This is a genomic window from Pseudomonadota bacterium (assembly GCA_013285445.1).
In the GTDB taxonomy this organism is placed as follows: domain Bacteria; phylum Pseudomonadota; class Gammaproteobacteria; order Xanthomonadales; family Wenzhouxiangellaceae; genus Wenzhouxiangella.
In genome coordinates this window covers 1-112,027 of the sequence record CP053448.1, presented here as the reverse complement: position 1 = coordinate 112,027, position 112,027 = coordinate 1, and the positions used below count along the sequence as shown (strand labels likewise).

At 64.0% G+C, this 112,027-nt stretch carries 117 protein-coding genes and 1 pseudogene (1 of these 118 cut by a window edge); 85 read left to right on the top strand and 33 right to left on the bottom strand.

Translation table 11 applies throughout. From position 1 onward, the window contains the following. The 24 genes from HND55_00590 to HND55_00475 all read left to right on the top strand — a co-directional run. Positions 1–47, top strand: partial view of a hypothetical protein gene (locus HND55_00590; GenBank protein QKK01268.1) — the 3' portion only. The gene continues 604 nt to the left of window position 1, outside the view; only the last 47 of its 651 coding nucleotides appear in the window; its start codon lies beyond the left edge, outside the window; its stop codon occupies positions 45–47. A 93-nt stretch (positions 48–140) separates the two neighbouring features. Next, on the top strand, positions 141–374 hold the full coding sequence (locus tag HND55_00585) for a CopG family transcriptional regulator (GenBank protein QKK01267.1): 234 nt from the start codon (positions 141–143) through the stop codon (positions 372–374). Next, positions 361–624 carry a type II toxin-antitoxin system RelE/ParE family toxin gene (locus HND55_00580; protein ID QKK01266.1) on the top strand — a complete coding sequence of 88 codons (264 nt, stop codon included), beginning with the start codon at positions 361–363 and terminating at the stop codon, positions 622–624. Before HND55_00585 ends, HND55_00580 begins: the two co-directional genes overlap by 14 nt. 89 nt (positions 625–713) lie before the next feature. Beyond that, complete coding sequence (locus HND55_00575; GenBank protein ID QKK01265.1) at positions 714–1,577, top strand: hypothetical protein; 864 nt, start codon at positions 714–716, stop codon at positions 1,575–1,577. Between the two features lie 136 nt (positions 1,578–1,713). Beyond that, positions 1,714–1,944, top strand: coding sequence for an addiction module protein (locus HND55_00570; GenBank protein ID QKK01264.1), 231 nt, complete (start codon positions 1,714–1,716; stop codon positions 1,942–1,944). Positions 1,945–2,856: 912 nt separating this feature from the next. Next, positions 2,857–3,075 (top strand): hypothetical protein, encoded by a 219-nt coding sequence (locus HND55_00565; protein QKK01263.1) that lies wholly within the window; start codon positions 2,857–2,859, stop codon positions 3,073–3,075. A gap of 95 nt (positions 3,076–3,170) precedes the next feature. Then, positions 3,171–3,371, top strand: a complete 201-nt coding sequence (locus tag HND55_00560; protein ID QKK01262.1) for a type II toxin-antitoxin system HicA family toxin — start codon at positions 3,171–3,173, stop codon at positions 3,369–3,371. After that, entirely contained in the window at positions 3,368–3,607 is a 240-nt protein-coding gene (locus HND55_00555) for a hypothetical protein (protein ID QKK01261.1), read from the top strand. The genes HND55_00560 and HND55_00555 overlap by 4 nt, the downstream gene beginning before the upstream one ends. A gap of 111 nt (positions 3,608–3,718) precedes the next feature. Next, entirely contained in the window at positions 3,719–4,399 is a 681-nt protein-coding gene (locus tag HND55_00550; GenBank protein ID QKK01260.1) for a DUF4386 family protein, read from the top strand. An 83-nt stretch (positions 4,400–4,482) separates the two neighbouring features. After that, entirely contained in the window at positions 4,483–4,983 is a 501-nt protein-coding gene (locus HND55_00545) for an N-acetyltransferase (GenBank protein ID QKK03934.1), read from the top strand. A 393-nt stretch (positions 4,984–5,376) separates the two neighbouring features. Then, the gene (locus HND55_00540; GenBank protein ID QKK01259.1) at positions 5,377–5,811 is read left to right on the top strand and encodes a GFA family protein; all 435 of its coding nucleotides are present in this window, start codon (positions 5,377–5,379) and stop codon (positions 5,809–5,811) included. Between the two features lie 83 nt (positions 5,812–5,894). Beyond that, positions 5,895–6,062 (top strand): glycosyl transferase family 39, encoded by a 168-nt coding sequence (locus HND55_00535; protein ID QKK01258.1) that lies wholly within the window; start codon positions 5,895–5,897, stop codon positions 6,060–6,062. A gap of 60 nt (positions 6,063–6,122) precedes the next feature. Further along, a complete protein-coding gene (locus HND55_00530; protein QKK01257.1) occupies positions 6,123–6,497 on the top strand; it encodes a PaaI family thioesterase in 375 nt (124 codons plus the stop codon). Between the two features lie 115 nt (positions 6,498–6,612). Continuing rightward, positions 6,613–7,035, top strand: a complete 423-nt coding sequence (locus HND55_00525) for a PaaI family thioesterase (GenBank protein QKK01256.1) — start codon at positions 6,613–6,615, stop codon at positions 7,033–7,035. A 34-nt stretch (positions 7,036–7,069) separates the two neighbouring features. Next, positions 7,070–8,269 (top strand): DUF5005 domain-containing protein, encoded by a 1,200-nt coding sequence (locus tag HND55_00520; protein ID QKK01255.1) that lies wholly within the window; start codon positions 7,070–7,072, stop codon positions 8,267–8,269. A 288-nt stretch (positions 8,270–8,557) separates the two neighbouring features. Continuing rightward, positions 8,558–8,938, top strand: a complete 381-nt coding sequence (crcB, locus tag HND55_00515) for a fluoride efflux transporter CrcB (protein ID QKK01254.1) — start codon at positions 8,558–8,560, stop codon at positions 8,936–8,938. A gap of 103 nt (positions 8,939–9,041) precedes the next feature. Continuing rightward, positions 9,042–9,263: a hypothetical protein gene (locus tag HND55_00510; protein ID QKK01253.1), complete on the top strand. Its 222-nt coding sequence runs from the start codon at positions 9,042–9,044 to the stop codon at positions 9,261–9,263. 628 nt (positions 9,264–9,891) lie between these two features. Then, positions 9,892–10,284, top strand: a complete 393-nt coding sequence (locus tag HND55_00505; protein ID QKK03933.1) for a hypothetical protein — start codon at positions 9,892–9,894, stop codon at positions 10,282–10,284. Between the two features lie 43 nt (positions 10,285–10,327). Continuing rightward, on the top strand, positions 10,328–10,909 hold the full coding sequence (locus tag HND55_00500) for a methyltransferase domain-containing protein (GenBank protein ID QKK01252.1): 582 nt from the start codon (positions 10,328–10,330) through the stop codon (positions 10,907–10,909). 61 nt (positions 10,910–10,970) lie between these two features. Beyond that, positions 10,971–11,783, top strand: a complete 813-nt coding sequence (locus HND55_00495) for an alpha/beta fold hydrolase (protein ID QKK01251.1) — start codon at positions 10,971–10,973, stop codon at positions 11,781–11,783. 72 nt (positions 11,784–11,855) lie between these two features. Next, entirely contained in the window at positions 11,856–12,338 is a 483-nt protein-coding gene (locus HND55_00490) for an ester cyclase (GenBank protein QKK01250.1), read from the top strand. An 82-nt stretch (positions 12,339–12,420) separates the two neighbouring features. Further along, positions 12,421–13,260 carry a hypothetical protein gene (locus tag HND55_00485; protein QKK03932.1) on the top strand — a complete coding sequence of 280 codons (840 nt, stop codon included), beginning with the start codon at positions 12,421–12,423 and terminating at the stop codon, positions 13,258–13,260. 36 nt (positions 13,261–13,296) lie between these two features. Further along, positions 13,297–14,310, top strand: a complete 1,014-nt coding sequence (locus HND55_00480) for a Tat pathway signal protein (GenBank protein ID QKK01249.1) — start codon at positions 13,297–13,299, stop codon at positions 14,308–14,310. A gap of 54 nt (positions 14,311–14,364) precedes the next feature. After that, positions 14,365–15,078 (top strand): VIT family protein, encoded by a 714-nt coding sequence (locus HND55_00475; GenBank protein QKK01248.1) that lies wholly within the window; start codon positions 14,365–14,367, stop codon positions 15,076–15,078. 6 nt (positions 15,079–15,084) lie between these two features. On the opposite strand, the gene HND55_00470 is transcribed toward HND55_00475, so the two are convergent. Further along, positions 15,085–16,299, bottom strand: a complete 1,215-nt coding sequence (locus tag HND55_00470; GenBank protein QKK01247.1) for an arsenic efflux protein — start codon at positions 16,297–16,299, stop codon at positions 15,085–15,087. A gap of 164 nt (positions 16,300–16,463) precedes the next feature. On the opposite strand from HND55_00470, the gene HND55_00465 reads away from it, so the two are divergent. Both HND55_00465 and HND55_00460 read left to right on the top strand, forming a co-directional pair. Next, a complete protein-coding gene (locus HND55_00465) occupies positions 16,464–16,799 on the top strand; it encodes a QacE family quaternary ammonium compound efflux SMR transporter (GenBank protein ID QKK01246.1) in 336 nt (111 codons plus the stop codon). Between the two features lie 79 nt (positions 16,800–16,878). Beyond that, positions 16,879–17,493: a cation transporter gene (locus HND55_00460; protein ID QKK01245.1), complete on the top strand. Its 615-nt coding sequence runs from the start codon at positions 16,879–16,881 to the stop codon at positions 17,491–17,493. A gap of 66 nt (positions 17,494–17,559) precedes the next feature. Here HND55_00460 and HND55_00455 read toward each other — a convergent pair whose 3' ends face one another. Continuing rightward, positions 17,560–18,273, bottom strand: coding sequence for an HAD family hydrolase (locus tag HND55_00455; protein QKK03931.1), 714 nt, complete (start codon positions 18,271–18,273; stop codon positions 17,560–17,562). Between the two features lie 16 nt (positions 18,274–18,289). After that, the gene (locus HND55_00450) at positions 18,290–19,156 is read right to left on the bottom strand and encodes an aminotransferase class IV (GenBank protein ID QKK01244.1); all 867 of its coding nucleotides are present in this window, start codon (positions 19,154–19,156) and stop codon (positions 18,290–18,292) included. A gap of 173 nt (positions 19,157–19,329) precedes the next feature. Between HND55_00450 and HND55_00445 the strand changes: the two genes are divergently transcribed. From HND55_00445 to HND55_00435, 3 genes are all read left to right on the top strand, one after another. Further along, entirely contained in the window at positions 19,330–19,689 is a 360-nt protein-coding gene (locus tag HND55_00445; GenBank protein ID QKK03930.1) for a VOC family protein, read from the top strand. An 87-nt stretch (positions 19,690–19,776) separates the two neighbouring features. Further along, positions 19,777–20,706, top strand: coding sequence for an alpha/beta hydrolase (locus tag HND55_00440; protein ID QKK01243.1), 930 nt, complete (start codon positions 19,777–19,779; stop codon positions 20,704–20,706). Positions 20,707–20,724: 18 nt separating this feature from the next. Further along, the gene (locus HND55_00435) at positions 20,725–21,255 is read left to right on the top strand and encodes a hypothetical protein (protein QKK01242.1); all 531 of its coding nucleotides are present in this window, start codon (positions 20,725–20,727) and stop codon (positions 21,253–21,255) included. Between the two features lie 17 nt (positions 21,256–21,272). Here the strand turns inward: HND55_00435 and HND55_00430 are convergent, their stop codons facing one another. Further along, positions 21,273–22,763, bottom strand: a complete 1,491-nt coding sequence (locus HND55_00430; protein ID QKK01241.1) for an alkaline phosphatase family protein — start codon at positions 22,761–22,763, stop codon at positions 21,273–21,275. A gap of 146 nt (positions 22,764–22,909) precedes the next feature. Here HND55_00430 and HND55_00425 point away from each other — a divergent pair, with 146 nt between their 5' ends. The 4 genes from HND55_00425 (at position 22,910) to HND55_00410 (ending at position 27,321) form a co-directional block, all read left to right on the top strand. Further along, positions 22,910–23,527, top strand: coding sequence for a hypothetical protein (locus HND55_00425; GenBank protein ID QKK01240.1), 618 nt, complete (start codon positions 22,910–22,912; stop codon positions 23,525–23,527). Between the two features lie 121 nt (positions 23,528–23,648). Beyond that, complete coding sequence (locus tag HND55_00420; protein QKK01239.1) at positions 23,649–25,652, top strand: AsmA family protein; 2,004 nt, start codon at positions 23,649–23,651, stop codon at positions 25,650–25,652. Between the two features lie 39 nt (positions 25,653–25,691). Next, on the top strand, positions 25,692–26,675 hold the full coding sequence (locus tag HND55_00415; protein QKK01238.1) for a hypothetical protein: 984 nt from the start codon (positions 25,692–25,694) through the stop codon (positions 26,673–26,675). Continuing rightward, entirely contained in the window at positions 26,665–27,321 is a 657-nt protein-coding gene (locus tag HND55_00410) for a thiopurine S-methyltransferase (protein ID QKK01237.1), read from the top strand. Before HND55_00415 ends, HND55_00410 begins: the two co-directional genes overlap by 11 nt. 80 nt (positions 27,322–27,401) lie before the next feature. On the opposite strand, the gene HND55_00405 is transcribed toward HND55_00410, so the two are convergent. Next, positions 27,402–27,995, bottom strand: a complete 594-nt coding sequence (locus HND55_00405) for an alpha/beta hydrolase (protein QKK03929.1) — start codon at positions 27,993–27,995, stop codon at positions 27,402–27,404. Between the two features lie 237 nt (positions 27,996–28,232). Between HND55_00405 and HND55_00400 the strand changes: the two genes are divergently transcribed. The 3 genes from HND55_00400 to HND55_00390 all read left to right on the top strand — a co-directional run bounded on the left by HND55_00400 (position 28,233) and on the right by HND55_00390 (position 30,470). Then, positions 28,233–29,447 carry a Fic family protein gene (locus HND55_00400; protein ID QKK01236.1) on the top strand — a complete coding sequence of 405 codons (1,215 nt, stop codon included), beginning with the start codon at positions 28,233–28,235 and terminating at the stop codon, positions 29,445–29,447. 122 nt (positions 29,448–29,569) lie between these two features. Beyond that, positions 29,570–29,836: a hypothetical protein gene (locus HND55_00395; protein QKK03928.1), complete on the top strand. Its 267-nt coding sequence runs from the start codon at positions 29,570–29,572 to the stop codon at positions 29,834–29,836. Positions 29,837–29,852: 16 nt separating this feature from the next. Next, positions 29,853–30,470 carry a Fic family protein gene (locus HND55_00390; GenBank protein ID QKK01235.1) on the top strand — a complete coding sequence of 206 codons (618 nt, stop codon included), beginning with the start codon at positions 29,853–29,855 and terminating at the stop codon, positions 30,468–30,470. Positions 30,471–30,810: 340 nt separating this feature from the next. Here HND55_00390 and HND55_00385 read toward each other — a convergent pair whose 3' ends face one another. After that, entirely contained in the window at positions 30,811–31,728 is a 918-nt protein-coding gene (locus tag HND55_00385; protein ID QKK03927.1) for an alpha/beta hydrolase, read from the bottom strand. 131 nt (positions 31,729–31,859) lie between these two features. On the opposite strand from HND55_00385, the gene HND55_00380 reads away from it, so the two are divergent. Both HND55_00380 and HND55_00375 read left to right on the top strand, forming a co-directional pair. Next, the gene (locus HND55_00380) at positions 31,860–32,252 is read left to right on the top strand and encodes an HIT family protein (GenBank protein QKK01234.1); all 393 of its coding nucleotides are present in this window, start codon (positions 31,860–31,862) and stop codon (positions 32,250–32,252) included. 41 nt (positions 32,253–32,293) lie between these two features. Next, the gene (locus HND55_00375) at positions 32,294–33,331 is read left to right on the top strand and encodes an HNH endonuclease (protein QKK01233.1); all 1,038 of its coding nucleotides are present in this window, start codon (positions 32,294–32,296) and stop codon (positions 33,329–33,331) included. Positions 33,332–33,343: 12 nt separating this feature from the next. Here the strand turns inward: HND55_00375 and HND55_00370 are convergent, their stop codons facing one another. Next, the gene (locus HND55_00370) at positions 33,344–36,508 is read right to left on the bottom strand and encodes a DUF3427 domain-containing protein (protein QKK01232.1); all 3,165 of its coding nucleotides are present in this window, start codon (positions 36,506–36,508) and stop codon (positions 33,344–33,346) included. A gap of 133 nt (positions 36,509–36,641) precedes the next feature. Between HND55_00370 and HND55_00365 the strand changes: the two genes are divergently transcribed. Then, positions 36,642–37,562 (top strand): HNH endonuclease, encoded by a 921-nt coding sequence (locus HND55_00365; protein ID QKK01231.1) that lies wholly within the window; start codon positions 36,642–36,644, stop codon positions 37,560–37,562. A gap of 27 nt (positions 37,563–37,589) precedes the next feature. On the opposite strand, the gene HND55_00360 is transcribed toward HND55_00365, so the two are convergent. Then, complete coding sequence (locus HND55_00360; GenBank protein QKK01230.1) at positions 37,590–38,090, bottom strand: hypothetical protein; 501 nt, start codon at positions 38,088–38,090, stop codon at positions 37,590–37,592. A 179-nt stretch (positions 38,091–38,269) separates the two neighbouring features. Here HND55_00360 and HND55_00355 point away from each other — a divergent pair, with 179 nt between their 5' ends. The 4 genes from HND55_00355 to HND55_00340 all read left to right on the top strand — a co-directional run bounded on the left by HND55_00355 (position 38,270) and on the right by HND55_00340 (position 41,191). Then, complete coding sequence (locus HND55_00355; GenBank protein ID QKK01229.1) at positions 38,270–38,524, top strand: Smr/MutS family protein; 255 nt, start codon at positions 38,270–38,272, stop codon at positions 38,522–38,524. Between the two features lie 385 nt (positions 38,525–38,909). Next, positions 38,910–39,197 (top strand): helix-turn-helix domain-containing protein, encoded by a 288-nt coding sequence (locus tag HND55_00350; GenBank protein ID QKK03925.1) that lies wholly within the window; start codon positions 38,910–38,912, stop codon positions 39,195–39,197. Continuing rightward, complete coding sequence (locus HND55_00345; protein QKK03926.1) at positions 39,187–40,521, top strand: type II toxin-antitoxin system HipA family toxin; 1,335 nt, start codon at positions 39,187–39,189, stop codon at positions 40,519–40,521. The genes HND55_00350 and HND55_00345 overlap by 11 nt, the downstream gene beginning before the upstream one ends. 172 nt (positions 40,522–40,693) lie before the next feature. Beyond that, on the top strand, positions 40,694–41,191 hold the full coding sequence (locus HND55_00340) for a 3'-5' exonuclease (protein QKK01228.1): 498 nt from the start codon (positions 40,694–40,696) through the stop codon (positions 41,189–41,191). A 130-nt stretch (positions 41,192–41,321) separates the two neighbouring features. Here HND55_00340 and HND55_00335 read toward each other — a convergent pair whose 3' ends face one another. The 4 genes from HND55_00335 to HND55_00320 form a co-directional block, all read right to left on the bottom strand. Then, positions 41,322–41,744, bottom strand: a complete 423-nt coding sequence (locus HND55_00335; GenBank protein ID QKK01227.1) for a PIN domain-containing protein — start codon at positions 41,742–41,744, stop codon at positions 41,322–41,324. 6 nt (positions 41,745–41,750) lie between these two features. Beyond that, positions 41,751–42,002 (bottom strand): AbrB/MazE/SpoVT family DNA-binding domain-containing protein, encoded by a 252-nt coding sequence (locus tag HND55_00330; GenBank protein ID QKK01226.1) that lies wholly within the window; start codon positions 42,000–42,002, stop codon positions 41,751–41,753. A gap of 79 nt (positions 42,003–42,081) precedes the next feature. Further along, on the bottom strand, positions 42,082–43,104 hold the full coding sequence (locus tag HND55_00325; protein QKK01225.1) for an NAD(P)-dependent alcohol dehydrogenase: 1,023 nt from the start codon (positions 43,102–43,104) through the stop codon (positions 42,082–42,084). Further along, positions 43,101–43,658: a hypothetical protein gene (locus tag HND55_00320; GenBank protein ID QKK01224.1), complete on the bottom strand. Its 558-nt coding sequence runs from the start codon at positions 43,656–43,658 to the stop codon at positions 43,101–43,103. The genes HND55_00325 and HND55_00320 overlap by 4 nt, the downstream gene beginning before the upstream one ends. A 125-nt stretch (positions 43,659–43,783) precedes the next feature. On the opposite strand from HND55_00320, the gene HND55_00315 reads away from it, so the two are divergent. The 5 genes from HND55_00315 (at position 43,784) to HND55_00295 (ending at position 45,982) form a co-directional block, all read left to right on the top strand. Beyond that, on the top strand, positions 43,784–43,939 hold the full coding sequence (locus tag HND55_00315; GenBank protein QKK01223.1) for a hypothetical protein: 156 nt from the start codon (positions 43,784–43,786) through the stop codon (positions 43,937–43,939). Positions 43,940–43,987: 48 nt separating this feature from the next. Beyond that, entirely contained in the window at positions 43,988–44,266 is a 279-nt protein-coding gene (locus HND55_00310; GenBank protein QKK01222.1) for a plasmid maintenance system killer protein, read from the top strand. Positions 44,267–44,275: 9 nt separating this feature from the next. Then, on the top strand, positions 44,276–44,560 hold the full coding sequence (locus HND55_00305) for a HigA family addiction module antidote protein (protein ID QKK01221.1): 285 nt from the start codon (positions 44,276–44,278) through the stop codon (positions 44,558–44,560). Between the two features lie 46 nt (positions 44,561–44,606). Continuing rightward, positions 44,607–44,861 (top strand): Smr/MutS family protein, encoded by a 255-nt coding sequence (locus tag HND55_00300; protein QKK01220.1) that lies wholly within the window; start codon positions 44,607–44,609, stop codon positions 44,859–44,861. 164 nt (positions 44,862–45,025) lie between these two features. Then, positions 45,026–45,982 (top strand): MBL fold metallo-hydrolase, encoded by a 957-nt coding sequence (locus tag HND55_00295; GenBank protein QKK01219.1) that lies wholly within the window; start codon positions 45,026–45,028, stop codon positions 45,980–45,982. Positions 45,983–46,001: 19 nt separating this feature from the next. On the opposite strand, the gene HND55_00290 is transcribed toward HND55_00295, so the two are convergent. The 6 genes from HND55_00290 to HND55_00265 are packed head-to-tail and all read right to left on the bottom strand — an operon-like array spanning position 46,002 to position 54,494. Then, positions 46,002–46,475: a DUF2269 domain-containing protein gene (locus HND55_00290; GenBank protein ID QKK01218.1), complete on the bottom strand. Its 474-nt coding sequence runs from the start codon at positions 46,473–46,475 to the stop codon at positions 46,002–46,004. Further along, positions 46,475–47,875 (bottom strand): SDR family oxidoreductase, encoded by a 1,401-nt coding sequence (locus tag HND55_00285; protein ID QKK01217.1) that lies wholly within the window; start codon positions 47,873–47,875, stop codon positions 46,475–46,477. Before HND55_00285 ends, HND55_00290 begins: the two co-directional genes overlap by 1 nt. After that, on the bottom strand, positions 47,868–49,082 hold the full coding sequence (locus tag HND55_00280; protein ID QKK01216.1) for a hypothetical protein: 1,215 nt from the start codon (positions 49,080–49,082) through the stop codon (positions 47,868–47,870). The genes HND55_00285 and HND55_00280 overlap by 8 nt, the downstream gene beginning before the upstream one ends. Continuing rightward, positions 49,079–52,477 carry an ATP-dependent exonuclease SbcCD, C subunit-like protein gene (locus HND55_00275; protein ID QKK03924.1) on the bottom strand — a complete coding sequence of 1,133 codons (3,399 nt, stop codon included), beginning with the start codon at positions 52,475–52,477 and terminating at the stop codon, positions 49,079–49,081. Before HND55_00275 ends, HND55_00280 begins: the two co-directional genes overlap by 4 nt. Continuing rightward, positions 52,474–53,061: a DUF4194 domain-containing protein gene (locus HND55_00270; protein ID QKK01215.1), complete on the bottom strand. Its 588-nt coding sequence runs from the start codon at positions 53,059–53,061 to the stop codon at positions 52,474–52,476. The genes HND55_00275 and HND55_00270 overlap by 4 nt, the downstream gene beginning before the upstream one ends. Next, positions 53,058–54,494, bottom strand: coding sequence for a DUF3375 domain-containing protein (locus HND55_00265; protein ID QKK01214.1), 1,437 nt, complete (start codon positions 54,492–54,494; stop codon positions 53,058–53,060). The genes HND55_00270 and HND55_00265 overlap by 4 nt, the downstream gene beginning before the upstream one ends. A gap of 199 nt (positions 54,495–54,693) precedes the next feature. Here HND55_00265 and HND55_00260 point away from each other — a divergent pair, with 199 nt between their 5' ends. The 6 genes from HND55_00260 (at position 54,694) to HND55_00235 (ending at position 61,609) form a co-directional block, all read left to right on the top strand. Next, on the top strand, positions 54,694–55,833 hold the full coding sequence (locus HND55_00260) for a serine hydrolase (protein ID QKK01213.1): 1,140 nt from the start codon (positions 54,694–54,696) through the stop codon (positions 55,831–55,833). 617 nt (positions 55,834–56,450) lie between these two features. Beyond that, positions 56,451–56,924: a hypothetical protein gene (locus tag HND55_00255; GenBank protein QKK01212.1), complete on the top strand. Its 474-nt coding sequence runs from the start codon at positions 56,451–56,453 to the stop codon at positions 56,922–56,924. 114 nt (positions 56,925–57,038) lie between these two features. After that, entirely contained in the window at positions 57,039–58,475 is a 1,437-nt protein-coding gene (locus HND55_00250; GenBank protein QKK01211.1) for a sodium:solute symporter family protein, read from the top strand. A 123-nt stretch (positions 58,476–58,598) separates the two neighbouring features. Then, on the top strand, positions 58,599–59,273 hold the full coding sequence (locus HND55_00245; protein QKK03923.1) for an SDR family oxidoreductase: 675 nt from the start codon (positions 58,599–58,601) through the stop codon (positions 59,271–59,273). Between the two features lie 341 nt (positions 59,274–59,614). After that, a complete protein-coding gene (locus tag HND55_00240) occupies positions 59,615–60,433 on the top strand; it encodes a Bax protein (protein ID QKK01210.1) in 819 nt (272 codons plus the stop codon). A gap of 117 nt (positions 60,434–60,550) precedes the next feature. Next, a complete protein-coding gene (locus HND55_00235; GenBank protein QKK01209.1) occupies positions 60,551–61,609 on the top strand; it encodes a polysaccharide deacetylase family protein in 1,059 nt (352 codons plus the stop codon). A 17-nt stretch (positions 61,610–61,626) separates the two neighbouring features. On the opposite strand, the gene HND55_00230 is transcribed toward HND55_00235, so the two are convergent. Then, on the bottom strand, positions 61,627–61,965 hold the full coding sequence (locus HND55_00230; protein QKK01208.1) for a hypothetical protein: 339 nt from the start codon (positions 61,963–61,965) through the stop codon (positions 61,627–61,629). Between the two features lie 86 nt (positions 61,966–62,051). Between HND55_00230 and HND55_00225 the strand changes: the two genes are divergently transcribed. From HND55_00225 to HND55_00210, 4 genes are all read left to right on the top strand, one after another. After that, on the top strand, positions 62,052–62,879 hold the full coding sequence (locus HND55_00225; GenBank protein QKK01207.1) for a zinc-dependent peptidase: 828 nt from the start codon (positions 62,052–62,054) through the stop codon (positions 62,877–62,879). Between the two features lie 68 nt (positions 62,880–62,947). Next, complete coding sequence (locus tag HND55_00220; protein QKK01206.1) at positions 62,948–64,564, top strand: FAD-binding oxidoreductase; 1,617 nt, start codon at positions 62,948–62,950, stop codon at positions 64,562–64,564. Continuing rightward, positions 64,561–66,192 carry a glycerol-3-phosphate dehydrogenase/oxidase gene (locus HND55_00215; GenBank protein QKK01205.1) on the top strand — a complete coding sequence of 544 codons (1,632 nt, stop codon included), beginning with the start codon at positions 64,561–64,563 and terminating at the stop codon, positions 66,190–66,192. Before HND55_00220 ends, HND55_00215 begins: the two co-directional genes overlap by 4 nt. Beyond that, complete coding sequence (locus HND55_00210) at positions 66,189–67,736, top strand: carbohydrate kinase (GenBank protein ID QKK01204.1); 1,548 nt, start codon at positions 66,189–66,191, stop codon at positions 67,734–67,736. The genes HND55_00215 and HND55_00210 overlap by 4 nt, the downstream gene beginning before the upstream one ends. Positions 67,737–67,831: 95 nt before the next feature. On the opposite strand, the gene HND55_00205 is transcribed toward HND55_00210, so the two are convergent. From HND55_00205 to putP, 3 genes are all read right to left on the bottom strand, one after another. Next, positions 67,832–68,329: a fasciclin domain-containing protein gene (locus HND55_00205; protein QKK01203.1), complete on the bottom strand. Its 498-nt coding sequence runs from the start codon at positions 68,327–68,329 to the stop codon at positions 67,832–67,834. A gap of 217 nt (positions 68,330–68,546) precedes the next feature. Then, positions 68,547–71,135 (bottom strand): serine/threonine protein kinase, encoded by a 2,589-nt coding sequence (locus tag HND55_00200; GenBank protein ID QKK01202.1) that lies wholly within the window; start codon positions 71,133–71,135, stop codon positions 68,547–68,549. A 6-nt stretch (positions 71,136–71,141) separates the two neighbouring features. Further along, complete coding sequence (gene putP / locus HND55_00195) at positions 71,142–72,602, bottom strand: sodium/proline symporter PutP (protein QKK01201.1); 1,461 nt, start codon at positions 72,600–72,602, stop codon at positions 71,142–71,144. A gap of 211 nt (positions 72,603–72,813) precedes the next feature. Here putP and HND55_00190 point away from each other — a divergent pair, with 211 nt between their 5' ends. From HND55_00190 to azu, 3 genes are all read left to right on the top strand, one after another. Continuing rightward, the gene (locus tag HND55_00190; protein QKK01200.1) at positions 72,814–76,101 is read left to right on the top strand and encodes a peptidase S41; all 3,288 of its coding nucleotides are present in this window, start codon (positions 72,814–72,816) and stop codon (positions 76,099–76,101) included. A gap of 105 nt (positions 76,102–76,206) precedes the next feature. Continuing rightward, positions 76,207–76,806 carry a DUF2062 domain-containing protein gene (locus tag HND55_00185; GenBank protein QKK01199.1) on the top strand — a complete coding sequence of 200 codons (600 nt, stop codon included), beginning with the start codon at positions 76,207–76,209 and terminating at the stop codon, positions 76,804–76,806. A gap of 75 nt (positions 76,807–76,881) precedes the next feature. Further along, complete coding sequence (gene azu, locus HND55_00180) at positions 76,882–77,322, top strand: azurin (protein QKK03922.1); 441 nt, start codon at positions 76,882–76,884, stop codon at positions 77,320–77,322. Between the two features lies 1 nt (position 77,323). Here azu and HND55_00175 read toward each other — a convergent pair whose 3' ends face one another. Beyond that, positions 77,324–77,752, bottom strand: coding sequence for a DUF3429 domain-containing protein (locus tag HND55_00175; GenBank protein QKK01198.1), 429 nt, complete (start codon positions 77,750–77,752; stop codon positions 77,324–77,326). 143 nt (positions 77,753–77,895) lie between these two features. On the opposite strand from HND55_00175, the gene HND55_00170 reads away from it, so the two are divergent. From HND55_00170 to HND55_00155, 4 genes are all read left to right on the top strand, one after another. Further along, on the top strand, positions 77,896–79,080 hold the full coding sequence (locus tag HND55_00170; protein ID QKK01197.1) for a hypothetical protein: 1,185 nt from the start codon (positions 77,896–77,898) through the stop codon (positions 79,078–79,080). A 103-nt stretch (positions 79,081–79,183) separates the two neighbouring features. Then, complete coding sequence (gene rpmB, locus HND55_00165; GenBank protein ID QKK01196.1) at positions 79,184–79,420, top strand: 50S ribosomal protein L28; 237 nt, start codon at positions 79,184–79,186, stop codon at positions 79,418–79,420. 10 nt (positions 79,421–79,430) lie between these two features. Then, positions 79,431–79,598: a 50S ribosomal protein L33 gene (gene rpmG, locus HND55_00160; protein QKK01195.1), complete on the top strand. Its 168-nt coding sequence runs from the start codon at positions 79,431–79,433 to the stop codon at positions 79,596–79,598. 4 nt (positions 79,599–79,602) lie between these two features. After that, a complete protein-coding gene (locus HND55_00155; protein QKK01194.1) occupies positions 79,603–80,199 on the top strand; it encodes a carbonic anhydrase in 597 nt (198 codons plus the stop codon). Here the strand turns inward: HND55_00155 and radC are convergent. Then, positions 80,196–80,870 (bottom strand): DNA repair protein RadC, encoded by a 675-nt coding sequence (radC, locus tag HND55_00150; GenBank protein ID QKK01193.1) that lies wholly within the window; start codon positions 80,868–80,870, stop codon positions 80,196–80,198. The two genes, HND55_00155 and radC, sit on opposite strands and share 4 nt — an antisense overlap. 105 nt (positions 80,871–80,975) lie before the next feature. On the opposite strand from radC, the gene coaBC reads away from it, so the two are divergent. The 3 genes from coaBC to HND55_00135 are packed head-to-tail and all read left to right on the top strand — an operon-like array spanning position 80,976 to position 85,636. Beyond that, positions 80,976–82,208 carry a bifunctional phosphopantothenoylcysteine decarboxylase/phosphopantothenate--cysteine ligase CoaBC gene (coaBC, locus tag HND55_00145; GenBank protein QKK01192.1) on the top strand — a complete coding sequence of 411 codons (1,233 nt, stop codon included), beginning with the start codon at positions 80,976–80,978 and terminating at the stop codon, positions 82,206–82,208. Beyond that, complete coding sequence (gene dut / locus HND55_00140) at positions 82,180–82,635, top strand: dUTP diphosphatase (protein QKK01191.1); 456 nt, start codon at positions 82,180–82,182, stop codon at positions 82,633–82,635. Before coaBC ends, dut begins: the two co-directional genes overlap by 29 nt. A 1-nt stretch (position 82,636) precedes the next feature. After that, positions 82,637–85,636: a phosphomannomutase/phosphoglucomutase gene (locus HND55_00135; GenBank protein QKK01190.1), complete on the top strand. Its 3,000-nt coding sequence runs from the start codon at positions 82,637–82,639 to the stop codon at positions 85,634–85,636. Between the two features lie 120 nt (positions 85,637–85,756). Here HND55_00135 and HND55_00130 read toward each other — a convergent pair whose 3' ends face one another. From HND55_00130 to HND55_00120, 3 genes are read right to left on the bottom strand one after another with little or no spacing between them, the layout of a single operon-like run. Then, positions 85,757–86,758, bottom strand: a complete 1,002-nt coding sequence (locus HND55_00130; protein ID QKK01189.1) for a hypothetical protein — start codon at positions 86,756–86,758, stop codon at positions 85,757–85,759. A 21-nt stretch (positions 86,759–86,779) separates the two neighbouring features. Beyond that, complete coding sequence (locus tag HND55_00125; protein ID QKK01188.1) at positions 86,780–89,464, bottom strand: hypothetical protein; 2,685 nt, start codon at positions 89,462–89,464, stop codon at positions 86,780–86,782. Between the two features lie 10 nt (positions 89,465–89,474). Then, positions 89,475–90,827 carry a glutamate--cysteine ligase gene (locus HND55_00120; GenBank protein QKK01187.1) on the bottom strand — a complete coding sequence of 451 codons (1,353 nt, stop codon included), beginning with the start codon at positions 90,825–90,827 and terminating at the stop codon, positions 89,475–89,477. A 57-nt stretch (positions 90,828–90,884) separates the two neighbouring features. Between HND55_00120 and HND55_00115 the strand changes: the two genes are divergently transcribed. From HND55_00115 to HND55_00075, 9 genes are read left to right on the top strand one after another with little or no spacing between them, the layout of a single operon-like run. Next, a complete protein-coding gene (locus HND55_00115) occupies positions 90,885–92,444 on the top strand; it encodes a peptide ABC transporter substrate-binding protein (GenBank protein QKK01186.1) in 1,560 nt (519 codons plus the stop codon). Further along, positions 92,441–94,153: a peptide ABC transporter substrate-binding protein gene (locus HND55_00110; GenBank protein ID QKK01185.1), complete on the top strand. Its 1,713-nt coding sequence runs from the start codon at positions 92,441–92,443 to the stop codon at positions 94,151–94,153. The genes HND55_00115 and HND55_00110 overlap by 4 nt, the downstream gene beginning before the upstream one ends. Before the next feature lie 45 nt (positions 94,154–94,198). After that, positions 94,199–95,140, top strand: a complete 942-nt coding sequence (gene oppB / locus HND55_00105; protein QKK01184.1) for an oligopeptide ABC transporter permease OppB — start codon at positions 94,199–94,201, stop codon at positions 95,138–95,140. Then, positions 95,137–96,042, top strand: a complete 906-nt coding sequence (locus HND55_00100) for an ABC transporter permease subunit (protein QKK01183.1) — start codon at positions 95,137–95,139, stop codon at positions 96,040–96,042. Before oppB ends, HND55_00100 begins: the two co-directional genes overlap by 4 nt. Before the next feature lie 12 nt (positions 96,043–96,054). Next, the gene (locus HND55_00095) at positions 96,055–97,035 is read left to right on the top strand and encodes an ATP-binding cassette domain-containing protein (GenBank protein ID QKK01182.1); all 981 of its coding nucleotides are present in this window, start codon (positions 96,055–96,057) and stop codon (positions 97,033–97,035) included. Next, complete coding sequence (locus HND55_00090; GenBank protein ID QKK01181.1) at positions 97,035–98,087, top strand: ATP-binding cassette domain-containing protein; 1,053 nt, start codon at positions 97,035–97,037, stop codon at positions 98,085–98,087. The genes HND55_00095 and HND55_00090 overlap by 1 nt, the downstream gene beginning before the upstream one ends. Then, entirely contained in the window at positions 98,084–98,713 is a 630-nt protein-coding gene (gene rsmG / locus HND55_00085; GenBank protein QKK01180.1) for a 16S rRNA (guanine(527)-N(7))-methyltransferase RsmG, read from the top strand. The genes HND55_00090 and rsmG overlap by 4 nt, the downstream gene beginning before the upstream one ends. Then, positions 98,710–99,492: a ParA family protein gene (locus HND55_00080; protein ID QKK01179.1), complete on the top strand. Its 783-nt coding sequence runs from the start codon at positions 98,710–98,712 to the stop codon at positions 99,490–99,492. Before rsmG ends, HND55_00080 begins: the two co-directional genes overlap by 4 nt. Before the next feature lie 2 nt (positions 99,493–99,494). Further along, on the top strand, positions 99,495–100,382 hold the full coding sequence (locus HND55_00075) for a ParB/RepB/Spo0J family partition protein (GenBank protein QKK01178.1): 888 nt from the start codon (positions 99,495–99,497) through the stop codon (positions 100,380–100,382). A gap of 96 nt (positions 100,383–100,478) precedes the next feature. Here HND55_00075 and HND55_00070 read toward each other — a convergent pair whose 3' ends face one another. From HND55_00070 to HND55_00060, 3 genes are read right to left on the bottom strand one after another with little or no spacing between them, the layout of a single operon-like run. Further along, positions 100,479–100,934 (bottom strand): hypothetical protein, encoded by a 456-nt coding sequence (locus HND55_00070; GenBank protein ID QKK01177.1) that lies wholly within the window; start codon positions 100,932–100,934, stop codon positions 100,479–100,481. Continuing rightward, the gene (locus HND55_00065) at positions 100,915–101,253 is read right to left on the bottom strand and encodes a hypothetical protein (protein QKK01176.1); all 339 of its coding nucleotides are present in this window, start codon (positions 101,251–101,253) and stop codon (positions 100,915–100,917) included. The genes HND55_00070 and HND55_00065 overlap by 20 nt, the downstream gene beginning before the upstream one ends. Continuing rightward, positions 101,246–101,770 carry a sigma-70 family RNA polymerase sigma factor gene (locus HND55_00060; GenBank protein ID QKK01175.1) on the bottom strand — a complete coding sequence of 175 codons (525 nt, stop codon included), beginning with the start codon at positions 101,768–101,770 and terminating at the stop codon, positions 101,246–101,248. The genes HND55_00065 and HND55_00060 overlap by 8 nt, the downstream gene beginning before the upstream one ends. Positions 101,771–101,958: 188 nt before the next feature. Between HND55_00060 and HND55_00055 the strand changes: the two genes are divergently transcribed. Further along, complete coding sequence (locus HND55_00055; protein ID QKK01174.1) at positions 101,959–103,455, top strand: hypothetical protein; 1,497 nt, start codon at positions 101,959–101,961, stop codon at positions 103,453–103,455. A 62-nt stretch (positions 103,456–103,517) separates the two neighbouring features. On the opposite strand, the gene HND55_00050 is transcribed toward HND55_00055, so the two are convergent. Both HND55_00050 and HND55_00045 read right to left on the bottom strand, forming a co-directional pair. Further along, the gene (locus tag HND55_00050) at positions 103,518–103,679 is read right to left on the bottom strand and encodes a helix-turn-helix transcriptional regulator (GenBank protein QKK03921.1); all 162 of its coding nucleotides are present in this window, start codon (positions 103,677–103,679) and stop codon (positions 103,518–103,520) included. A 55-nt stretch (positions 103,680–103,734) separates the two neighbouring features. Then, entirely contained in the window at positions 103,735–104,187 is a 453-nt protein-coding gene (locus HND55_00045) for a hypothetical protein (protein QKK01173.1), read from the bottom strand. 173 nt (positions 104,188–104,360) lie between these two features. Between HND55_00045 and HND55_00040 the strand changes: the two genes are divergently transcribed. The 7 genes and pseudogenes from HND55_00040 (at position 104,361) to atpE (ending at position 108,145) form a co-directional block, all read left to right on the top strand. Continuing rightward, the gene (locus tag HND55_00040; GenBank protein QKK01172.1) at positions 104,361–104,903 is read left to right on the top strand and encodes a sigma-70 family RNA polymerase sigma factor; all 543 of its coding nucleotides are present in this window, start codon (positions 104,361–104,363) and stop codon (positions 104,901–104,903) included. Next, positions 104,896–105,375: a hypothetical protein gene (locus tag HND55_00035; protein QKK01171.1), complete on the top strand. Its 480-nt coding sequence runs from the start codon at positions 104,896–104,898 to the stop codon at positions 105,373–105,375. The genes HND55_00040 and HND55_00035 overlap by 8 nt, the downstream gene beginning before the upstream one ends. Positions 105,376–105,406: 31 nt before the next feature. Continuing rightward, positions 105,407–106,093: a PDZ domain-containing protein gene (locus HND55_00030; protein QKK01170.1), complete on the top strand. Its 687-nt coding sequence runs from the start codon at positions 105,407–105,409 to the stop codon at positions 106,091–106,093. 58 nt (positions 106,094–106,151) lie between these two features. After that, complete coding sequence (locus HND55_00025) at positions 106,152–106,490, top strand: PDZ domain-containing protein (protein ID QKK01169.1); 339 nt, start codon at positions 106,152–106,154, stop codon at positions 106,488–106,490. A 120-nt stretch (positions 106,491–106,610) separates the two neighbouring features. Then, complete coding sequence (locus tag HND55_00020; protein ID QKK01168.1) at positions 106,611–107,006, top strand: hypothetical protein; 396 nt, start codon at positions 106,611–106,613, stop codon at positions 107,004–107,006. A 31-nt stretch (positions 107,007–107,037) separates the two neighbouring features. After that, positions 107,038–107,826, top strand: a pseudogene (gene atpB / locus HND55_00015) (F0F1 ATP synthase subunit A). Positions 107,827–107,878: 52 nt separating this feature from the next. Continuing rightward, a complete protein-coding gene (gene atpE / locus HND55_00010) occupies positions 107,879–108,145 on the top strand; it encodes a F0F1 ATP synthase subunit C (protein QKK01167.1) in 267 nt (88 codons plus the stop codon). Between the two features lie 21 nt (positions 108,146–108,166). Here the strand turns inward: atpE and HND55_00005 are convergent, their stop codons facing one another. Beyond that, positions 108,167–108,598, bottom strand: a complete 432-nt coding sequence (locus tag HND55_00005) for a hypothetical protein (protein QKK01166.1) — start codon at positions 108,596–108,598, stop codon at positions 108,167–108,169. Between the last annotated feature and the right edge of the window lie 3,429 nt (positions 108,599–112,027).

Genomic DNA, 112,027 nt, shown 5'->3' with positions numbered 1-112,027 from the left:
ACCCAACAAGTTGCTGCACGCGGATAAATTACTCGCTGCGCTCCTAATTTACCGGTGAGCAAGGCGTTAGCTGGGCAAGTATTGACGCTTTAATGTTGTGACGCTATAATGACAAGTTGTTACGATATTTGGAGAATGCCATGAGCGAGACATCGAAGCGTTCTACGGTTTATTTTGACCCTCAGTTACACGCGGCGCTGCGGCTGAAGGCTGCGCATACGCATCGTTCAATATCAGATATCGTCAATGATGCTGTTCGCGCGGCATTGGCTGAGGATCAGGAAGATTTGGCGGCGTTCGAGGAACGGGTTTCTGAGCCAACCATGAGCTATGAGGCTTTGTTGGACGATTTGAAGGCTCATGGCAAACTATAAGCTTGTATTCAAGAAATCTGTCTCTAAAGACCTTCGCCCAATCCCAAACAAAGATGTTGCCCGCATTCTTCAGCGCATGGAGGGGCTGCAGGAGAATCCCCGCCCCGTCGGCAGTGAGAAGCTTTCAGGACAAGAGCGCTACCGAATCCGACAGGGTGTGTACCGAATCATATATGAAGTGGAAGATGAGCTTCTTGTCGTAACGGTTGTGAAAGTTGGTCATCGAAAGCATGTCTACAAGCGCAGCTAACCAGGCCATGCAATTGACGCTCCTTCCGTCGCGCAATTGATGGCTAGCGTTTGAGAGCGGCCATGGGAAAGGAGCGAGGACTAACCAACATGAACATCGGGTCGGCTACCGCCAGGTTGTTGCAGCGAGCTGTTCTGCCGTGCCTTGCCTTTATTTTCTTTCTTATTCTTCCGAAGCCTGTCACTGGGCAAGAGGATCCCGCAACTTCGAGCCAATCTCAGCCCGAGTTGTTGTGGCATAAGGCAAGTGCACTATTCCCGATCCGGGTCCACTTACCGGAAGGCTTCGTCTCCACGCAATCGTACCCCGCAGTGATCGCCTTGCATGGATACGGCAGTTCGTCTAAGCGATTCGAGAGGATCGCGACGGCGTTCGCTCGGGCTGGTTTTCTGACCGTCGTGCCGGAGGGTCCCTATCCGGTTCCTTCGGACGATTCGGCCCGACACTCGACCTGGGAGCTGAGCACCTGGCTTTCGAACCTGGGCCTCGGCCCGAACCTGACCGATGACCCCGCGATCGAGGCCCAGTCGATCAGAATAACGGCTTTCGAATTTCTCCCAAGCGTGATTGATCGGATTCAGGAGCAGTATCACGTCGGTCCGCTCTACGCATTTGGCTTCTCTCTGGGGGGGGTATACGCCCTCGGCGGCGGCTTCTACAATCGAAACCGGTTCGAGGGGATCATCGCGTTCGGGATAGGTATCGGCATCGACAGAGACTTGTTCACGATGCGTGGTGGCAGCCTGGAAGATGGCAGCCATCTTAAGGTGCGGCTTGTCCTCGGACGATCCGATCGGTTGGTCCCGTTTGCCGAGGCCGAGGGGTTGCGAGACCTTTTGAAGGAGGCGGGTTACGATGTCACGCTCGACGCGTTTGATGGTGGACATGAGGTCCCAGACGACGCGCTTGGACGAGCGGTGACCTGGCTCAGGGAACAGGTCGACCCTCGATAGGAGACTTGCAGAGAGCACCGCTCTCTAACAACGGGATGCACCTGATGGTGCTGCGCACCGCACGTGATGCCGAGATCGTTAGCGGAAGCAAGGATTCAGCGATATACTGCGAGTCTCAACCAAATCGGAGGCCGACGTGGCAAAAGCGATATCCGAAATTCAAGCTGAAATTCGGGAACTTCAGCCACTGCAGAAGCGCGAGCTCTTGGGCCTTCTGGTGGCCGACCTGGAAGACTCGGCGAACGAGGAATTGGATGAGGTTTGGCTAAAGGAGGCTCAGCGCCGATTCCAGGAATTAAAGGACGGATCTGCTCAGGGCATCCCAGCCAGTCAGGTATTCGCTAAGCTTGAGCGCCGTCTTGGCTAATGGAATGGGAGTTTCATCCGGGGGCTGAAGCCGAGTTCATCGAATCAGCTGCTCACTACGAGGGCGAGGTACCAGGTCTGGGACACAGATTCGGCCGGGCGGTGAGGGAGGCCTTGGAGCTGCTTCTGGCGAATCCCGAAATCGGCTCTCCGCTTAACGACTAACTCCGGTCCTTTGTTGTTGGTAGCTTTCCATATTCCATCATTTACGCTCAACAGGGGCATATCCTATTCGTCCTGGCAGTTGCGCACGGCAGTCGCAAACCTGGCTACTGGAAATCTCGCCAATTCCGCTAAAAAAATGCTCAAGCGGACGCCGGTTAGCTTTCAGGCCGGCAAAGCCGTGTTGACTCAGTGCCTGCGCCGATTAACCGGGACGTTATGCAGTCTCGACCTAGGAGACTTTTGTGACCTTCGAGATCGTAAGTGAAATCGAGGGAACTGAGACCTTTGCCGTGGGCCGGTCCATCCGTGAACTGCCAAGACTCCGTAAGGTCTACGGCAAGGGGAAGTGGCACAAGCGCAAGGGCTTCGCTAGTGTACCCCGTCACTCATCTTGTGACTTATAGCGAGCGCCTCAGGGGCCAGATGCAAGGCGCGATTGCGCCGGCGTAGTGGGGCTAGGTCAAGCAATCGCAACGCCGCAGATGGCCCCTGAGGCGCTTGCCCGACCGGGAGCGCCGTACAAGCCCGATCGCGGCGTTGGCGCTCTTGCAAAGGGCACCACCCTTCCCGGCGAGCGCCGCCTTGCGCTCGGGCTTGTACGGCGCTCTATAAGTTACAAGATGAGTGACGGGGTACACTAGGCTCCGGCTGCCCAGTGGCGTGGAGCGCGAGGCGGAGATACACCGGTACGAGGCAACCGGCATAGGTCGCAAGGAATTCAAAATCAAGCGCTTTCTGGAAAGTTGAAATGAATCAGCACTTTGTAATCTGCATCAGTAACGCCGAGTATCCGGCCTCTCTGGAACGCCGCAAGCTCTACGAAGTCCTCCCTGACCCAGACGCTGAAAGCTTGGGTCAGCTACGTGTCAAGGACGAGTCCGGGGAGGACTATCTCTACCCCAAAGAGCTTTTCGTCTCAGTCGATCTTCCCTCTGGAACGGAAAAGGCGGTTATCTCCGCTGCATAACGGAAGCAGAACTGAACCCAATTGCCAACTTTTCAAAACTCATGCTGATTTCTCAAAAAATCGGCCGTTGTTCGGACCTTTCCTAGAAGCCGCTAGTGCCGCCCAAAGTACGCGAACTGGTTAAGAGTCTTGAGAAGGCGGGCTTCCGGAACCGGGGAGGGAAGGGTAGCCGCCGGAATTTCATCCACCCGAATGTGTCGAAACCTGTGACGATTTCCGGCAAACTCGGAGATGATGACGCCAAGAAATATCAGATTCGGGCGGTAGAAAAGGCCGTCCAGGAGGCGAAGAAATGAAGGAAAGTGCCCTCTACGCCAAGATTGTGGAGTGGTCTGAGGAAGATCAGTGTTTCGTGGGTAGTGCACCCGGCCTCGTCTATGGTGGCTGTCATGGCGACGACGAGAAGGCGGTCTTCGACCAGCTCTGTCAGATCGTTGACGAGATTATCGATCTCTACCACAAGGAGGGGAAGCCCCTCCCGCCACCGACTGCAGGCCGTGATCTTGCCAACTCCCTACAGCAAATCGCATAACAAATCGCTCACGTACGTTCCGGCCCTTCGGGCCTCCACCGGACGCGGCTAAAGCCGCGCCGCTTGGCTCAGACGTTACAAGTTGGACGGCATCCCGAATGTCGAGGAATCATGAAGCTTGAAATGCGAATCGGTGGCGCCGCCGCAACAATCCAAGCGCTATGTTATGTGCTGGGCTTCGCACTACTTGCGACGTCGATGAATCCCGGCAACACAGAGGGGTGGACGCAAGTCCAGAAGCTGGAGTTTATTCTTGAGCGAGAATCTCTGTTCATTTTCTGGAACATCGCCATTTATGTGGTCTTCGGCGCGGCTCTGGTGGTGCTTTCTGTAGTACTACACAGGCTGCTACAACCGGGCGCACCGCTGGTAGCCTCGATTGGAACGCCGTTCGGCCTCATTTGGGCTGGCTTGGTTGTGGCGAGTGGTATGGTGGCAAACGTTGGGCTTGCCTGGGTTTCTGGAGCCTATGAAACTGGCGCTGAGGCGGCAGCTCAAACGTGGACTGTGATCGGTATCGTCCAGGATGGAATCGGCGGCGGCGTGGAAGTGGTCGGCGGGCTTTGGGTTTTGATTATCAGCGTGGCTTCGCTTCGAGCGCGTGCAGTTCTTCCCAAGCCGGTCAACCTGCTCGGCCTTGCAGTCGGAGTCTGCGGTACTGCGACAATTGTGCCTTCACTTAGTGAACTGGGAGCTGTTTTTGGCCTATTGCAGATCGCTTGGTTCGTCGGGATCGGCGTCGTATTGCTCCGCGCAAATGACGCCCACCAAATCGTTGCAGCGGACGTTTGACCCGCTACCAATTTTTGCTGCCGCAAAAACGGGCGTCGCCTCAAACGCCGCTGAAGTCAGGCGTCAGGCCTTGAACAACAGTGATACAGATCCGTAGCGAATCGCCTTCAGACATCGACCAGATAGAGCGGGTGACTGTCGCCGCGTTCAAGAATGCCGAGCATACCGACCATACCGAGCAATTCATCGTTCGGGAACTCCGCAATCAGGGCGCTCTAACGGTTTCGCTGATTGCGGAAGATCGCGGTATAGTGGTGGGCCATGTTGCGATATCTCCCGTTGCCATTTCCGATGGAGCAGAAGGATGGTATGGGCTGGGGCCTATTTCAGTTTTGCCAGCGCACCAGCGTAGTGGTATCGGAACAAAGCTAATGTATCAAGCGCTGGAAGACCTGCGGGTTTTAGCTGCGTCTGGGTGCGTCGTGCTTGGTGATCCCCGCTATTACTCTCGCTTCGGGTTTATGGCAGAGGCGTCGCTGACTTTCCCTGGAGTGCCTCAAGAGTACTTCCAGGCGCTCCTTTTCAAAGGCCCCATGCCATCTGGCACCGTCTCATACCATGAGGCATTCTCGGCCAAGGCCTGACCGTGGGTTCAACCGGGCGCCGGAAAGCGTGGCGGCGGCAAAGCCGTTCAAGCTCGCTGGCGGAGCCGGTTAACCCACACGCCTGGCGCTCTGCGAGGACGTCGATATGCCTGCTGAACTTACAACGATAGGTCAGATTGCCATTACTGTCAGCGATGTCGACAAGGCACTTGCGGGGTTTGTCAGGGATCCTGACGGTAATCTGGTGGGGCTCATGGAAGAAAAGAGGTAGCATTTGGAGACGCGCATGGCAATTCGTGGCGGTGCGCGGTCGGCGCAGGACCATCTGGCGGCCGCCGCAGTGCCTGGGCGCTGGACGTCCAGACGGGAGAGTTTCGAGATTTCAACCATCGGCCTTTCGCGAGGCTGAATGATGGAGGCAGGAGGTGCACCATGCACAATGAGCAAACGTACTATGGCAGCTGCTTCTGCGGCGCGGTCCCATTAACCGTCACGGGCGATCCTGCCGCAATGGGCTATTGCCATTGTGAATCGTGCCGGCACTGGTCGGCAGGACCAGTCAATGCGTTCACTCTGTGGAAGCCTGAAGCAGTGAACATCACCCAGGGTGAGGACAATATCGGGGCTTACGCCAAGACCCCACAGAGCCACCGGAAATGGTGCAAGACCTGCGGTGGGCACATTCTTACCGAGCACCCGTCGATGGGGTTGCCTGACGTGTATGCCGCAGTGATACCCGGCTTTCCATTCAAGCCTGGCGTTCATGTGCATTACCAGGAGACGGTCCTGCGTATCCACGATGGCATCATCAAGTTGAAAGACGTCCCTGAACAGATGGGTGGTTCTGGCGAAAGCATCGCTGAGTAGCACTGGAAAACTCAAATACCGGCGCGCATTTGTGTTAAACCTGACAGTCTCTTTTCCGCCTCTCCGCAAGGATGTCACCAATCATGTATCACGCCATCACTTTCCTCGTGTTCGTGGCCGCCCTGGCTGCGTATTTCGCCGGCAGCCAGGCCGGCGCGGTCGGCCTGCTTGTCGCCGGTGTCGCCATCGAGTGCTACGCCTGGTATCGCGTCCTCCACAGGGACAAGCCTGATCGCGATCCGATGGCTTGAGCCACCGGCATCCTGGTCAGGACAGAGCTTGTTGCCCATCTCTTTTTCAAGGAAGCTTCCATGCGGGTCAAGGGCGAGATCGATTTCACGCTGACGGAGTGGACCGCGGGGCGGGTCGTCGCTGAAATGCCGGTCACGGCCGGCATCAAGAACCCGTTCGGCGTCGCCCATGCCGGGGCCATTCTTTGGTTCGCGGATGTCGCTGCAACCGCGCTGGTCATGGGGCCCGGAGAAGCCAGGGAGGGCATGAAGGGATTTCCCCTGGCCATCTCACTGAATGCGAGTCTTCTGGGAAACCAGGCTTCAGGGGCGTTCAAGGCGGTCTCCGAATTCGTCAAGCGTGGAAAGACGGTCAGCGTGGTTCGCACGGCCGTTTCCGGCGAAGGCGACAAGCCGATTGCAGAGGTCACGACCAGTCATGTGCTCTCTCGCTGAGAGCGCGGCGCTAGACCGAGCAATCGACGCACTAAGGTACTGCTGGGCCGGGAACCAGGATCAAACACCGGCCCAGACCGGGTTTTCCGCCGGCGCAGGTTTCAGGAGGTGAGAGATGGAAGACGTCCCGATCTCTGTTCATCGCGAGATTTTCAAGTCAGCGCCATTCATCCGGAGCATTGGCCTTGAACTGGACTCGGTGTCGGACGGCCGGTGTGTTACGAGCCTGGAGGTCAGGCAGGATCACCTGCAGCAAAATGGCGTCGTGCATGCTGGTGTACTGGCAACGCTTGCGGATCATACGGCCGGCGGTGCCGCATCGACTGCCATGAGCAAGGGGTCCTATCCGCTCACGGCCGAGTTCAAGATCAATCTCCTGAGACCGGCCACCGGGAATTCGCTGCGCTGCGTTTCCGGGGTTATCAAGGCCGGCCGCAGCCTGGTCGTTGTCGAGTCGGACGTGTTTTCGATTGCCGCCGGCGGCGAAACCTTGTGCGCGAAGGCCATCGTCACGCTCTCGGTGGTCTCGGGAAACTGATGGGTCCGTCGCTCGTCGATGGCTCGCCACCTGCGTGGCCGCCCGCGGCACGTTCAAGGGCGAGTGGATCCGGATAGCTCCCATGGGAGGGGTTATGATAACCCGAAAGATGCTCGCGCTCGTCACGCTGTTGGCACTGGTTTTCGCGCTGGCGGGTTGTCAGGTCACGCCCCGCGCGACGCCGGTCGCGACCCCCTGCTTCGAGGCCGCCGCGTGGCGCGAGGCGGATCAACTCTTCCGGCGCGATCCTCACTGGGTGGGCGGCGATGGTGCATCCTCCGTCGTGCTGGGAGACGGGCGGATTCTCTGGCTGTTCGGCGATTCGTGGATCGATCCAGCCGGCGAGCACGCCCGCCGGGGCGCACGGATGATTTCCAACAGCGTGGCGATACAGACCGGAACGAACCCGGCGACGGCGTCGATCCAGTTCTACTGGCGCTGGGCCGCTGACGGGAGTCCGGCAGCGATTGTTCCGGACGAACCTGACGAGAGACACTGGTTCGGAAACGGCGTGCGCGTGGGCGACCGCCTGGTGCTGTTTCTCAACCGGGTCCGTTCCACCACTTCCGGAATTGGCTTCGAGTCGGTGGGATGGGTCGCCTGGATGGTGGACAACCCGGACGCCGACCCGCCGCAATGGCGGATGAATCGCCTGGGTTCGTTCAGCAACCCACTTGGCGTGCTCGTCGGGTTTGCCGCGGTGCTGGTGCTCGATGAGCATGTCTACGCGTTCGGGTCGCAGGACCCGGTCAAGTCGCACCCGATCCATGCCGTGCGGTGGCCGTCTCAACAGGTCGGCAAGGGCGATCTGACGAACCCGGAATGGTGGGCCGGTGACCGGCTCGGATGGGTTCCGGACGCATCGCTTGCGCCGCGGCAGCCGCTCTTCGATAACGGCGCATCCGAGCTGAGCATCCATCGGGATGCGGCAACCGGACGGTTCCTCGCGTTTCAAACACAGGGATTCGGTCCGGCGGACGTGATGATCCGGACAGCTCCCACGCTCACCGGTCCCTGGTCGGGACCAGGGATGGTCTACCGCCCTTCGGAATATGACCGACCCAACGTAATGATCTATTCAGCGAAGGCCCATCCCGAACTGACCGGGGCTGATCTGGTGCTGACCTACGCCACCAATACCTTTCGGTTCGACGAGCATTTTTCCGATCCGGACATCTATTATCCGCGGTTCGTGCGACTGGCTCGCTGTGCCGGTAATGGCCCAATCCAATAGGCACCACCGAATGCCCTTTCGGTTCGCTGTGGCTGTGACGACCGGTCGGCCGGGCCGGACAGAACTCCAGAATGCGCTTTTCGGTCGCTTGCAGCATCCGGTTCGGGTGCGGGTTAAAGCAGCGAAATCTGTCTCTTGGTACCCTGTGAAACGATGGTCATCGGGTTTTCTCCTTGCCCACTCGCTGTCGGGATACAACAGGGTCTACCGGAGACCCCAGTGGCCGCCCCTGGCCTGCTTTCGGCAAGGGAGACTGTCGGATCAATACTCAACCACTCCAGGAATTCCATGAAATCGGCGTTGATTGTTGCACTGGGCGGGGCCATGGGCGCTTTTTTGCGTCATGTTCTTTCCGCCTGGACCCTCCACCACGCGTTGGATTGGCGATTTCCCATTGGAACATTCGCGGTCAATGTCATCGGTTGCCTGGTGGTTGGGGTTTTGGCTGGCCTCGTTGTAAAACACCACTTTTTCTCACCGGACCTGCGCCTGTTCCTGTTCACGGGCCTTGCCGGAGGGTTCACTACGTTTTCAGCCTTCGGTCTGGAAACGCTCTACCTGCTGCGCCGGGATGAGATATTCATCGCGGCGAGCTACGTTGTTTCAAGCGTGGTCGTCGGTCTTTTTGTCGTCTGGCTTGGGTTTAGCCTGATCCTTGCCCGTGGCTAGATGTTCAGCATTCAAACGTTCCCCGGCGTGTGCTCATCCATGTATCGACTCAGGGCCTGGATAACCAGGACGGCAGCTCACCTGAATATATGGGCACGACGGCATGAAAGTTGGCAACACCCTGAAGCAGGAAGAAGGTGGTCTGATCGCCCTGAATACGCCCAAGGGCCATACTGAAAATGTACTCGTGGGCGATAGCCGAAACTCCGAAGGTCGCCAACAGTGCGAGCGTTCGGCATCGAACCGTGCGCAAGACGCCCAGGTTGATTATGCACCTCCGGTATCGAAAGCAGATATAAATGGAATTTACTTCGCCATCGCCTGACAGGATACTGCTTGGGCTTGCAGAGATCGCCAACGACTGGCGCTGGCTTGCCGCCCTTTGGCATGGCTGTTTTGCAGCCCTTGTTCTGACGCTGGTTATTGGCTTGCGCCCGTCAAGACGCATGATCGGCATCCTGCTGGCACTGCCGCTGGTGTCGGTGAGCATCCTGGCATGGACCCACGCCAATCCATTCAACGGCGCGTCCTTCGCGCTGGTGGCGATCGCTTTGCTCGTCATTGCCGGGCGCTTTTCACGCGAGGCCGTCGAGATTGCACCTGCCCGGGTGGCCGTTCCGGGCGCACTCCTGATCGGGTTTGGCTGGGTCTATCCGCATTTTCTCCAAAACGCGAGCCCTTTGGACTACCTGTACGCTGCGCCAACCGGGCTGATACCGTGTCCGACGCTTTCGATCGTGATCGGGTTCACGCTGGTTCTGGGCGGCCTGAGATCGCGGTCGTGGTGCCTGGTATTGGCGATCATGGGCCTGTTCTATGGCATTTTTGGCGCGGTCCGACTCGGTGTCGGGATCGACTGGATTCTGGCGCTCGGGGCACTAGGCATGACTTATGTCGCCGCTTGCGGGTTTCGTCGCAGGCATAATGGAACCTGGCTTGTCCGGTCAGTTGCCATGACAAACCCGACTTCCGGTCGGCTGGTTGGCGCGCTCGTTTGCGGCGTGGCGGCGCTGTTCGGCCTGCTCACCCTCTTCGCCGGCGGCCGGGTCCTGCTGGGCGCCGATCCCGGTTATGTCGTCTACCTGCCCCTGCTGGTTTTCAACACGGGCATGGGGCTGGTTTACCTGGCCGTCGCCTTGATCGGCTGGCGCGATCCCGTGCACGGTCGCGGTGGCGCGGCGCTGGTCTTCGGCCTGAACCTGCTGGTGCTGGTCGGTATTTTCATTCTGCATTCGTCCGGGGCGGCCATTGCCGCCGACAGCCTGCGCGCGATGACGCTGCGCACCGTGGTCTGGCTGGTGCTGCTGGCCGGTTTCTGGTGGCTGGCCCGCAAGGCGCGCAAGTGAGCAAGCGGACCGCGCCAGGGGCCGGTTGACGCGAGGCGCGACGATGGCGCGAGGTCTTGAACAGATTCCCTGGCTCTACGACGCCATGATGTGGACGCAGCCGGGCCTGGACCGCTGGCGCGGCAGGCTCATCGCGGGCGCGGCCGGTCGCGTGCTGGAGGTCGGCTGCGGCACCGGGCTGGCGCTTCGCCATTACTCCGAGGATGTGCGCGTGGCCGGGCTCGATCCGGCCCTCGAGGCGCTGGCGAAGGCGCGGCGACGGGTGCCCGGCACGTCCCTGGTCAACGGTTCGGCCGAAGCCCTGCCGTTTGCCGACGACAGCTTCGACTGCGTGGTCTCCAGCCTGGTGTTTTGCAGCGTGCCCGACCCGCGCCGCGGCCTGGCCGAGGTCCGGCGCGTGCTCAAGGCGGAAGGCCGGCTGCTGATGCTCGAGCACGTGCAGGCCCGTTCGCGCATCGGCGCCCGGCTGCTCGACACCGTCCAGCCGCTGTGGACAAAAGTGGCCGGCGGCTGCCATCCCAATCGGCGCACCGAGGCGCTGGTCGAACAGGCCGGTTTTCGCATTGATCGCGAAAGCCTGCGCAGCCGCGGGCTGTTCCGCAGCTTCGCGGCCCATCCACAATGAACCATTAGCGCCGGTCCGGGTTCGGCGATACACTGCGAGGCAAGGCCCGAGGCAGAAGACAATGGTCGAAAACCAGGGCATCGAGATCTACTTCGAGGACACGGGCGCCGGCCCGCCGCTGGTGCTGGGGCACAGTTTCCTGTGTTCCGGCACGATGTGGCGCCAGCAGCTGCCGGCCCTGGCTGGCGACTACCGCGTCATCAATCCCGATCTGCGTGGCCACGGCCGATCCGGTCATGCCACCGCGCCCTTCTCGCTCTACGATGCCGTCGAGGATGTCGTTGCCGTGCTCGACGGGCTGGAGATCGAGCGGGCCGTCTGGTGCGGGCTTTCGATCGGCGGCATGATCGCCCTGCGGGCGGCGCTGACGCATCCCGATCGCGTCGGCGGGCTCATCCTGATGGACACGGATGCCGGCCGGGAGTCCGTGTTGCGCGCACTGAAGTATCGTGCCATGGGCCTGGGGGTTCGGGCCGTCGGCCTGGGCCCGTTCATACCCGCCGTAGCCCGCCTGATGTTCGGCTCGACCACCCGGCGCGAAAACCCCGCCATCGTCGATGACTGGAAGGCGCAGGTGCGCTCCATGCACGTGCCCTCGGCGCTGCGAGGCCTGGAGGCATTGCTCGAGCGCGACTCGCTGCTCGAACGGCTGGAGGAGATCGACGTGCCGGCGCTGGTCGTCGTGGGCGAGGAGGACCGATCGCTGCCGCCCGCGCTGTCGCGACAGATCCACGAACGCCTGCCCGGTTCCACGCTGCGGGTGATCCCGCGGGCGGGGCACCTTTCGTCGCTCGAGCGGCCGCAGGCGGTTAACGCAGCCCTGCTCGAATTTCTCGGGCAACACGCCGGCGGCGAAAGCACGGCGCGTACCTGAATCGGGGGAGACGCTCGTGCGGGTGCGGGCGCGGGTTACTTCATCAGAGGGGGGTGTAACGGGAGCACGATCATGTTCAAGAAACCATTGCTGGTCTTCATCATCGGGCTGGCCCTGTCCGCCGGCTGTTCCCAGGACCTGGCCGAGGTCAACAAACAAACCGTCCGGCAGATGATCGCGGCGATCAACGAACGCGATTTCGAAGCCCTGGACCGGCTTGTGGCGGCCGATGTTCATCGTTACAGCGCGGCGACGCCGGGCGTGACGGTCGAGAATCTCGAGCAGTTCAAGGCCTACCTGCGCCAGGACCTGGCGGCGGTACCGGATGCCAGCCAGGAAATCAAACATCTGCTGGGCGAGGATGACCTGGTTGCCGTTCACGCGCGCTATCGTGGCACCCAGAAGGGGCATTTCGGCCCGTTTCCGCCCACCGACAAGCCCCTCGACATCCCCTTCATCGCCGTGTTGCGCCTGGAACAAGGCAAGATCGCCGAAATGTGGGTCGAGTGGGACAACCTGAATGCGTTGACCCAGCTCGGGCATTCTCCGCGATAGGGCTGGCGGAGCGAGGGCAAATGCTGCAACGAGCAAGCTGCGCGCGGGTGCGATCCGGCCGAGTGAGGGCCCCCCGGTGCCGGTGGAGGCGTCCGTGAGTACCGCCCTCGGCCTGGTGCTCGTGGTCTTCCTGGCCCTTTACGCCTGGCGGCTTCGTGACTACCGGGCGGACGAAAAGGCCATGCAGCGCCTGGTTTCGACGCAGCCGCATCGCCCGGCTCGCTTCGATCCGGCCCGGCTTGCCGGCCTGCCGGCAGCGGCGCAGCGCTATTTCCGGGCCGCGATCGAGCCGGGCACGCCGCTGTTTACCGTGGCCCGCATCGAGATGCGCGGGCGCTTCGGTATGGGCAGCCGGGAGCGACCCGGCTACATGGCGATGAGCGCGCGCCAGGTGCTGGCCGCGCCCGAGGGCTTTGTCTGGTCGATGTCGGCCCGTCGCGGGCCGATGATTTTCTCCGGCTCCGACAGCGAGCGCTGGACGCGCTTCTGGCTGATGGGCGTGCTGCCGGTCGCGCGCCTGGGCGGTGATCCCGACCACGCACGCTCGGCCTTCGGCCGCTACGTCGCTGAGGCGGTGTTCTGGACCCCGGCCGCCCTGTTGCCCGGGCCCGGCGTGACCTGGGAGGCGCTTGGCCAAAGCTGCGCCCGCGTGACCGTCGCCCATGGCGGGCTGTCGCAGGCCGTCGACGTCGAGGTCGATTCCGACGGCCGGCCCTGCGAGGTGCGTTTCGACCGCTGGAGCAACGCCAACGCCGAGCGGCGCCACCGCCTGCAGCCGTTCGGCGGCAGGCTTTCGGCCTTCCGCAGCTTCGACGGCTTTTGCCTGCCCACGCACGTCGAGGCGGGCAATCACTTCGGCACGCCGGACTATTTCCCCTTCTTCGTCGTCGACGTGACCCGCGTCGATTTTCCCGAACCGTGAATTCATGACGGCGGGCAGCAAACGCGGAGGCAAATCATGAACTACCAGCAGGCGGTCGAGGAAACCAGGCGGGCGTGCCAGGCGCACGCGGCTGACAAGACAGCGGCGCTGCGGGCGATGGTGCGTTGCGCCACGCTTGCGCCGTCGGGCCACAACACGCAATGCTGGCGATTCCGGATTCGGGATGATGCCATCGAGGTGCTGCCCGACTGGTCGCGCCGAACGCCGGTCGTTGACCCCGACGATCACCACCTGCACGTGTCGCTGGGCTGCGCCATCGAGAACCTGGCACTGGCGGCGCGCGCTTTTGGTTTCGAAGCGCGGTCCAGCCATGACGCAGTCTCGGGCAGCAATACGGTCACGCTGGCGCCTGCGGCAGCCGAGGAGACGGATCGGTTCCGGGCCATTGCCGAGCGCCAGTGCACGCGAGCGGAATACGACGGCAAGGCGCTGGCCAACGGTGAGCTTGTCCAGCTCGAAGCGGCCGGCCAGGGGCGGGGCGTCGGCATGCTGGTGCTGACCGATCACCAGGCCATGGAGCGCGTGCTCGAATACGTGGTGGAAGGCAATACGCGCCAGGTCGGCGACCCGGCGTTCGTCAGGGAACTGGAGCACTGGATTCGCTTCAGCGACCGCGAGGCGGTAGCGCGCGGCGACGGTCTTTCGGCCCGCGCCACGGGTGCGCCCCCGGCGCCGCGCTGGCTCGGGCGCTGGCTGTTCCGCGCCTTCTTCCGGGCGCGGCCCGAAGCCGACAAGTACGCCCGGCAGATTCGCAGTTCGGCGGGCATTGCCGTGTTCCACTCGGCGGTCGACGACACGGCGCACTGGGTCGAGGCCGGGCGTTGCTACCAGCGTTTCGCGCTCCAGGCGACCGCCCTGGGCATTCGCAATGCCTTCCTCAACCAACCCGTGGAGGCGTCGGACCTGCGCCCGGAGTTTGCCGCCGCCCTCGGGCTTGACGGCGCGCGCCCGGACCTGGTCGTGCGCTTCGGTCGCGGCCCGGTCATGCCGAAATCGCTCAGGAGGCCGGTCGATGCGGTGCTGGATTGATGGCTGTTGCGCCCAGGAAACGCGCGGTTTCGCGGGCGTGGCGGTAGCGTGCAGATGACGGAATCGAGCAGCGGACCGGAGCATCTTCACCAGCCGCATCGCGTGCACCGCACGGTCTGGCTGCGGGCGGCCGTGATGGGCGCCAACGACGGCATCGTTTCGACCTCGAGCCTGATCATCGGCGTGGCGGCCGCCGGCGCCACGCACGAAAACATCCTGATCGCCGGCGTGGCCGGACTGATCGCCGGTGCGATGTCGATGGCCGCGGCCGAGTACGTTTCGGTCAGTTCGCAGGCTGATACCGAGAAAGCCGACCTGGCTGTCGAGCAGAAATCGATCGAGGAAAACCCGGAGGCCGAGCGTGCGGAACTGGCGGCGATCTATCGCCAGCGCGGGCTGGACGCGGCGCTGGCCGACAAGGTGGCCGAGCGGTTAATGGAACACGACGCCCTCGGCGCCCACGCCCGAGACGAAATCGGAATTTCGGAGCAGACGAGTGCGCGTCCCATCCTGGCTGCGATGTCGTCGGCAGTGACCTTTTCCATGGGTGCCGGCCTGCCGCTGGGCGTGGCCTGGCTGTCGCCGATCGACCTGGTCATTCCGATGGTGGCCGGCGCCTGCTTGCCCCTGCTGGCCGGGCTGGGCGCGGTGGCAGCGCAAACCGGCGGGGCTTCGATCTGGGTGGGCGCAGCCCGGGTCGCGTTTTGGGGCACCCTGGCCATGGCGGCCACTGCTGGCGTCGGGCGCCTGTTCGGCGTGGCCACCTGACAGGCTTCAGCCCATCAGGAAATAGACCGCGTAGCCGACGATGAGCGCCGGGATGCCGGTGTACAGGGTGGCCACGATAGCGGCCTTCGGCGCCAGGGCAATCGCGGGAAACAAGGCATCGCCGTCATTGCTGATTGCGTTGGCGAACAATGCGGCCACGGGGATGGCGCCGGTCAGGTAGAGCGTGGTGACGATGATCTGCGGCCCGCAGCCGGGCAGGAAACCGACCAGCGCGGCGATCAGCGGCGTCAGCGGCGCCCAGACTGCGAACCAGCTGTTGAGGTTGGCGCCGGTGAAGTGCACGCCGAGTTCGAACAGCAGGAAGGCGGCGATGACCCATACGGTGACGAAGTTGGTGTCGTTGATGACCCGCAAGACTGGGGTGGGGCTGGGCTCGGCCAGGTCGCTGGGGTTGGCGGCGGTGTACTGGTGACCGGGGTCGGACGACAGGTGGGCTGCCCACATCAGCAGTGCCAGGCAGCCGCCGGCAAAGCCCAGCAGCGTGACTGGCTGGTAGGTGGACAAGCTTCCGAACCAGCTATTGGGGTCGAGCTGCATGGCGATCGGCACGGCGAAGACCAGGCCCGGCAGCATCAGCGCGATCCAGACCGGGTGGAGCGTGCGGATGGAGATCGAGCGATGGCGCGCGGCCGCCGCCCGGCGCTCGGCCTCTTCCGGCGAGGTCAGGGACTGCTGGCGCATGAAGTCGCGCCCATGAAGGGCCTCGAGCAGGTAGCCGCTGATGGTGCCCACGATCATGCCCAGGGCGAAGACCATCAGCCCGGTCAGCGGTTCGCGCGCCAGCAGCAGGAAGGCGGCGTCGCCCATGGTGGCGGTGAGCACGGCGATCAGCGCGCCGAAACCGACGTGGCCGTTGACGTACTGGGTGACCACGACAATCGCGCCGCCGCAGCCCGGCAGCGCGCCCAGGAAGGCGGCAACGGGCACCTGGCTGCGCGGATGCCCGCTCAGAAACGCGGCCATGTCGAAATTGAACAGGCGCTCGGCGCCGTAGATCAGCGCCAGGGTGAAGGCGACGAACACCGACACCTGCAGGTAGGCCTCGCTGACGGTTTCGACCATGATCCGGCCGGCCCCGGGAACGGCCACGCCCAGGGCAAGTAGCGCAAACGGGATAAGCAGGCGCCACGACAGCAACACCGGCGCAGTCCCGCCGGACTCGCTGAGTCGCCGTTGCGCCGATACAATGCGAGAGATCATTTTGCTACCATCGGTCTTTCAGTCTATGAGACTACTCCAGGCCCGGTGGCGGCGGGGTGGAAATTGACTGGCCGAGCCTCCTGGTGCCATTGCGATCCCCTTCTATTGCGAACCGGACCACCGGCCGGCCGGATCCTCTGACTGCAACCGCATGGAGAAACGCGATGTCCCATTGGCTCTACCTGTCGATCGCGATCGTCGCCGAGGTCATCGGCACGTCGTATCTCAAGAGTGCGGAAGGCTTCACCAGGCTTGGTCCGTCGCTGGCGGTTGTGGCCTCTTACACCGTCGCGTTCTTCTTTCTCGGCCTGGCGCTCAAGACCCTGCCGGTGGGTATCGCCTATGCCATCTGGGCCGGTGTCGGGGTGGCGCTGATTGCGCTGGCCGGATATGCCTTCTTCGGCCAGCGCCTGGACGCGCCGGCGCTTGTGGGCATGGCGCTGATTGTCGCCGGCGTGGTGATTATCAACGTGTTTTCACGAACGGTGGCCGGCGAGTAGCCGGGTTACAGTAGGCACTCCGATTCGAGCAGGCAGGCCAACTCCAGGTGCCGGACCCTTTTTCCACAAGCCCGAGTTCATGAGCGGTTGCTGCAACCACGGTGATTCGTTAGCGCTGCTGCGCGAGCGCCAGCGCGGTACGCTGCATGTGGTATTCGCCATCAACGCGGTGATGTTTTTCATCATCGTGGCTGCAGCCTGGGCCGCTCACTCCAGCGCCTTGCTGGCCGACAGCCTGGACAATTTCGGCGACGCGTTCACCTACGCGATCAGCCTGTATGCCGTGGCGCGAGGGCGACGAACCAAGGCGCGTGTCGCTCTGCTCAAGGGCGGGCTGATCCTGCTTGCCGCCGCCGTGGTGGCTGCCCAGATCGTCTACCGGCTGTTCGTGCCGGCCACGCCGGTATTCGAACTGATGGGGGCGTTCAGCCTGGTCGCCCTGGCGGCCAACGCCACCTGCCTGTTCCTGCTCATGCGTCACCGGGATGACGACGTCAACATGAACTCGGTGTGGGAATGCTCGCGTAACGATATCGTGGCCAACCTGTCGGTATTCGCGGCCGCGGCGGCAGTCTGGGCGACCGGCTCGGCCTGGCCCGACCTGCTTGTGGCGGGACTGTTGGTGCTGTTCCTGCTGCGCTCGGCCCTGCGGGTAATGGCCCGCGCCGGCCGGGAGCTTCGCCAGTCTGCGTGAGCAGGCAGCGGACCATCCCCAAACGCTCGACAAACCGGTCACGCACTCCCCTGCAGCGCTGAATCCTCATACCCCCAGGCGCTTGCGGTAGAGCTGCTCGTAGAGCGGCCGGCAGCTTTGGGCCACTGCTCGTGCCCGCCCCGCCAGCTCCGGTGGCGCGCCCGGCGGCGGGCCAAAGCCGGTTGTTTCCCACACCTTCTGATACCAGTGGGGCGCCCACACGCCGTCGCTTTCGCGCGGTCCGGCGGGCCAGGACAGCATCTCGTTGCTGAAGGGAATGTGAAGCCGCTCGCACAGGGCGCGCAGATGGCCTTCCGGATCGGTCAGGAACTCGCCGCTGTCGATGATCGGCGGGTTCTGACCGACCCTGCCGGTGATGAAGTCGTGGAGTGCCTGCTGCTGCGGTACGCCGATGGCTTCGGGCGAGACAGTGTCGCGCTTGCCCAGGTAGGAAGCGACCACGTGGCGCGGGTCACGGATGAGGAAGACGTGAGTGAGTTTCGACAGCCAGCCGGTATCCATCATCTCCGGCAGGATGTGATGGGTCATGTGCTTCTGGTACCAGACCGGCCTGCCTTCGGGTGCCGCGCCGGTGAGATCGTCAACCACCGAGCGCCAGTCGCAGTCCATGGCCGCGACGATCTCCTCGTGCATTGGGTGCTTTTCTCCGCTGATCTTCAGCCAGGCGCCGTAGAGCGGCTCGTCGCTGACCGCGCAGTCGGGGCGGTTTTCGAAGGCGCGCATCATGGCCGTGGAGATGTTGCGCGGTCCCGACCACATGGCGATACGAAGCGGCTCAGTCACCGGCCGCCCTTCGAAGCAGCTCGACGTAGAGCCGCTGCAGCCGTTCGGTGACCGGACCGCGCTCGCCGCTGCCGATCGTTCGCCCGTCGACCTCGCCGACCGGGCGAATGCCCGACAGGGTGCCGGTGGTGAAGGCTTCCTCGGAGGCATAGACGTCGGTCAGGCTGAAGTTCTTCTCCTGACAGGGGATGCCAATGTCGCGGCACAGTTCCAGCATGTGGCCGCGCGTGATGCCACCAAGGCAGTAACGCCCGTCAGAGGTCATTACGACCCCGCCGCGCACGATGAAGAAGTGCGTCGAGTTGCAGGTGGCAACGAAGCCGTCGGGATCAAGCATCAGCGCCTCGTCGGCACCGGCCACGCTGGCCTGAATGCAGGCCAGGATGCAGTTGAGCTTGCTGTGGCTATTCAGGCGCGGGTCCTGCACGTCGGGTGCGCCGCGGTGGACATGCACGGTGAACAGGCGCTGCGGCTTCTGCAGGATCTCCTCGGTGACCGGATGATGGCCGGGAATGATCACGACCGTTGGTCCGCCAGCGACCAGGCGCGGGTCCTGGTAGGGTGAGCGTCGGATGCCGCGCGTGAGCATGATGCGCAGGTGGGCGTCGTCGGCCAGGCCGTTGGCCTCGATGACGGCCGAGACGGCTTCGACCAGCGCCTCCCGCCCGGGCATTCCCGTCAGCATGAGTGCCTTAGCCCCTTCCTCCAGCCGTGCCAGGTGCGCCTGAAGAAAGGCCGCCTGGCCGCCAACGACCCGCACACCCTCCCAGACCCCGTCGCCCAGTACGAAGCCGGAGTCGAAGACCGACACGCTCGCTTGCGCCTCGGGGACGAGCCGGCCATTGATCCAGATCTGCATCGCTACGTTCACTCTTCCCGTGGGGTCGAAGCGAGTCTAGCAGACCAGCCTCGTCCTGCCCGGCGCAGCTTGACGGCTGGGTGGTGTCGAGGCATGCTCGGTTCTTCCGTGCAACGCGCCTGTCCCTTCAGCGAACGGGCAGCCAGGAGAAAGACGTGTCCCCCCCGAACCACATCCACCACGCGATCGACTACATCGAAATCCCGGTAACCGACCTGGCCCGCGCCAAGCGCTTCTACGGCGAGGTCTTCGGCTGGCGTTTCAACGACTACGGCGACCAGTACGTCGGTATCCGGCGGCCCGGCGGCGGGCGCGACGAGGAATCGGGCGGCTTCCGTCCGGTCGAGTCGGTCACGCCCGGCGGCGTGCTGCTCATTCTCTTTTCCGACGATCTCGACGCCAGCCTGGCGGCGGTGCGCGCGGCCGGTGCCGGGGTCACGGCCGAACCCTTCGAGTTTCCAGGCGGTCGGCGCTTTCATTTTCACGACCCCGACGGCCATGAGCTGGCGGTCTGGACGCCGGCGTCTGAGTGATGTCGCGGGCGGTCTCCCGACAGCGAGCCGCACCAGCAAGGGCTGACGGTGGTCAGTGAGGACCGACCAAGCAGACGACGAGTCGGCATGCTGCTGGCCGCGCTCTGGGTGAGCACGAGCGTGGCGGCGAACGAGCCGGTGGGATGGGCGGAAATCGTCGCGCAGCCCAGTCCCGAACCCGGTCAGCGCATCGCCTACGGCGAGGCGCCGTCCCAGTTCGGCGAGCTGCGGCTGCCCGCCGGAGAAGGTCCGTTCCCGGTGGCCGTACTCATCCACGGCGGCTGCTGGCGGGTCGAATACGGACTCGACCATGTCGCGCCACTGGCCGCCGATCTGGCGCGGCACGGCGTTGCCGTCTGGTCGCTGGAATACCGACGCCTGGGCGAGGACGGCGGCGGCTGGCCGGGCACTTTCGATGACGTGGCCGCAGGCTACGCGCAGCTCGGTGAGCTGGACAAAGGCCTGCCGCTCGATCTCGATCGCGTGGTGCTGGCCGGGCATTCGGCCGGCGGCCACCTGGCGCTGTGGCTGGCCGGTCGGGAGCAGCTGCCGGCCGAACATCCCTGGCGCGCTCGAAACGCCCCCGGCCTGCGCGGCGTGGTCGCGCTGGCCGCCATCACCGACCTGGAGCGCTATGCCCGCGGCGAGGGCAGCTGCAATCGGTCGGCGGCGGCGCTGCTGGGCGAGTCCGACTCGATGCGGCAGGCGCGCCTGCCGCTGGCCAGCCCGGCGCGCCTGCTGCCGCCGAGCGTGCCGGTGTACCTGGTCCACGGTCGTGTCGACCCGATCGTTCCGCTTGCCCAGAGCGTGATCCACGCGGCCCGAATTCGCGCCGTTGGCGGTGCGGCCGAGCGCCATATCGTCGAAGGTGCCGGTCATTTTGATCCGATCGCGCCATTTGCGCCGGCCTGGGTCGAGGCGCGTTCGGTCATTTTGCGCCTGCTCGGAGTCGGCCTGACCGGCGGTCAGGCGCTGCTGCCGCCTGGCTCCGGACCGGCTATGATTGCGGTTCAGTGATTCAACGGACCCAAGCCCATGAAAATGGCTTTTCTGTTTTTATGCCTGTTGTCGCTTCCCGCTGCGTTCGCTCAGTCGCCTTATGCCAAGCAGGAATCCCGCGCAATCAAGGCGCTTTCAGACGAGCGTATCAGCGCGCTGGAGATGGGACGAGGGCTGGGTTATGCGAAGGCCGCGGAACTCAACGGCTATCCCGGTCCGCTGCACGTTCTGGAAATGGCTGATGAGCTCGGGCTCGATGCCGAGCAGCGCCGACGCAGCCAGGCGCTTTTGGAAGCAATGCGAGATCGCGCCAGAGCCCTGGGTCGTGAGCTGATCGCGGCCGAGGCGACGCTCGACCGGCTGTTTGCCGAGGGCGGTGCTTCCGGACAGCGACTGAGCGAACGGGTCTCCGAAAGTGCCCGCATCGAAGGCGAGCTGCGCCAGGTGCACCTGCAGGCTCACATCGAGCAGGCCGCGCTGCTCAGCGACGAGCAGATCGCTGCCTACGCGAGGCGGCGTGGTTACGGCGACCGGGCGGGGCATAACGGAGCTCACCCCGGGCATTGAGCGCGGGCCGGGCCGCTTCAAGGCAGACGCCGGCAGCCTTCCAGCGAACGGCCGTCGACCCGGCCGCCGGCCGTCTCGCCGTCGATCTCGAAGGCCAGGTCGACCGCCTCGAAGTGTCCGTCACCGACCCGGTCGAGCACGTGAATGAATTCGCCGATGTGGAGCGCCATGTGCTGTGCCCCGATGCGCGCCTCGACGATTTCGCTCCGGCAGTCGAATCGCTCTGCCCGGTAGGCCGGCGCCGGTCCGTCACCGAGATAGGGGCTGAACGCCTCCAGGCGACCCTCGTGCTCGGCGGGCTGGAGGTCGAGCAGCTCGGCCATCAGCGCATACAGATCGACGCTGTGCACGGCCGGCGAACGGGTTCCCGCAATGAAGTCCGGGCCACGGGCGATGAAGACGCCATGCATCTCGGCCAGCGCCGGATCCCAGCCGTGCATGCCCAGTGGCGGTGAGCGGTCGTTGGCCGCGAACGGAGCGGCCGTGATCAGCCAGCCCGGATCGGCCTCGACGAGCACATCGGGCACCCTGCGGTGGCTGCCGAAGTGATAGCGGGCCGGGATTTCGTCGCGCCTCCATGCGCGCAGGTGCGGGTGCGCCTCGCGCAGCTCTGCGACCAGGTCCTGCGGGTCACGCGCCCCTGTCCAGATCTGCGCTGCCGGGCCCCAGTCGGAGATGTTGAGACCGGTCAGGTCGATCAGTTCATTGAGCAGGATGCTGCGCTGTGTATCGACGTCGGACATGCCGTGGTCCGATACCACGATGATGTTGATCGCATCGAGTCGATTGTCCGCTTCGAGCGCGTCGAGCAGATCGCCGAGATGGCCGTCGACGTCAGCGACTGCGGCGCGCGTCATTTCAGACAGCGGTCCACCACGATGGCCGGCTGAATCGACGGCGCTGAAATACAAGGTGAGGAAGGCGGGGCGTTGGTCGGGCGGCAGGTCGAGCCAGTCCAGGATCTGGTCGATGCGCTCGGCGTGTGCAACGCGACCGTCGTAGGGCTTCCAGTAGGTCGGGCGCACCCGCCCGATGCAAGCCTCCGAACCGGGCCAGAAATAGGTCGCGGTGATCAAGCGCTGACGCTCGGCGGTGACCCAGATCGGCTCGCCGCCCTGATACCAGTAGCCGTCGCTAACGGCCTCTCGATCACGCAGGGAAAAGCGGGATTGTCGTCTCGGATCCCACATGTTGTTGGCCACCACGCCGTGCGTGCCCGGGTGCAGCCCGGTGACAAGGCTGTAATGGGTAGCGAAGGTCTTGGTTGGAAAGACCTGGTGAAGGCTGTCGGCGCGCAGCCCGTCCCGCGCCAGGCGATCGAGCGCTGGAGTCTCAAAGTGATCGAGATAGTCGTATCGAAAGCCGTCAATCGAGACCAGCAGCAGCGGCGTAGTCTGGCGCGGATCGTCGCGCAACTCGCTGTGGCAGCCGAGCCGGCAGCCGGTGATCAGGGCGATCAGGCCGAGCAAGGCCAGGCAGCCTGAAAAGCGGGCGATGTTTCTGATCACGGCAGCTCCTGCGACTGCTTATGCGGGTCGGCATATGGTACGGATTATTTGTGACCGGTTGACGGAAGTCGGTGAGGTCTGGCCGAAAATACGGAAAAAATACGTATCAATGGCAACTTTCTCCGTACAAAAAAGGGAATTTTGCCATGAAGGGTTTTCTCGTCGGGTGTCTGGTCGTCGTTGCGGTGCTTGTGGTGGGCGGCGGCACGCTGACCTATTTCTTTGTCGTCAAGCCTGCCTACGAGTTTGCCGTCGACCTCGATGCGTTCCAGAAGGAGTTTGCCGCCATCAGCGGGCAGATCGATCAGACGGGGCCTTACGCCGCACCGGCCGACGGTCAGGTCACACCCGAGCAGTTCCAGCGCTTTCTCGTCGCCCAGCGCGAAATCCGCGAGCATATGGCCGACCGCTTCGAGGCGCTGAAGGAGAAGTTTGACGCGATCGATCGCGAGCTGGAGGGTGAAGGCCGGCTGAGTGGTCTGGGCCAGCTGGTGAGTGGCTATCGCGATCTGGGCGATCTGCTGCTGGTCGCCAAGCGGGCCCAGGTCGAGGCGCTCAACCGCTACAATTTCTCACTGCAGGAATACTACTACGTGCGCAATCAGACCTATCTGGCGCTGGGCCAGGATGTGGCCGTGGCCGCGCTCGGAGACCAGGCGCAGCCGCGGCGGGTCTCCAACGCTCCCGAGTCGGTCGTGCAGCTGGTCGCGCCGCACCGCGACGAGCTCATGGAAGGCTACGTTTTCGCCTGGTTCGGGATCTGAGCCGGCTTTGGTCCGCCGCCACGCTGGGGCACGGCCGGAGCCAATCGCAAAAGGCGGGCGTCATCACCGGGCGGTGGGCATTGGCGTACACTGTCGTCGAGCAGTTGCGTGAGGCCGGTCCATGTTGCGACGAGTCGTTCTGATCCTGATAGTTCTTGTGGTGGTGGTACTGATTGGGGCCGCTGCCGCGGTTGCCCTGATCGATCCGGATGATTATCGCGACGAGATTGCAGCGCGCGCAACCGAGCTGCTGGGCCGCGAAGTCCGGCTTGACGGGCCGATTGATCTCAAGCTGTGGCCGCGGCTGGCCTTCGAGATCCAGGACGCGCGCCTGGGCAACCCGCCCGAGATGGCTGCCTTGCCGTTGCTCGCCGAAATCGGCCGCGCGACCGCTTCGCTGCGTCTGCTGCCGCTGTTGAGCGGCGATATCGAGATCGGCGCCGTAACGCTGGAATCGGCGCGCTTCAACCTGGTCACCAGCCGCACCGGGCAATCCAATCTTGAGGGTCTGTTTGCCGGTGAGCCAGCGCCGGATCGGCCGGATGCCGCCGAATCAGTGACCTTGCAGACCGGTACCGTTCGTCTGGCCGACGTGATGGTGGGCCTGATTGACGAGGCCAGCGGTCAGCGCCAGCAAATCCGGATCGACAGCCTGGAACTGGCACCCTTTTTCCCTGACCAGCCGACGGCGGTGACTCTGGAGGCAGCGCTGATCGAAAAAGACGCGCCGGTCGCCACGCTGGGACTGGCCGGCGAGATCACGCTGTCGGGCGCGTTCGATCGGATCGACCTGGCCGTCGATCGGGCCGACTTTGATCTGCCCGCGGCCGGTGCCAGTGCTCGGGCCAGCGCCCGCGTTTCGGTCGATCTCGCGGCCAGCCCGCAGCGGGCCGAAATCGAGGGCCTGCGGCTCGATCTGTCGCATGCGACCCTGCCCGTCGGCTTCGAGACCCGACAGCCGTTGAGCGCCACGCTGGGCAGTCCGGTCAGTGTTTCATTGCCCGCTGCCGTCATCAGCCTGAATGAACAGCAGTTCGAGCTGGACGGGCAGGCGGAGCTGGGTATGCCGCTGGTGGCGCGACTGAGCGTGACCGGTTCACGGCTGGATCTGACCGAGCTGGTGCCGGCCGAGACGGCCGCCGAAAGTGCTGGCGACACGGGTGCGCCGCAGGATTTCAGCGCGCTTGGGGCGCTCGATCTTCGCTTCGAGCTGAAGCTGGATGAACTGCTGCTGGCCGAAGGCGTGCGCCTCAACGACGTTCGCGCGCGCAGTCGGCTGCGCGATGGCCGGCTGCTGCTCGATCCACTCGGCGCGGGGTTGTTCGGCGGTCAGTTCGATGGCCGTGTCAGCGTCGACTTCAATCGCCAGCCGCCGGCCGTTTCGATGACGCCGAGGTTGTCCGGCGTGGCCATCGAGCAGCTGGCTGCGGTGGTCAGCGGGCAGCTTCCGGTGACCGGCCGTGGCGGGCTGGATCTCGATCTGTCGTTCAGTGGCCTGAGCCCGAAAGCCATTCTGGCGACCCTGGATGGCCAGGGCAGCTTCACGATTGCCGATGGCGCCGTGCGCGGTGTCGATCTTCGCCAGCTCATCGACCAGGAGCTGACGGTTTCCAACCTCGGCAACATCAGCCGTGCCTTTGGCGGAGAGACGGCTTTTCGCGAGCTCTCCGGCAGCCTGAGCGCCAGCGAGGGCGTCATCATGCTGCCCCGCTTGAACCTGGCGGCCGAGGGATTCGCGGCCAGCGGCAGCGGTCAGATCGATTTTGCCGCCGACCGGGTGGCCTACAGTGTGACGCTGGATCTGGGCGAGAATCTGGCCGCCATGATGCCCGATCAGCTGCGTCGGGCGACCGGTGGCCGCATACCGCTGGAGATTGCCGGCCCTGTGCTCGGGCCAACCGTCAGCGTGGATCTTCGCAAGATTGCCGAGCGGGCGATCAGCGAGGAAATCGGCCGGCGGTTGTTCGACCGCGACCCGGATGCCGATGAAAACGGCGAGGAGGAAACCGGTGACGCAACCCGCCGCGGTGCCGAGCAGCTGTTGCGCGGCCTGCTTGAAGGTGAGCGCGAGCGCGACGATGAGCCGGAACCTGAGCCCGCCGAGTCCGAGCCGCCGCCGGCCTGAACCCGCAGCGATCGGCCGGTGGCCTACAATGCATCGGCCATGGCTCCGACACCCCGCCTCAAACGCAGTGCCTGTCTGGCGCTGACTGTGACCGCCGCCGCGGCTGCGGGTCAGCCGCTGTTTGCCTTTTGCTTTACCGGTCGATCGACCGATCCGCTGAGGATGGCGCCGGGCGTGAACTGGCTGGGCGGTGATTTCGACGCCGAGTACTGGCACGTGCCCTCGGTCATCGGACACCACAGCGATGCGGCCGGCTGGTCGCGCTGCAGCCGTGACCTCATGGCCGTGGGAATGACCCGGTCCGATCCGCCGGAATCCGACCCCGCGGTCCTGATTGAGTCGGTCTATACCGAGCTCATCGAGCGGCTGCGCCAGGCCGGATATCCTGAGCTGCTGCGGATCTGGAACTACCTGCCGGCGATCAACGCGGGCCAGGGCCACAGCGAACGCTATCGACGCTTCTGCCTCGGACGGGGTCGCGCACTGAGCGCAGCCGGCCTCGATGACTCGCGCATGTGCGCGGCCACCGCCATCGGCACGGCTGATGATCGCTTTCGACTGGTCGCGCTGGCCGCGCGCTCAGCCGGACGGTCCTTCGAGAACCCCCGCCAGGTCAGCGCCTGGCGCTACCCCGACGAATATGGTCCGCGCAGTCCGGCATTCGCCCGCGCCACCGCGCTCAATCTGGAAGATGGCCGTCCCGCGCTGCTGATATCCGGCACCGCGAGCGTTGTCGGCCATGCCACCGCCCATCGCGGCAACGTCCTGGCGCAGACCGACGAGGCTGCCCGCAATGTCGACATCCTGCTTGAGGAGGCTGCACAGCGAACCGGTCAGCCGCATTTGTCAAAGCTCGATGCGGCCAGTCTGGTGCGGGTCTACGTGCGTCATGCCGCAGACTGGCCGATGGTCGAGGCCCGCCTGAGGCAGCGCTGGCCGGGCGTGGCGCTGGCCGGCCTGCGTGGCGACATCTGTCGCCGTGACCTGCTGGTCGAAGTGGAGGCCTGGCACAGTGACAGATAAACAATTCTGGACCAAGCGCTGGCAGGAAAACCGCATCGGCTTTCACGAGGGCCGGGTCAACCGCTACCTGCGTGAATACTGGCAGCGGCTGGATGCGCCGCCTGATCAAAGCGTGTTCGTGCCGCTGTGCGGCAAGGCCGTGGACCTGGCCTGGCTGCACGAGCGCGGCCATCGCGTCATCGGTGTTGAACTGAGCAAGGTGGCCTGCCGCGGTTTCTTCACCGATCGCGGCATCGAGCCGACGGTTACCGAAACCGGCGCGTTTGTGCACTACTCCAGCGACGGCATCGAGTTGTTGTGCGGCGATTTCATCGATCTCACCCGCGGCCATCTGCAGGGCGCCAGCCTGTTCTACGACCGCGCCGCCCTGATCGCCCTGCCCGAGCATATGCGCCCGCGCTACTGCGACCACCTGGCTGAAATCGCCGGCCCCGACGCGCGCGGCCTGCTGATCACCCTGGATTACCCGCAGCAGGCATTCGCCGGTCCGCCCTTCGCCGTGCCCGACTCCGAAGTGCACCGCCACCTCGGCAGACATTTCGCGGTCGAGGCGCTCTATCACGCCCCCATCCAGCCTGACGACCCGCTGCGCGAGCGCGGCCTGAGCCAGGCGACCGAGTCGGTATTCAGCCTGTCGCGCCGATAATCCGGCCCGCCGAATCAAATCGCTTGCGGCCGACCCGCCCAAACGCGGGTATGGCCGCAACCCCGAGAAGTAGGTCGGGGTTACATCCCCGACGGACAACATATCCGCCCAGAACACATCCATCTACACGTATCCCGCCGCTCCAGATTCATTCTCGGCGATTGATTCCCCATGACCTGATGGCGATACTCCCTACATGACCCAGAACTCCCCGAAAACCCCAGCCCGGCAATCCGGTCGGGATCGATCCGCAGCCGAGAGGCCTCCTCACGCATCCACCGATGCGCGATCTGAACGTCGTGAAGCTGGGCCGGAAAGCGATACTCGGGCGCAAACCGATAGTCGATATTGACCGCCACGAAGCCGCGATCGGCCAGCCGGCGGGCGATGCTCGTCATATCCGCCCGGCTGCGCCGCTCCCACCCACCGCCGTGGACCACCAGCACCGCCGGCCAGGCCGCCGGACTGCCATTGGCACTATCGCCGTCCGGAATATAGACATCGGCATACAGCGCCTGCGGCCAGTCCGGCGGCGAAAAACGCTGATCGGCTAGCACCACGTGGCCCGTCTGAGGCAACAAGTTGTCACGCCCCGGGTCGTTGAGATGACGTGCGCAGCCAACCAGCACCAGGCAAGACAGCACCACCACCGTGAAGGCAATTGAGCCGGTCATGAGCGACATCATGGCCACACCCTGGTGATGGCGCAATCAAAGGCTCAGAAGGAGAATGTCCAGAATCCGTATCCCCCGACTCGTAGCATCCGTCGAGGCCAACGGCCGCTACGCATCTGTCCCGGTTATCCGCGACCGCACACACCCGACTTTACTATGAGCGCAGAGACTGGCCTATGTTAAACCGCTGGTTTACTATGTAGCCGCATTCGCTCCATAAGAAAGCGGCGAGAAAGCATGGCCAATCAATCCCACTCAGCCCGGTCGGGCCGCTACATCCGCCAGCCGAGCGGATACAGCGCCTTCATGCCCGCGCCGTTGCCCCCCAATCCGGCGGTAGCGCTGGACGGCAAGCTTCACACGCTGCTGTCAGATGCCGACCGGGCCCTTGGCCGGCTGGATGGCTCGATTCAGACACTGCCCAATTCCGACCTCTTCGTGGCCATGTACGTGCGCAAGGAGGCCGTGCTCTCGAGCCAGATCGAAGGGACTCAGAGCTCGCTACAGGATGTCCTCAGGGCCGAGGCGCAGATGCTCTCGCCCGAAGCCCCCGACGATGTTGACGAGATCTTCAATTACATCCACGCCATGCGGCACGGTCTGGAGCGACTGACGTCGCTGCCTGTGTCCGTTCGTCTCATTCGGGAAATCCATGCCGAGCTTCTGCGGGGTGGGCGCGGCCACAATCTCACGCCGGGCGAGCTGAGGTCATCCCAGAACTGGATCGGCCCCTCGGGCTGCACCCTGCGCGAAGCGACCTTCGTGCCCCCGCCACCGCACGAGTTGCCGCGGCTGCTCGGCGAGCTCGAAACCTTCCTCCACCAGGACCAGCAGTTGCCAGTCCTGATCAACATCGGGCTAGCCCACGCGCAATTCGAAACCATCCACCCGTTTCTCGACGGCAATGGCCGCGTCGGCCGCTTGCTGATCACTTTCCTGCTGTGCGAAAAGACGATCCTGGCCCGCCCGGTCCTGTATCTGTCCTGGTACTTCAAGGCCCACCGCCAGGACTATTACGACCACCTGCAGGCGGTGCGCGATCGAGGCGACTGGGAGGGATGGCTGGCATTCTTCCTGCGCGGCGTCTTCGCAGTAAGCCAGCAGGCCAGTGACACGGCCGGCCGCATCCTGCAATTGCGTGAGGCGCACCGACAAGCCATCACCGACCACTTGGCCGGCAGCGCAGCCAATGGCCACCGAACGCTCGAACATCTCTACGAGCAACCCATAGTGACCGTCAAGCAGGTGCAGGACTGGATCGGCACGACCTATCCGGCGGCCAACAATCTGGTCAGCCGAATGACCGATCTTGGCATCCTCCATGAAATGACAGGCTACAAACGAAACCGCCGGTTCCTGTACCGGGACTACCTGCAGCTGTTCCACGATGAGCACGATTCCAACTCCGGAACGGCGACTCAGCCGAGCAACACGGGACGAGGTGCAGATTGAACCAGGACGACCAACAAACCCCAACCCCAGAATGGCCCGAACTGGTCGAATTCAAACAACAATTCCGCCAGTTCGTCACCGAACGCGACTGGCAGCAATTTCATTCACCCAAGAACCTCGCCATGGCCCTGGCCGGAGAAGCCGGCGAACTCCTCGAACTCTTCCAGTGGCTCACCCAAGACGAAAGCCGCAACCTGCCCGACGACGCCAAACAGGCCGTCGCCTTTGAGATCGCCGACATCCAGATCTACCTGGCCGCCATCTCCGACCGGCTGGGCATCAATATCGGCCCGGCCGTGGCCGAGAAGATGAAGCTCAATGCCGAGAAGTATCCGGCAGATCTGGTGCGGGGAACGGCGCTTAAGTACAGTCGGTTGAAGAAGGGCTAAGCAGGTGGGGCGGATTGTGACTAACCGCTACGACGCTTCAGGCAGCCAGTCCGAATTCCAGCCGGGATCGGATGGGGAGGTGCTTCGAAACCTCCTTGACGTCACCAGCCCGGAAGAAATGGACGAGATCGAACTGGATCTACTGGACCAACTCTACCAATACATATTCAGAAAGGACTTCCCGGACCGTAGCCTGACCATCGCGGATCTTAAGTCCTGGCACCACCAGTGGCTTGGCAATGTCTACCCATGGGCGGGCGAGGTTCGAAATGTGAACCTGTCAAAAGGCGACTTTCACTTCGCGGCGGCAGACCAAATTCCTCGTCTACTCGACGAGTTTCAGGAAACCTGCCTGGACCGATTCACGCCCAGCTATGGCCTAAGTGACGAAGCCCTATCCGAAGCCTTGGCTATCACCCATGTCGAGCTCATCCTGATTCACCCGTTCCGCGAAGGAAACGGTCGCCTGGCGAGGCTACTTGCCGACGTCATGGCGGCGCAGACCAACCGGGGGCTGCTGGATTACAGTGAATGGGACCGGGATAAGGATCGCTACTTCGCCGCAATCCAGCAGGGCCTGGATAGAACCTATGGCCCAATGATCGAGCTGACTTCCAAAGCTCTGAAAGATTGAAGCTGCGAGGAGTCTACCGAGTCTTGGCCGCCGCCAGCGTCACGCGATGCCCACGGTGCTGGCCGTTCTTGAGCTTGCGCTCGAGCACTTTCACGCTCTGACCCGTCTCTATGGCCGTAGAACTGGCCACTGCTCGCCGAATCTCAGAGCGAGTTACCTTGACGCCAGACTTGCGGTGGGAGATCGAGGTCATTGACTTAGGGCGGTTAAGACTGAGTGATCATATTAGCAGAATAGGCCGCCGCAAGAAAGCGATGGCAGTGCTGGAAACGGGCGCTTTTTCAATCAGTTAGAAGTGGTGCGTAGCTTTACGGCACACGTGAGCGGACCCGGCAAGCATTCACTCCTCATCTGCCGGACGCCCCACCATGTCATGCAGAAAGGCAATGGCGCTTCGCATCGCGTCGCCGCGCAACAGAAACGAAGTGACGTGCCCACGCAGGCGCATCCGGAACAGCTCGGCGTGTACCCCGTGTTCGAGCAGCGCCTCGTACAGCACCCGGGCGTGCTTGAAGGGCACCGTTTGATCCAGCGTGCCATGGAAGAGGAAAAACGGCGGTGCATCGTCATGCACGTGCGTAATCGGCGAGGCCGCCCGGTAGGCTTCCGGCGCTTCGCCCTGCCTGGCCCCCATGAGCTGCCGCAACAGCTTGCCGCCGGAAAACAGCCCAAAATCCGACGGAATGCCCCCGACCACCACCGCAAAATAGCCGTCGTCCTCCGGCCCGTACTCGGCGTTAAGCGACGTGTCCGTGCCGGCCACCAGCCCGACCAGAGCCACCAGATGCGCCCCGGACGAAAACCCCAGCCCGGCAATCCGCTCGGGATCGATCCGCAGCCGCGAGGCCTCCTCCCTCATCCACCGATGCGCGATCTGCACGTCGTGAAGCTGGGCCGGAAAGCGATACTCGGGCGCGAAGCGGTAGTCGATATTGACCGCCACGAAACCACGATCGGCCAGCCGACGGGAGATGCTCGTCATATCCTCCCGGCTACGCCGCTCCCAGCCCCCACCGTGCACCACCAACACCGCCGGCCACGCCGCCGGACTGCCATCGGGACTATTGCCGTCCGGAATATAGACATCGGCATACAACGCCTGCGGCCAATCCGGCGGCGAAAAACGCTGATCGGCCAGCACCACATGGCCCTTCTGCGGCAATGAGATATCACGCCCGGGGTCGTTGAGATGCCGCGCACAGCCGACCAGCACCAGGCAGGCCAGCAGCACGATCGTGAAAGCAATCGAGTTGGTCATGAGGGCCATCATGATCACAGCCTCGTGACGGTGCAATCAAAGTGTTCGACTGAGAATGCCCAGCGTCCGAACTGAACCGGCAAGCGGGCTGCTGGCTTGTTGGCAGCCGCCCATCCATGGATACTGACCGCATGGCTGATGGCGACTGCCCCTTCTGCGATCCGGACCCTGACCAGGTTTTCCACGAGGACGAGCACGTGCTCGCCCTTTGGGACCGCTATCCCGTTAGCCCGGGCCACGCACTGCTCATTCCCCGTCGGCATGTCGCCGGTTGGTTCGAGGCATCGCCGGCCGAGCAACTGGCGGTGATCGCGGCGCTTCCCGTGGTGCGAGAAAAGATCGAACGCGTGCACCAGCCCAATGGCTGGAACATTGGCGTCAACTCGGGCGAGGCCGCTGGTCAAACGATCTTCCATTTGCACGTCCACCTGATCCCGCGTTACAAGGGCGATCAGGACGATCCTAGGGGCGGGGTGCGCCACGTGATGCCTGAGAAGGCCAACTACTGGGACGAGCCGGAATGAGGCCCGAGCAGAGCATCCGATTCCTTCGCCAGTTCCAGGAGTTGCTGGCCGAGGGCGGCTTCGTGGCCACGTACAAGTTCGCGCTGATGCAGGCCCTGGCGGATCTGTCGGTCGAGCATGAAACAGCACGGGACAGATCGCTTCGACTCCACGTCGATCAGATCGCAGAGAAGTTCATCGAGTACTACTGGAACCAGGCCCGGCCTTTCTACGACCAAGTGCTCCGGCAGAACACCGGGCGTCCGGCGAAAGTCCTGACCATTATTCAGGAACATCGCAGGGTTGCTGATGGCAGCCTTGGACGTCTGCGCACTGAGCGAGCTGTATGGAAAAGGCTTGTGCGCCGCATCGCTAAAATTATCGTCGACATGCCCCTCTGGAAACTGCAGACCGTCGGCAACCGAAAGAACCAGTTTCTATACCGAGAATCCGATTACCGGGACCGCTCGATTCGCCTGCTTCCAGGTGTACCTGATGCCTTTCGGGCATTCCACCCCATGCTCACGAGCATGATCCGCGGTGGCTGGATCAGCCAGATCCATCGAATCAGCGCCAATCAAGAAGTCCTGGGCGCCGAAGCGGAACTGGAAGGATTTCTGTTTGGGACCGATCGCCTTTCCTTGGAGCGATTCACTGGCGTGCTGCGGGAGCACCAGGCGGGCGAGTGCTTCTACTGCGGCAAGCGAGTCAGCGGCGCCGGCGACCTCGATCACTTCATCCCCTGGTCCCGCTACCCACTGGACCTGGGCCACAACTTCGTTCACGCGCACAAGGGCTGCAACAACGCCAAGCGCGACCACCTGGCTGCCGTCTCGCACCTGGGACGCTGGCGGGTGCAGAACCTGGACGAAGGAGACAGGCTGGCCAGAGCATTCAATGACGCGGGACTATCCAACGACCTTGAGCGCTCGCTGTTGATTGCCCGTTGGGCCTACGAGCAGGGATTTGCCAGTGGCGCAAGGCTGTGGGTCCGAGACGGGAAGTTCGAGGATTGCGATTATCGGTGGCAAACCGCGCTCGCCATGCCTCCCGCGCTAAGGCTTGCGGCCGACACGCCGCCATATGACTATCAAAGCTAGAACTCCTGAAGGCTAAATCGCCTCTTGCCTGAATTGCCTAAGGCTCTGGGCAGGCAGCGGATTCTGCAAGCGCCAGACGATACTCATTGGCCGACTGCCCTCATGCCGAACATACTCAACCGGTCCGAGGTACTGAAAAGGGGCCGTCAGTCCATTGGCGAGCGACTTGTGCTCGCGAACGAATAGCAGCGGCTGATAGCCTTCATCCTGGTGGTTGATATAGCGCTGACCAGTAGGCGATTCTGCCGATGTTGTCGACTGACTTTGCCAATGGAAAAGTCGGTCGTTCAGCGCGTAGTCCTCGTAAAGAGTGGAAGGAGAAAATTCCTTTTCCGACTTGTTGATCGTGACAAAGAAGACGTCCAGCTTTTGCTCTGGCAGGTGTAGTACGCCCTCGCGCTGTTGCGCGGGTTTGTCGAAGTTGCCCTTTCCCAATGCAAGCAGGATCTGATCACGCGTGTAGTGAGCATGGAGTGCCAGTACGCCGCTAAGTTGGGGCCATCGCCGCGGTTCCACCGGCAGAAGCTGGCGCAAGCGCCATTCAATGGCCTGCTGAATATCCTGCTTCAAATGAACGTTGTCGCGCAGAAACGCCAGCGCCGCGGCCTCACCGCCGTCTGGTCGCTTATTGCCCCAGATTAACGTCAATGCCAGCGTCACCCGCGCCCGCCAGTGGTCGTCCTGATTGTCACGATGTTCAAGCGCAGCAGACAGCGACCGCAGCATCTCACAGTCGTCGACAAGCAACAGACGCCGCAGGCCATCCTTGAGGCCTTTCTCATACGCTTCGATGCCTTTGACCGCTCCGCCTCCCGCCTCTTCCAGCAACTGGCAGGGCACGCCGTACTTCAGTAGCAGATCGGCATCGTCAAAATGCAGCCAGTCGAGCATCTTCTGCAGACTGGGCCGCTCATCGGTCTGGCCCAGCAGGGTTCGGAGCTGCGCGATGATCTGCGGCCGCCGTTGTGCCAATGCCGAACGGATACTTTCCAGTACCGTTACCATGGCCTGCCGATCCAACCGAACGAGACAACCGGCGGGCAGCCATGGGAAGCCTCTCTCGATCTGCCGGTCGACTCGTGCTTCGGTTTTGGCACTCAAGGCGCGATAACGGTCAGCGAATCGGAACCGCCGGTGCTGCGGCGCAATGAAGTCAAGAACTGTCAGGTGCGGCTTGTCTTCGTGCAGACGCAGCCCCCGGCCAAGCTGCTGCAGAAAGACGGTCAGGCTCTCGGTAGGTCGCAGCATCAACACCGTATCCACTTCCGGGATATCCACGCCCTCGTTGAACAGATCAACGGTAAAGATCACCCGAATCTCGCGCTGCACTAGCTTGCGCTGTACGTCACGCCTCAATGAGTCCGGCGATTTGGCTGTCAATGCCATCGACGGAATCTCGTGCGCACTAAAGTACCTGGCCATAAACTCAGCATGCTGCTGGCTGACGCAGAAGCCCAAGCCCCGAATCTGCTCCGGTTCGGCTACGTGATCGATTAGGTTGTTGAGTACCCAGCGCGCCCGCCGCTCATTAGTGCCAATCACCTTGTTGAGATCGTCATTGTTGTAACGCCCGCTTTGCCAGCGCAAGCCGCTGAGGTCCACGCCCGGCTCGTCACCAACACCAAAGTAGTGGAAGGGCGCCAGTCGGCGCGCTTCGATCGCATCCGGCAGGCGCATCTCGTGGGTGAAACTCCCCCCGAAGTCGCTGCGAATATCCTTGCCGTCCGTGCGCTCGGGCGTTGCAGTCAGACCCAGCAGCACCCCGGGGCGCACATGGTCCAAGATATTCTGATAGCTATTGGCGGCCGCATGATGCGCCTCGTCGAGCACCACATAGTCGAAATGATCGGGCGCAAGCTGGTCGAGTCCGCGCGCATTCCAGCTCTGCACTGAGCAGAAGATATGCCCCGATTGCGTCGGCTCATGGCCCCCGACCAACAAATCCCCGAAATCACCGTCTCGAAGCACGTGTCGAAATGTGTTCAGCGCCTGCTTTAGAATCTCCTCTCGGTGCGCGATGAAAAGCAGTTTCGGGCGGTTTGTGTCGGGCCGCTGAGCTGCGACTCGACGGTAGTCAAAGGCAGCCAGCATCGTCTTGCCGGTTCCAGTGGCCGCGATGATCAGATGTTTTGAAATGCCGGCACGGCGTTCGGCTTCGATGGCGTCGAGAATCTCCTGCTGGAAGCCATACGGCTGAAGTTCGAAGAACTGCCAGGTCGTCGGCTCCGCGCCAAATGGTGCCTTGCGCTCGGCCTGCAATGCTTGACCGAGTCGTTCAAGATCGTCAACTTTGACAGCCTCGAACTCGGCCGGGTCAGACCAGTGTGTATCGAATCCCGCCACGATCTGTCGCCAGAGGTAGGGCAGTTCGTGCTGGCTGATGCGTGCAGTCCACTCCAGACCCTCATCCAGGGCCACCCTCGAGACATTCGCCGAACCGACATATGCGGTACCGAAGCCGGTATTGCGGTAGAACAAATAGGCCTTGGCATGCAGCCGCGTGCGGTGCGTATCGTAGGACACGCGAACTTCGGTGTTCGGTAGTTCGAGCAGGGTTCTGATGGCCTTGAGATCCGTCGCGCCCAGGTAGGATGTCGTGGCGACGCGTAAGCGCGGTGTGCCATCCGGTAGCGGCGTTTCAACAAAGCGTTGCAGCGCCGGCTTCAGTGCCCGAATACCGCTGAATTTAATAAAGGAGACCAGCCATTCCGCCCGATCGCAGCTCGCTAACTCTTTCACGATCTGGCTGACCAGGCTAGGTGACTGTCGCGAGCCGGTGAGCAATGCTGAAAGACTGAGCGGAATGTCCGGACGATCGGTCTCTACCGTCCCGACGGCTTGATCTGCAGGCTGCTTGACCTCCATAAGCTGCCGAAACGGCAGGCTCGGCAGCAACTCGGCCAGATCGGCAAGGGGATGCCCGCCTTCCTGCAATGCATGTGAAAAAGCCGAAAGCGCCTCATACCAAGACTCCCGGTCGCGCTCCCGCAGGTCCATCAATAGTGCCGCCAGCGCCCGCCCAACGTGGGCGCTGACGGCAGACGGTAGCTCCTCCGCATCCAGCTTCTTGCGCCAGACCGCAAGCTGCTCTAAGCCTAGCTGCTCTAGCTTGCGCCGCAGCCCCGGTGTGTCGAGCCGTTCGTGAAGCCCGAACCAATCATCCTTATTACTCGCCATCCTGCCAGGATACCGGCGGGCCATAGGCGCAGGAAAGCCCCGCACACCCGCATAGAGCAATTAGGCCCGACTTTGCGGAGGTTTGTGCACTCGTTCATAATCCCCATAGGGCCAGCGGGGAGTAAACTGAAATATGCCGAGCAAGATGTACATCGGCGTTACCGATTCCCGGTGGTTTCACTTCCTCGCTGAGCGCCGCCCCGACGAGGTTAATTTCTGGATTCCCAGCCCGAAAGTGGGGTTTCGGGCGCTGCCGGAGAGTGGTTTATTCCTCTTCAAACTGCACTACCCCGATAATTTTGTGGTTGGCGGCGGATTTTTCGTGCGATACACCCGGCTACCTCTGACCCTGGCCTGGAGCGCTTTCGAGGAGAAAAACGGCGTCGCTTCCAGCCACGACTTTCTAAAGGCCTTGCGCCGTTTCCGATCAGATGCCCACCCTGCGCAAAATGTCGGCTGTGTGATCCTCGCCCAGCCCTTCTTCTTCCCCAGAGAGCAGTGGATTCCGGCGCCAGACAACTGGTCCCGGAACATCGTCCGGGGCAAGGGCTACAGTGATGACAGCCTGGAGGGCAGAAAGCTACTTGATGCCGTGCGCGAGCGCATGCGGGCGGTGGGTGAGGACGACGATCTCTTTACTCCGGCGGACGAACCCGATCGGCCGCTCCGGCTGATCCGCGGACGTCTGGGCCAAGGTGCCTTCCGCGCCCTGGTCACCGACGCCTACACTCGCCGATGCGCTATTTCAGGCGAGCGCACACTTCCGGTGCTGGAAGCAGCCCACATTAAACCCTACGCCGAATCCGGCCCCAACCGCACCGAAAACGGCGTGCTGCTGCGCTCCGACATCCACAAGCTTTTTGACGCCGGCTACATCACCGTTACGCCCGGACGGCGCATCGAAGTAAGCCGCCGCATCCGCGAGGAATTCGAGAACGGGCGCGACTACTACCGCTTCCATGGCGAGAGGTTGGTCGTGGAGCCTGGCGATCCCGCGGAAAAGCCGGATTCCGGCTACCTCCACTGGCACAATGAGCACGTTTTTCGCCCATAAGATTAGTGCTCTGCCTACGAGCAAAATCTAGTTGACCGGGGTGTTAGCAATCCCGGTTTCGAGATACCTCTCGTAAAGCCGGCAATGCCGTTGCATCTCCCGCTTGGCGGTTGCCGCTTTCAGATCGTTATATGTGCGGCGCCAGTCCGAGCAGTTCTTTGAAAGCCACTTGCCCTGATTGGTGCTGGCTCGCTGTTCGCGCAGTGCGAGGCGTTGGCGCTCGGCTTCTCGCCGGTTTCGCTCTGCGTTGGCCCTTAGCTGAGCAGCACTTGCTTCGACAGACTCCTCGAGGTCAGCAATCATCTCCTTTACCGCTTGGACCGCCTGGTATTCTCGGTACTTCTGAATGCCCCATTCGATAAAGAACAGCGAGCAGATGACCATAACCGCGAAGGCGGCCAGGCGAATCCTTGGGTCGGGCTCCTCTCGCGGCGGCTGCCGGGAGTCGAATAGCGGGTCGTGGTTAGATTGCTTAGTCTTTTCCGAATGGGAAAAGAACGGCTCATCCTTCGATTCTTGATCCCTCATAGCCCCCTCCTGAGCTTTTCCTGGTCAACGCCGATTTGATTATAGTCGGGCCGGCAGTGCTCTGCGCGGGCGAGGGTTAAGGATGCGCCGCTTCACGGCCCGGCTGGGCGATTGATTGGGTTCTGCCGGTACCATGGGCCATTCATCCAAGCCGCAGCCGATCTTTTAGTCCCGCAGCCATGGCCAAACTGAAACTCGACCTCCACGACATCTACAACCGCGGCAATGCCATTGATCACGAGCTTGAGCGCGTGATCCGTGAGGCGGTGGACAAGCGCATCCGGGAGGTCGAGATCATCCCCGGCCGTGGCTCGGGCCAACTCAAAAAGCGGGTGCTGAAGTTCCTGGAACGCCCGGACATCAAGCAGCTCTATCACCGCGTCGACAAGGACTCTAAGAATCCGGGGCGGTTGTTCGCGTATTTCCGGTTCTGACGGCGTGCGGCCGGGCGCAGAGGCGCTCCCGAACCTACCGCAGAATGTACTCAATGGTCGTCATCACCCGCGCCAGCTTGACTTCGGGCGTGGACGGGTCGCGTTCGTTGATCGAGAAGAAGCCCTGGCGGGCCGAGCGGATGGCGCCGGAATTCAGAAAGTAGGCCGCTCATTCGCAGTTTACGTGATGTCCTTTTAACTAAACGCGATGCGCTTCTACGTTCACCTAAACGAACACCGAATTGACATCTAACTGGCCCATGTCTATAGTGTTCAATATGCTGGACACGAATTTCTCTCACGTCCATCAAACTGAACAAAAAGGCATGCATCCGCCATGAAGCGCAAGAGAAGTTACGCGCGCCAGACGCGCCAGGCACTCTCGATCCTGGGGAAGCTGATCCGGATCGGGCGGATGGAACGCGGCATGACGGCACAAGAGCTGGCCGACCGTGCCGGCATCAGCCGCACGACGCTCCATAACATCGAGCGGGGCGCCCCAGGAGCGGAGATCGGCACCGTGTTCGAGGTCGCATCACTCGCCGGTGTGCGCCTTTTTGAAGATGACGACACAGCGTCGCTTCGCATCGAGAACGCTCGCCTCGACGAAAAACTGACGCTGCTTCCGAAGAGTGTCCGCACTTCCCGCAAGGAGGTCGATGATGACTTCTGATCGCAAGACACCGGACAGCGTTTTTGTGTGGATCTGGCTGCCGGGCGAGACCCAGCCGGTCGTGGCCGGCCGCATCACGATGGATGGCGGCCGCTACATTTTCAATTACGGCGCCAGCTATCTTGAGCGCGACAACGCCATCCCGATCTACGAACCCGAGTTGCCACTCGGGCGCGGCCGGATCGATCCGCCTCCGAACATGGAGATGGCCAGTTGCCTGCGTGATGGCTCGCCGGATGCCTGGGGCCGCCGCGTCATCATCAATCGGCTCGTCGGGCCGAAGGCGGCCGATGGGGGCGCGGACGAACTGAACGAACTCACCTTCTTGATCGAGTCTGGCTCGGACAGGATCGGCGCACTCGATTTCCAGCACTCGGCCACCGAGTACGTGCCGCGGGTTTCGGCTCAGGCAAGCTACCAGGAGCTGCTCGAGGCAGCCGATTGCGTCGAGAAAGGCCTCCCTCTTACACCGCCACTCGACCAGGCGATCCATCACGGCACATCAATCGGGGGGGCACGACCGAAGTCCCTGATCGATGCTGACGAGCGCAAGCTAATCGCCAAGTTTTCATCGAGCCAGGACGTCTACAGCGTCGTGAAGGCCGAGTTCATGGCCATGCGGCTGGCAGCCCGGTGCGGGCTCGACGTCGCGCCCGTCTCGATCTTCGAGACGGCCGGCAAGGACGTTTTGCTCATCGAGCGCTTTGACAGGATCAGGACTGACGGCGAGTGGCAGCGCCGCGCCATGGTTTCGGGGCTGACCATTCTCGAACTCAGTGAGATGGAAGCGCGCTACGCGTCCTACGAAGACTTTGCCGAGCGGATCCGTCACACTTTCACCGATCCGAAAGAAACGCTCCGCGAGCTCTACGGGCGGATTTGCTTCAACGTGCTGTGCGGGAACACGGACGATCATGCGCGCAACCATGCCGCCTTCTGGGACGGCAGGATGCTGACGCTCACACCCGCCTACGATATCTGTCCGCAGGGACGCGCCGGCAACGAGGCGACGCAGGCGATGCTGATCAAGGGCAATAACCGCATGAGCTCGCTCGCCACGTGCCTGTCGGTATGCGCCGATTTTCATCTGAGCGAAGACGAGGCCATGGCGCTCATTGAAGATCAGATCGATACCATCGCGCAAAACTGGGCGTCACTCTGCGACAAGGCGGCGCTGAGCCCTGTCGACGCCAAACTCTTTGCCGGTCGACAGTTCCTGAACCCCTACTGTGTACAAGGCCTCGGCGAGAAGCACAAAGCACTCAAAGATCGTTTCGAAGATGCAAGAGCGCGCATTGTCGATCTGAGCGCGGCGGATGGATAACCGTGTTGCGCGGCCAACAAAAACCACGACCTTGGCATTGGTCACGTTGTGGTGGCTCTTACCGCAGCCAACGACGGCGCTCGGCTTCTTGCCCGGCGCGATCCGGACTGTCACTCCAGCGGAATGGACGTAGTAGCCCGGCTGTGCGATCAGGCAGGTTAGACTCCTGACCATGCGTTTTGCCGCCATCGATTTCGAAACTGCCAACCGCGGCGCCGACAGTGCCTGCGCGGTGGGCGTGGTGATGGCCGAAGATGGCCGTATCGTCCACCGCGAGACCCATCTCATCTGCCCGCCGCCCGGCGAGTTCGTGTTTACCTACATCCACGGCCTGGACCGGGATGACGTGTGCGATGCGCCTGATTTCGGGCAGGTCTGGTCGGGGCTCGGTCCGCTGCTCGAGGACGTCGATTTCCTGGCCGCTCACAACGCCCCCTTTGATAGAAGGGTGCTGCTCGCTTGCTGCGACAGCCATGGCCTGCGCCTGCCGGGCCTGCCCTTCGAATGCACCGTGGCGCTGGCGCGCCGGGTGTGGGGGATCTATCCCACCAAGCTGCCCGACGTCTGCCGCCATCTCGGTATTCCCCTGAACCACCACGACGCCGCATCCGACGCCGACGCCTGCGCCCGGATCGTGCTGGCGGCAGAACAAGCCGGCTGGCGGCCGTAGGTTCCGGCATCGAGCTGCGCTTGCTTCGAGCAGGTCGTCATTCCCGCACTACCATTTCGCAAGGCTCAACGCTACCGTTTCGCTAGCCTCGGTTTGATGGAAGTCTTTGGCGGGGCGCCTTGTTTCGAGATTACCCGCCGTCGAGCAGGTGCTCGACCGTATCGGCCAGCGGCAGGATCGTCAGGCCCGATATGGAGCGATGATACAGATGACCGAAGTCCCGACGGTCTCCGGTGACGAGGATCTCGGCTCGCTGGGCCAGGGCGGCTGCGAGGATGGGAATGTCCTTGCTGGGCAGTCGCTGTTCACCGGCGAGTTCCAGATGTTCTTCGTTCGGCTCGCGGCCAATGACAGTGCCAGCTACCAGGCGCTCGAAGGTGGCGAGTCGGTGCGGTCTCTTGAGCACAATGTTGCGGCGCGCTTCCTCAACGGCCAGCTGGGAGCTGAGCATCCGGCAGCGGCCCGCCCGCGAAAAATTCCACAAAAGGCGTGCCGCCGCGCCTTCGCTCCAGGCCGCCGAAAACAGGATGTTGGCGTCCAGGAACAAACGCACCGTGGGCTAACGGGAATCTTTGGTGGCTTGCCGGACCCGGCGCTCGAGGTCGTCGGACAGTTCGTTCTCGCGTTCGAATTCGTCTATCCGCTCTTCGCTGTAGATCTCGATCGGATAGATGGCGACCGGACGCAAGCGGATACTGCCGTCCGAGTCGGATTCGACAACAACTTGGCTGCCCGCTTCGACGCCGGCGGCTTCCAGCACCCGCCGCGGAATCGAAACTTGCCCCTTCTTGCCAATCTTGACGGTATCCATACCGGAACTTTACTGGATTTCCGGAATTCCGGCAAGCCGGAATACCGGGCGGCGAACAGAACGAGAACCCGACTGCCCCTTACGGCACGATGACAATCCGCCCGCACGCCTGCCCTGCCTGCAGGCACTGGATGGCCGCGGGCGCCTCCTCCAAGGGAAAGGTCCTGCCCACGATCGGCGTCAGCTGCCCGGCTTCGAGCATGGCGCGCAGGGCTTCCATGGCATCGCGCTTTTCAATCGTCTCGAACCACGACTTGTCCAGGTGGCGGTCGAACCGCGCCCGCACCATGAAACCGAGAAAATAGGGTATGCCGCCGAGCGTGCGACGTCCTTTTACCCCGTAGTGATCGTGGCCGATGATGACGTACAGCCCATCGGGCTCGAGTATTCGTCTGCAGTCGGAAAGCGATAGCGTCGAGGCCACGTCGACGATGAGATCAAACCGCGCTTCGAGCCGGGTAACGTCCTCCCGGGTATAGTCCATGACCTCGTCGGCACCCAGCTCTCGCATGTAGTCGAGCTTGGTGGTGTGGTCCACGCCGACGACATAAGCGCTGTTGGCCCTGGCCATCTGGATGGCGATGCTGCCCACACCGCCGGCCGCGCCGTTGATCACGATGCGCTGCCCCGGCTTTGTCCCGAGGTGCTTGCGCAGGTTGATCAGGGCGATGATTCCGGAGGTCGGCACCGACCCCGCCTGCTCGAAGGTGATGTTTTCGGGTTTTAGCGACAACACGTGCTGCGGCACGCACACGTATTCGGCGTAGGCGCCGCCGTTGATCCACTGAATCCGGTCATGGGTTTCGCCGAACACCGCATCCCCGGGCTGGAAGTCGACCACAGCATTCCCCACCGCCGTCACCTCGCCGGCCATGTCCAGGCCGGGGATCGGCTGTTTCTGCCTTCGCAGGCCCGCGCCCATCAGACGCATGAGGCGGGGGTAGCCGCTGACCGCATGCCACACGTCGGGATTGACCGAGGCGGCCCGCACGCGCACGAGCACCTCGTCCGGCGCGGGCGTCGGGATTTCGACTTCCCGCAGATGCAGCACCTTGTCCGGTGCGCCGTATCCGTCCTGGACGACGGCTCGCATGCTCGTCATTCGAGACCTCCCGGGTTCGTGGCCGTCCGCAGTCCGACCAGCCGCTGCAGCGGCAGGCCGACGAAGCGATGAATCATGAAGGTCACCAGCGCCATGAGCGAGCCGAACAGGGTCGGCAGGACGGCGCCGACGCCTGCGGTCATGCCCAGCACAAAGCCCAGCAGGCACTCCGGTCGATGCACCGGCACGAACAAGGCCAGCGGCAGCAGGCCGAAGAACAGGTAGCTGGTCAAGGACTCATGACCGCTGAAGAAGGTGACCGCCATGACTACACCGACGGCCGCTCCGGCCACCAGGCCCAAGGCAACGGATTTGATGCCGGGGGAACCCGTCGCCATCACGCGACGTTTGGCGAGGCTCAACAGCCCCCAGGTCAACACCGGCAACAGCAGGCCACCGAACCAGTCGGAAATTCTCGGCAGATCCGGGTTGTGCAGCAGGTGGTGGGCGGGGACGCCTTCGTGGAAGTGCCGCCAGGCGAGCAGGCTCCAGATGGCGATCGTGACGAGAACGGTCAGGCCGGCTCTTGGGCGGTCGATGGGATGGCTTGCCATGGGCGATTGCTCCGTTGATGCCCCCCAAGCTTGCGCGATCGGAATCCCCGGCGCCTGTGCCAGGAGTCATCCGGTAGCTGCTGCGGCTACACTCGAGTCGAAGTTGACCCGTTGGAAACGCACCCATGGCCAGGCCGAAGCTCGGCCTGCACGACATCTACAACCGCGGTAGCGCCATCGGCCGCGGGCTCGAGCGCCCGGCGGACCTCAAGCAGCTCTATCACCGCGTGGACAAGGACTCGAAGAATCCGGGGCGGTTGTTCGTTTACTTTCGGTTCTGATACGCGGTCCGGTTGACAGCGTACTGTGTTACGTAACACAATCCAACCATGATTCGCAGCTTTCGATGCCGTGAAACCCGCCGATTGTTCGAAACCGGGAAAAGTCGTCGGTTTTCAGCCGTCGCAAGAATTGCATTGCGGAAGCTGGACCAACTCGACAACGTCATGCAGCTGCAGTCGTTGGCGATTCCACCAGGCAATCAACTGGAGGCATTGAAGGGTGACCGACTGGGACAGTTCAGTATCCGTATCAACCAGCAGTGGCGCGTTTGCTTTCGTTGGAGTGACGAAGGCCCCGAAGATGTCGAAATCGTGGACTACCATTGAGGTAATGAGATGAACCGTATCACCACACATCCCGGAGAAATGCTGCACGAGGAGTTCATGGTGCCGCTCGGGCTGTCCGGGCGGGAATTGGCGCGCGCGTTGAATGTGCCTCACAACCGAATTTCCGAGCTTGTTGCCGGCCGACGTTCGATGACGGCCGATACCGCCTTGCGGCTGGAAAAGCACTTTGGCATGGAAGCCCGCTTCTGGCTCAACCTGCAGGCGGCCTACGACTTGTCCAGGGCCCGGCTGGAAGGTGATTACAAAGAGGTTCAGCCGCGCGACGCGGCTTGAGAAAACCCCGAACCCAGGTCACTGACGATCTTGTGCTCCCGAGCCCATGGCCAAGCTGAAACTCGACCTTCACGATATCTACAACCGCGGCACCGACATCGATCGAGAACTCGAGCGGGTGATCTTCGAGGCGGTGGACAAGCGCATCAAGGAGGTCGAGATCATCCCGGGCCGCGGCTCGGGGCAGCTCAAGAAGCGCGTGCTGAAATTCCTGGAGCGCCCCGACATCAAGCCGCTCTATCACCGCGTGGACAAGGACTCGAAGAATCCGGGGCGGTTGTTCGTGTACTTTCGGTTTTGAAGGAGCACGACCGTTTCAGTTTCTGGGCGGCCTTCCCGGACGGACGGCGGTGTTTCCATACGCTACAGTACGGTGCGCAGGCAAACAAGCACCACGAGGCGCCGAAATGCCGGTCTCCAAGGAGCTGACCGGTGGTAGCCTGAACGGATCACCGAGGAGACACCATGACCGGCATCCACACCATCGACACCCATTACCTCGACCGCCCCGAGCTGGCCGCCGCCTACCTGATCGTCGACGGCGATCGCGCGGCCTTTGTCGACAACAACACCAACACGGCGGTGCCGCGGCTGCTGGCGGTACTCGAGGAACAGGGCTTGAGGCCCGAGCAGGTGGAATACCTGATCATCACGCACGTGCACCTCGATCACGCCGGCGGCACCTCGAAACTCGCCAAGGCCTGCCCGAACGCCACCGTGCTGGCCCACCCGCGCGCGGCACCGCACGTGATCGACCCCTCCAAGCTCGTCGCCAGCGCCTCGGCGGTCTACGGGGAAGACGAGTTCGCGCGCCTGTACGGCACGATCGAGCCGGTGGCCGGGGATCGCGTGCAGGTGATGGAGGACGAGGAGACCCTGCAATTCGGCGACCGCGAGCTGCGCTTTCTGCACACCCGCGGCCACGCCAATCATCATTTCTGCATTGCCGACGGCGCCTCGGGCGCGATCTTCGCCGGCGACGCCTTCGGGCTGGTCTACCCGGCGCTGCAGGGCGAGGGCACTTTCGCCTTTCCCTCGACCAGTCCCACGGATTTCGAACCCGAGCTGGCGCGCGAGTCGATCCGCCGGCTCGTCGACGAACAACCGAGCTGCATCTATGTCACGCACTTCGGGGCCGTGACCGACATCGCAACCGCCGCCGGCCAGCTCATGCGTCACCTCGATTTCGCCGAGAGCGTGCGCGATGACGCCGAGGCCAGCGACCGGCCGGACGAGGAGCTGGAAGCCTGGTGCCGAGCACGCCTTTACGACTACTTCGCCGGCCTGCTTGACGGCTGGAGCAAGCTCGGCCGCGACGCCGAGACCTGGTCTCTTCTGAAAATGGACATCGACCTCAACGCCCAGGGCATCGCGTTCGCCGCGAACAAGCGCCGGCGCAAGACGCGAGCGGCCGGGGGGTGACTGCTACAGGGGCCGCGCCTCAATCCGGAAGGGGCTTGAAGACCATCAGGTAGAAGATCGCCAGCATTGCGATGAACGCCGGCCAGCCCAGGCCGTACCAGAAGCGCATCAGTCGGCGGACTTCGCCGTCTACCGGGAGGTCCTGGCTTGCCAGCACGCTTGTGTGCCGGGCCACTCGGGCCTGGATGAACAGTACCGGGATCCAGCAACAGCCGACCAGCACGAACAGGATCAGACTGAGTGCAATCCAGCGCGTCCCCAGCGGCCAACCGAGCAGGTGGGCCAGCCAGATGCCGCTGAGCGGCTGGATGAGCACTGCCGGCGTGGTCAACCAGGTGTCGGCCCGCACGACGTTGGCAGCGACGACGGTGATTGCCTGGATGTTGCCGCTGACCATGGCCCGCCACATGAAAAACGCGGTCCCGAGACCCGTGCCGAACAGAATGGTGGCCGAGACGATATGAAGCCATTTGACGGCGAGGTAGGTGTTCATCAGCGCTCGTTGCACGTTGCCAGACTGAAGAGAATGACCACCAGGACCGCTGCGTTCTTGATCAGGCCGCCCAGGAGTTCAAGCCAGAGTTTCGGCAAGCCGATGCCCAGCACCCCGGTGTAGGCGAGCACGCAGATCAGCATCAGCCAGAGCACCAGGCGCGGCCGCCAGCGCAGGGCAAGCGCAAGCCCGAGCACCAGATTGAGGGCGCCAGTTGCTTTTGCTGCACTGGCGTGCGCGAACTCGGGCAGGCCGATTTCCGATAGCACCGGCTGGTACTGATCGGGCCCGGCCAGCAGGCCGGTCAGGCCGGATAACAGCCAGATCAGCACCAGCGAAAGCCATGCCAGGGGCGCCAGGTTTTTCAGTCGGGCGTGCCAGCGGTCCTGGACGAAGCTGGTGCTGGTGCGAAAGACTTCGGGCACCGAGCGCAATGTCACGCCCAGCGTCTGCTTGACGGCGCCCGCTGCGGCCGTTTCGGCCACATTGCCGCGCTGGAGCATCCGCCAGGTCGTCCGCCCGATCGGGTGCAGGCGCAAGCGATCGCTGATTCCTGCCAGTCCCGAAACCAGCGCCACGGGCAGTCTCAGTTCGAATCGGGCCCGAGAGATGCGCAACCAGCCACGCATCAGCTGCAGCAGTTCACGCACGGTAACAACCGCCTCGCCGGCGATCGGCAGCGGGCGATCATGGCCGGACGGGCGCTCGACAGCCTGGCAAACGCATTCGGCCAGATCCTCGAGTAGCAAGGGCTGGAGGCGCTGATTGCCATCTCCCGGCACCAGCAACAGCCCCGGCAAGGCGGCGGCGGCGCGCAGGGCCGAAGTGCCGCCGTAGGAACCGCGAAGTGAGATCACGACCGAAGGCCGAAGAATCCAGCAGGCAAGCGGCAGGGCGGCCAGGGTCTCGTCGAAGCGAAGCTTGCTGGCAATGAATTCGCCGTCGGCCGGATGGCCAAGGGCGGAAATCTGAACGAAGGGCGCAACCGTCGCTTCGATGCAGGCGCGAGCCAGCGCCAGCGGGGCGCGATGGTGAATCTGTTCGAACTCGCCGCTTCGATTCTCCCGGAGTATGCCCGCGCAATTGACCACGGCGTCGATCTCAGCCAGCAAGGGCTGCCACTCGGAGGGCTCGGTCATGTGCTCGAGCGCTATCGGACGTACCGACAGCGCGGGATGGGCGGGCCAGTGCTGCTGGCCGTGCGAACAGGCCACCACGCGCAGCCCGGCTGCCAGAAGCCGCTCGACGATGGCGCCGCCGAGAAAGCCGCCGGCCCCGGTGACCAGTACTGTTGTGGCACCAGACATGGCCGCGTCTTCCCGATTCGTGTTGTCGACAGGATGCGCCTTGGCCATTTTCCCGGTCGACTCGAAAGATTCCGCGTCAGCCCGATCAGCCATTGGCCTGTTCCCTGACGACCTGTTCGAGGAAGCGGGCCAGCCAGACAAAACGGACGTGCTCCTGCTCCAGGCGGACACGCGGCGCCAGAAGGTCATCGAGAAGCGCCCGGTAGAGCGTGTGCTCGGCTTCGTCCAGGCGGGCAAGCTCGCCGCTGAATCGACGGTCTTCGGGCTCCTGGCCCCATAGCTCGCGGTGGGCGTCGAGCGTGGCGCGATCCATCAGAAACGAGCGCGCCCGGGGCAGATGGTGGCGCAAGCGGTTGAGAATGGCGAAGCCGTGGGTGTCGATATCGCCCCAGTACCAGCAGCGCGCCCGGGCCAGCCAGTCGATGCCGGCCAGGCGTTCCAGGCCATAGCCCAGGCCGAAAATGACGATGGCGCGCGGATGGTCGGGGAACGCCAGGCCGTTGATCTCGTTTTCGGTGATGAAGACCTCGTCGACCGGCAACTCGAGGCGGGCGAATTCCTCTGCCGGCACCGACAGATCGGTCAGGCCCCGCATCGCCAGCGCCGGGTCGAGAATGCGGCAGCGGACCAGCGCCGGGCGGCTGGCCAGGCCGTAGCGGCGGTTGAAACCGCGCACGCCGCCGGCTTCAGCGTCGATGGCCGATTCCGGCAGGACCTCGTCGAGCAATTCGCCGATCAGCCCCCGGCGGGCCTGGATGAACTTGGTGTCCACGCCGGGAATATCGAGCTGGCGCAGGTACAGACCCGGTCGGGGATGATGCTGGAAATAGTTCAGGATGGCGCGCAGGCGCGGCCACTCATCGGCACGCCTGAGCGCCTCGAGCGGGCGCCGCATCAGCCAGGCGTGCAGCGACGGAAACTCGGCCAGGATCTGATTGGTCAGCTGATCGAATCGCCGCGCCTGCGCCGTCTTGCCGATCAGTCGAAGGGCATCGTCGGCGCTCGGCACCGTGACCGCCCGGGGCAGGCGGTTACGGCCCAGGGTGCGGTGATTGATCGTGCGCCATTCAATCTCGTAGCCGTCCCCGCACTGTTCGCGGGAATGCCCGGCCAGCTCGGCCACCCATTCACGCACCGCCTCGAAACGGTCGGTGAGATCACGCGAGACGGGTTTTTTCAGGCGCAGCTTGAGCGGGAAGCGCGTGCCGTCGGCATCCAGCCGGTCGGCCAGCAGCTGGCCTGAGTCCCAGTGCTTGCGAATCTGGGCGAGGAGGTCTTTCGCGCTGGTCCAGTCGCTCACGATGCGGGTGTTGTCGTGGCAGTCTTTCGTGCAGCCATCTCAGCGCGGTATTCCTCGATGCTCAGGTTGCGCAGCATGGACTGCCGGCCGTCGGGGTTGTGGACGAAGCCGACGCTGGCGACGAAGGGCTCGATAATGTGGATCTTCTGCAGCGGGGTGACGATGAGCAGCTGCAGGTTGAGCCGGCCGAACAGTTCCAGGCCGTAGCGCGCCGACTCGTCCGAGCCGCGGCCGAAGGCCTCGTCGATGACCACGAAGCGGAACGAGCGCGAGCGTTTCTCGCCCCACTCCAGCCCGAACTGGTAGGCCAGGCTGGCCGCCAGCACGGTGTAGGCCAGCTTTTCCTTCTGGCCCCCCGACTTGCCGCCGGAATCGGCATAGTGTTCGTGTTCACGGTCGTCCTCGCGCCAGCGCTCGGAGGCCGAGAACACGAACCAGTTGCGCACGTCGGTGACCTTGCGCGTCCAGCGCCGGTCAAACTCGGCCGAGCCCTCACGGCCGCGGAAGCGGTCGATGATGTCGCGCACCTGCAGGAACTTTTGCTCCGAATACTGGGCGTCTTCCGAGCCGGTGATGGCGCCCTCGGTACAGGCGCGCAGCTTGTGCTGGAACTCGCGCACGTCGGCATCGGGGGCGGTCTCGGCCATCAGACGGATGTAGCGACCCTTCTCGTAGTCGATCTCGTGCAGCGAGCGGTTGATGATCTCGATGCGTTCGCGGATCTGCTCGCGCTCGCGGTGCAGCAGGGCCTGGAAGCCCGCGATCTCGCGAATGGTGTTCTCGTTGAGCAGCTCCTTGAAGCGTTTCTCGAAGCGCGGCAGGTCGTCGCCTGTCAGGGTCTCGAGCAGGCGGCGGTATTCGTCGGCGGCCGCGACGCTGATATCGGCCTCGCGCGCTTCCTGCGGCCAGCGATGGTGGAAGCTCTGCATGGCCTGGATGATGCGGTCGTTAAGTCGCCGAATGGCCTTGTCCCCGGCATCGATTCGTGCGGTCAGCCAGGCCCGGAACTCGCGCTGGCGCGCGTCGATGCCGTTGAGCGTGATGGGCTGATCGCCCAGGGCCTCTTCGCGCAGCTCGCCAAGCTGGCCGAACCAGCGCTCGCGTTCGTTCTCGTCGAGTTCATCGAGCAGGCCTTCGGCCTCGGTGCGCGCCTCCCGCGCACTCCGGGCGCGTTCTTCAACCGTGCTCAGCTGTTTCTGTCGTTGCTCGAGCCGGCCGTCGGTTGCCTCGCTGGCTTCTTCGAGCGCATCGAGTCGGGTGCGCAGGGTATTGAGTACGTCCGACTCGTCGCGCAGCTCCCGGTATTCGGCCTCGAGCTCGGTAATGCGACCGGCCGGCGCCTGCCAGTTCAGACGCTGGAAGTCTTCGAACATTTCGAGTTTGCTGATGCTGGCCAGACGCGTGCCGAGTGACTTGAGCTCGTCGTCGAGCTGGGCGATGGCATCGGCGCTGACCTGGATACGCCTTTCGAGTCCGTCGCGCTGCTCGCTCAGGGCGCGGATCTTGTTCTCGTTGCTCCAGCCCAGCACGTAGCGGGTGCGGTCGTTGATGGCATGGCGGTCGTCCTTTTCGTGTCTGACACCGCCGGTCTTGATCTGGCCGGCGCGGGTCATGGCACGGGTCTCGCGGCGGAAGCGGTCCATGTCGCTGCAGCAGATATGATCGAAGCGCCGGTTCAGCTCCTGCTCCAGCCAGGCATAGAAGGCGCTGTCGCTGCGAATCGCCAGCTTGCGGCTGAGCGCGTCGGGCTGCGGCCTTGCGGGGCTGGCGCTGCGCAGCTCGCGCACCCGGTAGTAGACCAGGCGACCGCGCAGGCGGGTGGCATCGACCCAGTCGGCCACGGCCCGGTAGTGCTCGTCGGGCACCAGCAGCGACAGCGCGAAGTTGTGCAGCAGGCGCTCGATGGCACCCTCCCAGTCGCTTTCTTCTTCGCGCACCTGGATCAGCTCGCCGGCAAAGGGCAGGTCGTCGGGCTGCAGGTCGAGCGACTGGCACAGGTTCTCGCGCAGGGCCAGCATCGCCGCCGGCAGGTTGGAGCGACGCGCCTTCAGCGAGGCCAGCTCCCCATCGATTTCACCGTGCCGGGCGCGCAGCTCCTTCATCGTCACGAACTGGTCGGTGCGCTCGTTCTGCCGCTCTGCCTGCGCGGCTTCGGTCTGCTCGCGCAGGTCCTCCAGGGTGGTGCGGTTGTCACGGAAGGTGTCGGCATCGCGGGCCTCGGGCAATTCCAGCCCGGCGACCAGTTCGCGGTAGCGCTCGGCTTCGTGCCTGCGTTCGGCCTTTTCGGCCTGTTGGCGCTGAATTTCCACGCCAATGCGTTCGAGCCGTTCGCCGCCATTCTCGGCGATGGCCTGGCGCAGCTCGTCTCGCTCCCGGCGCTGCTCGCCGCGGTCGCGTTTGAGTCCGGCGATCCGGTCTTGCAGGCTGGCCTGTTCGCGCTCGAGCTCCTCGAGGCGGCGATCGAGTCGTTCGATCTTCAAGCCGGCAAACCAGGACGCCAGCGCCTCGCGACAGCCGCGCAGCCGGTCGGCCTGTTCGCTGCGCCCGGCGTAGTCGTCGGCGTCGGCGATGATAGGAGTGAGCGCCTCGATCTGATCGCGGGCCTTGAGCACGGCGGCGTGGGCGCGGTTGAGGTCGTCGAAATGCCGGATCAGCTCGTCGATGCGCTGTTCGGTATCGGCGGCCTGGAGCATGTGCTCGCGCACGAACTCGGTCAGGTTGCCGACCGACTTCATCGACACGGTCTGGTTGAACAGCTCCAGCGCCTGTTCGCTGCCAATGCCGAGCTTGCGCCGCAGGCTGGCGCCGTAGGCCGGGAAGGTGTTGTGCAGCTCGACGTGATCGAGCCCGCGCAGGCGCTTGCGCAGATCCTTCAGCTCGCTGCCGAAGCCGGAAAAATGCGCCTCGATGGACAAGGCCCGGTCAGCGGCGATGTAGAAGCGCTCGGGCTGGCCGCGGCTGTCGCTGATCCAGAACACCTGGGCCAGTGTGACGTGGCGGTCGAAGCCCTCGTTATAGAAATGCCCGAGAATGACCGAGTAGCTGTTGTGGTCGCGCAGCGCCACCGGCTTGGCCGACAGGCCGGCCTGACCGCGCTCGGATTTGTAGTGTCCGAGCACGTAGGAACGCAGGCTGCGTTCGCGCGCCTCGGCTCCGGCGGCCTTGTTGTAGGTAATGCGCTGAGCCGGCACCAGCAGGGTCGTGACGGCATCGACCAGGGTGGACTTGCCCGAGCCGATATCGCCGGTGACCAGGCAGTTGGCGCCGATAGGGGTTAGCTGCCAGACGTAGCGGTCGAAGGTGCCCCAGTTGAGCAGCTCCACCCGATGCAGGCGGTAGCCGGCACGGGCGTCGTCGGTTGCGAAATCCAGGGCCAGGTCTTCCATCTGCGTCAGCCCTCGAGTGCGTGTTCGGCGTATTCGCCGAGGCGGTCATCGAGCTCGCTGAGCCACTGGGCATCGACGTAGGCCTTGAGAATACGGCGCACCTCGTACTGGTCGTCCTGGCCGCGGAGCTTGCGCAGAAAACCCATCTCGACGGCTTTATTGATGTCCATGCCGACCCGGTCGATCAGCTTGGCCTCGTTGGCCGAATCGGGCAGGAAAAGGCGCACCAGGTCGGCGATTTCGGCGCGCGCGAGCACCAGGCGAACATCGCCGCTGCCGGCGTCGTGCTCGGCGAGCTTCTTGCGCAGCAGGGCCAGCAGCAGGCTGACCGGGTAGCTCAACTGGCGGCGCGCCATCAACCGCGGCAACTCGCCCTCGTCGCCTTCGGTCGGGCGCTGGCGCAGAAAGGCATAGCCCTCGGATTCGTCGACGATCAGCTCCAGGCCGAGCACGGCCACGTAATCGGCAACGGCGGCCTGGCGCTCGAGCAGACTCTGCCAGTTGTCGGGGGCCTGGTCGGCGTAGACGACGCCCTTGAACAAGGCGATCAGCGGCAGCGACAGGCCGGGATCGTCGGGTGCGGAATCGGTCATCGCGAAAATAGTACCAGAGGCACCCGGGCCCGACGCTGGCGACCATCGCCCCGGGTCCAGGTGACGGTCTGGGTCTTCTTCTCGTCGATCAGCGCGCTATCGTCCTCGGCCGCAATGGACAGGTAGGTGACCAGCTCGGCCAGGCCCTGTTCGAGCGGTTGACTCTCGACCAGCTCGGCCAGGCTGATCTGGTCGCAATGCTGCAGGGCACGGCGGATGCCGGCCTCCAGCGCCGGGCGGTCGACATGGACCTGGTCGAACAGCGCGTCGGTATCGATCAGCCGGTCGTCGGCCAGCGCGACGTCGGCCTGAATGTCGGGGCGCAGCGGCGGGCTGAACAGCGGACGATCCATGACCAGATTCAGTTCCGGTACGGGCATGTCCAGCCGCATGCCGAGCTGGCGCGGCGGGCGATCGCGCACAGTCACGGCCTTGCGCTCGAGGCTGCGGATCAGCTCCATGATGCGGCGGTTCTCAAGCCAGGCCTGATCGTCAAGAAAGCGGCGCAGCTGTTCGGACAAACGAGCAACTGTCCGCTGGGTGACTTCGCCGGCCTCCAGCCAGTCGTAGTGAACGCGCTTGAGGCGTCGGTCGGGGTTAAGCGCCACGACCGCCTCGAGTTCGAAGATCTTCTCCAGCAGGCCGGTCAGCTCTTCCTGCCGGGTCGGCGACATCAAGAAATCCCAGAAGGCGCGAAAGCTGCGGCCCTGGTCGGACTCGGCGATGACATCATGTTCGCCGAAAACCTCTTCGAGCACCTCGCCCTTGCCGCCCTCAAACCATGTCATGCGCTCGCGCACCTGGCGGTCGAGCTGGCGAAAGTTGTGCTCGACCTGGCGGAAATCGGCCAGCAGTGCGCGGGCGGTGTCGGCCATCTGCAGAAAACGCTCCTTGAGCCGGGTGTCGTCCATGAGGGCCAGCTCGCCCTCGCGGATGCGCTCGATCTCGGCATTGATGGACTCGCGTTTCGCTTCCAGTTCAGCGATGCGCGCGGCCGGGTCGGTTTCAGTGCCGCTAACGATCTGCTGAAGCAGGTCGAACACCGTCATCAGACGTGATTCGGCGCCGACGAACTGCGGCTGGTCCAGCCCGGCCAGCCAGCGGATGGCGCCCTCGGCCGCCGGCGTCAGATCGTAATGGGCCTCGTCGCTGTCGGCAGTGTAGTAGCGCCTGAGCCAGGCGCGCCGATCGTCGGCCCAGTCCTTGAGGTAGGACAGCGCCGAACGCGGGAAGGCCTCCTCACCCTGTATTTCGCGGATGCCGGTCAGGTGATCTTCTAGTCGGCTGATGAGCTCACCCTCGGCCATGGCGCGGACGTTGGGCTCGATAAAGCAGCGGTGAAAGAAGCTGACGATCATCGGCGCATGATCGGCCAGCAGCAGCCGCCAGCCGCCGTGGGCTTCGCGCAGCTTGCCCAGAGTCTCGAAGTCCATCTCGCCATTGTATTTCCTCGCAAACCCGAGCGGGTGTCCTGCGGCCGGAAACGCAGCAAGGCGAACGGCGGCCAATCCATGGCGTTCGGAAGCCGATCGTAAGAAATACCGGGTCCGGGACGCCGATGCGCCGGGGCTGCACCGGATTGCGTCCGACCCGATACAATCAGTAGCGAATCGACACCGCGGAAGACTCGACATGCCACGATGGTTGCCGCTGGCCCTGCTGCTGACCACATGCGCCGCCCCGGCGGCAGACTATTTCCCCGAGCGGGGTCACTGGGAGCAGCGACCGCCGGCGGAGTTGGGGTTCGATGCCCGGGCGCTCGCGGATGCGGTTGCCTGGGCGCGCTCGCAGGCCGAGACCGAGCCGTCTGATCTCCACCAGGTGATCTATGGCCACTTCGCTCCACGCGAGCCGGTTTTCCGCATTCTCGGGCCGACCCGTCCTCGCGCCGGCGACAGCGGCATGATCATCCGTCGCGGGTACATTGCCGCCAGCTGGGGCGACCTGAATCGTGCCGACATGGTCTTCAGCGTGGCCAAGAGCTTCCTGAGCACCATGGCGGTACTGGCTCTGGAAGACGGCGCCATCGGCGACCTGCACGAGCCGGTGGGGCGCCGGGTGCAGGAGGGCCGGTTCGACGGTCCGCACAACGGCGCGGTGACCTGGCACCACCTGCTCCAGCAGACCTCGGAGTGGGAGGGCAGCCTGTGGGGCATTCCGGACTGGGCCGACCGTCCCGTGGGTAACGGGCCGGTCGACTGGCCCGATCGTGAGCTGCAGACGCCCGGCAGCCGCTACAAGTACAACGATGTGCGCGTCAATCTGCTCGCCTATGCGTTGCTCCAGGTCCTGCGCGAGCCGCTGCCGGTGGTGCTGCGCGAGCGCATCATGGATCCGATCGGGGCTTCGCCGGGCTGGCGCTGGCACGGCTACCACAACGCCTGGGTGGAGCTCGACGGCCAGCACATGCAGTCGGTCTCCGGCGGCGGGCACTTTGGTGGCGGCATGTTCATCAGCACCGAGGATCTGGCACGCTTCGGGCTGCTGTTTCAGCGCCGCGGTCAGTGGCAAGGCCGCCAGCTGTTTCCGGCCGACTGGACAGATACCCTGGCCCAGCCGGTTGCCGACCGGCCTGACTACGGCTATCTGTGGTGGCTCAATACCGCCCGAGAACGCATCCCCGAGGCACCGGAAAGCGCGTACTGGGCGGCCGGCTTTGGCGGCAATTTCATTTACGTTGATGCGCACAATGATCTGGTCATCGTCCTGCGCTGGATCCCCGCCCTCGAAGGCACCGTCGCCCGCGTGCTCGATGCCCTGGCCGAGCCCTGACGGAGACGGTGGGTTTCGTTATAGACTGGCCTGAGCGAGGGGTAATCCCTCGCAAAGGCCCGATTGCTATGCCCACAAAAAAAACCAGCGCTGCTGTCGTTGTCTTTCTCTCTTTTTTGGCCCGTGCTGTTTGCTGCGATGATGGCCGAACAGATGTTGTGCGCCGGTCTTCCAGCGGCTCCCCAGCGGGGGAAGTTCTGCCTGGATTTCCAGCGAAGCCAGTAATGCCGAGTTATCAAACACTGCACCGGCCTATGGGTCTGTTGTTGTCGGCGATTTCGACGGCAATAGAAGCCTGGAGACTCTGGAGTTTCACTGGAACCGCGATCGCTATTTTCACGTCAACGGAATGCGATACAGCCGCTTTCCTATGTAGAACAAGCAAGGTGTTAGCTTGGTTTCCAGGAGCATCCAGGCGTTTACCGAATCCGCACACGAGCCGCAGATTCGGCCAACATTGCAGGCAGGTCTGATCGAACAGGAAATCCGGACATGAGGGAATTGAGGATGGGGCGGGTCAAACCGAAACCGAGTACGAGGAAGCCAGTCATGGCCCAGGCTGGAGCGATCGATTGCTGAGCGCGCCAAACCAGAGACGGGTACTGCCCGACGGTACGATGGAAATCATTCGACGCGTGCCGATGGTGCTGCGCGTGTTCGGATGGACGATCGAGATCCTGAGCAGCCTGTTCGCGGTCCTGTCGGTGCTCACGGCAACACCAGGGGATGCGCCGCTGCCGCTGGTGCTGCTGGCCACGCTGGCCCTAGTCGGCGTCGGCGAGTTCTGTCGTACCGGGGCGAGCGAGCTGCGGGTGGAACCGCATCGTCGGCGCATTGTCGGGCGTATGCGCACGCGCTTCGGCACCATTCCGATGTCGCAAAGGTCGGTGATGCTGGATGCCAACACCCAACTGGCGATAACCGCCAGGCGGGTCAACGGGCACGAGTTTCACTACCTGGTTGCCCGCGAGCAGGGCAAGGGTCGGTCGGTGCCGCTATTCAGCCACCCTGAACGTGATGGCGCCGACGAAGTGCTCGGTTGGGTGCGCGAGCATCTTAGCCGCCTGGCCGCACAGTCGGCAGCAGCCTGACCCGCGCCAGCGGTAGCCGGTCTCCAGTGCACCCGCGCGGCGGGGCTGCCGGGACCTGTGCGCCTGCTACACTGCGCGCAATCGCCGGATCGGGCATCGTGGACCGAGGAATTCATGGTGAGCACGCAGCTGGTCGTACTGGCCGTTTATTTTGTCGTCATTTTCGGCGTCGGCGTCTACGCCGCACGCTTCGTTGACGACCATACCGATTTCTTGCTGGCCGGCCGGCGGCTTGGCCTGGGGCTGGCGACGGCAACGCTGTGCGCTACGCACTTCGGCGGCGGGTTCGTCATGGGTTCGGGCGAGTGGGGGTTCGAGCATGGGATGACCGGCATTGCCTATGCCGCTGGTGTCGGGCTGTCGCTGATCGTGCTGGGGCTGGTGGCGGCGCGCCGGATGCGCCGGCTGGCGCAGTTCACCGTGCCTGATTACCTGGCGCTACGCTACCGCAGCGACGCGGTCCGGCTGCTGGGCACCCTGCTGTCTCTGATCGCCATCATCGGCATTATCGGTGCCCAGGTCTGGGCGGCGCAGGGTGCGCTGTCGGTGCTGGGCATCGACCCGACCCGCGCGGCGGTGGCCGCGACCCTGCTGTTCATCGTCTACACGGCGATGTCGGGACTGTGGGGCGTGACCCTGACCGATGCGGTGCAGCTGGCCATCGTGTTTGTCGGCGTACCGATTGCCGCGCTGCTGGCGCTGGGCGAGGCCGGCGGGCTGGACGGCATTCGCATCGCGATCGACGCGCAGGCGCTGGAGATGGACTCCGAGCGATTCTTCAGCCCGGTTGGTGCCGGCGCCGGTCTGGTTCTGGCGGCTGTCGTGCCAACCATGATGTATACGCTGATCGGGCAGGACTTCTACCAGCGTTTGTTCGCGGCGCGCGACGAAACCACTGCGTTTCGCGCGGCGCTGGTCGCCGGCGTGCTGCTGATCGTCTTCGCGCTGTTTCCGGTGATCGCAGGCATGTCGGCCCGCGCGCTGTTCGGGCCCGACATCGAGGCGGCGCGCGCCATTCCGATGCTGATCGACGAGGTCCTGCCGGTCTGGGCGGCGGCGATTGTCATCGCCGCCATTCTCGGCGCCATCATGTCGACCGCCGATTCCTTGTTGATGGCCGGCACCTCGCACGTCACCCACGACATTTACGTCAAGCTGATCAATCCCGCCGCCGAGGCCCACTCGAAACGCCTGCTGCTGATCTCGCGCGTGGTCACCGTCGTTCTGGGCCTGGCTGCGCTGATGCTGGCGCTGAACTTTCAGGCCATCATCGGCATGCTGCTGATGTCCTACACGCTCTATGCTGCCGGCGTATTTATTCCGGTGATCGGCGGGCTGTACTGGAAGCGCGCCACAGCGCCCGGCGCCATCGCCGCCATCCTCGGCGGGTCGGGCTTCGGTCTGGTCGCCGAGCTGGGCTGGATCGCCGCGGCTGACCTGCCGCTCGTCGGCCACTTTCCGATCATCGTCACCGGCGCGCTGGTCTCGCTGGTGCTGTTCGTGGCCGTGTCGCTGGCCACACGGCCGGTCGAACCCGCAGCCGGGGTCTGATCGAGGGGGTATCCGGGCGCTGACATTTTGCTGACGGGCGCTGGTCCATTGTCATCGGCGGTCCTACCCGAAGGCCAATCAATGGCAGCGATCGAAACTGACAAACCCGATGGTGGTCTGGCCGTGGTGCTTGGCGCCACCGGTGGTATTGGCTCGGCGCTGGTCGAACGGCTCGAGGCGGCCCGGCTTTTCGATGCAGTCGTCGGGCTGTCGCGCCGCAGCGATCCGCCGGTCGATGTGACCGACGAGGACAGCATCGCGCGGGCCGCCCGGCATGTGTGCCAGACGGGCGGCGAGCTCAGGCTGGTCCTGGATGCCAGCGGGTTTCTGCACGACCAGAACTTCATGCCCGAAAAATCCTGGCAACAGCTCGATCCGGCGCACCTGGCGAAGGCCTTTGCCGTCAACGCCACCGGCCCGGCCCTGTTGATGAAGCACTTTCTGCCGCTGCTGGCGCGTCGGGGCCGGTCGGTCTTTGCCACGCTGTCGGCGCGGGTCGGCTCGATCGGCGATAACCGGCTCGGTGGCTGGTACAGCTACCGCGCTTCCAAGGCGGCCCTGAACATGCTGGTGCGCGCGGCCTCGATTGAGCTTGCGCGCCAGAACAAGGCGGCCATATGCGTGGCCCTGCACCCCGGCACCGTCGATACCCGGCTTTCGCAGCCGTTCGGCAAGGCCGGCCTGCAGGTTCGTTCACCGGCAACCGCCGCGGTCGAGCTGCTGGGCGTCATCGATCGCCTGGGCCCCGAGCACAGCGGCGGCTTTTTCGACCATCACGGCGAGCCGGTGCCCTGGTAGACCGGCCAGCGCAGGCCCGGGCCTTACCCGCCTGATTCACCACCCGCTCTACAGCGACGCCACCAGAGTGCGCAGCACAATTCCAGGGCAAGGATAACGGATCGTCATCCTGTCGTCAGTTCGGAGCAGTGTGGGCGTGGGGCCGAGCACCCCGGAATGAGCGGTCCCGGTCAGGGTAAATCATGGCCACGCGCAGCAAAGAAATCGCGGTCCTGACCCGCTGCAGCGGTACTGCCGGTGAACCGGCGGCCCGAATCGTGGTCGACAACGGTGATTCAATGGGCTCATGACATCGTGAGCCGGATACAGGTGGCTTGGCCCCCAAGCAGAGGACAGGGACGGTGACTGAGGCTGATCATCACGAAGCGCATTCCGCCGGGCCGGCGGGCTGGCGGACGGACACGGTCGTGGGGGTGGTGATCCTGCTGGCGCTGGCGGTTGCGCCCTTGTACCGTGCCGGGCCCGAGCGCCTGCCCGAGTTCGGCGCCATTGCGGAGTCCGCGACGCTGAAAAGCGAGTTCTTTGCCTTTCTTGCGCCGGTGGTTGCCGCGGAGAATGAGCGCGTGCTGGAGCAGCGCCGGCGACTGCTCGAAATCGCTCCGCGTATTCGGTCCGCGGTGGCGCTGTCGCCAATTGACCGGCGCTGGTTGCGTCGCCTGGCGGCGGAGTATGAGCTGGAATGGCCGGGTCGCTCAAGGGCGGACACGCTCGAGGCGCTGCTGCGCCGGGTTGATATCATCCCCGTGCCGCTGGCGCTGGTCCAGGCGGCGGCCGAGTCCGGTTGGGGACGGTCGCGTTTTGCCCGAGAGGGTAACAACCTGTTCGGACAGTGGTGCTACGCGCCGGGCTGCGGCATCGTGCCGGCGCGGCGCAGTCCGGACCAGGTCCACGAAGTCGCCGCTTTCGAGACGGTCGGCGATTCGGTGCGGCGTTACCTCAACAACCTCAACACCCATCCGTCCTATCGCGGTCTGCGTGAGATTCGTGCTCGTCAGCGTGCCGCCGGGCAGCGACCGCTGGCGCTGCAGTTGGCCAATGGCCTGGCGCCCTACTCGGAGCGGCGCGAGGCCTACGTGGAGGACATCCGGCAGATGATCCGGGCCAACCGCGACCTGATCGATGAAGCCGTCGAGCCGGCGCGCGCGACGACGGGGGTCTAGTTGATGTTTTCTGCCCCCCGCGCGGCCCGCCGTGGCGCTGCGCTGAGCAACGGGCCTTGCCGACAACAGCCTGCGAGACCAGGGCGCGAAACCGGTGTAACAGGGCGGACGGGCGCCTTGAGTCGTCGTTGTTACTGGCTGGCGCTGCTCACGCTCATGGCGTTCGCGCCGGCCCTGCAGGCCGGACATGGCGTGGTCTTGCTGTATCACCACGTCAGCAGCGATACGCCGCCGGTGACCAGCATTGCGCCCGATCGATTCGAGGCCCAGCTGGACTACCTTGCCGACCACGCCTTCTCGGTTTGGCCGCTTGACCGACTGCTTGCTGCGGTACTGAACGATGCCGAGGTGGTGCCGGACAGGGTGGTGGCGATCAGCTTCGACGATGCCTACCGGTCAGTATACGCCGAGGCCTGGCCGCGGCTGCGTGCGCGCGGCTGGCCGTTTACGGTTTTCGTCAACACTGATGCGGTCGATGCCGGCCATCGCCCGTACATGTCCTGGGATCAGCTGCGCGATCTTGCCGCCGCCGGCGTGGCGATCGAAAACCACAGCGCCAGTCATGCCCATCTGATCGCGCGTCGCGACGACGAGAGCGACACGGCCTGGCGTGCGCGCGTCAGCGCGGACTTGGCCCGCGCTCACCGGCGCATCGCCGAGGAAGTGGGCCGCGAACCGGCGCTGTTTGCCTATCCTTACGGCGAGGATTCAGGCGCCCTGGCCGCGCTCGTCGGTCGGCACTACGCATTTGCCATGACCCAGCGCTCCGGCGCCATCGGACCGCTGGCCGATCCGCTGTCGTTGCCGCGCTTTCCCATGGCCTCCGGCTTCGATGACATGAAACGCTTCGAGCTGGCGGTTCACTCGCGCCCGCTGCCGGTGATCGAGGTGGAGGCGCAACCTCCCGGCGACGGCGTCCGCGGCCCGCTCGAAGCCCTGGTGCTGACCGTGCGGGCCGGCCCCTACCGCGCCGGGCAGCTGGCCTGTTACTCGGCGGCCGGACAGCCACTCGAAATCCGACACGACAACGAGCGCCGGTTGACGGTAACAATCGCGATCGGGGGTCTGGGACAGACCGGTCGCAACAAGATCAATTGCACGGCGCCGGCCAAAGACGACAGCGGCGCCTTCTACTGGTTCGCCTACCAGTGGGTAAAGGGTGCCGTGCGCGACTGAGTCCGGATGACCGGCTTTCAGGATGCTTCGGCATTATGCTCGGCGTTGCGGTTGACGATCCTGACCCAGGGCGCGCCCTTGATCAGCCCTGGCGGCAGCACGTACAGTGCGGCGATGACGAGGCCGGCAACGATCAGTGGCCACGGGCCGGCGCTGCCGCCGGAGACGAACGACTCGATCAGCGCCCAGCCGCCAATCAAGACCTGGGCGATGGACTGGGCGTTGAAACTGGCGCGTGCCTTGAGTGGCGCATTGCAGTACCAGCACTCGAGCTTGCGGCCGCGATACAGGCTTTCTAGCTCCTGCGGATGCAGCTTGTGGTCACACTCGGGGCAATGATCTCGTGTCTGTGGCATGGTAGTCCGATGAACGCTGAACTCCCGCCGCATGATAGTCAGGCTGCCCGGCGGCTTCCAGTTCGCCGGCTCCGAAGCGACCGCTGATGGAGGTGCTGCTGTTCGGCGCTGCGCTTGCCGTGGCCTGGTGGCTGTACCGCAGCTGGCAACGGTGGCGGCGGCGCAGGATTGCCCGCCGACCGCTGCCGGCCGACTGGCGCAGCATTCTCGAGCGCAACGTTCCGCTCTACAGCGGCCTGCCTGATGCGCTCAGAGAAGAGCTGCACGGGCATATTCAGCTGTTTTTGCACGACAAGACGTTTCGGGGTTTCCAGGGACTGGAGGTGACCGAAGAAATGCGGCTTACTGTTGCCGGCAACGCCTGCCTGCTGCTGCTCAATCGCCCTCACAGCGAGTTTTCCGGCTTCTCGTCGATCTATCTCTATCCCGATACTTTCGTCTCCCGACAGCGCAGCTACGACGGCCTGGTCGAGTCGATCGGCGAGCATGCCCGCCTGGGCGAGTCCTGGCATCGTGGACCGGTCGTGCTGTCCTGGGACGCGGCCCGGTCGGGCAGCCGCGATATCCGCGATGGGCACAACCTCGTTCTGCACGAATTCGCGCACAAGCTGGACGGTGCCGACGGTGTGGTTGACGGTGCGCCGATCCTTTCCCATCGCTCGCAGCATCTGAGCTGGGCGCGCGTGATGCGGCGCGAATACGAACAGCTCAGGCGCCAGGCCGGCGCAGGCCTGGAGCGCCTGATCAATCATTACGGCGCCACCGCGCCGCAGGAGTTCTTCGCCGTTGTGGTCGAGACCTTCTACGAAAGGCCGGCGCAGCTCAAGCGCCACCACCCGCAGCTCTACGCTGAGCTGGAGAAATGCTTCCGCGTCGACCCGCTGGCCTGGCATGCCGCCATTGATGCCGACTAGTGGTCCCGGCCGGCAACGGCGGGCTGAAAATCTGCTACGTTGCCGCTCGGACAAGGAGGAATGCCGTCATGCGCCGCTGGAACGGTTGGGGCGATAGCGCCCGGGATATGACGCTGCCGGACTCGGCCGGTGCGCTGCTGTCCGAGCTGCTCGGGCCAGCCTCTCCGCTGCCCGATGCCAGCCTTGACGAGGCGCTTTCGCGGGTGCCGGCTTCGCGCCTCGAATCAGTCGATCATTCGCTGGTCGAGACCGCGCCGGAGATCCGGTTGCGTCATGCCTGCGGGCAGAGTCTGCCCGACTGGCTGGCGATGCGATCCGGGCGATTCCCGGTATTGCCCGATGCGATTGCGCGCCCTCAAAGCCGGGCTGAAGTCGGCGCGCTGCTGCAGCTGGCCCGGCGGCTCGATGCCGTGATCATTCCCTACGGTGGCGGTACTTCGGTGGCCGGCCACATTACGCCGGCCAGGTCTCAACGGCCGATCATCACCGTGGCGATGACGCGCATGAGCCGTCTGACCGATCTGGATGAGGCCAGCGGCCTGGCGACCATCGGTGCCGGCGCCAACGGGCCGCAGGTCGAGGCGCAGCTGCGTGCAAAGGGCTATACCCTGGGCCACTTTCCGCAATCCTGGGAGCTGTCGACCCTGGGCGGCTGGGTCGCCAGCCGATCCAGCGGTCAGCAGTCGATGCACTACGGCCGCATCGAGCAGCTTTTTGCCGGCGGCCATCTCGAGACGCCGGCCGGTGCGCTCGATATTCCGACCTTTCCGGCCTCGGCCGCCGGTCCCGATCTGCGTGAGCTGGTGCTGGGCTCGGAGGGCCGCTTGGGAATACTCACCGAAGCGAGCATGCGGGTCAGCCCCCTGCCCGATCAGGAGCGCTTCCTGACTCTGTTTCTGCCTGACTGGCATCAGGCGCTCGGGTGCGCGCGTGAACTGGTCCGCGCCCGGATTGGCCTGTCCATGCTGCGGGTTTCGAACCCGGCCGAGACCCGGACCAGCCTGCGACTGGCGGTTGACGGACGCCGGCTGGCGGCGATCGAACGCTTGCTGGCCATGCGCGGCGCCGGTGATGACAAGTGCATGCTCACCCTGGGGCTGAGCGGCAGCCGTCGCCAGCTGGGCGCTGGCTGGCAACAGGCCCGCACGGTCCTGCGCGCATACGGAGCGATTGGTCTGCTTGCGCGTCGCCTCGGCAGGACATGGTCGCACGGCCGCTTCCGCTATCCCTACCTGCGACACGCGCTGTGGAAGCTGGGCTATGCCGTTGATACCTTCGAGACGGCGCTGGACTGGTCGCGCGTCGAGCGCTACGTCGCGGCAGTCGAGGCGCGGTTGACTGCCGGCCTGGCCGATCAGGGCGAGCGGGTTCACGCATTCACGCATCTGTCGCACGTCTACCGCCAGGGTTCGAGCGCCTATACCACCTACCTGTTTCGGGTTGGCGACAGCTACGCTTCGACACAGGCACGCTGGCGTCGCCTCAAACAGATCGCCTCCGGGACCATCGTTGCCCATGGCGGGACAATCAGCCATCAGCACGGGGTCGGGCGCGACCATGCCCCGTACCTGGGCGAAGAGAAGGGTGCGCTCGGCCTGGCGACGATCGGGCGAGTATTCGACGGCTTCGACCCGGAACGGCGCATGAATCCCGGCGTACTCATCGACCGGGACGGCCAGCCGTGAGCGTGGTCGCTGCGGGTCAGGACTGGCAGCCGGACGGCCGGCAGGCCGCAATCGAGCGACTGGCTGACGCCCCGGCCCTGGACCTGCTCATCGTTGGTGGTGGCATTACCGGTGCCGGCGTGCTGCGTGAGGCGGCGCGGCGGGGCTGGCGGTCGCTGCTGGTCGAGCAGCGCGATTTCGCCTGGGGCACCTCAAGCCGTTCAGCGCGCATGATCCACGGCGGGCTGCGCTACCTCAGCCAGGGCGATATTGGCCTGACCCGTGACGCGGTTGTCGAGCGTGAGCGCCTGATGCGCGAGGCCCCGGGTCTGGTCGAGCCGCTGCCGTTTCTCTACCCGGTTCGGCGCGGCCAGTTTCCGGGCCGGCGGGCGTTTTCGGCGCTGCTTGGCCTCTACGACCGCTTCGCCGGGCGCAGCCGCCGACAGTGGCATTCGGCCGAGGCACTCGCCTGGCTGTTGTCGGGCCTGCGCGATGATGGCCTGCGCGGGGCAGTCGGCTATGTCGACGCGATGACCGATGATGCCCGCCTGGTGCTGCGGGTGCTGACCGAGGCCCGCAGCGACGGCGCTCAGGCCGTCAACTATGTTCAGGTCGTTTCGCTGTTGCGCTCGGACGACCGGGTGTTTGGCGCCGTGCTCGAAGATCAGGTCAGCGGCGATCGTTTCGAGCTGACGGCACGCTGTGTGGTCAACGCCACCGGCGCCTGGGCCGACCGGCTGCGCGGCGAGCCCGACGGCACGGCGAGGCTGCGGCCCCTGCGCGGTTCGCACCTGGTGGTGCCGGACTGGCGCCTGCCGGTCTACCAGGCCGTCACCGCGCCGCATCCGCGCGATGGTCGTTTTGTCTATATCTACCCCTGGGCCGGGCGCACGGTCATCGGGACCACCGACCTCGACCATGCCGGCGACCTGGACGATGAGGCGGCCATCACGGCGGAGGAAGTCGACTACCTGCTGGCGCTGGTCGACGATCAGTTTCCGACAGCCGGCATTGGGGTCGGCGACGTGCTTTCGACCTGGTCGGGCGTGCGTCCGATTGTCGCCCCGCACGGACAGGATCCGCTTACCATCCGGCCCTCACGGGCGCGCCGAAGTCACACCGTATGGTCCGAGCACGGGCTGGTCACCGTGACCGGCGGCAAGTTGACCACCTTTCGGCTGATGGCGCTCGATGTACTGCGGGCAGCAGCCGCACAGATCGGTCGCCCGAGGCGGCATGCTGGCGATGAGCGGGTGTTCACGCCGGTGGCCTGCCGCCCGCCCGACCACGTGGGAATCGGGACGGCACGCCGGCTGCGCGGCTTCTACGGGGCCCAACTGCCGGCGCTGATCGACTCGGCCGAGACGGGCATGCTTGAGCCCGTGCCTGGCAGCGACACCCTGTGGGCGGAGCTTGCCTGGGCCGCCGGCAGGGAAGCCGTTGTGCACCTTGATGATCTGCTGCTGCGCCGCACGCGCCTCGGTGTGACGCTGGCCGATGGGGCGGCCGACCAGGAGGGGCGCATCGCCGCGATCTGTCGGCGGGAACTGGGCTGGGACAAGCGGCGCTGGCGGCAGGAATGGGCGCGCTATCGCGATATCTACCGGCGCTGCTACAGCCTGCCGTCGACAGGCCGGGGTGCCCGATGAAGGACTCGCCGCTGATTCTGGCCATTGACCACGGCACGCAAAGCGTGCGCGCGCTGCTGTTCGACCAGGGCGGGCAATTGGTCGGGTGCGGTCAGGTCAAGAGTGAAGCGGGTCGCAGTAACGAGCCTGGCTGGGTCGAGCACGAGGTCGAAGACTACTGGCAGGGGGTCGGCCGTGCCTGTCGCCGGTTGTGGCGCGAAGGCCATGATCCGGCGCGCGTGGCCGGACTCGCGGTGACCACCCAGCGCGGCACACAGATCTGTCTGGATGCCCAGGGTCAGGCGCTGCGTTCGGCCATCTCCTGGGTCGATCGCCGGCGCGTGGACTGTCGTGCACTGCCGGCAATGCCGCTGCACTGGCGCGCGCTGATTGCCGCCAGCGGTCGCACTGCGGCGCTGCGCCATCTGCGTGAGAATGCCGAATGCAACTGGCTGGCCGTTCACGAGCCCGGGCGCTGGCGGCGCACGGCGCATTTTCTGGGTCTTTCAGGCTATCTCAACCTGCGCCTGACCGGGCGCGCTGTCGACAGCGCGGCCAGCCAGGTTGGCTATCTTCCGTTCGACTACCGTCGCCGTGCCTGGGCCAGGGCCGGGAGCTGGCACTGGCATGCCCTGGCCGTGCGCCGGCGACAGCTGCCCGAGCTGATTGACCCGGGACGGCCACTGGGTAAGCTGACCGCGTCGGCGGCTGCGCATATCGGGCTGCATGCCGGGCTGCCGGTCATGGCTGCCGGCGCCGACAAGGCCTGCGAACTGCTCGGGGCAGGCGTGGGCGAGGGCGGCACGGCCTGTATCAGCTATGGCACGCGCTCGACGCTCAGCGTGCATTCGAGCCGTTATTTCGAGGCCATCGGGCGCATGCCGGCCTACCCGGCAGCGCTGCCGGGTGGCTACATGGTGGAGGCGGCCGTGCCGCGCGGATTCTGGATGGTGAGCTGGTTCAAGCGCGAGTTTGGCCTGCCCGAGCAACGCCTGGCCGAGGAAACCGGAACGGCGGTCGAGGCACTGCTCGATCGCCTGGTCGAACAGGCACCGCCGGGCAGCCTTGGGCTGGTGCTGCAGCCCTACTGGGGCCGTGATATCGAGCCCGGACCCGAGGCCCGGGGTGCAGTCATCGGTTTCAGCGAGGAGCATACCCGGGCTCACCTCTACCGGGCCATTCTCGAGGGCATTGCCTATGCCCTGCGGGCCGGCAGCGAGGCGATCGAGCGGCGCGGCCGACGTCGCATCGACAGGTTGCGGGTGGTCGGCGGCGGCGCCCAGTCCGATGCAGTGCTGCAGATCACCGCGGACGTGTTCGGTCTGCCGGTTGAACGCGCGCGTACGCATGAAGCTTCGGGCCTGGGTGCGGCCATTCTCGCGGCTGCCGGTCTGGACTGGTATGCCGATCCGGATGCGGCCATGATCGCCATGACGCGGCCCGGCCGGCGCTTTGAGCCCGACCCGGATGCGCACGCCGTCTACGACGCGCTCCACCGTCGGGTGTATCGACGACTGTACGGGCGGCTGGCCCCGCTTTACCGGGCCATTGGGGAGATCACTTGAGTGGAGGCTGAAAAAAAAACAGCCCGCCGGGGGGCGGGCTGAAACCTGTAGTCAGGATTGGAGCGTCTGTCTGTCTTCAGGAAATGATCCTGTCTTCAGGGCGTGATCACGGCGTCGATGACGTGAATGATGCCGTTGGCAGCTTCGATGTCGACCTGCACCACGTTGGCGCCGTCGACCCGCACCCGCTCACCGTCGACCTTGATGTCGACCGTCGAGCCCTGAACCGTGGTGGCTTCGCTCAGACCGACGACCTGATCGGAACTCACCTTGCCGCTGACCACGTGGTAGGTCAGCACGTCGGTCAGCGCGGCCTTGTCCTGCAGCAGGGCCTGCAGCTGGTCGGCCGGGATTGCAGCGAAAGCGGCATCGGTCGGCGCGAACACGGTAAACGGCCCTTCACCTGACAGGGTATCGACCAGGCCGGCGGCTTCCACGGCGGTGAGCAGGGTGTTAAACGAGCCGGCGTCGCGGGCCGTCTCGACGATATTCTTGCTCTTGGCGCCGTAGCTGTATTCACCGGCGAAGGCGACGGCCGAGGCGGCAGCCAGAACAAGGCTGGCAGCGATTGCAATGAGATGTCGATTGTTCATTTCATGGTCTCCATTGTGAGTTGATCGGTCATGCCGTGTGGCATGGGCGACACTATCCTGATCGGGCGTGAACGCGGGATCGTCCGGAAGTCAACGATTTGTGCAGATGGTGTGAGGGTGGCATGAAGGCCTGCCCGAGGTTTGTTGGCACGGCACCCGTCAAGCCCGGCGGTGCGGGCGGGTATCGGGGCGCCCGGAGCGGCTCTGCGGCCTGGCGTCAGTCGCGTTTACCATGTGCCGACGCGCGGCCATCGATGCGCGCGATCAGCTCACGGTTGACGCGGCGATCCGGATGCGCCTCGTCGGGATACAGTTCGCGCAGGATGACTTCGGCCTCGCGTGCCCGCTCGAGTGCTGGTGCGGTCTGTCCCAGGGCGAGCCGGGCTTGGGCCAGAGCCGTCAGGGTGTTGGCGACGTGGTGGTGATGGTTGCCGAAAACCGACCGATTCATCGACAGCGCTTCGTGCAGCCGGTCCAGAGCCTGTTCGTTATGGCCGCGAGCCAGCAGCGTGGTGCCCAGGTTGCTGAGCACCAGCGCGATATCGTGGTGGCCTTCGGGATAGCTCTGGCGATAGATGGCCAGGGCCCGTCGGAGTGAATCGAGAGCGTCGTCGAGACGCCCGCGCCGCCGATCGACGTTGGCCATGGCGTTGAGGATGACGGCAACCGAGGGGTGGTCGGGGCCGAAAAACGCCTCGCGCACGCTCAGCGCCCGGGCGTAGTGGTCCGCCGCGGCGCTCAGGTTGCCGTCGTTGGCCTCGGCCCAGCCGAGCTGATAGTAGACGCTGGCAACGGCGGGATGCTGCTGGCCGAACGCATCCTGGCGAATGGCCAGCGCTTCCCGGAAGAGTGCACGGGCCGCATCGATCTCACCGAGCTGGACCCTGAGTGTGGCCACATTGGTCATGGTGAAGCTGGTCGTGGGATGGCGCTCGCCGAGCACCCGGCGGCGAATGTTCAGCGCACGCTCGTAGTAGCGCAGCGCTTCCTCTCGTCGGTCCATTGCTGCCAGCAGGACCGCCAGATTGTTGTAGGACTCGGCGAGCTCGGCGCTTCCCGGACGGGCCTGTTCGCGCCAGGCCAGAGTCTGTTCCAGGTAGCCCCGGGCCATCCGGAACCGGCCCAGTGAGTAGAGCACTATTCCGAGCTGGTTCTGGGCTTCGGCGCGCAGCGCCTCCGGACCCTCGGCGACCAGCTCAAGGGCACGCTCCGCGGCACGCTGCGACGAGGAATAGCGGCCCAGCGACGCCAGAACCCGCGCGCGCATCAGCCAGGTGGCCGCCAGCTCCTCGCGGGGTGCGTTCGGCTGGTTTTCGATCAGGTCCAGTGCCCGCGCCGACAGTTCATCGGCCGATTGATAGTCGGCCAGGCCGCGATGCACGCGGGCCATGACCCGCAAGAGCTCTGACTTCAGGCGCGGCGTATCGTTGAGCTGCTCGGCGCTGGCGACGCCGCGAGTGACCAGCTCGTTGACCGTGAGGTTGGCGGTGTTCTGCCATGGGTCAGCCTGCTCGAACAGCCCGAAAAGGAATTCGCTGATGCGCTCGGTACGCTCGGCCTCGAACCGTGCGCGATCACGCTCCAGGGCCGCTTCACGGGCCTGCCAGCTGGTGCCGGCCAGCCCGGCGATCAGCAGCACCGCTGCCGTCACCGCCATGCCGACGCCGATCGGGTTGCGGCCGACGAAGCGCAGTGCAACGTAGCTGCTCGTCTGCCGGCGAGCCTGCACCGGACGGCCCGCACCGTAGCGCTCCATGTCTTCGATGAGCAAAGAGACCCCGGGATAGCGGTCGTCGGGCTCGATGGCGCAGGCTTTTGACACGATGGCGACCAGATCACTGGCGTTGCGGCATCGATGGCGCAGCTGCGCCTGCAGTGTGGCTGCGGCGTGTCTGGGATCGGCGGGGATCTCCGTGCCGGTCAGCAGCCAGTACAGCAGCGCGCCCAGCGACCAGATATCCGACTGCGTCGAGGGCGGATCGCCGCGCAACAGCTCCGGCGCCGACCAGTTTCGGGTCAGCGCCTGAAAGCCGCGCTGGTCCGGATCGCCCTCGTCGATCACTCGGGCGACGCCAAAATCGACCAGGCGAACCCGGCCGGCTTGATCAATGCGCACGTTTGCCGGCTTGATATCGCCGTGGACGATGCCGCGCTGATGGGCGTGATTGACGGCCTCGGCCAGGCGCAGCAGGTGTTTGAGGCACTGCTTGGGTGGGGTCCCGGAATGCGTCTGGTACTGATGCAGGTCTTCACCCGGCACCCACTCCATGACGATAAAGGTCTGGCCCTGGTCGGTCGTGCCGCCGTCAACAATGCGCGCGATATTGGGGTGATCGAGGCGCGCCAGCAGCTGGCGCTCAACGGTCAGGCGGGCCTGCAGTTCGGTGTTGCCGCTCAGGCGAATCAGCTTGACGGCGGCCTCCATTTCAAACGCGCCGTCGGCGCGTTCGGCGCGGTAGACACAGCCCATGCCGCCAGACCCGACCCGTTCGAGGATGCGCCAGGCGCCCAGACGCGTGCCGGCCGGCAGTTCCGGCTCCAGGGTCTCGAGCGCCCCGGAGGCCGTCGCGGCAACGGCCGAGAGCATGTCGTCCACTCGCTCCGCCGCGCCCGTCGCGGCGCCCAGCAATGCTTGCAGCCATGTGCCAAGGCGCGGATGACGCTGCTGGATCTGTTCGAGCTCCGACCGGCGTGCTGCCGGCTCGAGAGTCAGCAGTCTGTCGAAGACACGGTCGAGCACGCGCCGGCGACCGGGCGTGAGGCGGCCACGCCGACCGCTGTTCAGATCGGTCGGCGGGCTGCCCATGCCGGGTCAGGGCTGATCGAGCATGCGACTGTAGCGCGATTCACTGTCAGGGCTTGGCAGAAGGACACTGAAGACCGCAGCCGCTGTTGCGGCCAGAATCGAGCCCGGGAGAATTTCATAGACATCGAATATCCCGCCCTCGAGCGGATGCCAGATCAATACCGTCAACCCGCCGGCGATCATTCCGGCGATTGCCCCGGCTCGGCTCATTTTCGCCCAGTACAGCGACATGATGATGATCGGACCGAACGCCGCACCGAGGCCGGCCCAGGCGTGCGCGACCAGTTCCAGTACCATGCTGTCGGGATCGCGCGCAAACCAGAGCGCGACCAGGGCGATGGCGATCACCGATCCGCGCCCGACCCAGACCAGTTCGCCTTGCCCGGCGTTCGGGCGCAGCATGCCCTTGTAGAAGTCCTCGGCCACGACCGATGAGGCCACCAGTAGCTGCGAGTCGGCGGTCGACATGATGGCAGCCAGAATCGCCGCCAGGCAAATGCCGGCAACCAGCGGATGGAACAGTACCTCGACCAGGCGAATGAACACCTTTTCCGAATCGGCGCCCTCAAGCGTGCCTGGCAGCCCGCTGATACCGCTGATGCCGACCAGAATGGCCGCCACCAGACCGATTGCGGCCCAGCTCACCGCGATGCGTCGGGCGGTGACGAGCTTGTCGGCGCTGCTGATGCCCATGAATCGGGCCAGGATATGCGGCTGACCGAAATAGCCCAGTCCCCAGGCCATCAGCGAGATGATCGCCAGGAAACCCAGGGTCTGTCCATCGGCATCCGTAAACGGGTTGAGCAGGGCGGGGTTGACCTCGCGGGCGGCCTCGAACATGCCGCTGTCGCCAGTGCCCATGATCATCAGCGGAACGGCAACCAGGGCCAGCAGCATCAGCATGGCCTGCAGTGCGTCGGTCCAGCTCACGGCCAGGTAGCCACCGAGGAAGGTGTAGACGATGATCGCGGTCACGCCGACCGTCACCGCCCAGATATAGGGCAGGTCAAAGACGGTTTCGAACAGCCGCCCCCCGGCGACCAGGCCTGAGCTGACATACAACGAGAAGAATATGAAGATGAAAATGCCGGGCAGAATGCGCAGGACCCCGGAGCGGTCGGCGAAACGCCGCTCGAAGTAATCCGGCAGCGTCAGTGAGTTGTCCAGGCTTTCGGTGGCCACGCGCAGGCGCCTTGAGACGACCAGCCAGTTGGCCCAGGTGCCGATCAACAGACCGAGCGCAATCCAGCCGGCCTCCAGTCCGGCCAGGTAGGCATAGCCGGGCAAGCCCAGCAGCAGCCAGCCGCTCATGTCTGAAGCGCCGGCCGACAGCGCGGTGACCCCGCTCCCGAGTTTGCGGCCACCGAGGATATAGTCGGACAGATCCTGCGTGCGCCGCCAGGCAATGATGCCCAGCGCCAGCAGGATCACGAAGTACAGACCAAAAGTGATGTAAATGCTGTTCATGGTCAACGGCTCCTCCCTGGTGTTGGCGGCAGGCGCGGTGTTGTGCTACCACCGCTATCCGGTCGCCCGGCGACCGAAGCTGCAATCGATGGTAGCACGCAGTCCCGCGCGCGGCAGCCCAGGCCTGCGGACCCGTGACTTGTGGCCGGTGCAGGGCGCGACCGGATCGGTTAGATTGACACACCGATCATTGCACTACACCGAGCGCTCCATGAAACCATCATCCCTGCTTTTGCCCGTTGGCGGTCTGGCCCTCTTCCTGACCGTGACGGCTGTCGCTGCCGGACCAGCGCGACTGCTCAGCCAGCCCGCGGTATCGGCCCAGCACCTCGCTTTTGTCTATGCCGGCGACATCTGGATCAGCGATCGCCACGGCAAGGACCCGCGCCGTCTGTCCAGCGCCGCGGCCGAGGAGAACAATCCCTATTTCTCGCCCGACGGCACGCGCGTGGCGTTTGCCGCCGACTATGAAGGCAACACCGATGTCTACGTGATTTCGGTCGATGGCGGCCAGCCGAAGCGCCTGACCTGGCATCCGGGTGCGGACATCCCGGTTGGCTGGAGTGCCGACGGCGAGGCCGTGGCCTTCGCCTCGCGTCGCGAGACCGACCACGGCCGTTCGGCCCAGATTTGGCACGTACCCGTCGCCGGCGGCGCGCCGGCCAAGCAGATGGAAGCGCGCTTCTTTCGCGGTCGCTGGAACGCCAGCGGTCGCTGGCTGGCCTATATCGATCATGGCCCGGCCTACAACGGGCTCTACGGCGGTTCGGCCGGATGGCGCGGCTATCGCGGCGGCACCACGCCGTCGATTCGGATCATCGACCCGGCCGCCGGCGAGGTCATCGATATTCCCGGAGAACGCGTCAACGACATCCAGCCGTTCTGGATGGGCGACCGGGTCGTGTTCATCTCGGACCGCCACGACAAGCGCCTGAACCTGCATGCCTACGATACCGCCTCGGGCGAGATCGAGCGCCTGACCGACCAGGCCGACTGGGATGTCCACTGGGCCGACGGCCTCGGCGATCACGTCGTGTTCGAAGCCGGGGGTGAGCTGCACGAACTGAATGTCGTCAGCGGTGAGCGCCGGACCCTCGAGATCCCGCTCAATCCCGATCTGCCGCAGCAGCGAACCGAGTGGAAAAGCGTACAGGGCAACATCGAGCGTACCCGCCTGTCGCCCCATGGCAAGCGCGTACTGGTGACGGCCCGCGGCGAGGTGTTTACGGTACCGGCCAGGCATGGTTCGACGCGAAACCTCACGGTCAGCGGCGGCCAGCGCGAGTACCCGGCGCTGTGGTCGCCGGCCGGCGACGAGATTGCCTGGATCGTCGAGTCGCTTGACGGCCAGACTCTGGTGGTTGCCGACCAGTATGGCGCGGTCAAGACTCGCCATGTTCTGGGTCCGGACTTCTACGAGCTCCTGGCCTGGGATGCCGAACAGGGCCGCCTGGTCTACGCCGACAACGGCGTGGGCCTGTTCGTGATCAATCTGGACGATGGCGATCGCGCCGAACTGGCGCGCTCGTCGCGCATGGGCCGTTTCGACGTCGCCTTCTCGCCCGACGGTCGCTGGCTGGCCTACACGGTCAACCGCGACAACTACCTCAATGACCTGATGCTCCATGACTTCGGGTCGGGCCGGTCGCGGCGCGTCAGCGACGGCATGGCCGATGTCGCGGCCCCGGCTTTCAGCCGTGACGGCAAGTATCTGTACATGGCCGCGTCGACCAATGCCGGACCGATCCAGTTCGGCCTGGACATGTCGACCCAGGAGCGTCCGTATCGAGCCGGCATCTACGCCCTGGTGCTGGCTGCAGACGGTGAATCGCCGCTGGCGCCGCGCAGCGGTGACGAGGACGGCGACGACAACAACGGCAGCGATAGCGACCAGAAAAAGGACAACGGCAAGAACGAGGAAAAAGAAAAGATCGAGGTCACGATCGACTTCGACGGTCTGTCCGGGCGCATGGTTGCCCTGCCGGTGGCCAAGGGCAACTACCGCAACCTGAATGTTGCCAAGGACGGCAGCCTGTTCTGGATGCGCCATCCGCAGCCCGGATCGATCGTGGAAATGCCAGGCGAGCGCAACCTTGACGAGAACCGGCTGATGCGTTTCGACTTCGAAAAGCGCGAGGTATTGACCGTATTCTCCGGGCTCGACGGCTACGATATCAGCTCAAGCGGCAGTCACCTGCTGATCAGCCAGAACGGCTCGCTGCAGGTCGCCGAAGCGGCCTCAGAGATCAAGCCCGAGGCGATCGACCTTTCAGGTCTGCGCATGCAGATCGACCCGAAAGAGGAATGGGCGCAGATTTTCGACGAGGGCTGGCGCATGCAGAGGGAGTATTTCTACGCCGACAACCTGCACGGCCTGGACTGGGACGCCGTGTATGCGCAGTACCGGCCGCTGCTCGATCACGTCGGCCGGCGCGAGGATCTCAATGCGCTGATGGTCGAGATGATCGCCGAACTGCATGCCGGCCACAATCGTGTCGGGGGCGGCGATGTCCACAGCGAATCGGGTCCCGGGGCGGGCCTGCTCGGCGCCAACTTCACGATCGACGATGGACGATGGCGGATCGAGCGCATCTACACCGGCGAGTCCTGGAACGCCTTTCTGCAGGGTCCGCTGGCCCAGCCCGGTAACGAAGCGCGCCCGGGCGAGTACATTCTGGCCGTCAACGGTCGCGAGATCAGCGCCCGGGACAACCTGTTCGAGTTTCTCTACAACACCGCCGGTGAGCAGGTGCGACTGAAGGTCGGCCCGCGCAGCAACGGTCGTGACGCTCGCGAGCTCATCGTCAAGCCGGTTGATGACGAGGGTGAACTGAGGCTGTGGGCCTGGGTCGAGGACAATCGCCGCGCGGTCGCCGAAGCGACTGACGGCCGTGTCGGTTACGTCTACCTCCCCAACACCGCCGGCGCCGGCTACACTTTCTTCAACCGCATGTTCTTTGCCCAGCTCGACCGTGAGGCGATCATCATCGATGAGCGCGCCAACGGCGGCGGCCAGGCAGCCGACTACATCGTCGAGGTGCTCTCGCGTCCGCACCTGTCGAACTGGGTCTACCGCCACGGCGAAATCTCGCGCACGCCCTTTGGCGCCCTGCACGGGCCGAAGCTGATGATGATCGACCAGGATGCCGGATCCGGCGGCGATTACCTGCCCTACGCGTTCCGCGAACTGGGCATCGGCCCGCTGCTGGGTACGCGCACCTGGGGTGGGCTGATCGGCATCTTTGCCAACCCGCGTTTCGTCGACGGCGGCGTGATGACCGTGCCGCACTTCCGCTTCGTCGACACCGACAACGAGTGGTCGGTGGAAAACGAAGGCGTGGCGCCGGATATCGAAGTCAGGCTGGATCCGATCGCAACCAACGAGGGTCGCGACACCCAGCTCGAAGCCGCTATCGCCCAGATTCGGCTGATGCTTGACAATTACAGCGACAACATCGCCGACACGCCGCCGCCGCTGCCGACCGAGCTGGGCCGGTAGTGTTCGGTTCTTTGCAGGTGATCGCGCGAAACGCGCCGCCTGTCTGCCCCGATTGCCTGCCGGCTGCCCCCGGTCAGCGGCCGGAGCGATTTCGGTAGGGCGGCCGTGTTCACCCGCTTTCTGCTGCGCCACAGGCGGGCCACGGCAGCCGGCGAAGGTCCTGTCGGCCGCAGCCAGCGGGTCCGTGCCTGGCTGAACCGGTCCGGCTGCCTGCGCTTTCGGCGCGAGCCGGTTGCGCGCGGGGTCGCGGTGGGTCTGCTGATCGGCATGACGCCGACGGTCGGGTTCCAGACCCTGCTGATGCTGGCCGGCTGTTTGCTGATTCGCGGCAACTTCCCTGCAGCCTTCGCGGTGTCCTGGATCAGCAATCCGCTGACGCTGCCGGCCATGGTCTGGGCCTATCACCAGCTGGGTGAGCGGCTGTTTGGTCGGTGGCTCGGGGCGCTGTCTGGCGGTGGTCGACTGGATGAGGCGTTCAGCGATGTCGTTGCCACCGCGCTGGGCAGCCTCATATTCGCTGTTCCGGTTGCGCTGATCGGCTATCTGGCGGTGCTCGGTGCCGCCGAGGTGTGGCAGCGCCGGCGCCACCACGCGCGCCGCCGGCGCCGCGTTTCGGCGCGACGGGGAAAGGGCTTTGCGCAGCGGCTGCATGCGCGCCACGTGCGCCGTGGCCAGTCGACGCCCCCGGATCGGAAGGCCGGTTGATCCGTCGCTCACGATCTGTGGGTATGCTTCGGGCTCGTACGATTTTCCAAGGAGACAATGAAAGTGACCGGGATAATGAAAGTGCTGCTTGGAGCGGCCGGTGCCCTGATCGCTGCGTCAATTCAGGCGCAGGACTGCACGGTTGCCATCGACAGCACCGACCAGATGCGCTTTGATCGCGACCGGATCGTTGTGAGCCGGGACTGCGAGACGGTCGAAGTGACGCTGACCCATAGCGGCCGGCTCAACGTCCGGCAGATGGGTCACAACTGGGTGCTGGTGGCCAGTAACGACCTTGACGCTGTCGTCGCCGAGGGAATTCGCGCCGGTTTCGACAACGGCTATCTCAAGCCCGATGATACGCGTGTGCTGGCGGCAACCGAGCTGATCGGTGGCGGCGAGTCGACCACCATCACGTTTTCACTCGACCGACTCGACCCCGGCGGGCGCTACGAATACGTCTGCACGTTTCCGGGTCACAGCACACTGATGCGTGGCGAGTTCGTGCTTGAGTAGATCAAAGCTGGCCAAACTCGATGACCGTGGTGGCAATCAGCAGCGCCACCACGCTCATCGAAATACCCAGCCGCATGTGCCGGTACCAGCCCGGCTGGCGGTTGCGGACCCAGACGGACTCGGCCAGCCAGTGCAGGCCGAACAGCACGGCCAGCAGCAGAGCCGCCGAGACCAGCGGCAGCAGCAAGGCCGGCAGCGCGGCCAGCACGAGCAGAATACTGACGATCAGCGGTGCCTCGGGCATTTCACCATCGACCAGCGCCGCCGCCCACAGCGTACCGCCCATGAAGGCGACGATGAGCACGCCGTAACCGATCAGCAGATGCTCAAGCCAGCCGGGGCCGCCCAGCCAGGCGAAGCCGGCCATGACGGCAAACGGAAGCACGCCGAGCCAGCCAAGCAACCGGGCGGTCTGTTTTCTGCTGCGCATTCCCGTCTCCCGCGAGTCGATCAAGGCCTGGGCCCGGGTCGAAGCGCCGGGCCACACTGCCAGTGCCAATGACAGCACCGGTCAGGATGTCTGACAGTTCATCATCGAACAGCCATCGCCCCGCGTCAAGGCGCCCGCGAGCGTTGCCGCTGGCCGAAGCGCTGCGCGCTCCCTGGTCTGCCGAGACGCGCCGCTGGACCCTCGCGCTGCCCGCTGCAACAGCCGGACTGGTTCTGCTCGCACCGCTATGGCCCGATGCGCTCACCGGACTGTTTACGTTTGTCGGTGTGCTTGCGATCTGGACCCTGGCCATCGGACACGCGGCGCGTTTGCTGCTGGCGCTTGCCAGTGGTGCACGCACGGCTGCCGAGCGCGCCGGTCACGACGTTCCGCCGGGGCTGGTCGGGCGAATGATCGTCTTGTGGCTGATTGCGCTGACGCCGCTGACGATCGCGGTGGCCGGCTCTTCGCCGGGGCTGGCTGCGCCGCTGACCGGCGCCATCGTCCTGGTCGTGCTGCCGTTGGCCACGCCGGTCCTGGCGCGCACCGTGTCCCTGATCGATGCGCTCGATCCGCTTGCCTGGCGCGCAACCCTGGTCGAGGTTGGCATCAATCGCCACCTGCGCCTGACCGCGATTCTGGCAGTGATGGTGGCCGGGTATGCGCTGCTTGCGCTGATCCTGGCGCCTCTGCCCGGCTGGGCCTCTGCGGCGCTGCAGATGCTCTACTGGGTCTGGGTGCAGTTTGCCTGGTTCTGGCTGGTTGGTGCCGCTTTGGCTGCGCCGCGAGACGATGGGCGGGCGCCCCGATCGTCGCCGGCGCACCAGGCATTTGATGTCGACGCCGAGTTCAAGCGCCTGATGGGCGAAGGCGGGCTGCCGGGCGAGCACCGGCGTCTGGCCGATGCGCTGCTGTGGACCGGCGAGACCGAGCGCGCCATTGCGCATGGCCAGCATCATGTGACGGCACTGCTGGAGGGGTTTGGGCGAGCCGGTGAAGCGGTTGAGGCGGCCGATCGTCTGATCGCCCGGGTGCCGGAGTTCCAGCTGCCCGATACCGAGTCGATGTACCGCCTGATTGGGGCATCGCGCCGGCACGGCCATCCAGGCTTGACGATCGACCTGTGTCGCAATTATCTTGCCGCCTTTCCGCGCTCGTTCAAGCGCGATGAGATTCGTCTGCTGGCCTGCGAGGCGGCGGCCGAGGCCGGGCCCGGAACCGGGCGACGGGTTGCGGGCTGGCTCGGGGAACTGATGCAGGCCGAGCTGGCCGACGACCAGCGGACACGCCTGAAGCGAATCCTGCCGTACCTGGACGGGCGTCCCTGAAACCCCCTGAAATCGACCCTGATCGGCGCCGGGGAAGTTGAATTCCGGCGTGTGTTGAGGTATAAAGGCGCGCTCGATTGCTCAATAGTCAGGAATTTTCGTCATGTCCCGAGTCTGTCAGGTGACCGGCAAGCGTCCGCTGGTCGGCAACAACGTCTCCCACGCCAACAACAGGACCAGGAAGCGTTCGCTGCCGAATCTGCACAGCCACCGTTTCTGGGTTGGCAGCGAAAACCGCTGGGTGAAGCTGCGCGTGTCCACGAAGGGGCTGCGGATCATTGACAAGAAGGGCATCGATCAGGTTGTGGCTGACCTGCGTGCCCGCGGCGAACGAGTCTGAGGAGACGATCATGGCCAACAGCGCTCGCGACAAGATCAAGCTGGTTTCCAGTGCCGGTACCGGTCATTTCTACACGACCAACAAGAACAAGAAGAACACGCCCCACAAGCTGGAGTTCAAGAAATACGATCCGGTCGTGCGCAAGCACGTGATCTACAAGGAAGCCAAGATCAAGTAAGCCCGTGCCCGAGGAACTGATCCGCGGTAACCGGGAGTGGGCATCCGGTATCCGGGCGCGTCAACCGGACTATTTTTCACGCCTTTCTGCCCAGCAAAGACCGGGCTACTTCTGGATCGGCTGTGCCGACAGCCGCGTGCCCGCGAACGTCATCACCGGTCGCGATCCCGGTGAGATCTTCGTTCACCGCAACGTCGCCAACGTCATTCATTCCTCCGACCTGAATTTCCTCAGCACGTTGGAATTTGCCGTCGACGTTCTTGAAATCGGCAAGATCATTGTTTGCGGGCACTATGGATGCGCCGGCGTGCGGGCGGCCTCCGAAGACGTCATCCACGGTCTGGCCGACCACTGGCTGGAACCGATCCGGCGTATCGCGCGCGGTCAGTCCGAAATTCTCGGATCGCTTTCCGACGAAAAGGCCCGGCTCGACCGCCTGGCCGAACTCAACGTGGTCGAGGGTGTGGCGCGCATCGCTGAGACCCCGATCATGCGTCGCGCATGGGCATCGGGCAAACGTGTAGCCATCCACGGCCTGATGTACGGACTCGAGGATGGCCTGCTCGAAAAGCTCGACTGCTCGATCACGCAATCCGGCTAAACCAGCCCCCGCTCGGCCAGCGAGACCACCTCGCCATCACCGATGATGAAGTGATCGAGCAGGCGAATATCAACCAGGCCAAGGGCATCGCGTAACCGCCGCGTAATGGCCAGGTCGGCCTGGCTGGGTTCGGCGATTCCACTGGGATGGTTGTGGGCGACGATCAGGGCTGCGGCCCGGCGCGCGAGGGCCTTTTCGACCACCACTCTTGGATGCACATGGGCGGAATCAATGGTGCCGGCGAACAGCTCGTCGAAGGCGATGGCGCGATGGCGGGTGTCCAGGTGCAGGGCGCAAAAGACCTCATGAGGCCGGTCACGAAGCGCGGCGCGCAGGTATTCGCGCGTGGCCTGCGGGCTGGTCAGTGGTTGTCCGCGCGCAAGGTTTTCACGCAGGTGGCGACGGGCCAGCTCGATGGCGGCCTGGATCTGAGCGTATTTGGCCGGCCCCAGTCCCGGGGTCGCACAGAATTGTTCGCAGCCGGCCTCGAGCAGCCCGCGCAGCCCGTTGTGCCGACTGATCAGCATGCGGGCCAGGTCCAGCGCCGAGCGCCCGTGACAGCCGGTGCGCAGCAGAATGGCCAGCAGCTCGGCGTCGCTGAGTCCCGCCGGGCCGTGTTCGAGCAGGCGTTCCCGGGGACGTTCGGTCATGGGCCAATCGGCAATTCGCATCAAACCGTTCCAACAGAATTCAGGAACCGTTATTCTGGTGCCTTCAGGCAGCCGAAGCGATCGGTGTTTTGCCGCGTCGGACGTAGGAAAATGACGGAGTCAGGCATGAGCATATTGACCGGCAAGCGCGTTGTGCTGGGTGTGACCGGCGGCATTGCGGCCTACAAGGCACCCCGCCTGGTCCGGCGCTTGCGTGAGGCCGGTGCCGAGGTGCGTGTGGTGATGACTCCCGGCGCGGAGGCCTTCATCACGCCACTCGCGCTGCAGGCTGTCAGCGGTCATCGTGTGCGCACGACCCTGCTTGACGCGGAAGCTGAAGCCGGCATGGGTCATATTGAACTGGCGCGCTGGGCCGATGATGTCGTCATTGCCCCGGCCACTGCGCACCTGATCGGCCGGTTGGCATCCGGACTGGCTGACGATCTGCTGGCCACCCTGGTGCTGGCGACCGAGGCGAACATCTGGCTGGCGCCGGCAATGAACCGGGTCATGTGGTCGTCGTCGATTGTTGCCGAAAACTGCCGCCGGCTGGCCGCGCGCGGCATCCGGCTGATCGGCCCGGACAGCGGCAGCCAGGCCTGCGGTGAGGAAGGGGCCGGCCGCATGATCGAACCCGAGCGACTGGTTGGCGAGCTGTCCGGTATCAGCCGGCGGCTGGCTGGTCGCCGCTTCGTGGTCACCGCCGGCCCGACTCATGAACCCCTCGATCCCGTGCGTTTTATCGGCAATCGCTCCTCGGGCCGGATGGGTTTCGCGGTGGCCGCGGCGCTGCAAGAGGCCGGTGCCAGGGTCGACCTGGTGGCCGGTCCGGTCCTGCTCGACACCCCGGTCGGCGTGCACCGCGTCGATGTGCGCACCGCGCGCGAGATGCACGCCGCGGTCATGGACCGCATCGACGGCGCTGACGGATTTGTTGGCGTCGCTGCGGTGGCCGACTATCGGCCTGCGAGCGAGCAGCCCCGGAAAATCAAGAAATCAGATCAGGCGCTGGCGCTGGAGCTGGTGCCCAATCCAGACATCCTTGCGGCCGTTGCCGCGCTCGATCAACGACCGCGCCTGGTTGCGGGCTTTGCGGCCGAAACCCACGACATCGAGGCAGCCGCGCGCGGCAAGCTGGTCGCCAAGAAGCTCGATCTGATCGCCGCCAACCGCGTTGGCGACCATCAGGGTTTCGACCACGCCGACAATGCGCTGGAAGTTTACGCCGGGGATCGGCGCTGGAGCCTGCCGGTTCAATCCAAGCGGCAGCTGGCACGCGAGCTGGTTGCTATTATCGCCAGTCAACTGGAGCGGAGGGAGCCGCAGCCGGATGAAGGAACTGAAAGTCAGAATCATTGATCAGCGCCTGGGTGGTCTCTGGCCCTTGCCCGGGTACGCCACGGAGGGATCGGCCGGGCTCGATCTGCGCGCCTGTATCGACGACCCGCTGACGCTGGCTGCCGGAGAGACTGCGCTTGTGCCTTCCGGCATGGCCATTCATCTCGACGATCCGGCTCTGGCCGCAGTGCTGCTGCCGCGCTCCGGTCTGGGTCACAAGCAGGGCCTGGTGCTGGGCAACCTGGTTGGACTGATTGATAGCGATTACCAGGGCGAGGTGCGCATCTCGTGCTGGAATCGACGTGCCGAGCCGATTGTCATCGAGCCGGGACAACGCATCTGCCAGCTGGTTGTCGTACCGGTGGTTCAGGTCCGCCTGGCCGTGGTTGATTCGTTTGCGCCCACTGCACGCGCCGATGGGGGTATCGGCCACACGGGGGTGCGCTGAGATGCAGTCGATGGTCGATTCCGGTTTCGCCGGGCGGATCCGCGGTGCCGCGACGGTGCAGATCGTGCTGATCGCGGCCGGCGCTGCCATTGCCCTGGCCGGCGCATGGTTCCTGGTGGCCAACCTGTCGGGCAGCGAAGGCGGAAACGCCGGGCGCCTGGCCCGTCAGAGCGCCGCGCTGCTCAGTGAGACGGTGGAGTCGATTCAGGCCGACCTGAAGCGGCCGGAGGTTGTCGAACAGGCACGCGCCGTGCTCGATGGAGAGACCCAGGCCCTGGATGCGGTACGCCGCCTGCTGCGCTCGGGCGGCATCAGCAACATTCTCGACGTGCGCGTGTTTCCGCCCGGTATCGAGGAGATCGAGACCGGTGCCTACCCCGAGCCGGATTTCGGGGTGCTGGATATGTTGATGGAGGCACGGCGCCAGGGTGCTGCACAGGCCGAGATTCACTATCCCGGCACCGCCAACGAAAACCTTGCCTTTGCCCAGTCGTTCGGCGCAGACGATGCCGAAGCAGTCGACGGTTATCTGTTCCTGCGCGTGCCGGTCAGCGTGGTGACGCGCAGGATCGAGGATCCGGGCGCCGACGGATGGATCGTGTTGCTGCAGGGCGACGCGGCAATCAGCGGGCGTGCGCCCGAGTCGGAGCGCCGCGGCGAGGGCGGCCGCCTGGCGGTGGCCGGCAGTGAGCTGGCGGTGCTTTGGGGCGCCCGCGCGAGCGGCCCGCCGCTGGCGATGCGTGAGGCCGCCCTGTTACTGTTGGCAGGGGTGCTGCTGGCCGTTGTCGGCTGGCGTGGAAGCGGACTGCTTGCATCGCTGCCGGCGTTGTCGCGCAGCCGTGGGCCTGCAACGGATGACGCCGCAGCGCCGGATACGATGCCGAAAGACGAGACCCCTGCAGGGCGACCGGCAAGCGCTCAACCCGAGACCGAGGTGAATCGCGACCACGATCGCGCCGGTGATCTGCCGGAATGGCTGATCGACCGCAATCGGGCGGCGGCGCAGCCCGGCGAATCCGGGGGCGGTCCCGAGGCGGGAACGGCAGGGCCGGATTCGGATTCCGGGACCGGTCAACCGAAGCGCGAAACCGTCTACATGGATGTTCCGGACCTTGACGAGATCCTCGACAGGATCGATGAGGAGAGCGATGGGGATGCCGTGGACCCGCCGGTTGTCGATGATGAGCCGGAGGTCGTCGAAGACCTGTCCGACTTCGAGTTCAGCTCCGATGTCGATACCAGTGAGGACGTGGATCTGGGCGAAGACTTCGACCTGGACACCGAGCTGGCCACGGAGCCCGAACCCGAACCCGAGCCCGAGCCCGAGCCCGAACCCGAACCCGAACCCGAACCCGAACCCGAACCCGAACCCGAACCCGAACCCGAACCAGAGCCAGAGCCAGAGCCAGAGCCAGAGCCAGAGCCAGAGCCAGAGCCAGAGCCAGAGCCAGAGCCAGAGCCAGAGCCAGAGCCAGAGCCAGAGCCCGAGCCAGAGCCAGAGCCAGAGCCAGAGCCCGAACTCGAACCCGAGCCCGAGCCCGAGCCTGAACCGGAGCCTGAACCGGAGCCTGAACCGGAGCCCGTTGCCGTTACATCGATAGCCACCGACGATGATGTTCGGCGCCTGCTGGAAGGGAGTGGCGGTATTTTCCGCCCCTACGACATCCTTGGCGTTGTCGATGAAGTGCTGGACACGGATATCAGCGCGGCGATCGGTCAGGCCATCGGTTCAATTGCCGTCGATCGCGGGCTGAAGCGCATTGCGGTGGCCCGCGACGGCCGCTTCAGCGGGCCGGTTCTGCTGTCGGCCCTGATTCGCGGGCTGCGCAGCAGCGGCATGGATGTCATCGAGATCGGCGCCGTGCCGACTCCGCTGCTTTGGTTCGCCGCCAACGAGCTGGCCGGAGGCTCGGGGGTCATGCTGACGGCGTCCCATCACCCGCCCCAGTACAACGGTTATCGCATCATGCTGGCCGGTGAGCTGCTCGATGTCCACGGCATGGCCGAAATCGCCGCGCGGATTCGCGACCGGCGCTACAAGGATGGTGACGGCAGCTATGACCAGCAGGACATCATCGAGCGCTACGCCAAGCGACTGATTGCCGATATTCAGCTCGAGCGGCCGCTGAAAGTCGTTGTCGACTGCGGCAACGGCGTGGCCGGCGCGATCGTGCCGAAGCTGTTTGGTGCCATCGGCGCCGAACTGATCCCGCTGTATTGCGATGTAGATGGCAGCTTTCCCAATCACCTGCCCGATCCCTCGTCGTCCGATGAGCTTGAGGACCTGCGCCTGTGCATTCGCAATTTTCAGGCCGAGCTCGGTATCGCCTTCGATGGCGATGGCGATCGTCTGGTGCTGGTCACCCGCGGTGGTGAGGTGATCTGGCCGGATCGGCTGCTGATGCTGCTTGCCGGCGAGATACTGGCCACCCGACCCGGCGAGGCGGTGGTCTATGACGTGCGCTGTTCCAGCCATCTGCGACGCTTCGTCGAGCAGGCCAACGGGCGGGCGATCATGGCGCCCAGCGGACAGCAGGCGGTTGCCCGGCGGCTGCGCCGGGAAAACGCGCCGCTGGGCGGTGAAATGAGTGGCCACCTGTTCGTCAGTGACCGCTGGTACCCCTTCGACGATGCAATCTACGCCGCGGCGCGCCTGCTCGAGATCCTGGCGGCCGATACCCGACCGGTCGAAGAGATCATGGCCGAGCTGCCGGAGTTTCGCTCGACGCCGGAAATCCGCGTCAACGTCAAGCGCGCGCGTGCGCTCGAGCTGATCGGGCGGCTGCGCGACGAGGCCGAATTCGGTGATGCGCTGGTTACCACCATCGACGGCGTGCGAGCCGACTGGTCGGATCGTTGGGGCCTGGCCCGGATCGAGGCCGAGAGCGGCGCGCTGATTCTGCGATTCGGTGCCGATGAGGCAACCGCGCTCGGGCGGGTGCGCAGTGATTTCCGGGACAAGCTGCTGGCGCTGGATCCGAAGCTGCCCCTGCCCTACTGAGTCGGCTCGTCAGCCGGGGAACTTCCCGGCACCGCTGCGCAGCTGCGACAGCTGGTGTCACTGGCGTTGCAGCGCACAGCCTGCGGCGTCTCCGACAAGACGTGCTCCGCGCAGAGTTGTTCAGAGGGTCCCTGGGCGAAAGCCGGCCTCGAGCAGGTAGTCGATGGTCAGGTTGTCAAACAGCGCCGAACCGGTGGATACGAAAACCGCCGGGCGCTCGGCCCGGACTGCCGGAGAGGTCAGCACGGTCTGCAGGTCGGTCACTTCGCTGCGGTCGAGCCGGCCCGCGTTCATGAATCGGGCCAGGTCGCCGTGCAGGCAGGAATCGGGGGTATCCACGAACACATCGTAGTGGTCCAGTATCCCGGCGGCGATTTCACGCTGCCAGTGCGTGTCGGCACCGACGCTGATGACCAGGTCCGGGTGCCATTGGCAAGCGTCGAACACCGGGGCTTCGCTGTCGGTGGCCAGAATCAGGATATCGGGCCGGACAGAGGCATCGTCGAGCGTGAAGGTGCCGGTCTCCAGGCTCGAATCGACCGTTGCGATCAGCGATGCGGCGGTGCCGGCGCGTTCGGCATTGCGATCGGCAAACAGGATCCTGCTGATCCCGCCTAGGGCCTGCGCATACAGGGCCGCGTAATAGCCAACCCGGCCGGCGCCGACGATGGCAACGGTGTCCCGTCGACGGGCCAGCAGGTCCAGCGCTGCGGCGGCACAGGCGCCGGTGCGGGCAGACGACAGCAGGCAGGCGGCGAACCCGGCCTCGATGAAGTTCTCGCTGGCGTTGAGCGCGAAGGCCTTGCCGACGCTGATCTCTCCCGGGACGATTCGCCGCGGCCAGTTCGTGCCGACGATCTTGACGGTTTTTCGGACCCGGTCCGGAAACCGAACGACGCAGGGCATAACGCGAAAGTCGGAGCGCTCGCCGGGGTCGGCAAACACGGTCTTCGGCGGCAGTTCCAGGCTTGCCCGGCCGCTGGCGATCTGCCTGAGCGCGTCCATCAGCCAGTTCATATAGGCACTGGGCTGGCGGGTCAGTCCGACATGCACGGCCTCGTCGTCGTGGTACTGATAGGGCTCCCGGCTCAGACGCAGCAACGAGGCAAGCAGAGGCGACATCGGGCGGTTCATGGGGTCCATTCAGTGTCCTGGATCAGGGGCTTCGGCAGGCTGGAGACAGGGCAGCGACAGCTCCGGTGGCGCCAGCACCACGACCAGGTCGTCGGGGCTCGCGGCGGCCAGGGCGCAGCGGATGGCTGCACGGCGGTCGAGGTGCACCGACACCCGCTCGGGATCGGCGCCGGCCTTGTGCAGCGCCTGCTGGAAATAGGCAAGCATTTCGCTGCGGCGGTCCGGCCCGGCATACTCCGGATTGTCGTCGACGTAGGCACTGACGCCCAGGGCGATGCGGTCGAAGCGTCGGGCCAGCGGTCCGGCCAGTTCGTCGATGTGGTGGCGATGTCGGGCGCCGATCGTCAGGCAGGCCAGATGCCATCGGCCGGCAGGCGACAAACCCTCGGCGACGCGCAGCACCTCGGCGACGCCGGGCGGGTTCTGCGCGAAATCGCTGAGTACCGTGAACGGATAGCCATCGATGAAGTTGAATCGTCCGGGGTTGCCGGCCGGCGTGTTGGCAAACCCCGCCAGGGCACGGCGAATGACGGGCAGGTCGATCTCCATGCACCAGGCCAGGGCGACCGCAAACAGTGCATTGCTGATATTGCAGTCCAGCAGCCCGTTCATGGTGGCCGGAATCGCGGCGCTGCGCATCAGGGTTTGCCGCTCGGGGCCGTGGATCAGCACGATCCACCCGGCGTCGTGTGCAACGGCCCGGCCTCCGGCGTCAAGGTGCCTGGCGAGGGCCGGTTGGTCGATGTTGCGCGAGACCAGCACGATCTGGCAGTGTCTTGCCGCGTCGGACATCGACAGGCACAGTGGATCATCGGCGTTGATGACTGCATGTCCGCTGGTGTGGCTGAACAAGCGTGACTTGGCCCGGGCCATGGCCTCGAGCGAATCGATGCCGTCGACGCCGATATGGTCGTCGGCGATGTTCAGGCAGGCCGATGCATCGCATCGATCGATGCCCAGGCCCACCTTGTGCAGTCCGCCGCGTGCCGTTTCCAGTACGGCCGCCTCGACACGGTCGTCGGCCAGGATCAGCCCCACGCCCGAGACGCCGGCCACGTCATCATCGGCCAGGCAGTCGTCATCGACAAACGCGCCCTCGGTCGTGGCCAGTCCGGTGCGGTAACCGGCGGTCCGGAAGATGTGCGCCAGCATGCGCGTTGTTGTGGTCTTGCCGTTGGTGCCGGTGACGGCCACTGCCGGAATGCGCCCGGACCACGGCGTCGGAATCAGCTGCTTCAGCCAGGCGCGGGCGAGGTCGGGCCGGGCGCACAGCTCGGGGTCGGCAACGACATCGGTGACCTGGCAGTTGCCGCTATCGGCGCTGCCGGCCGGGTCGCGGATGGCCAGATCGATCCCGGCAATATCTGCAAGTCCGCAGGCCGCCGCAACGGCTTCGGCCAGCTCCAGGATGGCCGGCGACAGTCGGGTGGTCACGGGCATGACGCGGCCACCGTTGAAACGGCTGGCGCGAGCGCGCAGCCGCACGGTCCGGCCGCGCTCGAGCACGCTGTCGTGCTCCAGGCCGGCCAGGGTCAGGCGCCGCCGGACATCGGCATCGCCGGCGGCAAGCTCACGCCAGGCACGCCGCTCGATGCCCGGTCCGGCCTGATCGCGGTGCTGTTCGATCAGTTCGCTGACCGTTGCCCGGCCAGTGCCGGTGATCTGCGGGGGCTGACAGCACAATGCAGCGCGCAGGCGGCCGCCGATGATCAGCAAGCGGTAAGATGCGCCCGGCGAGCAGCCCTCGATCCGGATCGGAGAGCCCTCGGTCAGCACGGCCTGACAGGCCAGCAGGATGTGATCGGGTTGCGTGAGCGGCCCATAGTCCTGAATGAGTACCTGCCGATCGGAGAATGCCGGCTTGTGCGATGGCCTGACCATGACCGGGACGCCGAGATCGAGCGCAGCGCGAACGGCACGCACGGCGTTCCCGAAGCCTCGCGGGTCGGTACACTGTTGCGGTACCGGAAAGCCGTGGCGAGTGAGCAGATCGATCAGCCGGCTGCGGTCGAGGGTCAGGCCCAGGCACTCCGGGTCCAGCCCGCGCGGCACCGAACCGGCCAGCACCAGGCGGCGGGCGCCGTAGCCGATCTGGTACAGACCCGACTGGATCACACGCTCCGGCGGTGCTTGTTCAAACGGTTCCTGGTCCAGACGCAGGACCGGCAGGTCGCGCTCGCCGGCGGCCTGCATCATCACTCTCGCGTCCGGGTCCAGGACGCGCTGCTCGGCCCTCGCGCAGAACGCCCGAACCGACTCGATCAGGGCGTCGGCGGCCTGGTCGCCGGGCGGCATGTCGAGGATGGCGCCGGACAGGATGGCGGCATCGCGCCAGGTGCTGATGTCTTCGCACGGTGTGATCAGGCGCAGGCTTCCGGCCGATTGACCCGGCGCGACCCGCGTCTGCCCGCTGGTGTGGCCGGTCGTCGCCAGCAGGCTGCGCAGAATGCGCTCGAACAGTGCCACGTCCGGCACAACGGCGTCGCGCAGCGACGGGTCGGCCGGGGGGAGCCGGAGCCCGAGGGCGGTGATTGCCGCCTCCACTCCGGCCCGTGCTCCGGTACCGGCTGATGGCCGGGGCGGCGCGAACTCGAACCAGGCCATTGGCGGTGGCCCGAAATGCGTATGGCCAGTCAGGAAGCCGATGCGTTGCGGTGCTGATGGCTGCGGTTGCCGGCCGGCATTGGCACGCATCGGTGACGACTCAGTAGGCAAACTGTTCGAACAGCGGCCGCATTTGGCGGTTCCACTGGCCTTCAAACGCCACCAGCTTGGCTTCGGCCGGCGTGCTGCCGCGTTCGACGATGCTCTCCAGCGGCGCCAGAAACCCGCCTTCATCCTGACCGACGCCGTCAAGCCTGCGCCGCCGCACCAGACCCTGCCGGGCCAGGCCGGTCAGCTCGGCGGCGAGATCGCCCGCGCTGCGACCGTCGATGTCTGCGCGCAGCCCGACGCGCGCGACGTCCTCGCGCAGACTTTGTCGCTGCGCGGGCGACCAGTTGCGGGTGAGGTCAAGGCAGGCGGCGAGGTTGGACGGGTCGTAGAGCAGTCCAACCCAGAAGGCCGGCAGCGCGCACAGCCGTCCCCACGGTCCGCCGTCGGCGCCCCGCATTTCCAGAAAGCGCTTGAGCCTGACCTCCGGGAAAACAGTGGTCAGGTGGTCTTCCCAGTCGGCCAGGGTCGGTCGTTCACCGGGCAGCCCGGGCAGGCGACCGGCAAGAAAGTCACTGAAGCGCTGGCCCGCGACATCGATATAGCGGCCATCGCGGCGCACGAAATACATCGGCACGTCGAGCATGTAGTCGACATAGCGCTCGAAGCCCATGCCGGTCTCGAACACCCAGGGCAGCATGCCGGTTCGGTCCGGGTCGGTATCGGTCCAGACCTGGCTGCGGTAGCTCAGATAGCCGCTCGGCTGACCCTCGACGAACGGTGAGTTGGCAAACAGCGCCGTGGCGATTGGCTGCAGGGCCAGTGAGGCACGAAACTTGTCGACCATGTCGGCTTCGCTGGAGAAATCAAGATTGACCTGGACGGTGCAGGTGCGCTTCATCATGTCGTGGCCGAGTTGACCGACTTTCGCCATGTAATTGCGCATGATCGCGTAGCGTGCCTTGGGCATCCACTCGATCTCCTCGCGTCGGGCGGTCGGATGGAAGCCCATGCCCAGAAAGCCGATGTCAAGCGGTTCTGCGACGCTGCGGACCTGGGCCAGGTGGGTATGCACCTCGTTGCAGGTCTGGTGCAGGTTGTCGAGGAGCTCACCGGACAATTCGAGCTGTCCGCCCGGTTCCAGCGTGATGGAGCAACCATCGCGGTTGAGCGCGATCGGCCGGCCTTCTTCCAGCACGGGCTGCCAGCCGAATCGCTGCGCCAGCCCCTCGAGCACTGCACGCACCGAGCGCGGACCGTCATAGGGCAGTGGATCGAGGGTGTCGGTCAGAAAACCGAACTTTTCGTGCTCGGTGCCGATGCGCCATTCCGATTCCGGGCGGCAGCCGGACTCCAGCCAGGCGGCCAGGTCGCGCTTGTCGGTGAGAACGGTATCCGGTCGCAACGGGCATCTGCCGGCTAGAATGAAGGCTGGATTATCGCTTTTTTGCCGGTTGTGTGCATGCGTGTGACCGACCCCGGGCCCGAGCTGTTACAGCCGCGATGCTGGCTGCCGTGGCTTTTGGGCCTGTGGCTGTTTGCTGTCGAATCGGCCGCTGCCGGCGTGCTGCACCGCGGCCTGGGGCCGGGTCCGGACTCGCTCGACGTGCATCGCGCGCAGAGTCTGTCGGCGCTCAACGTCCTGCGGGATCTGCACGAAGGCCTGGTGACTTTCGATGCGCGCGCCGGACTGATTCCGGGCATCGCTCGCAGCTGGTCGGTCAGCGATGACGGGTTGACCTGGACCTTTCGGCTGGATCGTGAGGCGCGCTGGTCCGACGGCGAGCGGGTGACCGCCGGGGATTTCGTGCGGGGCTGGCGTCGGGCGCTGGCGCCGGCGACCGCCTCGCCGACCGCCGGACTGCTCGACGGGGTGGCCGCGGCCGCCGATGTGCGGCGCGGTCACCGGCCGCCTGACGCACTGGGTGTCCGGGCGATCGATGATGATCGACTGGAGGTGCAACTGGAACGGCCGATCCCCTGGTTCGCCGAGTTGTTGACCCACCCGGTGACCTACCCGTGGCCTGGCCCAATTGCCCGCTACAGCGGCCCGTTCATACTCGACGAAACGGTTCCGGGGGCCCATCTGCGTCTGCGAGCCCGTGCAAATTGGCGGGCGGCCGACAGCGTGGCTCTGGATGCGGTCGTCTGGCACGTGATTGAGGAGCCCAATGTCGAGCTGGCGCGCTATCGCGCCGGTCAGCTGCATGTCACCGAGACCATTCCTCCCGGCCGGGTGGACTGGCTGCGCGACAAGTTCGGGACGCAGCTGCGTATCGCGCCCTATCTTGGCACCTTCTACCTGGTGTTCAATCTGTCACGCCCACCGTTTGACGAATCGCCGGGCCTGCGCCGGGCGCTGAGCCTGGTGATCGATCGCGACATTCTGGTCGAGCGGGTGCTGGGCTCGGGCGAGCTGCCGGCCTGGGGGCTGCTGCCGCCGGGCATGCCCGGCTGGCCCGAGATGTGGGCCCCGCCGCTTGCCGCTGAGCAGCGCCTGGTCGAAGCGCGCCGGCTGTACGCCGCCGCCGGCCATGGTGCTGACAACCCGCTGACCGTCGAGCTGCGCTTCAATTCCTCCCTCACCCACCGGCGTCTCGCAGCGGCCGTCGCGGCGATGTGGAAGGCGCAACTGGGTGTGCAGACCCGCCTGATCCATGAGGAATGGAAGGTGTTCGTTGCCAACCGGCGGCAGGGGCGAGTCACCGAGGTCATGCGCGGCGGCTGGATTGCCGACTGGCGTGACGCCGCCAACTTTCTCGATCTGTTTCGCTCCGACAGCCCGATGAACTATGCGTTTTTCGATGATGCGCGCTACGATCAGCTGCTGCAGCGGGCCGAGGGTGCCACTGGACTCGGGCGGATTGATTTGTTGCGGGAGGCCGAATCCCGGCTGCTTGAGCAACAGGTGGTCATCCCGCTGTACTACTATGTCTCCAGGCACCTGGTCGATCCCGATGTGAGCGGATTCGAGGACAACCCGATGGATATACACTTGTCGCGCTGGCTGTCGATTCAATGAAGTACTGGCTGTGGCTTGCAGTTGCAGTGGCGACCGGCTGCGCCGAGCGCGACGGCGGTGAGCCGGTGCAGCCGCCGCCGCGCCTGCCCGAGCCCGTCGAGGCGGCGTTCAATGACGATGGCCGACCGCTGCCGGATGTGCTGGCCGAGCAGCAGGTTGTTCACCGCGGCAACGGCGAGGAGCCGCAAACGCTCGACCCGCATCTGGCCGAGGGCGTGCCGTCGGCCAATATCCTGCGTGATCTGTTTGAAGGGCTGACCACGACTTCACCCGACGGCCGTATCGTGCCGGGGGCAGCGCTGCACTGGGACATCAGCCGCGACGGCCTGACCTACACGTTCTTCTTGCGGCCTGAGGCGCGCTGGTCGAACGGTGAGTCGCTGACCGCGGCCGATTTCGTCTGGTCCTGGCGGCGCGCGGTTGATCCGGAGACCGGCGCATCCTACGGCCGCATGCTGGCACCGGTGGTCAACGCCGGGGCCATCCTGTCCGGTGAATTGCCGGCCGTTGAGCTGGGCGTCGAGGCTCTCAACGAAACGACCTTTCAGGTGCGGCTGGAGGATCCCACGCCCTATTTCCTGGGTTTGCTGACCCATCCGACCACCTACCCGGTCTGGCGGCCGGGGGTGGAGACATTCGGCTCGAGTCACGTTCGCCCGGGCAATCTGGTGTCCAACGGCGCCTACCAGCTGATCGACTGGCAGGTCCGTTCACGCATCGAGCTGGCGCGCAACCCGCACTACCATGGCGTCGAATCGGTGGTGGTCGAGGGTGTCGTGTACTACCCGTTCGAGGACGAGAACACCGAATTCAATCGCTTTCGCGCCGGGGACCTGCACTGGACCTACCAGGTGCCCTCGAATCAGTTTCGCTGGCTGCAGAACAACCTGTCCGAAGCGCTGATGGTGGCGCCCTGGTTCGGCACGTACTTTTTTTCATTCAATCTCACACGCGCGCCGTTCGAAGACAACCTGGCGCTTCGCCAGGCGCTGACGCTGGCGATCGATCGCCGGATCCTGACCGAGCATGTCAGCCAGTTCGGCGAGATTCCGACTTTCAATCTGGTGCCGCCGGGTTTGCCCGACTACGTTCCGCCCGAGGTCGAATGGGCCGAATGGAGCCAGGAGGAGCGCGAACAGGAAGCCCGACGGCTCTACCGCCAGGCCGGCTTCTCGGAGTCCCAGCCGCTCAGCGTCGAATTGCGCTACAACACCTCGGAAAATCATCGCAAGCTCGCCGTGGCCGTGGCGGCGATGTGGAAGCAGGTCCTCGGCACGCGAACGCGCCTGGTCAACGAGGAATTCCGTGTCTTTCTGCAGAATCGTGCCCAGCGCCGGGTTACCGAGGTCTTTCGCGCCGGCTGGATTGGCGACTACCAGGACGCATTCAGCTTTCTCGAGCTGTTCCACTCCGCGCACGGCCGCAATGATGCCGGTTACAACAATCCGCGCTATGATCGTCTGCTTGAGCGCATTGCTGCCGAACGGATTCCGGCGCGCCGTCGCAACCTGATGGCCGAGGCCGAGCGCATGATCCTGGCCGACCAGGTCATCCTGCCGGTTTATGTCTACGTCTCCAAGCGTCTGGTCGACCCGCGCCTGAAGGGCTGGGAAGAAAACGTCATGGACTACCACCTGACCCGCTACATGTACCTGCTCAGGGCCAGGGAACCCGCCCCGGCCGGGGAAGCCGCCGATGTTCCGGAGTAGTCGTTCGTGCCGGGCAGGTGCCGGTGACCTCCAGCGGGGGCCGGCGTGCTGAAGTATTCGCTCCGGCGGCTGGGATCGGCGGTACCGACGCTGTTTCTGCTGATCACCTTTGCGTTTTTTCTGATTCGAGTGGCCCCGGGCGGGCCGTTTGACGCCGAGCGGGCCCTGCCGCCGGAGATCGAAGCCAATCTGGCGGCCAAGTATCATCTCGATGAGCCGCTTGTGGTGCAGTATGCCCGCTACATGTGGCAGATCCTGCGCCTGGATTTTGGTCCCTCGTTCCACTACCGTGACTGGACGGTCAACGACCTGATCATTCAGGGTGCGCCGGTATCGTTCGTTCTGGGGCTCACCGCGCTGATCGTCGCCTTGCTGGCTGGTGTCACGGTTGGTGCCTGGGCCGCGTTGCGACAGAACCGGCCGTCGGACTATGCGGTGATGAGCGTGGCCATGATCGGTATTTCGGTGCCCAACTTCGTCATGGCACCGCTGCTGATTCTGGTGTTTGCCATCACGCTGGGCTGGCTGCCGGCCGGCGGCTGGGCGTTCAGCCTCGATCGCATGGTGCTGCCGGCAGTGACCTTGGCCCTGCCGATGGTGGCCTATATCGCACGCATTACCCGCGGATCGATGATCGAAGTGCTGCATTCAAGCTTTATCCGCACGGTGCGCGCCAAGGGCATGCCGGAAAAGGAGGTCATTTTACGGCATGCGCTCAAGCCTGCTTTGCTGCCGGTGATCTCCTACCTAGGCCCGGCCGCCGCCGCCATCGTGACCGGCTCGGTCGTGGTCGAACGCATCTTTACCATACCCGGGGTTGGCTCCTATTTCGTTCAGGGCGCACTCAACCGCGACTACACCCTGGTGATGGGCGTGGTCATTCTTTACGGTGTGTTGATCATCCTGTTCAACTTCATGGTCGATCTGCTCTATGCCTGGCTGGATCCGCGCATTCGCTATGACGACGAGCTGGAGTCCCGGACATGAACGAGGTGACCCGGGATGCCTTCGATCAGGCGCTGGACCGGCGCGAGGTCAAGGGCCGTTCGCTGTATGTCGACGCCTGGCACCGGCTGCTCAGGAACAAGGCGGCCGTGGCCGGGCTGGTTATCCTGATCGTCATGATCACACTGGTGAGTATTGGACCAGTGCTCAGCGACTGGGATCACGAGATTCCAGACTGGGAGCACTACTCGACGCCGCCGTCACTCGAAACCGGCCATGCATTCGGCACCGATGCGCTCGGCCGGGATCTGTTCGTGCGCACCATGATCGGCGGTCGCATCTCACTGCTGGTGGGCCTGATCGCGACCCTGGTCTCGCTGGTCATTGGCGTGAGCTGGGGTGCGTTTGCCGGCTACGTCGGCGGGCGCGTCGACAACGTGATGATGCGGATCGTCGATGCTGTCTATGCGATGCCGTTCATGTTTTTCGTCATCTTGCTGATGGTGGTGTTCGGGCGCAATATCTTCCTGATCTTCATTGCCATCGGCGCAATCAACTGGCTGGATATGGCGCGCATTGTCAGGGGCCAGACGCTGAGCCTGAAAAACAAGGATTTTGTCGAGGCCGCGCGCGCCTGCGGTGCCACGGAATGGCAGGTTATCCGCCGTCATATCGTGCCCAATCTGCTGGGTGTCGTGATCGTCTATGTGACCCTGACCATCCCGCAGGTGATCCTGGTCGAGAGCTTCCTGAGTTTTCTCGGCCTGGGCGTGCAGGAACCGCTGACGTCCTGGGGCGCGCTGGTCAACGAGGGCGCGCAGGAACTTGAAACCGCACCGTGGTCGCTGCTTTTCCCGGCCAGCTTTCTGGCGCTGACGCTGTTTGCCTTCAACTTCCTTGGCGATGGGCTCAGGGACGCGCTCGACCCGAAGGATCGGCTATGAGGACGAGTTGTCATGGCGCTGCTTGAAGTCAGGAACCTCAGCGTTGCATTCGACACCCCCGACGGCGTGGTGCACGCCGTCAACGGCATCAGCTTCGATCTCGAACCCGGCGAAACGCTGGGCCTGGTCGGTGAGTCGGGCTCAGGCAAGACCCAGACGGCGCTGGCGTTAATAGGCCTGTTGGCCGAGAACGGCCATGCCAGCGGTTCGGTGAAGTTCCGTGGCCAGGAGCTCCTCGGCATGTCGCTGCAGGAATTCACGCGTGTGCGCGGCTCGAAGATCTCGATGATCTTCCAGGACCCGGTCAGTTCGCTCAATCCCTACATGTCGATAGGCGATCAGCTCGTCGAAGTGCTGACTCACCACCGCAATCTCAAACGCCGCGGCGCCCGGGAACGCGCCATCGAAATGCTGCGGCTGGTCCGGCTGAGCGATCCGGAACAGCGCATGCGCCAGTTCCCCCACGAGCTCTCGGGTGGTATGTGCCAGCGCGTGATGATCGCCATGGGGCTGCTGTGCCAGCCTGACCTGCTGATCGCCGATGAGCCGACCACGGCGCTGGATGTCACCGTGCAGTCGCAGATCAACTCGCTGATGGGTGAGCTGTCCGAGCAGTCGTCGACCGCCATCCTGCTGATCACTCACGACCTCGGCGTGGTCGCCGGGCTGTGTAATCGCGTGCTGGTGATGTACGCCGGCCAGGAAATGGAAATGGCCGACGTCGAGTCGCTGTTTGCTGATCCGCAACACCCCTATACCGAGGGTCTGCTGGCGTCGGTGCCGCGTCTGGATCGCGATGACTCCGGCATACTGCACGCCATTCCAGGCAATCCGCCCAACCTGCTGGAAGTGCCTGACGGCTGCCCGTTTCGGGATCGCTGTGCCTACGCCTGGGACAAGTGCCGCGAGTTGCCCCCGTTCGAGCCAGTGTCCGACGGTCGTTTCAAGCGCTGCCATCTCGACACTTTGCCGACGAAGCAGGAGGCCGGCTGATGCGCAACCCCGTCTTGCAGGTGCGTGACCTGGCCGTTCACTTCCGTGCTGATGCCGGCGGCTGGCTCAGGCATGACTATCGCACCGTGCGAGCGGTTGACGGGATCGATTTCGAGGTGTTCCCCGCCGAGACCCTGGGCATCGTCGGCGAGTCGGGCTGCGGCAAATCAACGCTGGCCCGGGCGTTACTGGGGCTGCAGCGCCCGAAGCGCGGCGAGATCATCTGGCTGGGAGAGGATCTGGCGCAGATGAGCGAGGAGCAGTTCCGGCGCAAGCGGCGCGAGATACAGCTGATCTTTCAGGATCCGCAAGGCTCGCTCGATCCGCGAATGACCATTGGTGTCATTATTGCCGAGCCCCTGCGTACCTTCTATCCGTCGATGTCACGGCTGCAGGTGCGTGAGCGCGTGACCGGTATCATGAAGCTGGTTGGTCTGCGCTCCGACCAGATCAACCGCTACCCGCACGAGTTTTCCGGCGGCCAGTGCCAGCGCGTTGGCATCGCCCGGGCGCTGGTGGTCAACCCCCGTCTGGTGGTCTGCGACGAACCGGTCAGCGCACTGGATGTGTCGATACAGGCCCAGATCGTCAACCTGCTCAAAGACCTTCAGAAGAAGCTTCAGCTGTCGCTGATCTTCATTGCTCATGATCTGTCCATCGTGCGCCACGTTTCCGACCGGGTGCTGGTGATGTACATGGGCAAGGTGATGGAGCTGGCGGATCGCGAGCAGATTTACCATGAGCCGCGCCACCCCTACACCCGGGCGCTGATCGAGTCGGTGCCGATTCCCGATCCGGTGGCCGAGCGCGCGCGCGCCCGGCGCGCGCTTGCCGGCGACATCCCCTCGCCACTCGATCCGCCTTCCGGCTGCGTGTTTCGCACCCGCTGTCCCTACGCCACCCAGCGCTGCAGCGATGAGGTGCCTGAGCTCGAGACCCTCGAGGGCGGGCACCGGGTGGCCTGTCACCACCACCGCGAGCTGCCGCCGCCCAATCTGCCCGGCACCGGGCCGGCCTTGTCCGACGAGACCGGGAAGAGCGCCAAATCGTGAGTTCCATCGAGCTCGATGCGCGGCTCAGGCGCGGTCTGGCCGTTCTCGGGGTGATGCTGGAGACGGCCCAGCACAAGCATCTGCTCGACTACCTGGCTCTGCTTGCGCGCTGGAACCGGGCCTATAATCTGACCGCGGTCAGCGCGCTGCCGATGATGGTTGATCGCCATTTGCTCGACAGCCTGAGCATCCTGCCGTGGCTTCGCGGCAGCCGTGTGCTGGATGCCGGGACTGGTGCCGGCCTGCCGGGAGTGCCGCTGGCCATTGCCTGTCCGCAACGGCATTTCGTGCTGGTCGACAGCAGCGGCAAGAAGATCCGCTTTCTCAACCAGGTGCGCCGGGAATTGCGGCTGAATAACATCGAACCGATCCAGGCAAGACTGGAAACACTGTCGCTGGAGCCGCCGCCAGACTGCGTGGTGGCCCGTGCGCTGGCGCCGCTGCCGCGCCTGGTTGACCAGCTTGGCCATCTGCTTGATGCTGGCGCAACCCTGTTGGCGATGAAGGGTCGATTGCCGTTTGCCGAGTGCCAGGCCCTGTCCAACGCGTACAATGTCGAGCCTATTGAACTGGACGTTCCCGGCGCGGGTGGCGCCCGCAGCTTGATCATCGTGGACCAATCATGACCGAAAAACGGGCCCGTATCGTGGCCGTGACCAATCAGAAGGGCGGCGTGGGCAAGACCACCACGGCACTTAATCTGGCCGCTGGCCTGGCCGAACTCAAACGGCGGGTGCTGCTGATCGATATCGATCCGCAGGGCAACGCCACCACCGGTTCCGGCATCGAGCTGGGTGAACAGGATGACACCCTGTGTGACGTGCTGCTGGGAGACTGTCGCCTGGCCGAGGCGATCGTGCCGGTGCCCGCCATGGGTTTCGATCTGGTGCCGGCCAACGGCGACCTGACCGCTGCCGAAGTGGCGCTGATGGAGCGCGAGGATCGGGCGGGCGTTCTGCGCGAGGCGCTGGCCGGCGAGGCCGGCCGCTACCACCACGTCATCATCGACTGCCCGCCAGCCCTCAACGTGCTTACGCTCAACGCGCTGACGGCGGCCGACCGGGTGCTCATCCCGATGCAGTGCGAGTACTATGCGCTGGAAGGGCTGACCGCGCTGCTCAACACCATCGAGCAGATTCAGGGTTCGGTCAACCCGGGACTGGAAATCGAGGGGCTGGTACGCACCATGTACGACGTTCGCAACAATCTCTCCGGCGCAGTCTCGCGTCAGCTGCACGAGCATTTCGGCAGCAAGCTCTACGAGACGGTGGTGCCGCGAAACGTGCGCGTGGCCGAGGCGCCGAGCTATGGTCAGTCGGTCATCCAGTACGACCCCGACTCGCGCGGCGCCATCGCCTACCTGGGCCTGGCCGGCGAATACCTGCGGCGCCAGGGGGTGCAGTGACCATGGCTGCCTCGCGCAAGAAAAAACCGCTCGGTCGCGGGTTGGACTCCCTGCTTGGCAAGACCCGCGCTGCGGCCGAGAGTGCCAGCCCGGACGGCCAGCTTGAGGGGCTCAGGGAGCTGTCTCTCGACGTCATCGAGCCGGGGCGCTACCAGCCCCGGTCTGCCATGGACCCGGACCGGCTGCAGGAGCTGGCCGACTCGATCCGGGTGCAGGGGCTGGTCCAGCCGGTCGTCGTTCGTCCGTTGGCCCAGCCTGGCCGCTTTGAACTGATCGCGGGAGAACGGCGCTGGCGCGCTTCGCGCATGGCCGGACTGAACACCATTCCCGCGCTGGTGCGTGAGATCGCCGACGAGGCCACGCTGGCGCTGGCGCTCATCGAAAACATCCAGCGCGAGGATCTCAATCCGCTCGAAGAAGCCGGTGCGATCCGCCGCCTGATCGACGAGTTCGAACTGACCCATGAACAGGCGGCGCGTTCAGTCGGCCGCTCCCGTGCGGCGGTGACCAACCTGCTTCGGTTGCTGGAGCTGGCGCCGGAGGTTCGCGAGCTGGTCGACCGACGTGAGCTCGATATGGGACATGCGCGTGCCCTGCTCACCCTGGAGCGCGCCGACCAGATCCGCGCGGCGCGCGAGGTGGTCGACAAAGACCTGTCGGTACGCCAGACCGAGGCCCTGGTGCGGCGCATGCGCGAAGGCCAGCCCGAGGCGAAGAAATCGAAGCCCGAGCGCAAGTCGGCCGATATCGAACGCCTGGAACAGGAGCTGACCGAAACCCTCTGTGCGCCGGTCAGCGTCAAGCACTTGAGCTCGGGCAAGGGCCAGGTCACCATCCGCTACACCAGTCTCGACGAACTCGACGGCCTGCTGGAACGGTTTCGGCGGTAAGCCGCTGCGCCCCGCCGGCACGACTGATACACAGTGACACCGTCCCACCGCTGGCCGGTTCAGCCGGCGCTTCGCCGAGTGGTTCGTTGCGGCCGCTCAGTCAACGGCTTCGAGCAGCTGCTGGCGCTGTTTGTCGGTAAGCAGTTGGTTGACCCGAAGCCACATTGCGAAGTGTCGATGCTTGATGCGGCTTTCCAGTGACAGGACCCGGTCGAAATGCTCAAGAATCGCTGCTTCGTCTGACAGGCCGGACCGGATCGTCTCGATCAGCCGTTCCTGGGCGGCGATCAGGTCCAGCTCCAGGTCGGTGATGTCTGCGCGGGAGCGGCGCACGATTTCGCGCAAACGGGTTTGATGTGCCGGGGACAGATCGATGGCGTCCGCTTTCCGGACGACGGTCTCCGGCGCAGCCATGTGCATCCTGAGCGCCATTTCGAGACTGGACGATTGAGCGGGCTGCGTCACTGACAGCAACAGCAGCAGCGGCAGGGCCGAGAGGAGACGGGCACGGCGGGCGAGCCGAGGCCCGTCGTCAGAGGTCGGGCTGGTCATGGACTGTTTTCTCCGTATTGACAGTATGAATAGACGGTGTGCGCGACAGATCGTCTCGTCGGGCATCGGCCAGCAGAAAATCGGTCGGGCCGGAAAACGGGCCGGTTTCAAGTCGCAACGGCTCGGGCCCGGTGGTGGCCAGCCAGGCGATTGCCGCGAGCGCCATGGCCGCTGCCGTGGACCAGCTCAGACGCCAGGCCCGGCGATGCTGCGGCATTGACTGCGGTGTCAGCACGCGCTCCAGCGGCGCCACCAGGTGGTCGGTGTTGGTTCGAAGTGCCTGAAAATGGCGTTTGATCATCCGGCTGTTGTCATCCATCGGCGTAGCCTTTGAGCAGACGGGCGAGCTTTTGTTTTCCGCGTGCGTAGTGCGTCCGCGCGGTGCCAACCGGCAGCTGCATGACAGCGGCAGCCTGCGCGATGGTCATGTCGCAGTAAAAAACCAGGGTCAGGCATTCGCGCTGCCTTGCCGACAATTGCCACAGCGACTGGCGGACCAATCGCGCTGCCTGCCGGGTTGCGAGCTCGGCGTCGGGGTGATCGGAAACGTCTGGCGTCCGGTTTGCCGGATTCAGGACCCAGCGCTTGAGCCTGCGCAATGACTCGTTGGCGCAGTTCCGGATGACACCGAACAGCCAGGTGCGAAAAGTGCTCTGCCCGTTGAAACGCGCCTTGCCGTTGAGTACACGTTCATAAGCCGTATGCAGCACGTCCTCGGCCTCGTCCCGGTTCCAGTGACAGCATGCCAGCGCCCAGTGCATGGCGTCTTGGTGATGGCTGTTCAGCAGCGCACGAATCTCATCGGGCTCGGCGCCCTGCTTTGGGTCCATGTTCATGAGTGCTGCGGCCTCGTCGACGATAGGACAACGTGAGCGATGACTGAATCCGTGCTGGCCGGTGTTGCCGGCGCTGTCCTATCGATCATGGTCAGCGGTCACCCAAATCTGACCCCACCCGGAATGAGTTGATCATGATTGGATGTGTCCGTCGCTGCTGGTGTCGAGATTGCCTGCATGGACAAGTATTGTGGGCTCTGGTCCTGCTGCCAGTCTACTGTCTGGGCGGGCCGGCCCCCGAGCCGCCGTGCGGCGACCCTTACGGGTCCACTGCCGGGCGCGTGGCCATTCAGGGGGCCATGCTCAGTGGTGATCGAGATCGTGTTCAGCATGCGATCGATACCGCCAAGCGTGCCCGCGGCCAACGTGTAGGGTGCCCGGAAATCGCCTACGCCCAGGCCCGTTCCCGGCCGAATGTTCGTCCACCCGATGCTGCCGACATTGGCGCCGTATGGTATGCGCAATACCAAACCCGGCTGCCCGATCTGGCGCCGGGTTGTCCGTTGCCCGGACGGGCGCTGGCGCCGATTGCACTGGCGGCATGGCAAGCCGGGGCGCAGCATGCGCCAAGTCCGGAGGAAACGGCAAGTCTGATACGTATTGCCGATTTCTATCGCGATCAGCAGTACACGCCCGAGCATGCGCCTGAACCCCTGGTTGCTGATGCAGGCGTCTATGGCTACTACTTCTCTGAAGGCGACTACAGGTGCGAGCTGACCGGCGTGGCCGGTGAAATCACCGAACAGATGTGTGCCGGGTTTCCGAATAGCTGTCCGCGCTATGACGGCGGGCGCTTCGCCGGGTTGCGCTTCGCGGTTCGAGATCATGTCTGGATTGACGCCGACGGTGCAGTCGCCGTTCGCGGCGATATCGGCGGTTCAGCATTTGATACCGGATGGGTCGGCAGCATGATGATCGAGGCCGCAGTGCGGGTCGATGACACGGTCCGCGCGCTGGCCTACGCCGAATCCGCTCTGCTGGCCGGCGATTGGGCCGCCTCCCAGCCGCTGTCGGCCAACCACAACTACACGGCCAAGACCATCTGGTTGCTGGCCCAACTGTACGAATGGACCGGCCGCGCGGAATTTCGCGAGGCAATGGTTGACCGGCTGGAGCGAAACCTTGTCCCGGGTGTGTTGATGGATCAGGACGGCGATGGCGTCGTTGACGGAACGGACGGCATGCGCTTTGCCGACCTGGCGGCGGTTGCTCGCCGGCCTGGCCGGATGTGGGACGGGCACAATGCGCTGCCCTGGTATCACAGCATGAACGCCTGGGCAATGGTTGCTGCCTACACCGCCCTGCGGGATCGCGGCAATCGGCGACTTGCGGCGCGCTACCGGCCCTACGCCGTGGCCATGATCGACAACCTGGCTGCGGAATTCGTCGAGCTGGGGATTCCGGTCGGACAGCGCGTTGCCTGGAGTGACATTCCGTTCTCCCTGCTGATGGCGATCCATCGAATCGCTCAATATGAGGATGATCCGCATCCGCTGTGGGATCAGGCCGTGGCAGCAATCTGGAACGCTGGCGTGCTGGATGCGGAGCCGGGTTCGCACGGTTTCAATCTGACTTTCTACGAACAGGTGCTGCTCAGGGTGCCGTATCGGTCGCTGGTCGAACGCGCTGACATCGGTCGCCGCGACCGGACAAGACGCGGTTCCTTGGTCCCGGCGCCGCCGTGAACCGGCATCGCGCCCGATCTGGTGCGTGCAGCACCGGCGGCGATGAGTTCGGCACACGCCTGTCAGGCCTCACCGGTCAGCCAGAACGCCGATTCGACCGGCTGGCCGAAGATGCGAGCGATCTTCAGCGCCACTTCCAGCGACGGGTTGTAGCGCCCGGACTCGATGGCGATGATGGTCTGGCGCGAGACGCCGACCGCCTCGGCCAGCTGCTGCTGCGTCATGCCTTCCCCGCGCTGGCGCAGTTCGCGCACCCGGTTGGTAATGCTTCCGGCCACGTCAGATGCCCCGCCGGTGGAACCAGACGGTGAGCGCCAGCTCGACCACGGTCGACAGGAACACCGCGGCCATCAGGCCGTTGGCAATGATCACCGGCGCCTGCCAGAGCGGGTCCCCGACCATGCCGCCGCCAATGATCATGAACACGACCGAGACCACGGCGACACCGAGCACGATGCCGCTGATGTGGCCGGCCCGCCAGGCGATCAGGCGATCTCGCTCGTCTTCGTCCGCGGCCCTGCCTCCCGAGATGGCCGCGACGATGAGGTGAAAGCCCACCAGCACGACGGTCAGCAGGACGGTGAAGCCCACCGCCAGCCCGAACAGTGAGGCCATGTGCAGCTGCTCGGCGCGCCACAGATTGATCACGGAAGAAAAATACAGCGCGCCGATCACCAGCAGGCTGGCCAGGGTGCCCCAGGCGCTCTTTTCCTGAAACGACATCGAAGGCATGGTTTGCTCCATTGCATGAACCCGAAAAGGTTCGTTGATGTAAAGTATGCTTTACTTAATGTAATGCTGACTTTACTTTATGTCAAGCAGGCTTTACTTCTTCAGGTGGCTTCCCCGGCGTTACTGCCCGTCGGCTGCGACCTTTTCGACCGCCGGGACGTCTATAGACCGACATGAGCCTCTCCAGCCCCATCGACGACCTGGCCCTGGCGGCGCTCAAGCGGCGCTGTCGTCGCACGCAGGAGCGTGTCTACCGCCAGTACTCGCAGCCGGCCTGGACCCTGGCGGTTCGACTCAGCGGCTGCGAGGCGCGCGCCTGGGATGCGGTCCAGCAGGCTTTCGTGCTGGCCTTCGAGCGTGTCGGCCAGCTCAGGCAGGCCGAGCAGTTCGGTTTCTGGTTTCGCCGCATCCTGGTCAACCAGGTCATGGACCAGCATCGCCGGCAGGCCGGTGAGCAGCCGCAGGTCGAGGAGGCCTCGGTGTCCCGGGATCACGACTCGGTCCTCGATCTGGAACGGGCCTTCGGGATGCTCGATCCGCGCGACCGCCAGGTCGTCTGGCTGCACGACGCCGAAGGCATGAAGCACGCCGAGATCGCCGAGCTGGCCGGGCAGACCGTGTCCTGGTCGAAGTCGAGGTTGGCGCGTGCGCGCGAGAAGCTCAGGAATCGATTAGCGGCTGGCGAGGAGTCGGCCAGGAGCATGGAACATGGATGAACCCATTGATTTGACCCGGCTGGAGCGATCCGGTCCGCCTGACGACCTCTGGCCGGCTATTGCCGACGAGTTGGACCGGCGCGGGAAACGACGCCTGGTCCGGCGCCTCTCGGCGCTGGCCGCAGCCATTTCCGTGATCGTTCTGGCAAGCGTGTTTGTCGGTTTGCCGGCGCCCCCGGCCGGCGTGCAGCAGGCTGCGACGGGGTCGAGCAAGGTAACGCTGGCCCAATTGCAGGCCACCTCGGCCTGGCTAGAAGCCCGCCTGTCCGATCAGCGCCGGAGCGTGGTCGACGGTACCGAACTCGAGTCGCTGCTCTGGCTGGAGGCCGAGCTGGCCTGGCTGGACGAACAGCTGGCGCATGCCCCGACCGACCCTGAATTGTGGCGGCAGCGCATTGAACTGCTGGCCGAACTCAATCAGCGCTACGCCGACGGCGGCTGGCGACACGACATGCTGCTGGCCAGAATCTGAACCTAAATCCACTTCCACAGGAGTACTGACAATGCAGAAACGACTGATTGCCCTGACGTTCTTGATGCTGGTCTCGCCGGCCATGCTGATGGCACAGGTCGACGCCGACGCCGCCACGACCCCCGAGCAAGCCGCCGAGCAAGAGGACCTGAGGGCCGAGCTTGAGCAGGCCCGGCGCGACGTGGCCGAGGCCGCCCGGAAACTGGCACATCTCCAGCGCAAACTGGCCGACACGGAAGCCATTGATATCCGCGTCGAGCGGCTCAGAGCGCTCGACGACATGGAAGGCGAACTGGCCAGACTGGAAGAGCATATCCATCGCCGGGTCGTCCGGGGTCTGGGCATGGGGCGGGCTCGCCTGGGCGTGCTGCTGGGTGGTGAGGCCGATGCCAATCAAATCGTCGCGGTCACGCCCGGCAGCGGCGCCGACAAGGCCGGTATCCGGTCCGGTGACCGGCTGATCGCCATCAATGGCCAGGAGGTCGATGCATCGCGGCCCGACAGCTTGCGTGAACCGATGGAAGGCGTCGAGGCCGGCGACACCGTTCCGGTCGAGATCGAGCGCGATGGCGAACGCATCAGCCTGGACGTCACGGTCTCCTCTGCTGCCCGTGATATCCGCGTACTCACGCATGACATCAAAGGCCCGCCCCGCCCGGCAGCGCCGGGCGCGCCACAGATGGATCGGGAAGTGTGGGTGCTCGAAAGACAGGGGTGATTTCATTCCCAAGCCACCGCTGCCCCCGGGCCTGCCCGGACGGGTCGGCCACAGCGACATGATTAGCAATCATGCCGGTCTCGAGCGCTACTTCGGCACGGCCGATGGCGTGGTGGTGCTGCGGATCGATTCCGGTAACGAGCTCGGCCTCGAAGATGGCGATGTCGTGCTCAGCATTGACGGCGAGGCGGTTTCGAGGCCGGTTGACATCGCCCTGGCGTTGCTGGGCCGCAGCGGTGAGACGGCGAGCCTGGAGGTGATGCGTGATGGTGAGCGGATCACGATTGAGGCCGAACTGACAGAGCCGCAGGCCGGGTTTCCCCCTCACCCTCGAGATCATCCAGGGGGCTCTGAGCCTCACCTGCGGCCGGCAATTGGCTTGCCGCCTGCTTTCTGACCCTGCTATAATCGACAGGGATTTGTGGCCACCGGTGATGCTTCGGGCATCGGCGGTGGCTTTTTTAGCCGAAGTGACGATCGTGGGTGGGTCCGGAGACGCGTCGGCGGAGCCGGTTGAATGTGGCAAAGGACCGGACTGGTGCAGGAGAGATTTGCCCACACCGTGGCCTGGCTGCTCCGCGTGCAGGCGATGCTCAGCGTGATCGGCGCGCTCATCTTCGGCCTGCTGGTCAGCGTCGAGCAGGGACTGGCCGTACTGGTCGGCGGTGGCATCGGCGTGATGCTGACAGCAGTCAGTGCGCTACGGGCCGGTGCGGGCTCGAGCAGTGCCGAGCCGTCGCGGATGATGGCAGCGTTCTATCGTGCCATGGCGCTCAAGCTGGTGCTGGCGGCGGTGCTGTTCATCGTCGTCGCCAAGTGGTTCGCCGGCTACTTTGTGCCGATACTGACTGGATACGTGGCCACCGTGCTGGCTTACTGGATTGCGCTGCTGCGCCTGGGGCGCACAGCCTGAGTGATGATTTGAGAGCAAGGACGACCTGATCGTGAGTTTTGCAGTCGCAGCAGCCGGAACTTCGCCGACCGAATACGTTTCGCACCACCTCGAGCATCTCAAGGTGGGCGAGGGGCTGTGGACTTTCCACGTCGACACGCTGTTCTTCTCGGTGGTTCTGGGCGCCGCCATGCTGTTGTTCATGTGGCTGGCTGCCCGCCGGGCTACGGCCGGCGTGCCAGGCAAGCTGCAGAATTTCGTCGAGGTGCTGGTCGATTTCGTCGACAACTCGGTCAAGGAAAGCTTCCACGGCCCGCGCCAGTTCGTCGCCCCGCTGGCGCTGACGATCTTCGTGGTGGGTGTTCCTGTGGAACGTCATGGACCCTGATCCCGGTCGACTACCTGCCGTTGCTCGCGAGCACGATGGGACTGGATTACCTGCGCGTGGTGCCGTCGGCCGACGTCAACGCGCCGTTCGCCCTGTCGCTGTCGGTACTGGCGCTGATCCTGATTTACTCGGTCAAGGGCAAGGGCCTGGCCGGCTTCGGCAAGGAAATGTTGTTCCATCCCTTCGGCAAGAACCCGCTGCTGTGGCCGGCCAACATCCTGCTCAACCTCGTCGAGCTGATCGCCAAGCCGGTTTCTCTGGCGCTGCGACTGTTCGGCAACCTGTATGCCGCCGAGCTGATCTTCATCCTGATTGCCATGCTGCCGTGGTGGATCCAGTTTATCCCCCGGCGGCGCCTGGGCAGTGTTCCACATTCTCGTGGTGCCGCTGCAGGCCTTCATTTTCATGACGCTGACGATTGTCTATCTGTCGCTGGCGTATGAAGAACACTGATTCGATCATTACGCAACCCAAGCTCAAACAGCACTAAACCAGGAGAACGAAAGTGGAAGTAATTGCACAAATCCAGGCCAGCACCGCCATTGCCGTCGGTCTGATCTTTGCCTTTGCCGCCCTTGGTACCGGTATCGGCTTCGGCCTGCTTGGCGGCAAGTTTCTCGAAGGCGCCAGCCGCCAGCCGGAGCTGGCCGGTATGCTGCAGGTGCGCATGTTCATCATCGCCGGTCTGCTCGACGCCCTGTCGATCATCGGTGTGGCGTTTGCCGCCCTGCTGCTGTTCGCCAACCCGCTGCTGGCTGCCCTGGGCAGCTGATCGGCGCAGTGACCATCGACCTCAAACCAATCGCGGATAACTGCAGGGGAACGCTATGGATAGTCTCGCTAGGCACCTGATCGGCTGGGGGTCGGCACCTTCCTGCGTGCTGGTGCTGGTCACGATAGGCCGTCTGGCTTGCCGCTGACCGGGCCATGGAAGGCGCCGGCGCAAGATCGCCGAGGGTCTGGCGCATTCTGAAGAAGCCGAGCAGGCGCTGCGGACAAGGCCAACGCTGAGGCCGCCGAGCAGATCATTCGCGAGGCGCGCCGTAAAGCAGGCGAAGTCAACGAACAGGCCAGTCAGCGCGGTAATCAGCTCATCGAACAGGCCAAGCAGGATACCATTGCCGAGGGCGATCGGCAGGTGCAGGCGGCCGAGGCGGAAATTCGCCAGGCGACCAACCTCTAGGCCCGGAAGGCGCTGGGCGAGCGCGTCGCCGGAGCTGGCCATGGCCGGCGCTGGCCGCGTCATCGAGAAAGAGATTGACGACAACAGCATCGCGAGATGCTCGACAAGCTGGCCGCGGAGCTGTAATTCGTGCTCAATCGGACGACACTCAAGCTCGGGTCCTATGCCCGTTCGAGGCGGCGCGCAATGCCAATGCGATTGATCGCTGGAGCGAAAGGGCTTGCGTTGGCCTCCGAGATTGCCGGTACGCGGATGAACTCCACCCTCTCCGGTGACCCGCGAGTCGGTGGCGAACGACTAGAGTTTAGAAACTCAAGAAACATCTCTTCGTATTTCGTCTCTAGTAGTAAGATATGTTTTTGTGTCTCTTGTCAAAGATTGAAAGAGTTACTGATATCACTGGTAATTACATCGGCGAGAAAGTAGCAGATCCGTAATAACGGTAACGCTTCTAAGTCTTTACTCATAGTTGGTTACACGTAAAAAGCATTGAGAAAATGCAAGTTATTGCATACTTTTTCTGAAAAATTTGTTTAAACGGCTTATGATTTTAGGAAATTGTAGATGGCCAGATCCTGTTGAGAAGTGGGTGATCGGAATGGAACTACTTCATTTTAAAAAGCCTTGGTGCCAAGTTACGCAGCTCATGAGGCACGATACGAGCCAAGTTGATGGCTTTTATATAGAGTCCTTAGTATGCACTCCAAGGCCAAAGTAGTAAAGAGCAGTTATAAGTTACTCGACATACTGAAGGTACCAAACGGAACCACAAACAGCACCGGTACATCTACTGAATTAAACTAAACTGTAATAAATGTAACTTATATTAGATGCTTATCGGTATGTCAAGGGTTTATTCAGTAAGTCATAAAAATATTGTAATAAGTGGGAGGTGAGGACATTGGGACGCAAAAGAACCCTATTACGGAAATTTTGGAGGCCAAAACGGTGAACAGTGAGCGAGCGGCAAGGGGAGATTTACGAGGCGTACTAAAAGAAAAATTTGAGGAGAGAAACACCGTCTGGACTCCTACACGTTTCAACCTTGTAAGAAGCGTTGGTCATTGAGAAACAAAATGGTTGAGGGAAATTTTCGCTGAGTTTTTTGAATCAGAGAAAAAGAGATATCCCCAGGCGTAACAAGTTTACAAAAAAAGAGCACGAGACAAAGCGGCGATCCCATGCTTATAAGCAGGGAGGGACGCAAAAGCAAAAGAGTCACAAAATAATTGAGAGGTGTTTGATGGGTAGAGAACCATTTGTAGACATAAAGGAGGCGGGTAGGAATTTTGGGATTATCAAAGGGGTACTCTGAAAAATTATATTTCAGAAGGAAAGCGGGGATCAGGAACTTTCCCTATTACCAGGATGGTCCCAATAAAAAATTGCTCAATTTCAAGCTCTCAGGCTTGAATTACTTGGCGGTTTGCATAACCAAAGTCTAAGGGGAGGAATTAAAAGCGGTTTAAATCCTTATTTTATTCTGGCAAAGATTCAATAATGTGCCTGGCAAGTCATTAAGGGAAAAATCAAGATAAATCTGACATCGATCACACAACTATACGGAAAGTCTCCACCAAAAGAACTCAAGGAGACTGGCAACTGAGGTAGGAATAAGAATACCGTTTCTGTGGGTAACCACCTTCCGCCTAGCCGGCAAAAGAGCGCCCCTCGTTTCTGCGACAAATTTGTCTTTCAGCGTCCGGTGAGGCCGAAGTTGTTTTTAGAAGTCGTTCGTCTTTCACCGACAGCTCAGACATTTTCTTTCTTAAGGTCTATGTTTTCTTTTTCGAGGTTTTTCTCCATAGATCTTTCAGCTATGGAGACAGTCTCTCCTCTAAGGACATCGGAAAGCTCGAATTCCTTTAAAATATCTCGAATTCCAGAAACGATTCCCATAATTAATTCCCATAATTAATTCCTTTCATTTGGGGATAACAATTGATTTGATCACTTTATTAAATAATTATCGACAAAGCGGGGGGAACTTTGTATTGGTTTTGTAACAACGATTTCGGAGGTACGAGAAATGGTTTTAACGGAAATGGAAATGAAGCGTCTTACAGTTGTCAGTAGTGAGAAGAGCAATAAACACCAAGAGTTTGAGAGTTTCGAGAAGTTTGTTGAGCTCGACAGGCACCGTCAGGACCTTGAAATTGAGTTGACGCATTAGAGCGCTATGGCTCAGGGGTCATGCTTCGTGGAGTAACACTAATTGACCTACATGACAGGGTCACAGATAAACGTAACGACCTTCTTAAGTGGATTGATAAGGCCATAGAGGGAGGCACCCATGAAAGACGGTACCTATTGGGGTGGTAATCGATATTTTTCTACGGTATATCTATCTATGGAAGTTAATAACTTTTTAGAGCTCTTGGATAAGCTCGAAAGGTCAGGAAGGTAAGGCAGTTAATGGCAATCAAAAACTTGAGCGATATCCGGGAGGGGCTCCCGCGATTGGGAAACATAAGGCTCGGAATAAAAGTGAAGACGAAAACCGGAAAGTTTTATCCTAAAGAGGTTGACTATTTCATACGGATCCCCTCCGACTCCATCGAACGAAAAATTTGAACCCTTATAAACGAGTTACGACACAGTACGGAGGCAAACCAAAGCAAATAAAAATCATGGTCCCTCTGGCGGATAGGGAGAAGTTTTTCCCCCGCAAAACTACAAGGTATGGTTCCCTCAACTTCTCTTAAATGCATTGGTGACGGAGAGACAGCAAATCTGTATTAATCCGGAATTTGCAAAGGTCTCGATCAAATAGGTGAAACGGAAACTGGGCAAATCAGAGTTGATTGTCATGGACCGAATTGTATTTACGCAGAGGATGGAAAAGGGAATAAAGGAGTGTTCTGCAGTCGGTATTTTGCAAATCCTCTACCTGAGCTGACAAGCGCGGGTGTGTGGCAGATCTCAACGGGGATCATTCCACTCGATCGTTAATCTTAATAGTTGCCTCGACTACATAACCGCCGTTTCCAGACGCTTCCATATGCTGCCTCTTATCCTTGAGCGGAGGCCGCAAGAGTACTCTATAAAGGCAAAAAGGCCGTCCACTATATCATGCAAATCAACATGAATTTCAAACTCTCAGACATTCAAAGAGTCGCACAAATTGGATCCATCAAAGATCATACTCCAGCTACCTGATGTTACACCGGTACCGTTAGAAGATATTGCCGATAGTGATGGAGAGGTACCGACCGGAAGAGTACAAAATTAAAAACCCCACCAGCCTGACGACAGCCAGAAAAGCAAATCTGATGACAACAAGCCGAAAGGCAAGGATCGACACCTAAAGACGAAGCTTTAGAACAGGCAGCCCAGCAGGATCCTGGGGACGGAATGGATCGGATCCGGGAAAAGTGATTTTCTCAACTTCAGTATATGGTTAAGACTCGTGCAGATCTTAAAAAATTAACCGGTGATGACAGGCTCTACACACAAGAGATGGACGCGTTT

Coding starts and splice junctions, on each gene's coding strand:
- HND55_00130 (QKK01189.1), bottom strand. CDS start 86,758: ATGTCGCCTCTGCTTGCCTCGTTGCTGCGTCTGAGCCGGGAGCCCTAT.
- HND55_00095 (QKK01182.1), top strand. CDS start 96,055: ATGGCGCTGCTTGAAGTCAGGAACCTCAGCGTTGCATTCGACACCCCC.
- HND55_00365 (QKK01231.1), top strand. CDS start 36,642: ATGCCGAGCAAGATGTACATCGGCGTTACCGATTCCCGGTGGTTTCAC.
- HND55_00320 (QKK01224.1), bottom strand. CDS start 43,658: ATGGCAAGCCATCCCATCGACCGCCCAAGAGCCGGCCTGACCGTTCTC.
- HND55_00530 (QKK01257.1), top strand. CDS start 6,123: ATGCGGGTCAAGGGCGAGATCGATTTCACGCTGACGGAGTGGACCGCG.
- HND55_00005 (QKK01166.1), bottom strand. CDS start 108,598: ATGGCCAGCTCCGGCGACGCGCTCGCCCAGCGCCTTCCGGGCCTAGAG.
- HND55_00310 (QKK01222.1), top strand. CDS start 43,988: ATGATTCGCAGCTTTCGATGCCGTGAAACCCGCCGATTGTTCGAAACC.
- HND55_00535 (QKK01258.1), top strand. CDS start 5,895: ATGTATCACGCCATCACTTTCCTCGTGTTCGTGGCCGCCCTGGCTGCG.
- rpmG (QKK01195.1), top strand. CDS start 79,431: ATGGCCAACAGCGCTCGCGACAAGATCAAGCTGGTTTCCAGTGCCGGT.
- HND55_00260 (QKK01213.1), top strand. CDS start 54,694: ATGCCACGATGGTTGCCGCTGGCCCTGCTGCTGACCACATGCGCCGCC.
- HND55_00025 (QKK01169.1), top strand. CDS start 106,152: ATGATTAGCAATCATGCCGGTCTCGAGCGCTACTTCGGCACGGCCGAT.
- HND55_00585 (QKK01267.1), top strand. CDS start 141: ATGAGCGAGACATCGAAGCGTTCTACGGTTTATTTTGACCCTCAGTTA.
- HND55_00395 (QKK03928.1), top strand. CDS start 29,570: ATGGCCCTGGCCGGAGAAGCCGGCGAACTCCTCGAACTCTTCCAGTGG.
- crcB (QKK01254.1), top strand. CDS start 8,558: ATGAAATCGGCGTTGATTGTTGCACTGGGCGGGGCCATGGGCGCTTTT.
- HND55_00265 (QKK01214.1), bottom strand. CDS start 54,494: ATGGACTTCGAGACTCTGGGCAAGCTGCGCGAAGCCCACGGCGGCTGG.
- HND55_00490 (QKK01250.1), top strand. CDS start 11,856: ATGTTCAAGAAACCATTGCTGGTCTTCATCATCGGGCTGGCCCTGTCC.
- HND55_00290 (QKK01218.1), bottom strand. CDS start 46,475: ATGAACACCTACCTCGCCGTCAAATGGCTTCATATCGTCTCGGCCACC.
- HND55_00575 (QKK01265.1), top strand. CDS start 714: ATGAACATCGGGTCGGCTACCGCCAGGTTGTTGCAGCGAGCTGTTCTG.
- HND55_00080 (QKK01179.1), top strand. CDS start 98,710: ATGACCGAAAAACGGGCCCGTATCGTGGCCGTGACCAATCAGAAGGGC.
- HND55_00060 (QKK01175.1), bottom strand. CDS start 101,770: ATGAACATGGACCCAAAGCAGGGCGCCGAGCCCGATGAGATTCGTGCG.
- HND55_00475 (QKK01248.1), top strand. CDS start 14,365: ATGACGGAATCGAGCAGCGGACCGGAGCATCTTCACCAGCCGCATCGC.
- HND55_00380 (QKK01234.1), top strand. CDS start 31,860: ATGGCTGATGGCGACTGCCCCTTCTGCGATCCGGACCCTGACCAGGTT.
- HND55_00300 (QKK01220.1), top strand. CDS start 44,607: ATGGCCAAGCTGAAACTCGACCTTCACGATATCTACAACCGCGGCACC.
- HND55_00270 (QKK01215.1), bottom strand. CDS start 53,061: ATGACCGATTCCGCACCCGACGATCCCGGCCTGTCGCTGCCGCTGATC.
- HND55_00470 (QKK01247.1), bottom strand. CDS start 16,299: ATGATCTCTCGCATTGTATCGGCGCAACGGCGACTCAGCGAGTCCGGC.
- HND55_00580 (QKK01266.1), top strand. CDS start 361: ATGGCAAACTATAAGCTTGTATTCAAGAAATCTGTCTCTAAAGACCTT.
- HND55_00555 (QKK01261.1), top strand. CDS start 3,368: ATGAAGGAAAGTGCCCTCTACGCCAAGATTGTGGAGTGGTCTGAGGAA.
- HND55_00450 (QKK01244.1), bottom strand. CDS start 19,156: ATGCAGATCTGGATCAATGGCCGGCTCGTCCCCGAGGCGCAAGCGAGC.
- HND55_00100 (QKK01183.1), top strand. CDS start 95,137: ATGAACGAGGTGACCCGGGATGCCTTCGATCAGGCGCTGGACCGGCGC.
- putP (QKK01201.1), bottom strand. CDS start 72,602: ATGAACAGCATTTACATCACTTTTGGTCTGTACTTCGTGATCCTGCTG.
- HND55_00040 (QKK01172.1), top strand. CDS start 104,361: ATGAGCCTCTCCAGCCCCATCGACGACCTGGCCCTGGCGGCGCTCAAG.
- HND55_00030 (QKK01170.1), top strand. CDS start 105,407: ATGCAGAAACGACTGATTGCCCTGACGTTCTTGATGCTGGTCTCGCCG.
- HND55_00230 (QKK01208.1), bottom strand. CDS start 61,965: ATGCCACAGACACGAGATCATTGCCCCGAGTGTGACCACAAGCTGCAT.
- HND55_00495 (QKK01251.1), top strand. CDS start 10,971: ATGGTCGAAAACCAGGGCATCGAGATCTACTTCGAGGACACGGGCGCC.
- HND55_00190 (QKK01200.1), top strand. CDS start 72,814: ATGAAACCATCATCCCTGCTTTTGCCCGTTGGCGGTCTGGCCCTCTTC.
- HND55_00400 (QKK01236.1), top strand. CDS start 28,233: ATGGCCAATCAATCCCACTCAGCCCGGTCGGGCCGCTACATCCGCCAG.
- HND55_00035 (QKK01171.1), top strand. CDS start 104,896: ATGGATGAACCCATTGATTTGACCCGGCTGGAGCGATCCGGTCCGCCT.
- azu (QKK03922.1), top strand. CDS start 76,882: ATGAAAGTGCTGCTTGGAGCGGCCGGTGCCCTGATCGCTGCGTCAATT.
- HND55_00440 (QKK01243.1), top strand. CDS start 19,777: ATGCTGCTGGCCGCGCTCTGGGTGAGCACGAGCGTGGCGGCGAACGAG.
- HND55_00305 (QKK01221.1), top strand. CDS start 44,276: ATGAACCGTATCACCACACATCCCGGAGAAATGCTGCACGAGGAGTTC.
- HND55_00480 (QKK01249.1), top strand. CDS start 13,297: ATGAACTACCAGCAGGCGGTCGAGGAAACCAGGCGGGCGTGCCAGGCG.
- HND55_00070 (QKK01177.1), bottom strand. CDS start 100,934: ATGACCAGCCCGACCTCTGACGACGGGCCTCGGCTCGCCCGCCGTGCC.
- HND55_00045 (QKK01173.1), bottom strand. CDS start 104,187: ATGCCTTCGATGTCGTTTCAGGAAAAGAGCGCCTGGGGCACCCTGGCC.
- HND55_00465 (QKK01246.1), top strand. CDS start 16,464: ATGTCCCATTGGCTCTACCTGTCGATCGCGATCGTCGCCGAGGTCATC.
- HND55_00460 (QKK01245.1), top strand. CDS start 16,879: ATGAGCGGTTGCTGCAACCACGGTGATTCGTTAGCGCTGCTGCGCGAG.
- HND55_00285 (QKK01217.1), bottom strand. CDS start 47,875: ATGGCTGATCGGGCTGACGCGGAATCTTTCGAGTCGACCGGGAAAATG.
- HND55_00540 (QKK01259.1), top strand. CDS start 5,377: ATGCACAATGAGCAAACGTACTATGGCAGCTGCTTCTGCGGCGCGGTC.
- HND55_00125 (QKK01188.1), bottom strand. CDS start 89,464: ATGCGTGCCAATGCCGGCCGGCAACCGCAGCCATCAGCACCGCAACGC.
- HND55_00090 (QKK01181.1), top strand. CDS start 97,035: ATGCGCAACCCCGTCTTGCAGGTGCGTGACCTGGCCGTTCACTTCCGT.
- coaBC (QKK01192.1), top strand. CDS start 80,976: ATGAGCATATTGACCGGCAAGCGCGTTGTGCTGGGTGTGACCGGCGGC.
- HND55_00225 (QKK01207.1), top strand. CDS start 62,052: ATGGAGGTGCTGCTGTTCGGCGCTGCGCTTGCCGTGGCCTGGTGGCTG.
- HND55_00415 (QKK01238.1), top strand. CDS start 25,692: ATGGCTCCGACACCCCGCCTCAAACGCAGTGCCTGTCTGGCGCTGACT.
- HND55_00210 (QKK01204.1), top strand. CDS start 66,189: ATGAAGGACTCGCCGCTGATTCTGGCCATTGACCACGGCACGCAAAGC.
- HND55_00075 (QKK01178.1), top strand. CDS start 99,495: ATGGCTGCCTCGCGCAAGAAAAAACCGCTCGGTCGCGGGTTGGACTCC.
- HND55_00385 (QKK03927.1), bottom strand. CDS start 31,728: ATGACCAACTCGATTGCTTTCACGATCGTGCTGCTGGCCTGCCTGGTG.
- HND55_00345 (QKK03926.1), top strand. CDS start 39,187: ATGACTTCTGATCGCAAGACACCGGACAGCGTTTTTGTGTGGATCTGG.
- HND55_00370 (QKK01232.1), bottom strand. CDS start 36,508: ATGGCGAGTAATAAGGATGATTGGTTCGGGCTTCACGAACGGCTCGAC.
- HND55_00565 (QKK01263.1), top strand. CDS start 2,857: ATGAATCAGCACTTTGTAATCTGCATCAGTAACGCCGAGTATCCGGCC.
- HND55_00505 (QKK03933.1), top strand. CDS start 9,892: ATGACAAACCCGACTTCCGGTCGGCTGGTTGGCGCGCTCGTTTGCGGC.
- HND55_00525 (QKK01256.1), top strand. CDS start 6,613: ATGGAAGACGTCCCGATCTCTGTTCATCGCGAGATTTTCAAGTCAGCG.
- dut (QKK01191.1), top strand. CDS start 82,180: ATGAAGGAACTGAAAGTCAGAATCATTGATCAGCGCCTGGGTGGTCTC.
- HND55_00255 (QKK01212.1), top strand. CDS start 56,451: ATGGAAATCATTCGACGCGTGCCGATGGTGCTGCGCGTGTTCGGATGG.
- HND55_00405 (QKK03929.1), bottom strand. CDS start 27,995: ATGACCGGCTCAATTGCCTTCACGGTGGTGGTGCTGTCTTGCCTGGTG.
- rpmB (QKK01196.1), top strand. CDS start 79,184: ATGTCCCGAGTCTGTCAGGTGACCGGCAAGCGTCCGCTGGTCGGCAAC.
- HND55_00135 (QKK01190.1), top strand. CDS start 82,637: ATGCAGTCGATGGTCGATTCCGGTTTCGCCGGGCGGATCCGCGGTGCC.
- HND55_00425 (QKK01240.1), top strand. CDS start 22,910: ATGAAGGGTTTTCTCGTCGGGTGTCTGGTCGTCGTTGCGGTGCTTGTG.
- HND55_00510 (QKK01253.1), top strand. CDS start 9,042: ATGAAAGTTGGCAACACCCTGAAGCAGGAAGAAGGTGGTCTGATCGCC.
- HND55_00500 (QKK01252.1), top strand. CDS start 10,328: ATGGCGCGAGGTCTTGAACAGATTCCCTGGCTCTACGACGCCATGATG.
- HND55_00455 (QKK03931.1), bottom strand. CDS start 18,273: ATGTGGTCGGGACCGCGCAACATCTCCACGGCCATGATGCGCGCCTTC.
- HND55_00050 (QKK03921.1), bottom strand. CDS start 103,679: ATGACGCAGCAGCAGCTGGCCGAGGCGGTCGGCGTCTCGCGCCAGACC.
- HND55_00220 (QKK01206.1), top strand. CDS start 62,948: ATGCGCCGCTGGAACGGTTGGGGCGATAGCGCCCGGGATATGACGCTG.
- HND55_00110 (QKK01185.1), top strand. CDS start 92,441: ATGAAGTACTGGCTGTGGCTTGCAGTTGCAGTGGCGACCGGCTGCGCC.
- HND55_00115 (QKK01186.1), top strand. CDS start 90,885: ATGCGTGTGACCGACCCCGGGCCCGAGCTGTTACAGCCGCGATGCTGG.
- HND55_00420 (QKK01239.1), top strand. CDS start 23,649: ATGTTGCGACGAGTCGTTCTGATCCTGATAGTTCTTGTGGTGGTGGTA.
- HND55_00315 (QKK01223.1), top strand. CDS start 43,784: ATGGCCAGGCCGAAGCTCGGCCTGCACGACATCTACAACCGCGGTAGC.
- HND55_00435 (QKK01242.1), top strand. CDS start 20,725: ATGAAAATGGCTTTTCTGTTTTTATGCCTGTTGTCGCTTCCCGCTGCG.
- HND55_00205 (QKK01203.1), bottom strand. CDS start 68,329: ATGAACAATCGACATCTCATTGCAATCGCTGCCAGCCTTGTTCTGGCT.
- HND55_00360 (QKK01230.1), bottom strand. CDS start 38,090: ATGAGGGATCAAGAATCGAAGGATGAGCCGTTCTTTTCCCATTCGGAA.
- HND55_00065 (QKK01176.1), bottom strand. CDS start 101,253: ATGGATGACAACAGCCGGATGATCAAACGCCATTTTCAGGCACTTCGA.
- HND55_00200 (QKK01202.1), bottom strand. CDS start 71,135: ATGGGCAGCCCGCCGACCGATCTGAACAGCGGTCGGCGTGGCCGCCTC.
- radC (QKK01193.1), bottom strand. CDS start 80,870: ATGCGAATTGCCGATTGGCCCATGACCGAACGTCCCCGGGAACGCCTG.
- HND55_00550 (QKK01260.1), top strand. CDS start 3,719: ATGAAGCTTGAAATGCGAATCGGTGGCGCCGCCGCAACAATCCAAGCG.
- HND55_00330 (QKK01226.1), bottom strand. CDS start 42,002: ATGGATACCGTCAAGATTGGCAAGAAGGGGCAAGTTTCGATTCCGCGG.
- HND55_00250 (QKK01211.1), top strand. CDS start 57,039: ATGGTGAGCACGCAGCTGGTCGTACTGGCCGTTTATTTTGTCGTCATT.
- HND55_00175 (QKK01198.1), bottom strand. CDS start 77,752: ATGCGCAGCAGAAAACAGACCGCCCGGTTGCTTGGCTGGCTCGGCGTG.
- HND55_00325 (QKK01225.1), bottom strand. CDS start 43,104: ATGACGAGCATGCGAGCCGTCGTCCAGGACGGATACGGCGCACCGGAC.
- HND55_00020 (QKK01168.1), top strand. CDS start 106,611: ATGTGGCAAAGGACCGGACTGGTGCAGGAGAGATTTGCCCACACCGTG.
- HND55_00340 (QKK01228.1), top strand. CDS start 40,694: ATGCGTTTTGCCGCCATCGATTTCGAAACTGCCAACCGCGGCGCCGAC.
- HND55_00355 (QKK01229.1), top strand. CDS start 38,270: ATGGCCAAACTGAAACTCGACCTCCACGACATCTACAACCGCGGCAAT.
- HND55_00295 (QKK01219.1), top strand. CDS start 45,026: ATGACCGGCATCCACACCATCGACACCCATTACCTCGACCGCCCCGAG.